General features: G+C 65.4%; 104 protein-coding genes, 1 pseudogene and 1 riboswitch (1 of these 106 running past the window's edge). Of the genes and pseudogenes, 58 read left to right on the plus strand and 47 right to left on the minus strand.

What is annotated here, in order from left to right; genetic code table 11:
- A partial coding sequence (locus tag NJG22_RS15750) for a hypothetical protein (RefSeq protein WP_253095772.1) occupies positions 1-189 on the plus strand: 189 nt, incomplete at its 5' end.
- On the opposite strand, the gene NJG22_RS15755 is transcribed toward NJG22_RS15750, so the two are convergent.
- On the minus strand, positions 186-1,121 hold the full coding sequence (locus NJG22_RS15755) for a LysR substrate-binding domain-containing protein (RefSeq protein WP_217847753.1): 936 nt from the start codon (positions 1,119-1,121) through the stop codon (positions 186-188). The genes NJG22_RS15750 and NJG22_RS15755 overlap by 4 nt on opposite strands.
- Positions 1,122-1,267: 146 nt before the next feature.
- On the opposite strand from NJG22_RS15755, the gene NJG22_RS15760 reads away from it, so the two are divergent.
- Both NJG22_RS15760 and NJG22_RS15765 read left to right on the plus strand, forming a co-directional pair.
- Complete coding sequence (locus tag NJG22_RS15760; RefSeq protein ID WP_253095775.1) at positions 1,268-2,644, plus strand: L-serine ammonia-lyase; 1,377 nt, start codon at positions 1,268-1,270, stop codon at positions 2,642-2,644.
- A 138-nt stretch (positions 2,645-2,782) separates the two neighbouring features.
- Positions 2,783-4,057 (plus strand): serine/threonine transporter, encoded by a 1,275-nt coding sequence (locus NJG22_RS15765; protein ID WP_253095974.1) that lies wholly within the window; start codon positions 2,783-2,785, stop codon positions 4,055-4,057.
- A gap of 86 nt (positions 4,058-4,143) precedes the next feature.
- Here the strand turns inward: NJG22_RS15765 and NJG22_RS15770 are convergent, their stop codons facing one another.
- The 4 genes from NJG22_RS15770 to NJG22_RS15785 form a co-directional block, all read right to left on the minus strand.
- A complete protein-coding gene (locus NJG22_RS15770) occupies positions 4,144-4,836 on the minus strand; it encodes a DUF3313 domain-containing protein (RefSeq protein ID WP_253095785.1) in 693 nt (230 codons plus the stop codon).
- A 191-nt stretch (positions 4,837-5,027) separates the two neighbouring features.
- Positions 5,028-6,323 carry an FAD-binding oxidoreductase gene (locus tag NJG22_RS15775; RefSeq protein WP_253095787.1) on the minus strand — a complete coding sequence of 432 codons (1,296 nt, stop codon included), beginning with the start codon at positions 6,321-6,323 and terminating at the stop codon, positions 5,028-5,030.
- A 13-nt stretch (positions 6,324-6,336) separates the two neighbouring features.
- A complete protein-coding gene (locus tag NJG22_RS15780; RefSeq protein ID WP_253095788.1) occupies positions 6,337-7,425 on the minus strand; it encodes a polyamine ABC transporter substrate-binding protein in 1,089 nt (362 codons plus the stop codon).
- Between the two features lie 141 nt (positions 7,426-7,566).
- Entirely contained in the window at positions 7,567-8,925 is a 1,359-nt protein-coding gene (locus NJG22_RS15785) for a glutamine synthetase family protein (RefSeq protein ID WP_253095790.1), read from the minus strand.
- A gap of 163 nt (positions 8,926-9,088) precedes the next feature.
- Between NJG22_RS15785 and NJG22_RS15790 the strand changes: the two genes are divergently transcribed.
- Both NJG22_RS15790 and NJG22_RS15795 read left to right on the plus strand, forming a co-directional pair.
- Entirely contained in the window at positions 9,089-9,991 is a 903-nt protein-coding gene (locus NJG22_RS15790; RefSeq protein ID WP_253095791.1) for a helix-turn-helix domain-containing protein, read from the plus strand.
- A 155-nt stretch (positions 9,992-10,146) separates the two neighbouring features.
- A complete protein-coding gene (locus NJG22_RS15795; protein WP_253095793.1) occupies positions 10,147-12,063 on the plus strand; it encodes a sigma-54-dependent Fis family transcriptional regulator in 1,917 nt (638 codons plus the stop codon).
- An 83-nt stretch (positions 12,064-12,146) separates the two neighbouring features.
- On the opposite strand, the gene NJG22_RS15800 is transcribed toward NJG22_RS15795, so the two are convergent.
- The 4 genes from NJG22_RS15800 to NJG22_RS15815 form a co-directional block, all read right to left on the minus strand.
- The gene (locus tag NJG22_RS15800; protein WP_253095795.1) at positions 12,147-13,640 is read right to left on the minus strand and encodes an aldehyde dehydrogenase family protein; all 1,494 of its coding nucleotides are present in this window, start codon (positions 13,638-13,640) and stop codon (positions 12,147-12,149) included.
- A gap of 213 nt (positions 13,641-13,853) precedes the next feature.
- Complete coding sequence (locus tag NJG22_RS15805) at positions 13,854-14,411, minus strand: transcriptional regulator (protein ID WP_253095797.1); 558 nt, start codon at positions 14,409-14,411, stop codon at positions 13,854-13,856.
- A gap of 144 nt (positions 14,412-14,555) precedes the next feature.
- Positions 14,556-16,556, minus strand: a complete 2,001-nt coding sequence (locus tag NJG22_RS15810; RefSeq protein ID WP_253095799.1) for a U32 family peptidase — start codon at positions 16,554-16,556, stop codon at positions 14,556-14,558.
- Between the two features lie 135 nt (positions 16,557-16,691).
- Positions 16,692-17,072, minus strand: coding sequence for a RidA family protein (locus NJG22_RS15815; protein WP_253095801.1), 381 nt, complete (start codon positions 17,070-17,072; stop codon positions 16,692-16,694).
- Between the two features lie 165 nt (positions 17,073-17,237).
- Here NJG22_RS15815 and NJG22_RS15820 point away from each other — a divergent pair, with 165 nt between their 5' ends.
- A complete protein-coding gene (locus tag NJG22_RS15820; RefSeq protein WP_253095803.1) occupies positions 17,238-17,933 on the plus strand; it encodes a tRNA (adenine(22)-N(1))-methyltransferase TrmK in 696 nt (231 codons plus the stop codon).
- A gap of 196 nt (positions 17,934-18,129) precedes the next feature.
- Here NJG22_RS15820 and NJG22_RS15825 read toward each other — a convergent pair whose 3' ends face one another.
- Together NJG22_RS15825 and NJG22_RS15830 are read right to left on the minus strand one after the other, a co-directional pair.
- Positions 18,130-19,434 carry an MFS transporter gene (locus NJG22_RS15825; RefSeq protein WP_253095805.1) on the minus strand — a complete coding sequence of 435 codons (1,305 nt, stop codon included), beginning with the start codon at positions 19,432-19,434 and terminating at the stop codon, positions 18,130-18,132.
- Between the two features lie 99 nt (positions 19,435-19,533).
- Positions 19,534-19,779, minus strand: coding sequence for a DUF2790 domain-containing protein (locus NJG22_RS15830; RefSeq protein ID WP_253095807.1), 246 nt, complete (start codon positions 19,777-19,779; stop codon positions 19,534-19,536).
- Positions 19,780-19,892: 113 nt separating this feature from the next.
- Between NJG22_RS15830 and NJG22_RS15835 the strand changes: the two genes are divergently transcribed.
- Positions 19,893-20,825, plus strand: a complete 933-nt coding sequence (locus tag NJG22_RS15835; RefSeq protein WP_217847981.1) for a LysR family transcriptional regulator — start codon at positions 19,893-19,895, stop codon at positions 20,823-20,825.
- A 67-nt stretch (positions 20,826-20,892) separates the two neighbouring features.
- Here NJG22_RS15835 and NJG22_RS15840 read toward each other — a convergent pair whose 3' ends face one another.
- From NJG22_RS15840 to NJG22_RS15850, 3 genes are all read right to left on the minus strand, one after another.
- Positions 20,893-21,213, minus strand: a complete 321-nt coding sequence (locus NJG22_RS15840; protein WP_253095809.1) for a hypothetical protein — start codon at positions 21,211-21,213, stop codon at positions 20,893-20,895.
- Between the two features lie 113 nt (positions 21,214-21,326).
- On the minus strand, positions 21,327-22,625 hold the full coding sequence (locus NJG22_RS15845; RefSeq protein WP_253095811.1) for an MFS transporter: 1,299 nt from the start codon (positions 22,623-22,625) through the stop codon (positions 21,327-21,329).
- Positions 22,626-22,814: 189 nt separating this feature from the next.
- Positions 22,815-23,444, minus strand: coding sequence for a hypothetical protein (locus tag NJG22_RS15850; RefSeq protein ID WP_253095814.1), 630 nt, complete (start codon positions 23,442-23,444; stop codon positions 22,815-22,817).
- Positions 23,445-23,657: 213 nt separating this feature from the next.
- Here NJG22_RS15850 and ppk2 point away from each other — a divergent pair, with 213 nt between their 5' ends.
- A complete protein-coding gene (gene ppk2, locus NJG22_RS15855) occupies positions 23,658-24,479 on the plus strand; it encodes a polyphosphate kinase 2 (protein ID WP_217847977.1) in 822 nt (273 codons plus the stop codon).
- 118 nt (positions 24,480-24,597) lie between these two features.
- On the opposite strand, the gene NJG22_RS15860 is transcribed toward ppk2, so the two are convergent.
- From NJG22_RS15860 to NJG22_RS15870, 3 genes are all read right to left on the minus strand, one after another.
- A complete protein-coding gene (locus NJG22_RS15860) occupies positions 24,598-25,740 on the minus strand; it encodes an HlyD family secretion protein (RefSeq protein ID WP_253095816.1) in 1,143 nt (380 codons plus the stop codon).
- Positions 25,737-27,365 carry an MFS transporter gene (locus NJG22_RS15865; protein WP_253095818.1) on the minus strand — a complete coding sequence of 543 codons (1,629 nt, stop codon included), beginning with the start codon at positions 27,363-27,365 and terminating at the stop codon, positions 25,737-25,739. Before NJG22_RS15865 ends, NJG22_RS15860 begins: the two co-directional genes overlap by 4 nt.
- Before the next feature lie 64 nt (positions 27,366-27,429).
- Positions 27,430-27,939, minus strand: a complete 510-nt coding sequence (locus tag NJG22_RS15870; RefSeq protein ID WP_253095820.1) for a GNAT family N-acetyltransferase — start codon at positions 27,937-27,939, stop codon at positions 27,430-27,432.
- Between the two features lie 195 nt (positions 27,940-28,134).
- Here NJG22_RS15870 and NJG22_RS15875 point away from each other — a divergent pair, with 195 nt between their 5' ends.
- The 3 genes from NJG22_RS15875 to dksA all read left to right on the plus strand — a co-directional run bounded on the left by NJG22_RS15875 (position 28,135) and on the right by dksA (position 30,528).
- Entirely contained in the window at positions 28,135-28,695 is a 561-nt protein-coding gene (locus NJG22_RS15875; protein WP_186662146.1) for a carbonate dehydratase, read from the plus strand.
- Positions 28,696-28,697: 2 nt separating this feature from the next.
- On the plus strand, positions 28,698-30,035 hold the full coding sequence (locus NJG22_RS15880; protein WP_253095822.1) for a dihydroorotase: 1,338 nt from the start codon (positions 28,698-28,700) through the stop codon (positions 30,033-30,035).
- Between the two features lie 85 nt (positions 30,036-30,120).
- The gene (gene dksA, locus NJG22_RS15885) at positions 30,121-30,528 is read left to right on the plus strand and encodes an RNA polymerase-binding protein DksA (RefSeq protein WP_253095824.1); all 408 of its coding nucleotides are present in this window, start codon (positions 30,121-30,123) and stop codon (positions 30,526-30,528) included.
- Here dksA and NJG22_RS15890 read toward each other — a convergent pair.
- Together NJG22_RS15890 and NJG22_RS15895 are read right to left on the minus strand one after the other, a co-directional pair.
- Entirely contained in the window at positions 30,525-31,238 is a 714-nt protein-coding gene (locus NJG22_RS15890) for an MgtC/SapB family protein (RefSeq protein ID WP_253095825.1), read from the minus strand. The genes dksA and NJG22_RS15890 overlap by 4 nt on opposite strands.
- Before the next feature lie 341 nt (positions 31,239-31,579).
- Entirely contained in the window at positions 31,580-32,350 is a 771-nt protein-coding gene (locus NJG22_RS15895) for a class I SAM-dependent methyltransferase (RefSeq protein WP_253095827.1), read from the minus strand.
- A 72-nt stretch (positions 32,351-32,422) separates the two neighbouring features.
- On the opposite strand from NJG22_RS15895, the gene NJG22_RS15900 reads away from it, so the two are divergent.
- On the plus strand, positions 32,423-32,899 hold the full coding sequence (locus tag NJG22_RS15900; protein WP_253095829.1) for a sterol desaturase family protein: 477 nt from the start codon (positions 32,423-32,425) through the stop codon (positions 32,897-32,899).
- Here the strand turns inward: NJG22_RS15900 and NJG22_RS15905 are convergent.
- The gene (locus NJG22_RS15905; protein WP_253095830.1) at positions 32,880-33,773 is read right to left on the minus strand and encodes a bile acid:sodium symporter family protein; all 894 of its coding nucleotides are present in this window, start codon (positions 33,771-33,773) and stop codon (positions 32,880-32,882) included. The two genes, NJG22_RS15900 and NJG22_RS15905, sit on opposite strands and share 20 nt — an antisense overlap.
- Positions 33,774-33,944: 171 nt before the next feature.
- Between NJG22_RS15905 and NJG22_RS15910 the strand changes: the two genes are divergently transcribed.
- A complete protein-coding gene (locus NJG22_RS15910) occupies positions 33,945-34,823 on the plus strand; it encodes a Dyp-type peroxidase (RefSeq protein WP_253095832.1) in 879 nt (292 codons plus the stop codon).
- Between the two features lie 86 nt (positions 34,824-34,909).
- Here the strand turns inward: NJG22_RS15910 and NJG22_RS15915 are convergent, their stop codons facing one another.
- The 6 genes from NJG22_RS15915 to NJG22_RS15940 all read right to left on the minus strand — a co-directional run bounded on the left by NJG22_RS15915 (position 34,910) and on the right by NJG22_RS15940 (position 41,014).
- Positions 34,910-36,223 (minus strand): alginate export family protein, encoded by a 1,314-nt coding sequence (locus NJG22_RS15915; protein WP_253095834.1) that lies wholly within the window; start codon positions 36,221-36,223, stop codon positions 34,910-34,912.
- A 197-nt stretch (positions 36,224-36,420) separates the two neighbouring features.
- A complete protein-coding gene (locus NJG22_RS15920) occupies positions 36,421-37,188 on the minus strand; it encodes an SDR family oxidoreductase (protein ID WP_253095836.1) in 768 nt (255 codons plus the stop codon).
- On the minus strand, positions 37,185-37,976 hold the full coding sequence (locus NJG22_RS15925; RefSeq protein ID WP_253095838.1) for an SDR family oxidoreductase: 792 nt from the start codon (positions 37,974-37,976) through the stop codon (positions 37,185-37,187). Before NJG22_RS15925 ends, NJG22_RS15920 begins: the two co-directional genes overlap by 4 nt.
- Positions 37,973-38,791: a molybdenum cofactor biosynthesis F family protein gene (locus tag NJG22_RS15930; protein WP_253095840.1), complete on the minus strand. Its 819-nt coding sequence runs from the start codon at positions 38,789-38,791 to the stop codon at positions 37,973-37,975. The genes NJG22_RS15925 and NJG22_RS15930 overlap by 4 nt, the downstream gene beginning before the upstream one ends.
- 76 nt (positions 38,792-38,867) lie before the next feature.
- The gene (locus NJG22_RS15935) at positions 38,868-39,524 is read right to left on the minus strand and encodes a helix-turn-helix transcriptional regulator (protein ID WP_253095842.1); all 657 of its coding nucleotides are present in this window, start codon (positions 39,522-39,524) and stop codon (positions 38,868-38,870) included.
- A 2-nt stretch (positions 39,525-39,526) separates the two neighbouring features.
- Positions 39,527-41,014: an aldehyde dehydrogenase family protein gene (locus NJG22_RS15940; RefSeq protein WP_253095844.1), complete on the minus strand. Its 1,488-nt coding sequence runs from the start codon at positions 41,012-41,014 to the stop codon at positions 39,527-39,529.
- A gap of 287 nt (positions 41,015-41,301) precedes the next feature.
- Here NJG22_RS15940 and NJG22_RS15945 point away from each other — a divergent pair, with 287 nt between their 5' ends.
- The 5 genes and pseudogenes from NJG22_RS15945 (at position 41,302) to feaR (ending at position 46,456) form a co-directional block, all read left to right on the plus strand.
- Positions 41,302-42,471, plus strand: a complete 1,170-nt coding sequence (locus NJG22_RS15945; protein WP_253095845.1) for a p-hydroxyphenylacetate 3-hydroxylase oxygenase component — start codon at positions 41,302-41,304, stop codon at positions 42,469-42,471.
- Positions 42,472-42,539: 68 nt separating this feature from the next.
- Positions 42,540-43,031: pseudogene (locus NJG22_RS15950) on the plus strand (flavin reductase family protein); the annotation flags it as partial.
- Positions 43,032-43,226: 195 nt separating this feature from the next.
- Positions 43,227-44,726: an APC family permease gene (locus NJG22_RS15955; RefSeq protein WP_253095848.1), complete on the plus strand. Its 1,500-nt coding sequence runs from the start codon at positions 43,227-43,229 to the stop codon at positions 44,724-44,726.
- Positions 44,707-45,261 carry a DUF3156 family protein gene (locus NJG22_RS15960; protein WP_253095850.1) on the plus strand — a complete coding sequence of 185 codons (555 nt, stop codon included), beginning with the start codon at positions 44,707-44,709 and terminating at the stop codon, positions 45,259-45,261. Before NJG22_RS15955 ends, NJG22_RS15960 begins: the two co-directional genes overlap by 20 nt.
- A 223-nt stretch (positions 45,262-45,484) precedes the next feature.
- Entirely contained in the window at positions 45,485-46,456 is a 972-nt protein-coding gene (gene feaR / locus NJG22_RS15965) for a transcriptional regulator FeaR (RefSeq protein WP_253095852.1), read from the plus strand.
- Between the two features lie 52 nt (positions 46,457-46,508).
- Here the strand turns inward: feaR and NJG22_RS15970 are convergent, their stop codons facing one another.
- The 3 genes from NJG22_RS15970 to NJG22_RS15980 all read right to left on the minus strand — a co-directional run bounded on the left by NJG22_RS15970 (position 46,509) and on the right by NJG22_RS15980 (position 49,250).
- Positions 46,509-46,874 (minus strand): cupin domain-containing protein, encoded by a 366-nt coding sequence (locus NJG22_RS15970; RefSeq protein ID WP_253095854.1) that lies wholly within the window; start codon positions 46,872-46,874, stop codon positions 46,509-46,511.
- Positions 46,875-46,902: 28 nt separating this feature from the next.
- Positions 46,903-48,201 (minus strand): FAD-binding oxidoreductase, encoded by a 1,299-nt coding sequence (locus tag NJG22_RS15975; protein ID WP_253095856.1) that lies wholly within the window; start codon positions 48,199-48,201, stop codon positions 46,903-46,905.
- Positions 48,202-48,461: 260 nt separating this feature from the next.
- On the minus strand, positions 48,462-49,250 hold the full coding sequence (locus tag NJG22_RS15980; protein ID WP_217847953.1) for a formate/nitrite transporter family protein: 789 nt from the start codon (positions 49,248-49,250) through the stop codon (positions 48,462-48,464).
- Positions 49,251-49,578: 328 nt separating this feature from the next.
- On the opposite strand from NJG22_RS15980, the gene NJG22_RS15985 reads away from it, so the two are divergent.
- The 3 genes from NJG22_RS15985 (at position 49,579) to NJG22_RS15995 (ending at position 51,690) form a co-directional block, all read left to right on the plus strand.
- Positions 49,579-50,517 (plus strand): Dyp-type peroxidase, encoded by a 939-nt coding sequence (locus tag NJG22_RS15985; RefSeq protein ID WP_253095858.1) that lies wholly within the window; start codon positions 49,579-49,581, stop codon positions 50,515-50,517.
- Positions 50,518-50,603: 86 nt separating this feature from the next.
- The gene (locus tag NJG22_RS15990) at positions 50,604-51,434 is read left to right on the plus strand and encodes a DNA-binding protein (protein WP_253095860.1); all 831 of its coding nucleotides are present in this window, start codon (positions 50,604-50,606) and stop codon (positions 51,432-51,434) included.
- Positions 51,435-51,507: 73 nt separating this feature from the next.
- A complete protein-coding gene (locus NJG22_RS15995; RefSeq protein ID WP_253095861.1) occupies positions 51,508-51,690 on the plus strand; it encodes a DUF6021 family protein in 183 nt (60 codons plus the stop codon).
- A gap of 134 nt (positions 51,691-51,824) precedes the next feature.
- Here the strand turns inward: NJG22_RS15995 and NJG22_RS16000 are convergent, their stop codons facing one another.
- Both NJG22_RS16000 and NJG22_RS16005 read right to left on the minus strand, forming a co-directional pair.
- The gene (locus tag NJG22_RS16000) at positions 51,825-52,094 is read right to left on the minus strand and encodes a hypothetical protein (RefSeq protein WP_253095863.1); all 270 of its coding nucleotides are present in this window, start codon (positions 52,092-52,094) and stop codon (positions 51,825-51,827) included.
- Between the two features lie 25 nt (positions 52,095-52,119).
- Positions 52,120-52,620 (minus strand): DUF4142 domain-containing protein, encoded by a 501-nt coding sequence (locus tag NJG22_RS16005; RefSeq protein WP_253095865.1) that lies wholly within the window; start codon positions 52,618-52,620, stop codon positions 52,120-52,122.
- A 145-nt stretch (positions 52,621-52,765) separates the two neighbouring features.
- On the opposite strand from NJG22_RS16005, the gene NJG22_RS16010 reads away from it, so the two are divergent.
- Genes NJG22_RS16010 through NJG22_RS16020 form a run of 3 tightly spaced genes read left to right on the plus strand, consistent with a single transcriptional unit; the run spans position 52,766 to position 55,410 of the window.
- Positions 52,766-53,008: a hypothetical protein gene (locus NJG22_RS16010; RefSeq protein WP_253095867.1), complete on the plus strand. Its 243-nt coding sequence runs from the start codon at positions 52,766-52,768 to the stop codon at positions 53,006-53,008.
- Positions 53,005-53,799: an exodeoxyribonuclease III gene (locus tag NJG22_RS16015; RefSeq protein WP_253095868.1), complete on the plus strand. Its 795-nt coding sequence runs from the start codon at positions 53,005-53,007 to the stop codon at positions 53,797-53,799. The genes NJG22_RS16010 and NJG22_RS16015 overlap by 4 nt, the downstream gene beginning before the upstream one ends.
- Positions 53,800-53,841: 42 nt before the next feature.
- Complete coding sequence (locus NJG22_RS16020) at positions 53,842-55,410, plus strand: sensor domain-containing diguanylate cyclase (protein WP_253095870.1); 1,569 nt, start codon at positions 53,842-53,844, stop codon at positions 55,408-55,410.
- A gap of 71 nt (positions 55,411-55,481) precedes the next feature.
- Here NJG22_RS16020 and NJG22_RS16025 read toward each other — a convergent pair whose 3' ends face one another.
- From NJG22_RS16025 to aceE, 3 genes are all read right to left on the minus strand, one after another.
- A complete protein-coding gene (locus NJG22_RS16025; protein WP_253095872.1) occupies positions 55,482-56,441 on the minus strand; it encodes a ribonuclease Z in 960 nt (319 codons plus the stop codon).
- Positions 56,442-56,590: 149 nt separating this feature from the next.
- On the minus strand, positions 56,591-57,748 hold the full coding sequence (cprA, locus tag NJG22_RS16030) for a cationic peptide resistance protein CprA (protein ID WP_253095874.1): 1,158 nt from the start codon (positions 57,746-57,748) through the stop codon (positions 56,591-56,593).
- Positions 57,749-58,139: 391 nt separating this feature from the next.
- Positions 58,140-60,809, minus strand: coding sequence for a pyruvate dehydrogenase (acetyl-transferring), homodimeric type (gene aceE, locus NJG22_RS16035; protein ID WP_253095877.1), 2,670 nt, complete (start codon positions 60,807-60,809; stop codon positions 58,140-58,142).
- Positions 60,810-60,930: 121 nt separating this feature from the next.
- On the opposite strand from aceE, the gene NJG22_RS16040 reads away from it, so the two are divergent.
- Complete coding sequence (locus NJG22_RS16040; RefSeq protein ID WP_217847944.1) at positions 60,931-61,380, plus strand: MarR family transcriptional regulator; 450 nt, start codon at positions 60,931-60,933, stop codon at positions 61,378-61,380.
- Positions 61,381-61,468: 88 nt separating this feature from the next.
- On the opposite strand, the gene NJG22_RS16045 is transcribed toward NJG22_RS16040, so the two are convergent.
- Entirely contained in the window at positions 61,469-62,299 is an 831-nt protein-coding gene (locus tag NJG22_RS16045; protein WP_217847943.1) for an alpha/beta hydrolase, read from the minus strand.
- A gap of 114 nt (positions 62,300-62,413) precedes the next feature.
- On the opposite strand from NJG22_RS16045, the gene NJG22_RS16050 reads away from it, so the two are divergent.
- Positions 62,414-62,842 carry a MerR family transcriptional regulator gene (locus NJG22_RS16050; RefSeq protein WP_253095879.1) on the plus strand — a complete coding sequence of 143 codons (429 nt, stop codon included), beginning with the start codon at positions 62,414-62,416 and terminating at the stop codon, positions 62,840-62,842.
- Positions 62,843-62,870: 28 nt separating this feature from the next.
- Here the strand turns inward: NJG22_RS16050 and NJG22_RS16055 are convergent, their stop codons facing one another.
- Positions 62,871-63,797, minus strand: a complete 927-nt coding sequence (locus NJG22_RS16055) for an acetoacetate decarboxylase (ADC) (protein ID WP_253095975.1) — start codon at positions 63,795-63,797, stop codon at positions 62,871-62,873.
- Positions 63,798-64,039: 242 nt separating this feature from the next.
- Between NJG22_RS16055 and NJG22_RS16060 the strand changes: the two genes are divergently transcribed.
- On the plus strand, positions 64,040-65,266 hold the full coding sequence (locus NJG22_RS16060) for an NADH:flavin oxidoreductase/NADH oxidase family protein (RefSeq protein ID WP_253095881.1): 1,227 nt from the start codon (positions 64,040-64,042) through the stop codon (positions 65,264-65,266).
- Between the two features lie 56 nt (positions 65,267-65,322).
- Positions 65,323-65,736: an alternative ribosome rescue aminoacyl-tRNA hydrolase ArfB gene (arfB, locus tag NJG22_RS16065; RefSeq protein ID WP_253095883.1), complete on the plus strand. Its 414-nt coding sequence runs from the start codon at positions 65,323-65,325 to the stop codon at positions 65,734-65,736.
- Positions 65,737-65,752: 16 nt separating this feature from the next.
- On the opposite strand, the gene NJG22_RS16070 is transcribed toward arfB, so the two are convergent.
- Complete coding sequence (locus NJG22_RS16070; RefSeq protein WP_253095884.1) at positions 65,753-66,358, minus strand: hypothetical protein; 606 nt, start codon at positions 66,356-66,358, stop codon at positions 65,753-65,755.
- A 171-nt stretch (positions 66,359-66,529) separates the two neighbouring features.
- Here NJG22_RS16070 and katB point away from each other — a divergent pair, with 171 nt between their 5' ends.
- Positions 66,530-68,068, plus strand: a complete 1,539-nt coding sequence (gene katB / locus NJG22_RS16075; RefSeq protein WP_217847938.1) for a catalase KatB — start codon at positions 66,530-66,532, stop codon at positions 68,066-68,068.
- Between the two features lie 88 nt (positions 68,069-68,156).
- On the plus strand, positions 68,157-68,687 hold the full coding sequence (locus NJG22_RS16080) for an ankyrin repeat domain-containing protein (protein ID WP_253095886.1): 531 nt from the start codon (positions 68,157-68,159) through the stop codon (positions 68,685-68,687).
- Here the strand turns inward: NJG22_RS16080 and NJG22_RS16085 are convergent.
- From NJG22_RS16085 to NJG22_RS16095, 3 genes are read right to left on the minus strand one after another with little or no spacing between them, the layout of a single operon-like run.
- Positions 68,684-68,935, minus strand: a complete 252-nt coding sequence (locus NJG22_RS16085; RefSeq protein ID WP_253095888.1) for a MoaD/ThiS family protein — start codon at positions 68,933-68,935, stop codon at positions 68,684-68,686. The two genes, NJG22_RS16080 and NJG22_RS16085, sit on opposite strands and share 4 nt — an antisense overlap.
- Complete coding sequence (moaC, locus tag NJG22_RS16090; RefSeq protein WP_253095890.1) at positions 68,935-69,435, minus strand: cyclic pyranopterin monophosphate synthase MoaC; 501 nt, start codon at positions 69,433-69,435, stop codon at positions 68,935-68,937. Before moaC ends, NJG22_RS16085 begins: the two co-directional genes overlap by 1 nt.
- Positions 69,432-70,349, minus strand: a complete 918-nt coding sequence (locus NJG22_RS16095; protein WP_253095892.1) for a LysR family transcriptional regulator — start codon at positions 70,347-70,349, stop codon at positions 69,432-69,434. Before NJG22_RS16095 ends, moaC begins: the two co-directional genes overlap by 4 nt.
- Positions 70,350-70,588: 239 nt before the next feature.
- Between NJG22_RS16095 and moaB the strand changes: the two genes are divergently transcribed.
- The 10 genes from moaB to NJG22_RS16145 all read left to right on the plus strand — a co-directional run bounded on the left by moaB (position 70,589) and on the right by NJG22_RS16145 (position 85,048).
- Positions 70,589-71,128 (plus strand): molybdenum cofactor biosynthesis protein B, encoded by a 540-nt coding sequence (moaB, locus tag NJG22_RS16100; RefSeq protein ID WP_217847933.1) that lies wholly within the window; start codon positions 70,589-70,591, stop codon positions 71,126-71,128.
- Positions 71,129-71,419: 291 nt separating this feature from the next.
- The gene (locus NJG22_RS16105; protein ID WP_253095894.1) at positions 71,420-73,744 is read left to right on the plus strand and encodes an FdhF/YdeP family oxidoreductase; all 2,325 of its coding nucleotides are present in this window, start codon (positions 71,420-71,422) and stop codon (positions 73,742-73,744) included.
- 82 nt (positions 73,745-73,826) lie between these two features.
- On the plus strand, positions 73,827-75,218 hold the full coding sequence (locus NJG22_RS16110; RefSeq protein WP_253095896.1) for a cytochrome ubiquinol oxidase subunit I: 1,392 nt from the start codon (positions 73,827-73,829) through the stop codon (positions 75,216-75,218).
- Between the two features lie 14 nt (positions 75,219-75,232).
- Entirely contained in the window at positions 75,233-76,249 is a 1,017-nt protein-coding gene (gene cydB, locus NJG22_RS16115) for a cytochrome d ubiquinol oxidase subunit II (protein WP_253095898.1), read from the plus strand.
- Positions 76,250-76,424: 175 nt separating this feature from the next.
- Positions 76,425-79,280, plus strand: coding sequence for an RHS repeat domain-containing protein (locus NJG22_RS24660; protein WP_253095899.1), 2,856 nt, complete (start codon positions 76,425-76,427; stop codon positions 79,278-79,280).
- A 250-nt stretch (positions 79,281-79,530) separates the two neighbouring features.
- Positions 79,531-80,733: a DUF3142 domain-containing protein gene (locus tag NJG22_RS16125; RefSeq protein ID WP_253095901.1), complete on the plus strand. Its 1,203-nt coding sequence runs from the start codon at positions 79,531-79,533 to the stop codon at positions 80,731-80,733.
- Positions 80,720-82,855: a hypothetical protein gene (locus NJG22_RS16130; protein WP_253095902.1), complete on the plus strand. Its 2,136-nt coding sequence runs from the start codon at positions 80,720-80,722 to the stop codon at positions 82,853-82,855. Before NJG22_RS16125 ends, NJG22_RS16130 begins: the two co-directional genes overlap by 14 nt.
- A gap of 73 nt (positions 82,856-82,928) precedes the next feature.
- The gene (locus NJG22_RS16135) at positions 82,929-83,354 is read left to right on the plus strand and encodes a hypothetical protein (RefSeq protein ID WP_253095904.1); all 426 of its coding nucleotides are present in this window, start codon (positions 82,929-82,931) and stop codon (positions 83,352-83,354) included.
- 56 nt (positions 83,355-83,410) lie between these two features.
- Positions 83,411-84,031, plus strand: a complete 621-nt coding sequence (locus tag NJG22_RS16140) for a dTMP kinase (RefSeq protein WP_253095907.1) — start codon at positions 83,411-83,413, stop codon at positions 84,029-84,031.
- Positions 84,032-84,082: 51 nt separating this feature from the next.
- Positions 84,083-85,048: a hypothetical protein gene (locus NJG22_RS16145; RefSeq protein ID WP_253095908.1), complete on the plus strand. Its 966-nt coding sequence runs from the start codon at positions 84,083-84,085 to the stop codon at positions 85,046-85,048.
- Between the two features lie 457 nt (positions 85,049-85,505).
- On the opposite strand, the gene NJG22_RS24585 is transcribed toward NJG22_RS16145, so the two are convergent.
- Positions 85,506-85,640, minus strand: coding sequence for a hypothetical protein (locus NJG22_RS24585; RefSeq protein ID WP_290445084.1), 135 nt, complete (start codon positions 85,638-85,640; stop codon positions 85,506-85,508).
- Between the two features lie 903 nt (positions 85,641-86,543).
- Between NJG22_RS24585 and NJG22_RS16150 the strand changes: the two genes are divergently transcribed.
- The 4 genes from NJG22_RS16150 to NJG22_RS16165 all read left to right on the plus strand — a co-directional run bounded on the left by NJG22_RS16150 (position 86,544) and on the right by NJG22_RS16165 (position 94,343).
- On the plus strand, positions 86,544-87,428 hold the full coding sequence (locus tag NJG22_RS16150; RefSeq protein WP_253095909.1) for a hypothetical protein: 885 nt from the start codon (positions 86,544-86,546) through the stop codon (positions 87,426-87,428).
- A gap of 27 nt (positions 87,429-87,455) precedes the next feature.
- The gene (locus tag NJG22_RS16155) at positions 87,456-88,439 is read left to right on the plus strand and encodes a fatty acid desaturase (protein WP_253095910.1); all 984 of its coding nucleotides are present in this window, start codon (positions 87,456-87,458) and stop codon (positions 88,437-88,439) included.
- A 103-nt stretch (positions 88,440-88,542) separates the two neighbouring features.
- Positions 88,543-91,395 carry an RHS repeat-associated core domain-containing protein gene (locus NJG22_RS16160; protein WP_253095911.1) on the plus strand — a complete coding sequence of 951 codons (2,853 nt, stop codon included), beginning with the start codon at positions 88,543-88,545 and terminating at the stop codon, positions 91,393-91,395.
- 11 nt (positions 91,396-91,406) lie between these two features.
- Positions 91,407-94,343, plus strand: a complete 2,937-nt coding sequence (locus tag NJG22_RS16165) for an RHS repeat-associated core domain-containing protein (RefSeq protein WP_253095912.1) — start codon at positions 91,407-91,409, stop codon at positions 94,341-94,343.
- Positions 94,344-94,352: 9 nt separating this feature from the next.
- On the opposite strand, the gene paaX is transcribed toward NJG22_RS16165, so the two are convergent.
- Positions 94,353-95,279 carry a phenylacetic acid degradation operon negative regulatory protein PaaX gene (gene paaX / locus NJG22_RS16170; protein ID WP_253095913.1) on the minus strand — a complete coding sequence of 309 codons (927 nt, stop codon included), beginning with the start codon at positions 95,277-95,279 and terminating at the stop codon, positions 94,353-94,355.
- Positions 95,280-95,338: 59 nt separating this feature from the next.
- The gene (paaY, locus tag NJG22_RS16175) at positions 95,339-95,938 is read right to left on the minus strand and encodes a phenylacetic acid degradation protein PaaY (protein ID WP_253095915.1); all 600 of its coding nucleotides are present in this window, start codon (positions 95,936-95,938) and stop codon (positions 95,339-95,341) included.
- Positions 95,939-96,220: 282 nt separating this feature from the next.
- Between paaY and paaG the strand changes: the two genes are divergently transcribed.
- The 11 genes from paaG (at position 96,221) to NJG22_RS16230 (ending at position 106,247) form a co-directional block, all read left to right on the plus strand.
- Positions 96,221-97,015, plus strand: a complete 795-nt coding sequence (paaG, locus tag NJG22_RS16180) for a 2-(1,2-epoxy-1,2-dihydrophenyl)acetyl-CoA isomerase PaaG (protein ID WP_253095917.1) — start codon at positions 96,221-96,223, stop codon at positions 97,013-97,015.
- A 2-nt stretch (positions 97,016-97,017) separates the two neighbouring features.
- Positions 97,018-98,535: a 3-hydroxyacyl-CoA dehydrogenase PaaH gene (gene paaH, locus NJG22_RS16185; RefSeq protein ID WP_253095919.1), complete on the plus strand. Its 1,518-nt coding sequence runs from the start codon at positions 97,018-97,020 to the stop codon at positions 98,533-98,535.
- A 342-nt stretch (positions 98,536-98,877) separates the two neighbouring features.
- Positions 98,878-99,867 carry a 1,2-phenylacetyl-CoA epoxidase subunit PaaA gene (paaA, locus tag NJG22_RS16190; RefSeq protein ID WP_217847905.1) on the plus strand — a complete coding sequence of 330 codons (990 nt, stop codon included), beginning with the start codon at positions 98,878-98,880 and terminating at the stop codon, positions 99,865-99,867.
- Positions 99,868-99,894: 27 nt separating this feature from the next.
- A complete protein-coding gene (paaB, locus tag NJG22_RS16195; RefSeq protein WP_134690727.1) occupies positions 99,895-100,176 on the plus strand; it encodes a 1,2-phenylacetyl-CoA epoxidase subunit PaaB in 282 nt (93 codons plus the stop codon).
- An 8-nt stretch (positions 100,177-100,184) separates the two neighbouring features.
- A complete protein-coding gene (paaC, locus tag NJG22_RS16200) occupies positions 100,185-100,943 on the plus strand; it encodes a 1,2-phenylacetyl-CoA epoxidase subunit PaaC (RefSeq protein ID WP_253095921.1) in 759 nt (252 codons plus the stop codon).
- Positions 100,930-101,454 (plus strand): 1,2-phenylacetyl-CoA epoxidase subunit PaaD, encoded by a 525-nt coding sequence (gene paaD, locus NJG22_RS16205; RefSeq protein ID WP_134690731.1) that lies wholly within the window; start codon positions 100,930-100,932, stop codon positions 101,452-101,454. The genes paaC and paaD overlap by 14 nt, the downstream gene beginning before the upstream one ends.
- Before the next feature lie 15 nt (positions 101,455-101,469).
- Complete coding sequence (paaE, locus tag NJG22_RS16210; protein ID WP_253095922.1) at positions 101,470-102,546, plus strand: 1,2-phenylacetyl-CoA epoxidase subunit PaaE; 1,077 nt, start codon at positions 101,470-101,472, stop codon at positions 102,544-102,546.
- 57 nt (positions 102,547-102,603) lie between these two features.
- A riboswitch (cobalamin riboswitch) is annotated at positions 102,604-102,810 on the plus strand.
- A gap of 103 nt (positions 102,811-102,913) precedes the next feature.
- Complete coding sequence (locus NJG22_RS16215) at positions 102,914-103,690, plus strand: ABC transporter ATP-binding protein (protein ID WP_253095923.1); 777 nt, start codon at positions 102,914-102,916, stop codon at positions 103,688-103,690.
- Positions 103,687-104,649, plus strand: a complete 963-nt coding sequence (locus NJG22_RS16220) for an ABC transporter substrate-binding protein (protein ID WP_253095924.1) — start codon at positions 103,687-103,689, stop codon at positions 104,647-104,649. Before NJG22_RS16215 ends, NJG22_RS16220 begins: the two co-directional genes overlap by 4 nt.
- Entirely contained in the window at positions 104,646-105,671 is a 1,026-nt protein-coding gene (locus NJG22_RS16225) for an iron ABC transporter permease (RefSeq protein ID WP_253095925.1), read from the plus strand. The genes NJG22_RS16220 and NJG22_RS16225 overlap by 4 nt, the downstream gene beginning before the upstream one ends.
- A 273-nt stretch (positions 105,672-105,944) precedes the next feature.
- Complete coding sequence (locus tag NJG22_RS16230; RefSeq protein ID WP_217853994.1) at positions 105,945-106,247, plus strand: hypothetical protein; 303 nt, start codon at positions 105,945-105,947, stop codon at positions 106,245-106,247.
- 16 nt (positions 106,248-106,263) lie between these two features.
- Here the strand turns inward: NJG22_RS16230 and NJG22_RS16235 are convergent, their stop codons facing one another.
- Positions 106,264-107,883 carry an ATP-binding protein gene (locus tag NJG22_RS16235; protein WP_253095926.1) on the minus strand — a complete coding sequence of 540 codons (1,620 nt, stop codon included), beginning with the start codon at positions 107,881-107,883 and terminating at the stop codon, positions 106,264-106,266.
- Positions 107,884-107,989: 106 nt separating this feature from the next.
- Between NJG22_RS16235 and NJG22_RS16240 the strand changes: the two genes are divergently transcribed.
- Together NJG22_RS16240 and NJG22_RS16245 are read left to right on the plus strand one after the other, a co-directional pair.
- Positions 107,990-108,610: a response regulator transcription factor gene (locus tag NJG22_RS16240; RefSeq protein ID WP_253095927.1), complete on the plus strand. Its 621-nt coding sequence runs from the start codon at positions 107,990-107,992 to the stop codon at positions 108,608-108,610.
- Positions 108,611-108,761: 151 nt separating this feature from the next.
- Positions 108,762-108,929, plus strand: coding sequence for a hypothetical protein (locus NJG22_RS16245; RefSeq protein WP_253095928.1), 168 nt, complete (start codon positions 108,762-108,764; stop codon positions 108,927-108,929).
- A gap of 84 nt (positions 108,930-109,013) precedes the next feature.
- Here NJG22_RS16245 and NJG22_RS16250 read toward each other — a convergent pair whose 3' ends face one another.
- The 3 genes from NJG22_RS16250 to NJG22_RS16260 all read right to left on the minus strand — a co-directional run bounded on the left by NJG22_RS16250 (position 109,014) and on the right by NJG22_RS16260 (position 110,836).
- Positions 109,014-109,235, minus strand: coding sequence for a DUF6555 family protein (locus tag NJG22_RS16250; protein WP_253095929.1), 222 nt, complete (start codon positions 109,233-109,235; stop codon positions 109,014-109,016).
- Between the two features lie 111 nt (positions 109,236-109,346).
- A complete protein-coding gene (locus NJG22_RS16255) occupies positions 109,347-110,531 on the minus strand; it encodes a zinc-dependent alcohol dehydrogenase (protein ID WP_253095931.1) in 1,185 nt (394 codons plus the stop codon).
- Positions 110,532-110,626: 95 nt separating this feature from the next.
- Positions 110,627-110,836, minus strand: a complete 210-nt coding sequence (locus tag NJG22_RS16260) for a general stress protein (RefSeq protein WP_253095932.1) — start codon at positions 110,834-110,836, stop codon at positions 110,627-110,629.
- 364 nt (positions 110,837-111,200) lie between these two features.
- Between NJG22_RS16260 and NJG22_RS16265 the strand changes: the two genes are divergently transcribed.
- Positions 111,201-111,647, plus strand: the beginning of a protein-coding gene (locus NJG22_RS16265; RefSeq protein ID WP_253095934.1) for a CheR family methyltransferase. Its footprint extends 3,684 nt past the window's final position; 447 of the gene's 4,131 nt are visible here — the first part of the coding sequence; its start codon is at positions 111,201-111,203; the stop codon falls past the right edge of the window.

Here is a 111,647-nt window from a genome sequence, read left to right on the forward strand (position 1 = left end):
CGGGCATCCATGCCCGTCACCTCCCTACGCAAGGCCTGCGTTCGGCCTCCTGAAGTCGCGAAGTTACGGGCGGCGCCTGCACTGGCGCAGCTGTCGCGCGTTGGGTTGGGCGCTAGCCTCTCGTTCGGCAACGGCAACGGCAACGGCAACGGCAACGGCAACGGCAACGGCAACGGCATCTGCCGTTAACTGCGTTCCCACATCGACCTGAATCCTTGCGCTTCTTCAACCAGCCAGTCATGCACCGCCCGTGCACCTGGCTGGTTCAGCCCTCCCGGCGGGTATAGCAGCACATAGCGCTTGTGGTTGGCGATCGGCACGCCGAACGGCACGATCAAGGCGCCACGCTCGAGCTCGTCGTTGAGCAGCGTGCGCCGGGCGATGGCCACGCCGATGCCGGCAATGGCCGCCTCGATGGTCAGGTGGTTGCGGTTGAACGTATGCCCACGCCGCACATCCAGCCCGGCGGCACCGATACCCTCGAGGTAGAACTCCCATTCCGCATACTCCGAGCTGCCGCGCCAGGCTGTGATGTCGTGCAGCAGCGGATAGTGGGCCAGGTCGGCCGGGCCATGCAGCGGCGGCCGCCCACGCAGCAGCGCCGGGGAGCACACCGGGAAGATCTGCTCGTCCAGCAGCGGGGTGGAGAGCATGCCCGGGTAGCTGCCATCGTTGAGGTCGATGGCCAGGTCGAAGTCCTCCGGATGCAGGGCCTGGTTGCTGTCCTCGGCCACCAGGCGCAGTTCGATGTCCGGGTAGCGCTGCTGGAAGCGCGGCAGGCGCGGCGTCAGCCATTTGGCCAGGAACGAGGGGATCGAGCGCAGGCGCAAGGTGCCGCGGATCTCCCCGGCATCCAGGCGCAGCAGCTCGGCTTCGATGCTGCCGTAGGCCTCGGCCACGGTCTGGGCCAGGCGCTGCCCCTCGGCCGACAGCTCGACCCCACGGGCACGGCGCAGGAACAGGCGAAAGCCCAGGCGCTCCTCGAGCTGGCGCATCTGCTGGCTGACCGCGCCGGGAGTGATGTGCAGCTCCTCGGCGCAGCGGGTGAACGACAGGTGCCGCGCGGCGCAGGAAAACACATGCAGCCAGACGAACACCTGGCCATTGAGTGGCCCTTTCATCGTTTAGTCCTGCTAAAGGCTTGTGTAGGAAGTTTCGTTGGTCAAGCCGACCTGAGCGCGGCAGTATCGCGCAACTTTGTAATACCGTTCAATTTTTCCAGAGAGCCATGGCGTGTTTCTATTGCGCGTCATGGCCAGGCATTAGCATGGCTATCAGTGTTTTCGACCTTTTCAAGATTGGCATCGGCCCGTCCAGCTCCCACACCGTCGGCCCCATGCGCGCCACCGCAACCTTCGCCCAGGCCCTGCGCGAGCGCGGCCTGCTGGCCCGGGTGACGCGGGTCGAGGTGCGCCTGTACGGTTCGCTGTCGGCCACCGGCGTCGGCCATGCCACCGACCGCGCCTGCCTGCTGGGGTTGATGGGCCAGTGGCCCGACCGTATCGATCCGCAGAGCATCGAGCCGCGCATCGACCAGTTGCTGCAGGAGAACAGCCTGTTGCTCGATGGCAGCCACCCGGTCGAATTCCAGTATGCCCGCGACATGCGCCTGCTCGACGAGAACCTGGCCTACCATCCCAATGCCATGACCGTCGAAAGTTTCGCCGGCCACGACAGCCTGTTCAGCCAGACCTATTATTCGGTCGGTGGCGGTTTCATCGTTGAGGCCAGCGAGATCGATGCGCCGCACGGCAGCGGCGCTCAGGTCGAACTGCCTTACGAATTTTCCAGCGGCGCCGAGCTGCTGGCGCTGTGCAAGGCCCACAACCTCAGCGTCAGCCAGCTGATGCTGGCCAACGAATGCGCCTGGCGGCCAGAAAGCGAAGTGCGCGAAGGGCTGCTGAAGATCTGGGCGGCGATGGGCGAGTGCGTCAGCAACGGCTTGCGCAACGAGGGCATCCTGCCCGGAGGGCTCAAGGTCAAGCGCCGTGCCGCGCGCCTGCACCGCAGCCTGCAGGAGCTGGGCAAGCCCAACGTGATCGGTTCGACCCTCAGCGCCATGGAGTGGGTCAACCTGTTCGCCCTGGCGGTCAATGAAGAGAACGCCGCTGGCGGGCGCATGGTCACCGCGCCCACCAATGGGGCGGCAGGGATCATCCCGGCGGTGCTGCACTACTACATGAAATTCAACCCCGGTGCCTGCGACGACGATGTGGTGGCGTTCCTGCTGGCCGCTGCCGCGGTGGGCATCCTGTGCAAGAAGAACGCCTCGATTTCCGGTGCCGAAGTCGGTTGCCAGGGCGAGGTCGGTTCGGCCTGCTCGATGGCCGCCGCCGGCTTGGCCGAGGTGCTAGGCGCCACTGCACCGCAACTGGAGAACGCCGCCGAGATCGCCTTGGAGCACAACCTGGGGCTGACCTGCGACCCGGTGGGCGGCCTGGTGCAGATCCCCTGCATCGAACGCAACGCGATTGCCGCGGTAAAGGCGATCAATGCCGTGCAGATGGCCCTGCGCGGCGATGGCGAGCACTTCATTTCCCTGGACCGGGTGATCCGCACCATGCGCGACACCGGCGCCGACATGCACGCCAACTACAAGGAAACCTCCCGCGGCGGCCTGGCCGTCGCTTTCGTCGAGTGCTGAGCCACAAGCGCTTTGCTGTGCGGGGCGGTTCCCACGAAGCCGTCCCACAACCCTGATTGAACCTGCAACACCCGCTGTACCTGCGACAAAAACAACTACAAGGCGATACCCATGACTGATGTACAAAGCACCACGCGCATGCGTGCGGATTCGGCTGCCCCGGCTGCGGGCTCGAGCACCTGGAACCGTCACGACACCACCTGGGCCCTGGGCCTGTATGGCACGGCCATTGGCGCCGGCACCCTGTTCCTGCCGATCAACGCCGGGGTAGGGGGCTTCTGGCCATTGCTGATCCTGGCACTGCTGGCCTTCCCCATGACCTTCTTCGCCCATCGGGCCTTGACCCGCTTCGTGCTGTCCGGGCGCAAGGGCGGCAACGAAGACATCACCGAGGTGGTCGAAGAGCACTTCGGCACCGGTGCCGGCAAGCTGATCACCTTGCTGTACTTCTTTGCCATCTTCCCGATCCTGCTGGTCTACAGCGTGGCGCTGACCAACACCCTGACCAGCTTCTTCGAGCACCAACTGCACATCGAGCCGCCACCGCGGGCCTTGCTCGCGCTGCTGCTGATCTGCGGGCTGATGATCGTGGTGCGCTGCGGCCAACAGATTATCGTCAAGGCCATGAGCGTGCTGGTCTATCCCTTCGTCGCCTCGTTGCTGTTGCTGGCCCTGAGCCTGATCCCCAACTGGAACGGCGCCTTCTTCGCCCAGGCCAACGAAGGCTTGAGCGCCTCGAAACTGCTGCTGACCCTGTGGCTGGCGATTCCGGTGATGGTGTTTTCGTTCAACCACTCGCCGATCATCTCGGCCTTCGCCGTCGACCAGAAGCACCGCTACGGTGGCGATGCCGACCGCAAGAGCGGCCGCACCCTGGCCACCGCCCACGTGATGATGGTGCTGACGGTGATGTTCTTCTGCTTCAGCTGCGTGCTGGCCCTGAGCCCCGGCGACCTGGCCGCGGCCAAGGCGCAGAACATCTCGATCCTGTCGTACCTGGCCAACCACTTCCAGACCCCGGTGATCGCCTTCGTCGCGCCGCTGATCGCCCTGGTGGCGATCACCAAGTCGTTCCTGGGCCACTACATCGGTGCCAGCGAAGGTTTCCAGGGCATGATCGTCAAGAGCTTGCGTGGGCGTGGCAAGGCCTGGCCAGCCAAGCGCCTGGAGCGCGTCACGGCGTTGTTCATGGTGCTGACCTGCTGGGCGGTGGCGACCCTCAACCCGAGCATCCTTGGGCTGATCGAGAGCCTGGGTGGCCCGGTGATCGCTTGCCTGCTGTTCCTGATGCCGATGTACGCGGTGCACAAGGTGCCGGCGCTGCGCCAGTACTCGGGCAAGCTGTCGAACGTGTTCGTGGTGCTGATCGGCTTGATCACGCTGTCGGCGATCGTCTACAGCTTCATCGCCTGAGGCGCTGAAGCATTGCCGGGCGAGCCCGCCCCCACGCCATGATCACGGCGTGGGGGCGGGCTTTACCGCTCAGGCGCTGTGCACACTCACTTGGCTTTCTGTTGCAGGGCCACGAAGCTGCGGCGCATGTCGCTGGCCCAGCCGTCGAGCACCGGCTTGACGTCGTTCAGGGTCAACTGGGTGGTCTTGTTCTCCAGCTCCTTGCCGCTGCCCTTGCGCACTACCTGGGCCACGACCTTCTGGCTGGCACCGTCGAGGAAGGCCGCCTCCACGGCGATGTCCACCTGCTGGTCGCGACCACCGGCGGCGGTGTTGACCGCGGCGGCGACCAGTGCGATAGGGATCACTTCATAGGGCTTGAGGCCTTCGGTGCTGGTGGACACGGCAGTGATCGCCGGGCGCACCACGATGGTGTTCGGCCCAGGGGCCTTGACCAGGGTCAGCACGCTGCCCAGCTCCCGGCGCATCGCATCGTTGAAGTAGCGGGTGATCTCTTGCAGGGTCTGCGCCGAGATCACTTCGGTGGGCTGGGGCTTGGGATAGAACTGGCTCGGTTCGATGAACACCTTGGTGTACTGGCTGGCCTTGATGTCCGGGTCGATCCAGCGCATCACCGGCGCGCCGGAGACGCTTTCGGCGGGTTTCAGGCGGCTGTAGTCCTTGAGAAATCCGGAGTAGTCCTTGGGGTCGACGCGGTTGCTGGAACAGGCAACCAGCGCCAGCAGGGCAGCGCACAGCAGGGTGGTGCGAGACAGTTGCATCATGATCGAAGGTTCCATGAGGGAAGTGGCCAGAACAACGCTAGCAGGTGGTTGGCGGTTGGCCAGCGGTTGCAGCATCCCTTTGAAGGTCTTTGCGACTTTTCGCAGATGGTCGTTTCAATTCAAGATTGCCGGGGCTGCTGTGCAGCCCTATCGCGACACGAGGCCGCTCCTACAGGTGATCGCAGCGACCGCGGCTCCCCAAACGCTCACCCCAACGCTTCGCGCAACCGGTACCACAACATCCCCATGGCCAGCAGCGGCGAGCGCAACGCCTTGCCGCCGGGGAAGGTCAGGTGCGGCACGCTGCTGAACACATCCAGCCCGTAACTGGCCTGGGTGGCGATGGCCTCGGCCAGCAGTTTCGCCGTCCAGTGGGTGACGTTGAGCCCATGCCCGGAGTAACCCTGGGCATAGAACACGTTGGGGTGCTGGCGCAGCCGCCCGACCTGAGGGAAGCGGTTGGCGGTGATGCCGATCATGCCACCCCACTGGTAGTCCAGGCGCACCTCGGCCAGTTGCGGGAACACCTTGAGCACCTTGGGCCGCATGTAGGCGCCGATATCGCTGGGGTCGCGCCCGGAATAATGGCAGGCGCCGCCGAACAGCAGGCGATTGTCGGCGGTCAGGCGGTAGTAATCCAGGCCGACTTTCTGGTCGCACAGCGCCATGTTCTGCGGGATCAGGCTGCGCGCCAGGCGCTCGGGCAGTGGCTCGGTGGCCACCACGTAGCTGCCGGCGGGCAGCACCTTGCCGCTCAGGCGCGGCTCCAGTTCGTCGAGGTGGGCGTTGCAACCGAGCACCAGGTGTGCGGCGCGCACCTTGCCGCGGGCGGTGTGCAGGGTCACGCTGGCGCCGTGCTCGATGCGCAGGACCGGGCTCTGCTCGAAGATGCGCGCGCCTTGTGCGCTGGCAGCGCGGGCCTCGCCCTGCACCAGGTCGAGCGGGTGCAGGTGCCCCGAGCCCATGTCCACCAGACCGCCGGCGTACAGGTCGCTGGCGACGATTTCATCCAGCCGCGCCTTGTCCACCAGGCGGGTTTCATGGCGGTAGCCCAGCTCGGCCAGGCCACGCTGTTCGGCGGCGAAGGCGGCGAACTGCGCCGGGGTATTGGCCAGCTCGCAGAAGCCCCAGCGCAGGTCGCACGGGATGGCGTACTGCTCGATGCGTCGGGCCACCAGCGCCACCGAGTCGATGCCGGCCTGCTGCAGGTAGCGCACGCCCTCCTGGCCCACGTGGCGGGCAAAGCCCGAGACGTCATGGCCGATGCCGCGGATCAGCTGGCCGCCGTTGCGCCCACTGGCACCCCAGCCGATGCGCCGGGCCTCCAGCAGGATCACCGACAGGCCGCGCTCGGCCAGCTCCAGGGCGGTGTTGACCCCGGTCAGGCCGCCGCCGACCACGCAGACATCGGCCTGCAGGTCCTGCTCCAGCGTGGGGTAGACCGTGCCCTGGCGCGCGCTGGCGGCGTAGTAGGAGGCGGTGTGTTCATTGATGTGTGGCATGGGCGGGCTCGGCTCAGCGGTTGGACTTGATCTTGCTCCAGGAGCGGGTCATCTGCCGCAGGATCCCGGGGCTGGGCATGGTCGAGACATACAACTTGTCCAGCACCTCCTGGGGCGGGTAGATCTCGGGGTTGTCGACCAGGCTGGGGTCCATGTCGGCCTTGGCATCCGGGTTGGCGTTGGCGTAGCCGACCGTGGCGCTGACCTTGGCGATGACCTTCGGGTCGAGCAGGTAGTTGATGAACGCCAGGGCCTGGTCAGGGTTCTTGGCATCCTTGGGGATGGCCAGCAGGTCGAACCACAGGTTGCTGCCTTCCTTGGGAATGCTGTAGGCCACTTTCACCCCGTTGCCGGCTTCCTCGGCGCGATGGGCCGCCTGGAACACGTCGCCGGAGTAGCCGAAGGCCACGCAGACTTCACCGTTGGCCAGGTCCGAGACGTACTTGGAGGAGTGGAAGTAGGTGATGTACGGGCGCAGCGCCAGCAGCCGCGCCTCGGCCTTCTTGTAGTCTTCGGCCTTCTCGCTGCGTGGGTCCATGCCCAGGTAGTTGAGCATGGCCGGGAACAGCTCGTCGGGGGAGTCCATGAACGCCACGCCGCACTGCTTGAGCTTCTGCAAGTTCTTGGGCTCGAACAGCACCGCCCAGGAGTCGACCTTGTCGATGCCGAGCACGGCTTTCACCTTGTCGACGTTGTAGCCGATGCCGTTGGTGCCCCACAGGTAGGGCACGGCGTACTGGTTGCCGGGGTCGTTCTGCTCCAGCTGCTTGAGCAGCTTCGGGTCCAGGTGCTGCCAGTTCGGCAGCTTGCCGCGGTCCAGGGGCAGGAACGCGCCGGCCTGAGCCTGGCGGGCGAGAAAATGGTTGGAGGGCACCACCACGTCGTAACCGGTGCGACCGGCCAGCAGCTTGCCCTCCAGGGTCTCGTTGGAGTCGAACACGTCGTAGATGACCTTGATGCCGCTGCTGGCCTGGAAGTCGGCGAGGGTGGTGTCGCCGATGTAGTCGGTCCAGTTGTACACGCTCACCGTCGGCTGGGCCTGGACGGTGGCGGCGAACAGCAGGGCGAAGGTTGCGGGAAGCAGGGCTTGCGGATGACGCATGTCGACACCTCGTTGGTCTTGTTCTGGGTCGTGGTCTTAACGATGGCTCGGTGCTGGGGCATCGTGGGCGCGGGCTTGCCCCGCGATTGGCTTGAGGGCCTCGTCGCGGGGCAGGCCCGCGCCCACACGATGTGTGATTGATCAGACGCTGAGCAGCAGGAACTCCCGCTCCCATGAGCTGATCACCCGCTTGAAGTTCTCATGCTCGGCACGCTTGACCGCGACGTAGCCCTGGACGAATTGCTGCCCCAGGTACTCGCGCACCTTCTGGCAGTCTTCCATGTGCTGCAGCGCGTCCTCGATGGTGATCGGCAGGCGCAGGTTGCGCCGCTCGTAGGCCCGGCCTTGCACCGGCGCGCTCGGCTCGATGCGCTCGACCATGCCGATGTAGCCGCACAACAGGCTGGCGGCGATGGCCAGGTAGGGGTTGGCGTCGGCGCCCGGCAGGCGGTTTTCCACGCGCATGGCCTCGGGGCTGGAGGTCGGCACGCGCAGCCCGGCGGTGCGGTTCTCCTCGCCCCACTCGACGTTCACCGGCGCCGAGGTGTCGGGCAGGAAGCGGCGGAACGAGTTGACGTTCGGCGCGAACATCGGCAACAGCTTGGGGATGTACTTCTGCAGGCCACCGATGTGGTGCAGGAACAACTCGCTCATGCTGCCGTCGGCGTTGGCGAAGATTGGCCTGCCGCTGGCGATGTCGATCACGCTCTGGTGCAGGTGCATGGCGCTGCCCGGTTCGTCGGTGATCGGCTTGGCCATGAAGGTGGCGGCGACGTTGTGCTTGAGCGCCGCCTCGCGCAGGGTGCGTTTGAACACGGTGATCTGGTCGGCCAGGTCCAGGGCATCGCCGTGGCGGAAGTTGATCTCCATCTGCGCCGGGCCGTCTTCGTGGATCAGCGTGTCCAGGTCCAGGCCTTGCAGCTCGCACCAGTCGTAGACGTCTTCGAACAGCGGGTCGAATTCGTTGGCCGCGTCGATGGAGAACGACTGTCGACCGCTTTCGGCGCGGCCTGAACGGCCCATTGGCACCTGCAGCGGCAGGTCCGGGTCTTCGCAGCGCTGGGTCAGGTAGAACTCCATCTCCGGCGCGACGATCGGCTGCCAACCCTGGTCGGCATACAGTTTGAGCACTTTTTTCAGCACGTTGCGCGGCGACAGCTCGATCGGCTTGCCTTGCTTGTCGAAGGTGTCGTGGATGACGATGGCGGTCGGTTCGATGGCCCAGGGGATCTGGTACACCGCCGTGGGGTCGGGGCGGCAGACCATGTCGATGTCGGCGGCGTCGAGCAGGCTGTAGTAGATGTCGTCGTCGACGTAGTCGCCGGTGACGGTCTGCAGCAGCACGCTTTCAGGCAGGCGCATGCCGCGCTCGTGGAGGAACTTGGCGGTCGGGGCGATCTTGCCGCGGGCGATGCCGGTCAGGTCGCTGATCACGCATTCGACTTCGGTGATCCGGTGTTCTTTCAGCCAGGTGGACAGCTGATCGAAGGGGGCGTTCATACAGACCTCTTGGTTGGGTTGTTGTGGTGGGACGCAAGGCGTGCTGTGCCGTGGGGCACTTCCCACAGGTGACGCTGAGGGCTATCTTGGGCGCAGCCCCGCGGGGCGATCTATCCACTTTCTTCGCCGCTGAATGCACCAAAAGAGTGCAATAGGACCGTGCGTGAATACGCCAACCGCCTTGCAGGTCCGGGATTTACGGACCACCGACGTGACCGAACAGATCCGCGCCACCCCGGGTTGGCAGCAGCAGTACCGGCAGATGTCCCCGGGGCATTTCAACGGGCAGTTGCGCTGGCTCGCGCTGGAGGGCGTGGAGGTCTACGAAGAGCGCCTGAACACCCGGGTCGAACAGTTTTTCCGGGCGCCGAGCGGTGCCTTGGCGTTCTGCTTCGACCGCAGCGAGAACAGCCTGTACCTGCTCAACGAAGACAGCCGCAATATCTGGATCACCCCGGAGAACTACCAGGAGGTGGCGGTGGTGTTCGAGCAGCCGTTTTTGGCCAGCCATGGCCTGGACCTGGAGCGCTTGCGCGGGCTGTTCATGGTGCCGCTGAGCTGCCAGCAGAACGCCCTGTTCGGCAACTGGCTGAGCGCCACGCTGACGCGCCTGGGCCAGGCTGAGCGCCCGCTGGAGGGGCGGGTGCTGGCCGAGCAACTGCTGGAGGACTGCCTGTTCATCCTCGACAACGCCGGCCAGCGCCTGCAAGGCCAGGCCCTGGGGCGGCGCGACGAGGAGCGGGCGATCATGCGCCGGGTCAGCGAATGGGCCGCCGATTGCCCGGAGGAAACCCTCAACCTGCTGGAACTGGCCCAGGTTGCCGGGGTCTCGCTGCGCCAGTTGCAGCAGGCGTTCAAGGCCTTCACCGGTTTGCCGCCGGCGCACTGGCTGCGCTTGCGCAGGCTCAATGGCGCGCGGCGCGACCTGCTGCGCGAGGACGACGTGACGGTGGCCGAGGTGGCCATGCGCTGGTCGTTCTGGCACCTGGGGCGGTTCTCCGAGAGTTATCGCCAGCTGTTTCGCGAGTTGCCGAGCGAGACCCTGCGACGGGGCCGTGGTTTTTGACGCGTGAAGACAACCGGGGCGCGGTCTCATCCACGCTGAATAGCTGACGGCGGACACCGCTCAGCGCCAACACCAGATGACGCCAACCCATTTCTGACGCACACTGCCGAAAAATTCGATGCCTCGTCTCTACGAGACACCGCTGGAGCATGCCAATGGCGCGACCCAACACCTCGACCCCCAACGCCAGCGACTCCGTGCAGCAATCGCGCCTGGTGCGCTTGAAACTGGCCAATGAAGGCGAGCTGCCCTCGGGCATGCTGCGTGACGAGATCGACGCCTCCTGGCGCCGCAGCCTCAGCCATGGCCTGGACTGCCTGCAAGGCGAGCAGGTGGGCCTCGGTACCGAGCAGGGCCCGGACCTGCGCACGCTGCTGGAGCACAACCGCCAGCTCATCGATGCCGTCACCCCGGAGCTGGATTACCTGGTCAAGCGCCAGGGCAATAGCGGCATCGTCATCCTTGGCGACGCCCAGGCCAATGTGCTGGCCATCGAGGGCCAGCAGCAGGTGCTAGCCCGCGAGGGCCTGCGCGATCTGCACCCGGGCAGTTGCTGGAGCGAGGCACTGCGCGGCACCAATGCGATTGGCACGGCGGTGGTCGAAGGCCAACCGACCCTGATCAACTGCGGCGAGCACTACCTCGACCGGCTCAGCCCGTTCTCCTGTACCTCGGTGCCACTACGCGACCCGCACGGCGAGGTGATCGGCGTGCTCGACGTAACGCGCGAAGGGGTCATGGCCCAGCCCCAGGACAGCCTGTCGACGCTGCTGCTGGCCGCCGGGCAGATCGAGAATCGGCTGTTCGCGCTGCAACAGGCCGAGCACCTGGTGCTGGCCTTCCACAGCCGTGCGCAGTACGTGGCCAGCGCCTGGCAGGGCTTGCTGGCGTTGAGCCTGGACGGCGAGGTGCTGGCCGCCAACGACAATGCCTGCCAACTGCTGCGGGCAAGCCGCCAGGCCCTGCTCGGCCAGCCTGCCAGTGACCTGCTGGGCGAACGCTCGCCGGGCTTCATCGCCCGCCTGTGGCAGGGCGGGGTGAGCAGGGCGCAGACCGCCCGCGGCGAGTTCTTCTTCCGGGCCCTGCAAGTGCCGCTGCAAGCGACACTCAAGGGCGCGGTGGCGCCGCCCCGGCCGGCGTCGACGGCCAAGGCCCAGGCCCTCGAGGCGCTGGCCGGTGGCGACGCGCGCCTGGCCCGGGCCTTGCGCATGGCGCGCCAAGGCCTGGCCGGCGGGTTGCCGGTGTTGCTGCTGGGCGAGACTGGTACCGGCAAGGAAGTCACCGCCCGCGCCCTGCACCAGGCCGGCCCGCGTGCCGACAAGCCGTTCGTGGCGGTCAACTGTGCGGCGATCCCCGAAGGCCTGATCGAGTCGGAACTGTTCGGCTACCGCGACGGTGCCTTCACCGGGGCGCGCCGGGGCGGCATGGTCGGGCGGCTGCTGCAGGCCCATGGCGGCACCTTGTTCCTCGACGAGATCGGCGACATGCCGCTGGCCTTGCAGGCCCGCCTGTTGCGCGTGCTGCAGGAGCGCCGGGTCGCGCCGCTGGGGGCCGGTGACGAGCAAGACATCGACGTGGCGTTGATCTGCGCCACCCACCGCGACCTCAAGCGCCTGGTGGCCGAGCAGCGTTTTCGCGAAGACTTGTACTACCGGGTCAACGGCGTGTCGCTGCGCCTGCCGGCGTTGCGCGAGCGCGACGACCTGGCGCCGATCGTCCAAGCGCTGCTGGATAAGTTCGGTGCCCGTGGCGTGCGCCTCGACCCGCCCTTGGCCGCGCTGCTTGAAGGCTTCGACTGGCCAGGCAACATCCGCCAGCTGGAGATGGTGCTGCGTGCCGCCCTGGCCATGCGCGAGGAGGGCGAGACGGTGCTGACCCTCGATCACCTCACCGATTGCCTGCTCGACGAACTGGCCAGCGGCGCGGCGCCCTCCGGCAGCCTGCGCGACAACGAACTGGAATTGATCCGCGCCGCCCTGGCCCGGCACCAGGGCAATGTCTCGGCTGCCGCCGAGGCCCTGGGCATCAGCCGGGCGACGCTGTACCGCAAGCTCAAGCACTTGCGCGGCTGAGCCTGGGGCGTCTGTTCGCGCGCCTGCTCGAGCCTGGTTCGCCAGCAAGGCTGGCGTCTACAGGTTTGCTTGAGGTCGGGCCGTCAGAGCTTCATCATCACCGCCTTGAGCTCGGTGTAATGCTCGATCGCCGCCGCGCCCATCTCGCGACCCACGCCCGACATCTTGTAGCCGCCGAACGGCAGCGCCGGGTCCAGGGCGCTGTGGCAGTTGACCCACACCGAACCGGACTTGATCCGCGGGATCATGCGGTGCACCGCCGCCAGGTCATTGGACCAGATGCTCGCGCCCAGGCCATAGGGGTTGTCGTTGGCCAGGCGCACCACTTCGTCGAGGTCATCGAACGGCATGGCCACCAGCACCGGCCCGAAGATTTCCTCCTGCACCAGGCGGTGGCGCTGATCGACATCCACCAGCACGGTGGGCTTGACGAAGTAGCCCGGGCCGAAGCCTTCACCGCCGCAGGCCAGGGTCGCGCCCAGCTCGCGGCCCAGGTTGATGTAGCCTGTGACCCGATCCTGCTGCTTGGCCGAGATCAGCGGGCCCATCTGCACCGAAGGGTCGAGGCCGTTGCCCAGTTTCATGCCATTGGCGATGCCGGCGATATCGGCCACCACGTTGTCGAAGTGCTTGCGGTGCACGTACAGGCGCGAGCCCGCGCAGCACACCTGGCCCTGGTTGAAGAAGATCGCCATGGCGGCGCCGGCGGCGGCTTCCTGGAGGTTGGCATCGGGCATGACGATGGTCGGCGACTTGCCGCCCAGCTCCAGGGTGACACGGGTCATGTTGTCCATGGCTGCCTTGCCGATCAACTTGCCGACCTCGGTGGAGCCGGTGAAGGTCAGCTTGTCCACGCCGGGGTGGCGGCTGAGGGCCGCACCGGCGTTCAGGCCAGTGCCGGTGACCACGTTGAGCACCCCAGCCGGGTAGCCGGCTTCATCCACCAGCTCGGCGAGCTTGAGCACGCTCAGCGGGGTTTCGTCAGCGGGTTTGAGGACCATGGTGCAGCCAGTGGCCAAGGCCGGGCCGAGTTTCCAGCAGGCCAGCAGCAGCGGGAAGTTCCAGGCGACGATGGCGCCGACCACGCCCACGGCTTCGCGGCGGACGAAGGCGTGGAAGTCGCCGTCGGGCATCAGCGGCATCGACGGCTCCACCGTGCTGCCTTCGATCTTGGTGGCCCAGCCGGCCATGTAGCGCAGGAAGTCGATAGCCAACTGTACATCCATCACCTTGGCCACCACGGCGCTCTTGCCGTTGTTCAGGCACTCCAGTTCGGCGAGCTGCTGGGCGTCGCGCTCCATCAGGTCGGCCAGGCGCCACAGCAGGTTCTGTCGTTCGCGGGGGCGCATGCGGCTCCACGCCGAGTCGTCGAAGGCCTGGCGCGCGGCGTGCACCGCGCGGTCCACGTCCTGGGCCTGGGCCGAGGGCACTTCACCAAGCACTTCGCCGGTGGCCGGGTTACGGAAGGTCATGGTCTGGCCACTTGCGGCATCCTGCCACTCAGCGCCGATACGCATCTTCAGCTTGCGCTCTAGGAAGGCGCGGGTAGCGGGAAGGATCGGCAGTTCGGTATTCATCAGACGGTGCCTCTTGGCTTTTGGGTGGTGGCCAGGGCTTTGGCAAGGGGCGTGCCAAGGGCTGTGACGTTGCGATGGGGCCCGGCGCCAAAGGGTTTTGTCCTGGGTGGCGCAGGCTGGGGGTGGCGCGGGGTGTCGCAGAATGAGACGGGGTGAGACAGGGGCGTGATGGTTGACAGGTGTTCGGCGGCACAAGGTGCTCGCCGAGCGGCCTCAGGCAGGTGCCAGGGCCCCCTGCAGGAACAGCTGCTCGAGGGTCTGGGCGCTGTTGGCGCTGGCGGCGCGGCCGCGGCGCTCGGCATCGACCATGCCGTAGATCATGGTCATGAACATCTCGGTGAAGACCGCCGCACTGATATCGATGCGCAGCACGCCCAGTTGCTGGGCGCGCAGGAAGAAGGCGTCCATGGCCTGGGTATAGGCCAGCCAGCGCTGGTCCTCGGCGTCGTTGAGCAGGGTGTCGGGGCGATACTGGAACATTAGAAACACCAGCATCTCCCGATGCTTGAGGTGTTCGGCGATCAGGTGGCGAATACCGTGGAGCGGCTCGGCCTGGGTCAGGTCAGCTTGCTCGATGACCTGGTTGAGCACGTGTTCGCCATGGTCTTCGAGCATGCTCAGCAGGTTTTCCCGGGTGCCGCAGAAGCGGTGCAGGGTGGCCTTGCTGACGCCGGCGGTCTCGGCCAGCTCTTTGAGGGTGGCACGGGGATGGACCACGATGGCGTGGGCCAGCGCCTTGAGCAGGCGTTCTTCTTGGAGGGTGATGCGCATGGGGGGCCTCGAGTCGATGTCTGGCTATGCCAAAGATGCTCGAGTGTATCATGTGAGACTAAAAAGACTCGAACTCGATGCTGCATCTTGCTGGCGAACCCGGCGCTGTGTCGCCGGTTCGCCAGCCAGTCGGCTGCCACTGGGTCAGTGAGGGGCGCGCGGGATGGTCTTGAGCAGGTCTTCCGGGCTGATGTGCCCGACCACCTGGGCCACCGCGCTGCCGGGGGTCGGCAAGTCGATGATGTGGCTTTTCATCTTGCCGATCACATGCATCTCGCACGGCTTGCAGTCGAACTTAAGGGTCAGCACTTCGTCGCCCTGGATCAGTTGCATCGGCGCCACCTTGGTGCGCACCCCGGTGACGCCCTTGGCCTGCTTGGGGCACAGGTTGAACGAGAAGCGCAGGCAATGCTTGGTGATCATCACCGGCACTTCGCCGTGCTCCTCGTGCGCTTCGTACGCCGCGTCGATCAGCTGCACGCCGTGCCGGTGGTAGAAGTCGCGGGCCTTCTGGTTGTAGACGTTGGCCAGGAACGACAGGTGCGACTCTGGGTATACCGGCGCCGGTGTGGTTTCGGCCTTGCGCGAGCCGCGCGGGTGGGCCTGGACGCGAGCCTGGGTCAGCGCCTCGATGGCTTCGCGGCGCAGGGCCTTGAGCTGCGAGTTGGGGATGAAGTACGCCTGTGGCGCATCCAGCTCGATGGCGTTGGCGTGGTACATCGTGGTGCCCAACTGGCCGAGCAGGTCGTGCAGTTGCTCCAGCGCCTGCTGCGGCTTGTTGGCCACGCCGAACGGGCCGTCCAGCGCCACTTGCACGCTGACGCCTTCCTCGCTGCTGACGGTCAGCATCAGCCGCTGTTCGGTCAGTACCGCGTGCCACTCGATGCCGACACGGCGCTCGGCCGAGGTGCGCTGCAGGGCTTGCTGCCAGTTGTGGTCGAGGTTGCGCGACAGCGGGTGGTTGGGGCGCAGCTTGTACAGGCCCTCGGGCATTTCGTTGGGTTCGACGCGGTAGCGGTAGCGCTTCTGGCCGTCTTCCTCGGATTCGCTCTTGAGCTCGGCGATGTTGGCGCGAAAACCTACGACTTCACGCTTGACCAGTACGTTCAGGCCGTCACCGTTGGTCAGCGGCACCTCGGTGAGCACCTGCAGGTCGCGCTTGCCGACTTTTTCCACCACGCCCACCGGCAAACCGGTGAAGGTCGGCGAGTCGAAGGCGCCGATGTCGACCTTGCGCTCGGTGACGAAGTAGTCGGTGCTGCCGCGGTGGAAGGTCTTGTCCGGGTCGGGCAGGAAGAAGTGCTCGGTACGGCCGCTGGAGGCGCGGGCCAGTTGCGGGCGGCCTTCGAGAATGGCGTCGAGTTCCTTGCGGTAGTGGGCGGTGATGTTCTTCACATAGCCCACGTCCTTGTAGCGGCCCTCGATCTTGAACGAGCGCACGCCGGCATCGACCAGGTCGGCCAGGTTGGCGGTCTGGTTGTTGTCCTTCATCGACAGCAGGTGCTTCTCGAAGGCGACCACGCGGCCCTGGTCGTCCTTGAGGGTGTACGGCAGGCGGCAGGCCTGGGAGCAGTCGCCACGGTTGGCGCTGCGCCCGGTCTGGGCGTGGGAAATGTTGCACTGACCGGAGAAGGCCACGCACAGCGCGCCATGGATGAAGAACTCGATGGCCGCGTCGGTTTCGGCGGCGATGGCGCGAATCTGCTGCAGGTTCAGTTCACGGGCCAGCACCAGCTGGGAAAAACCGGCCTGGTCGAGGAACTTGGCCCGCTCCAGGGTACGGATGTCGGTCTGGGTGCTGGCGTGCAGCTCGATCGGCGGGATGTCCAGCTCCATCACCCCCAGGTCCTGGACGATCAGCGCGTCGACGCCGGCGTCGTACAGCTGGTGAATCAGCTGGCGCGCAGGTTCCAGTTCGTTGTCGTGGAGGATGGTATTGAGGGTGGTGAACACCCGGGCGTGGTAGCGCCGGGCGAACTCGACCAGGCCGGCGATGTCGCTGACATCGTTGCAGGCGTTGTGGCGCGCGCCGAAGCTTGGGCCGCCGATGTAGATGGCGTCAGCGCCGTGCAGGATCGCCTCGCGGGCGATGCTCACGTCACGGGCAGGGCTGAGCAGTTCCAGGTGGTGCTTTGGAAGGGACATGTCGTTATAGGTCGGGCTTCACGGTGAGGCGGGCATTGTAGCGGTGAAATGGTTCGACGGCACCCTCAGGGTGCTGGATGGCCTGGTTCGCGGGGCGTGACAGCGCAGCTTGCCCCGCGAGCGACCGCGTTGACTTCAGCCTTTGGCCGCCATCGCCGTCACCTCCACGCGCATCCCTGCGAACGCCAGCGCAGCCACGCCCACTGCCGCGCGCACCGGCCATGGCTTGCTGAAGAAGCGCTGGTAGACCTCGTTGAACGCGGCGCGGTCGGCCATGTCGGTGAGGTAGATGGTCAGGTGCAGTACCCGGTCCATCGAGCTGCCGGCGCGTTCCAGGGCGACTTTCAGCGCTTGCAGGGTGCATTCGCACTGGGTGGTGATGTCGCCGAGCTCCAGGCTACCGTCGGCGTGCACCGGGATTTGGGTGCTGACCAGGATGCCGTTGTACTCGGCGACGTCCGAGGAAATCGAGTCGGCGTCTGGATCGGGGGTGTAGATGATGTCGTTATTGGCCATGGGGCTCGCCTTGCAACGGAAGGAAAGCGGCAAGCCTACGCGAGCGCGCCGGGCAGGTCGAGGCGGGTACTGGTCGCGGGCATTTGAAATGCACGGCCAGCCCCGGCAGAATCGCGCCCCGACCCGGCCGTAGGCGCCGGGCCTAGGTTGTGAGAGAGGCAGCAGTTGAACGAACACAGATTGTCCGCGCGCCTGGAGCGCGTGGCGGCCCATGTCCCGGCGGGCGCGCGCCTGGCCGATATCGGCTCGGACCACGGCTACCTGCCGGTGGCGCTGGTGCGCCGTGGGGCGATCAGCGCCGCGGTGGCCGGCGAGGTGGCGTTGACGCCGTTTCTTTCGGCCCAGCGCACCGTGCGTGACAACGGCCTCGAGGCGCAGGTCAGCGTGCGTCACGCCGATGGCCTGGCGGCGATCGCGGCGCAGGATGGCATCACCGCGGTCAGTGTCTGCGGCATGGGCGGCGAGACCATCTGCGCCATCCTCGAGGCGGGCAAGGCGTATCTCAGCGGCCAGGAGCGCCTGATCCTGCAACCCAACGGCGGCGAGCAGCCGCTGCGTCAGTGGTTGATGGACAACGGCTATCGGATCCTGGTCGAGGAAGTGCTGCGCGAGAACCGCTTCGACTACGAAATCATCGTTGCCGAGCGCAGCGAGGCGGTGCGCTACAGCGCCGAGCAGCTGTACTTCGGTCCGTTGCTGATGGCGGCGCGCAGCCCAGCGTTCCTGGTCAAGTGGCGGCGCATGCTGCGCCAGAAGCAGCAGACCCTGGAAAATTTCGCCCGAGCACGGCAGGCGGTACCGGAGCAGAAGGTGCGGGAAATGACCCAGCAGGCCCGCTGGATCAGCGAGCTGCTGGGCTGATTGCGCGCGGCGCCTGGCAAGCCGGCTACCATGGAACAAACCGTTAACGCTGTGGGAGCGGCCTTGCGTCGCGAAAGGGCTGCGCAGCAGCCCCAGCAATTTCGATGAGGGCTCGGAATCTAGGGCCGCTACGCGCCCCTTTCGCGACGCAAGGCCGCTCCCACAGGGCATGGTTCCCTGCGCGACAGCACGGCGGTCAGCACGGATCCGCCAGCGCCGCCGGCACCTTGAGCACCAGCAACCCACCCAGCATGATCGCCACCGCCAGCACCTGCAGGGCCAGCCCTGGGCTTGCGGCGGTATCGCGCATCCAGCCGATCAGGTAAGGCGCCAGGAACGCCGCGATGCTGCCGAACGAACTGATCATGGCAATCCCGGTGACCTGGGCAGTGCCCGCCAGGAACGCCGGCGGCAGTTGCCAGAACATCGGCAGGGCCGCGCTGGCACCCATGCCGGCGACCACCAGCCCAGCCATCACCAGCAACGGGCTACCAGGTACCAGGCCCGCCAAAGCGATGCCGGCGGCGGCCATCAGCAACGGCACGCACAGGTGCCAACGGCGCTCAGCCAGGCGATCGGACGAGCGCCCGCAGGCCAGCATGAACAGGCAACCGGCCAGGTAGGGAATGGCGCTGAGCAGGCCGACTTGGCCGTCGCTGCCGATACCGGCGCCATGGATCAGGCTGGGCATCCAGAACGCCAGGGTGTTGACCGCCAGCATCACCGCGAAATACACCGCCACCAGCAACCACACATGGGCATCGCTGCACAGCCCGCGCCAGGACGTGACCGGCTTGCGGCGCTCTTCGCCGGCCATTTCCGTGCGCAGGGCGTGCTTTTGCGCGTCGCTCAGCCAGCTCACCTGCTCGAAGCTGTCCGGCAGTGCCTTGAGTACCACCAGGCCGAGCAGGACCACCGGCATGCCCTCGATCAAGAACATCCACTGCCAGCCGCGCAACGCGCCGTGGTCATGCATGGCCTGCAGGATAGCGCCGGACAACGGCCCGCCGAGCACCCCGGCCAGCGGCACGGCAATGGCGAACAGCGCGGTGACCTGGGCCCGGCGCCGGGCGGGGTACCAACGGTTGAGCACCACCAGGATGCCGGGGAAAAAGCCCGCTTCGGCCACCCCCAGCAAAAAGCGCAGGACATAGAACCCGGCGGCGCCCTCGACGCTCATCATGGCGCTGGACAGCAGCCCCCAGGTGATCATCAGCGTGGCGATCCAGCGGCGTGGCCCAACCCGTTCCAGGGCCAGGTTGCTGGGCACCCCGAACAGCGCGTAGGCGATGAAGAACAGCCCGGCGCCAAGGCCGTAGACGGTATCGGAAAAGCCCAGGTCGGCGCTCATCTGCATCTTGGCGAAGCCGATGTTGATGCGGTCCAGGTGGGCGAACAGGTAGCACACCAGCAAAAGCGGCATCAGCCGCCAGGTGACACGGGCGTGGGTGCTGGGCGAGGCGGGGGCGCAGGGCGCGGCGGGGTTATCGGTCGGGTTCATGGTCCGGGCTGTTCTTGTTGTTGTCCCGGAAGATCATGCGCTGTGGCGAGGGCAGGGCAAATGCACTTTCAGTACGTTGGCTGGTATTTTTCCCGCAGCTCACTGCTGCGAGCAGTTGCCCATTTCGCGGTAGTCGACTTCGCGGGTCTGGCCCTGGCGGTCGATGTAGACCATGTGCGCGGTGCCTATCTGGCAGTCGGCGGCGTTGCTCGCCGGGGTGATGGAGATGACCTTGGCCACGTCGAGCGGCATGCCGTATTCGTAGGTTTGGGCGTCAGTGGCGGCCAAGGCGCCGAACGAAGCCAGCGAAGTGCAAAGGGCGATGAAGGCGAGTGAAGATTTCATGAGCAGCTCCTGTTTGTGAAACATGCCTCATGATCCATTCATTTACGTTTCACAATAAATGGGCTATCCCGTGATAGATTCATGCTCATTACGTATGAATGAGGCATCAGCTCATGGATATGCTGCATGCAATGCGCACCTTTGCCCGGGTGGTGGAGTGCGGCAGCTTCGCGGCGGCGGCCAGCGCCCTGGACATCTCGGCGGCGCAGGTATCGCGGATCGTTGCCGAACTGGAGAACCAGTTGCAGACCCGCCTGTTGCACCGCACCACCCGACGCCTGCGCATGAGCGAGGCGGGCGAGCGCTTCCTGGAGCGTGCGCGACAGATCATGCTGCTCACCGAGGAAGCCATGGACGAGGCCCGTGGCGCCCACCTGACCCCGCGTGGGCGCTTGCGCATCCATTGCACCCACGGCCTGGGGTTGTTGATGATGCCTTTGGTGGCGCGCTACAACGCGACCTGCCCGGAGGTGGTCATGGAGCTGACACTGTCCCAGCGCAACCCCGACCCGCTGGCCGAAGGGCATGATGTGGTGATCGCCATCGGCCAGGGCCTGCCGGACTCGCAACTGATCGCCATCCCCTTGGGCAGCATCCACAGCATTCTGTGCGCCTCGCCCGACTACCTCGAGCGCCAGGGCGTGCCGCAGCGCCCCGAAGACCTGCACGGGCATGTCTGCCTGCGCACGGTCGACCCGTTGTTCGAGGAGGACTGGTCGTTCGAAGGCAGCCCGCAGGATTGCGTGATCGTGCCCCAGGACACCTTCCTGACCAATGTCGCCGACGCGATGCTCAAGGCCACGGAGCTGGGCATGGGGATCGGGCTGCTGCCTTATTATTCGGCGAGCCTGGCGATGGAAGAAGGGCGCCTGCTACGTTTGTTGGCCCCGCATCGGCTACGCCAGCGCGAGATCTATGCGATCTACCCGTCGCGGCATTACCTGGATGCCAAGGTGCGCACCTGGCTGGATTATCTCAAGGCGCAGTTGCCGTTGCTGTTTGCCGAGCACGAGCGGGTGGTGGAGCAGGCGCGGTATTGGCGTTGAGGGGACCTGATGCTGCCATTGCCGCAGGCGCCGGCAAGGCCGGCGCCTGCGGCAATGGCCTCAAGCCTTAGCGGCTGTCCTGGTCCTCGGCGGTACCTCCCGACGCCCCGGCGCCACTGCCGGTTGCCTCGCCGGTGCTGTTCGAGCCTCCCGCGGCGCCGTCGGCGGCATCCGAACCGCTGCCGGTATCGCTGCTGTCATTGCTGCGGCTGCCGCCGGGATCGTTCACGCTGCTGCCTTCACCGGCCGTCTTGCCCTTGGGCTGATCGCCCGATGACTGGCCACTGTGGCCAGCGCTGCCGTGCATGTCGGTGGCGGCGAAACTGACGGCCGATGCCAGGCCCAGGGTCAGGGCCAGCAGGACGGCGAGGGGGCGGTTACGGACCATGATGCGTCTCCTGTGGGATGAACTGTCATGGCTTTGGCCACCGGTGCCGGTCCGAGGTGCCCGCGGCGCGACGACCGGTCACGAACAGGGCCGCGCAGCGGCCCTTGGCGGATTCAGCCGAGGTCGGGCCGAGGGTTCGCAGGCGCGGCCGCCATCGCATCCAGGGTCGGATGCTCCTGGGCCGCGTGCATCAGGTCCTCGGTGACCCGCAGCTCGGCACCGGTCGGCGAGAAGGTCGCGGTCGGCGCGAACGGTGCCGGGTGCTCCGGGGCCGGGCGCTTGCCGCGGCGCCACAGGAAGAACGCGACCATGGCCAGGTTGATCACCGCGAAGGCCCAGAACAGCCCGACCTCGCCGTAGGAGGTCATCATCGGCGAAATGGCCAGTGGCGCCAGCGCCGAACCCAGCGAGTTGATCAGCAGCAGGCCCTGGATCATCGGCACCAGCGCATCGGCCGGGGCCCGGTCGGCGGCGCTGCTGACCGCCACCGGGTACAGCGCGAACACGCCACCACCGAGCAGGAACAGCAGGGCCGGCAGCAGCAGGGTGTCGGCCGGCAGCAGCACGATCAGCAGCGACAGCACGGTACACAGCGCCGCCAGGGCGATCAGCACGGTCTGCCGGTCCTTGCGGTCGGACCAGCGGCCCACCGGGTACTGCAACAGCATGGCACCGAGGATCACCCAGGCCATCATCCCGCCGACCTCGCCCACATCCATGCCGATGCGCTGCAGGTACAGCGGCAGCAGGGTGTAGATCGCGGCAATGGCCACGCCGGAACCAAAGCAGCCGACCAGCCCGGTCGGCGCCACGCCCAGCAACTGGCGCGGCTTGAGCGGCTCGACCTGGTCCAGCAGCGGCGATACCCGCGGCAGGATCACGATCGGCAGCACCGACAGCGTGGCCAGCATGCCGGCGAGCATGAACGGCGCGGTGTCACCCAGGCGGGTGATCTCGCCCAGGCCGGCCTGGGCGATCACCCCCGCGCCGTAGAAGGTGATCATGTACAGCGCCAGCAGGCGACCGCGGATCTTGGCGTCGCCGGCCAGCAGCAGCCAGCTCTCGATGACCAGGAACACGCCGACGGCGGCCCAGCCGTTGATCAGGCGCAGCACCGACCACCAGGTGGTGTCGTAGAACAGCCCTTGCAGCAGGATGGTCGCGCCGATCAGCGCGGCGAAGCTGCTGTAGGCGCGGATATGGCCGATGCGCAGGATCAACCGGTCGTTGAACACTGCGCCCAGGGTCAGGCCGATGAAGTAGGTCGAGGAGACGATACCGATGGTGGTCGCCGATTCGCCGGCGGCGCCCAGGCGCAGGGTGGTCAGGGATGACAGGAAGCCATTGCCCAGGGCAATGATGAACAAGCCGAGCAGGGGCGCCAGCGCCATCGCCAGCAAACGCGCAGACATACGTACCTCAAGTTGGAACACGCGGATATACGCCGTGTCGGCGCGCGAGCGCTGCGCGTGGGCAGGAGGCGCAAGGCCGGGGGCGACGGGAAAAGGAGGCGGGATTTTACGGTGTGTGGCGGATTTGCCAAGGGGGAGGTGCCTGCGACGAGAGGCCGCAGGGGGCGGGATTTACAGCCCCCCCCTATTTCAGTTGAGCAACAACCGCTCATGCACCCAGCCCCGCTCGGTCAGCACCATGCTGCGGGTTTCCTCCAAGGGCTGCTCAGCACTGGCCAGTGCCTGGCCAAGCCCGGCGATTCCCGCCTGCACCGCGCGATCGGCGGCCCAGCTCGGCAGGTCGGTCACCCGGTAGCTGTAGGTGACCTGTGCCTGGGTCCGCCCCTGGTGCTCGCTGGGTTCACTGAAGCCCTTGATGGCGGTGACCTCGGCCTTGCCAAAGCACAACCCACCCAGGCTGCCAGCCTTGTCCTGGCGCACATCGGCCTTGTAGTAGCGGCGGCCCTCGTCGGTGAGCTCATAGGCATAGTAGATATCGGTTCGCGCCGGTTGCCACAGGCGCTCGGGCACTTCGGTGCGGCTGATCTCGCGCTCGCTGACCACCCCGACCTGGGCCAGGGCATGCAGGGCCTGGTTGGTCCCCTCGACATCGAAATCGCGGGTGCGGGTAGGAAAAGCGCTGATCACGAAACAGTAGGGGTACTGGGTATCGAGGTAGGCCTGGGCGGCCTGGCGTAGGTCGGCTTCGTTGGGCTGCTGGCCGCCCGAGCAGCCGGCCAAGGTTGCCAGCAGTGCCAGCGCTATGAGCTTCCTGTCCATGGTAAGGCTTCCTTGAATGTACGACGCCAGGATTAAAACCCGCGTTGCAGAGCTCCCGCAATCGTGGCAAGACGACATGTCGGCGCGGTTGTGCGGCGGTTGGCAAAGCACCCATGCACCGCGGCGGCGGCTTGCCCGGCAATTTGCCAACGCTCATCCATACTCCTGTGATTCGCCCCGGTGCCACCGGGGACCGTCAACGAGGAGCAGGCGATGGCCAAGGCCGGGGGTAGCAAACGCAAGCACGACAACGCATCGGAAAAACTCGGGCGCAAGCATTACGAGGCGCAGCTCAAGCGCCTGCACGTGGAACTGGTCAAGCTCCAGCAGTGGGTAGTGGCCAAGGGCCTTAAGGTGTGCATCGTCTTCGAGGGCCGCGACGGTGCCGGCAAGGGCGGCACGATCAAGGCCATTACCGAGCGGGTCAGCCCACGGGTGTTCCGCGTGGTGGCGCTGCCGGCGCCCACCGACCGGGAAAAGACCCAGATGTACGCCCAGCGCTACCTGACCCACCTGCCGGCCGCCGGCGAGGTGGTGATCTTCGACCGCAGCTGGTACAACCGCGCCGGGGTCGAGCGGGTGATGGGCTTTTGCAGCGACGAGCAGGCGCACAAGTTCCTCACCGTGGTGCCGATGTTCGAGCGGATGATGGTCGAGTCGGGGATCATCCTCATCAAGTACTGGCTCGAAGTCAGCGCCGAGGAGCAGACCAGGCGCCTGCAGGACCGCATCAACGACGGGCGCAAGCTGTGGAAGCTGTCACCGATGGACGTCAAGTCCTATAACCGCTGGGACGACTACACCCGCGCCCGCGACGACATGTTCGCCGCCTCCGACTCTTCCTGGGCCCCCTGGTACATGGCGCGCTCCGAAGACAAGCGCAAGGCGCGGCTGAACATCATCAGCCACCTGTTGCAGCAGATCCCCTACAAGGACCTGCGCCACGAACACAAGGTGGTGCTGCCCAAGCGCGGCAAGATCGGCAAGTACCAGGCCCAGCCTTACCCGTTCAAGATGGTCGCCGAGCGGTTTTGAATCATGGAGAGTGGGCCTTGGTGCATGCGCTGATCTGGCGTTCGGCAGACCCGGAATACTCAAAGGCCGGCGCGCCATCGGTGACGCGGTATTCGAATGGCGGTCATGCGGATGGTCCTTATTCGGCAACCACGCCTTGATGGGTATCGATACTCACCACCACCGACATCCCCGGCCTCAGGTGCCGGGCATCGGCCTGCCCGGCGTCGACGGTGATGCGCACCGGGATGCGCTGGGCGATCTTGACGAAGTTGCCGGTGGCGTTGTCGCCTTGCAGCAAGGCGAACTCGGAACCGGTGGCCGGCGAGATCTGCTGCACATGGCCACGCAGCTTCAAGTGGTTGAGCGCATCGACGGTGAAGGTCGCCTGCTGGCCGACGCGCACGTTGGCCATTTGCGTCTCCTTCATGTTGGCGATCACCCACAGGGTATCGGGCACCAGCGCCATCAACTGCGCGCCTGGGTTGACGTAGGCGCCCAGGCGAGTGCCGATCTGGCCGAGCTGGCCGTCGCGCGGGGCCTTGACCCGGGTGTTGTCGAGGTCGATGCGGGCCAGCTCGACGGCGGCCTTGGCGTTCTCCACCGAAGCCTGCAGGGCGGCGCGGTTGACGATCACCGTCTCGCGGTCCTGGCGGGCGATCTCCAGTGCCGCCTTGGCCTGGGCCAGGCTGGCGATGGCGGCGGCCTGGCTGGCGCGGCTGAGGTCGAGCTCGCGGCGCGACACCGAGCCGTCGCTGACCAGCGCCTGGTTGCGCTGCAGGTCGGCGCGGGCCTTGTCGGCCTGGGCCGCGGCATCGGTTATCGCCGCCTGGCGCTGGGCGATGGTGGCCTCGGCGCTGTTGCGTTGCTGCAGGTTGTTGGCCAGCGCCGCCTGCTGCTGCTTGAGCTGGGTAATGGCCTGGGCCAGGCGCTGGGTGTAGATGCGGTCATCCAGGCGTACCAGCAGGTCGCCTTGCTTGACGAACTGGAAGTCATGCACCGGCACCTCGACGATATAGCCCCCCAGCTGCGGGCCGATGATCGTCACCTGGCCGCGTACCAGGGCATTCTCGGTGCTCTCGATGGCACTGCTGAACGGCGGCAGGCGCCAGGCGTAGAGCACCAGCAGGATGCCGGCCAGGGCCACGGCGGCGAAGCTCAGCGACGACAGCAGGCGTACCCTGCGGGTGCGCGCCGGGCTGCTCGGCTCGCTGGGTGGCGCGCTGCCCTCTGGGGTTTCGGCGATGGCGGTGGTGGTGGTCGTGGGCGTTTCCTGGGTCATCGGGTCGGGGCACCGCGGGTGGCGTTGAGGTAGCGCAGGTATAGGCTGCGGATGAAGATCCAGATCATGGTCAGGATAGCGATCACGCCGATCAGCATGAACACATCGTTGTAGGCCAGCACGTTGGCCTCGCGGGTTGCCGCGTTGGCCAGCAGGCGCATGCCCACCTCGTTGCGCAGCGCCGGGTCGACGATGACCCCGGCGTAGCTGGCGCCGCCACCCTGGATCCGTGCGCCGACCAGCGGTTCAAGGCTGCTGAGCTGGTCGACCAGGGTGCTGGAATGGAACTTCTCGCGCAGGGTCTGGAAGGTGCCCAGCAACGCCGAGCCGATCAGGCCGCCGAGGTTGTTGCAGATCCCGAACAGCACCGAAAAGCTCACCAGGTTGCGCGGGTTGGCGCGCACATGGCTGATGCCCAGGGCCATCGACGGGCCGAAGAAGAAGGTGCTGCCGAAGGCCAGCAGGAATTGGCTCAGGTACATCTGCGCCGGGCGGGTGAGGTTGCTCGAGCTGCTGTCCATGAAGGCGCCGGTGGCCATCGCCGCCAGCGAGACAAACAGTGGCAGCACCAGGTGGGCGGGGTTGATGGTCAGGGCGCTGCTGGCCAGCCCGGCGATAGCCCCCAGCAGCATGATCGCGTACAGCGTGCGCATCTGCTCGCTGCTCATGTTCAGTGCCTGCAGAAAACCCACCGCGCCGGTGGATTGCTCGGAGGTGACCATGCGGATCAGGATCACGCACAGGGCCAGGCGGATGATCGCGCCGCTGCCCAGCCAGCGGGTCATCAACAGGGGGTTGCTGCGGTTGTGCTCGATGGCCAGCCCCGAGAAGATCAAGGCGATGGCCGCCGCCAGCGCCACGCCGATCCACGGCGCATCCTGCCACCAGTCGATGCGCCCGAGCGACAGCGCCGCGCAGAGCAGGGCGGTGCCGCTGGCCATCAGGGTGAAGGTCAGGAAGTCCAGCGGCTCGAAGGTCTTGAAGCGGTCGCCCGGCGGCAGCTTGAGCAGCAGCACGCAACCCAGCGCCGCCAGCGCCAGGCCCAATTCGAACAGGTACAACCCGCGCCATTCGGCGATCTGCAGCAGGTCCTCGGAGAAGATCCGCGCCAACGGCACCGCCAGTTGCGAGGCGCCCAGGCCCAGCACCATGGCCTTGAGCCGCCACTGGGCGGGGAAGGCCTGGATCATGTAGTACAGCCCCAGCGAACTGAGCGCGGCGCCGACCATGCCGTGGGCGGCGCGCACGGCGATGGCCGAGTTGAGGTCGTTGACGAACAGGTGGGCGAAGGTGACCAGGGCATAGAGCACCAGGAACACCTCGGTGAAGGCGCGCAGGCCGAATTGCTGGCGGAACTTCACCAGCAGCAGGTTCATCGACACGTTGGTCATCACGAAGGCGGCCGGCAGCCAGGCCATCTCGGCGCTGGTGGCGCCCAGGGCGCCTTGCAGGAACGGCAGGTTGGCCACCACCAGCGCGTTGCCCAGGCCACCGGTGATGGCCACCAGCAGGCCGACCACGCCGTAGGCCAGGCGCTTGGCCGGCGCGTGCAGGGGCGTGGAAGGCGAACCGGGCAGGCTGGGCTTTTCGTGCGGCAGCCACTGGCGAGGGGCGTATTTATCCATCGGGTTGTCCGTTACCGCGGGTCAGCTGACTTTACGTGAGAGGCGGGGCCTTGGATACCGCGGCTCACAGGGCGAGCGACAGGCGCATGGCGCAGCGGTTGTGCAGGCCGTGGGCGAGTTCCGCGGCCAGCACGGCTGAAAGGCGCGCGTCGAGTTGCCCCACCGACAACGGCACGAAGCCGTAGCGCTGGTAGAACGGGGCGTTCCACGGCACCTCGGCGAAGGTGGTCAGGGTCAGGCAGCGCTGGCCGTGCTGGCGGGCGGAGGCGCTGGCCCGGTCGAGCAAGCGCCGCCCCAGGCCATGGCCCTGGGCCTGGAGCCCGACCGACAGCTCGTCGATGTGCAGGGCGTCGCCTGCGACCGTCGCGCAGAGAAAACCCACCGGGGTGTCGTACTCATCCACCGCGACCCAGCTGCTGGCGGCGCTGACGTACGCCAGGTGGTCGGCTTCAGTCATGACGGCGCCGTCGGCCAGCCAGGCCAGGGCCGGTAGTTGCCGGAAGGCCTGGGCGGCCGAACGCTCGAGGGCCGGCAGCAGGGCGACGTCGCGGGCGAGGGTGGGGCGAATGCGCATGGTAAAGGCCTGGCGTTTTGAGCGTTGAGGGTGGGGGCCAGCGTGCTGGCGAGCCAGGCAACAGCGTGGATGGCACCGGCTACACCGGTGTTCGCCGGCAAGGGGTCGAGTTTGCCAGATCCTCCTGCAAAGGTGTTGCAAAGAGACTGTTATAACGTAACATTATAGATCTTCCTTTTGCCCAGGACCGCCCCCGTGATCCGCAAGAACCCCTCCGGCCACCTCCCCGAAATCGCCGAGTCGGCCTACATCGACCACACCGCCATCATCTGCGGCAAGGTGATCATCCACGACAACGTGTTCGTCGGCCCTTACGCAGTGATCCGCGCCGACGAGGTGGACGCCAGTGGCGACATGCAGCCGATCGTCATCGGCGCCAACTCCAACATCCAGGATGGCGTGGTGATCCATTCCAAGTCCGGCGCCGCGGTGCGCATCGGTCAGTACAGCTCCATTGCCCATCGCTCCATCGTGCATGGCCCCTGCGAGGTGGGCGACCGGGTGTTCATCGGCTTCAACAGCGTGCTGTTCAACTGCAAGGTCGGCGACGGCAGCGTGGTGCGACACAACTCGGTGGTCGACGGCCGCGACCTGCCGCCGCGCTTCTACGTGCCACCCACCGAGCACATCGGCCCGCACACCGACCTGGCCAGCTACCCGCCGGTCAGCGTGTCGGCTTCGGAGTTCTCCGAGGACGTGGCGCGCACCAACATCGACCTGGTGCAGGGCTACAAGGCCCTGCAGAACGAGTTCTGACGATGAACAACTTGTTGGTGCGCAACGCCCGGCTGGTCAATGAGGGGCGCGAGTTCGAAGCCGACCTGCTGGTGCGCCATGGCCGCATCGAGCGGATCGCCAGCAGCCTCGATAACGTGCAGGCGGCGTTGGAGCTCGATGCCGCGGGTGCCTGGCTGTTGCCGGGGATGATCGATGACCAGGTGCATTTCCGTGAGCCCGGCGCGCCGCACAAAGGCAGCATCGCCAGCGAGTCGCGGGCGGCGGTGGCTGGCGGGATCACCAGTTTCATGGACATGCCCAACACCCAGCCGGCGACCCTGACCCTCGAGGCCCTGGCCGACAAGCAGCGACGCGCTGCCGCCGGCTCCCGGGCCAACTACGCTTTCCACTTTGGCGTCAGCCACGACAACCTCGACACCATCGCCGCCCTCGACCCCTGCGCGGTGGCCGGGATCAAGGTGTTCATGGGCGCCTCCACCGGCAACCTGCTGGTGGACGACCCGCAGGTGCTGGAGAAGCTGTTCATCTATGCGCCGACCCTTGTCCTGGCCCATTGCGAGCACACCCCGAGCATCCTCGAGAACGAGCGCTGGTGGCGCAGCCGCCATGGCGAGTTCATCCCGCCGGCGGCGCACCCGCTGATCCGCGATGCCGAGGCCTGCTACCGCTCCTCCAGCCTGGCGGTGGCGTTGGCCCGACGCTTCGGCACGCGCCTGCACGTGCTGCACCTGACCACCGCGCGGGAGCTTGCGTTGTTCCAGCCTGGGCCGGTGGCCGGCAAGCGCATCACCGCCGAGGTGTGCCTGCATCACCTGCTGTTCGACGACAGCGACTACGCCACCCTGGGACACCTGATCAAGTGCAACCCGGCGATCAAGACCGCCAGCGACCGCGACGCCCTGCGCCGGGCCCTGGCCAGCGACGTGATCGACGTGATCGGTACCGACCATGCGCCGCACACCCTGGAGGAAAAACGCCGGGCCTACAGCCGCGCGCCGGCCGGCCTGCCGCTGGTGCAGCATGCGCTGCCGGCGGCGCTGGAGCTGGTCAGCGAAGGGCTGTTGAGCATGGCCCAGGTGGTACGCAAGACCAGCCACGCGGTGGCCGAGCTGTTCGCCATTCGCCAGCGGGGTTTTCTGCGCGAGGGCTACTGGGCCGATTTCGCCCTGGTCGAGCGCCTGGCCACACCGCGCCCGGCCGCCGCCGACCCGGTGCTGGCGCGCTGCGGCTGGAGCCCATTCCAGCAGCGCAGTTTTCACCACCTGGTGCGCAGCACGGTGGTGTCGGGGCAACTGGCCTGGCACCAAGGACGGGTGCGTGATCAATGCCAGGGCCTGCCTTTGATGTTCGACCGCTGACAGCGTGGGGCTGCGTCGCAGCCCTGTGGGAGCGGGCTTGCCCCGCGACAAGGCGTTTGGCGCCTGGCTTTTTTGGATGTATCCCATGACTGAAGAACAACTGCTGCAACAACCCGCCACCGCCTACATGAACGAACCCCAGCGGCAATTCTTCCGCAACCTGCTGCTGGCCCAGCGCGCCGAGTTGCAGGTGCGCATCGAGCAAGAGTTGCGTGCCCTGCGCGAACAAGAGGTGCACAGCGACCCTGCCGACATCGGCAGCGCCGAGGCCGAGCGCCACTGGCAACTGCGCACCCTGGAGCGGGAAAAGAAACTGCTGGACAAGATCGACCAGGCCCTGGAGCGCCTGGCCCGCGGCGACTACGGCTGGTGCGCCGAGACCGGCGAGCCGATCGGTCTGCGCCGCCTGTTGCTGCGGCCCACCGCCACCCTGTGCATCGAGGCCAAGGAGCGTCAGGAGTTGCGTGAGCGGCACCTGCGCGACGATGGCTAGTCGGCGTTCAACCCCTGGGCCTGGAGCTGCCAGCGTACCGAGCTGACGCCTTTCTCCAGGCTCACCCGGCCGACCAGGCGTTCCAGCTGGGTGGGCGCCTGCGCGGTGCCGAGCAGTTCGGCGCGCACTTCCAGGCGTGTCGGATCGGCCAGGTCCTCGCTGTGCAGCGATTGCAGGCGCAGCCCAGGGTCGCTCAGGCTGTGCAGCATCAGGCTGCGGACCTGGATCTCGTCCTCGGCGCGGCAGACGATGCGCACCTCGAAGCGCTGCTCGACCTCGCTGGCCGGCAGCACCTCCTGGCGGTCCAGGCGCTGGGCCAGGTCGCGCAGCAGGATATTTGCGCACAACACCACCAGGCTGCCCAGGCTGGCCTCGAGCAGCAGGCCGAGGCTGCACAGCACACCGACCGCAGCGGTGCACCAGAGGGTCGCGGCGGTGTTCAGGCCGCGCACGTTGAAGCCGTCGCGCATGATCACGCCGCCGCCAAGAAAACCGATGCCCGATACCACATAGGCGGCGATGCGCGAGGCATCGGTAGGGGCCATGCCCGGCACGGCCTGGGTCATCAGCACGAACAGGCAGGCGCCGGTACTGACCAGCGCGTTGGTGCGCAGGCCGGTCAGGCGCTGGCGCAGTTGGCGCTCGGCGCCGATCAGCGCGCCGAGCAGCAGGGCCACGCTCACGCGCAGCAGAAAGACTTTCCAATCCATAGCGAACCTCGTTCCACGGGCGAATACCCGTTCAGGCGCCAACCTTGCGGCGGCGCGATTGAAAGCAACGAATGCGCAGGACCACCGACCCGGCCCGGCAGCGGGCAAGGTGTGGGGAAACAGGGGGAAGCACCGGCCGCCAAGGGCCGGGGAACCACCGTCTACCGTGGGCGGCGAGACAGTGGCAGGGACGCTGCCGGACTAGCTCGCCGTGTGGGCCTGTCGCAATCGACTGGGGCTACTGTCCAATGCAGGGGTCTCCTGTGAGGGGATGCTTGAGTGCGCGGCGGACCATACGCCTCGACCCGCCCCGGGTCAAGGCGTGGCACATGACGATTGTGTTACGCCAGGCGCTGGCAGACGTAGGCCTGGGTCTGGTAGGGGAAGGCGATGTGCTCGCGGCCCTTGAGGTCGGGGTGGCTGTCGATCAGCGCCTGCAGCTGGCCCATGAGCTGGTCCTGTTCGGCCTGGGGCAGGGCGGCAATGAAGCTCACCGAGCGCAGCCGTTCGAGGATCACCGCCTGCGGGCTGCCTGGGTGCACATGGGGCAGGGTGGTCAACTGCGGCGCGCTGAACCAACGGCCATCGAAGGCAGCGCGCCAGCGCCCGTTGTGAAAGCGTGGGGTATCACCCTCGTAGGGGGTGATGATCGCGGTGATGCGCGCCACCCAGTCCACCGATTCGTCGCGTACATTCCACACCAGCCCCAGGCGGCCACCGGGGGCCAGCACCCGATGCATCTCGGCCAGGGCGTCGCTGCTGGCGAACCAGTGGAAGGCCTGGGCACACACCAGCACCTGCTGGCTGGCGTCGGCCAGGGGGATGTGCTGGGCGCTGCCGTCGAGCACCGGCACGCCCGGCAGGTGCGCGGCGAATTGCCCGCGCATTGCCGCCACCGGCTCGACGGCCGTCAGCTGCGGCGCAAGGGTACTGAGCAGGCGGGTGAACTTGCCGGTGCCGGCGCCCAGGTCCAGCACCGGGGTGCCGCGGGCGATGCCCAGGGTGTCGCGCAACCAGCCCTGCAGGGCGACGGGATAGTCCGGCCGGCCTTGCTCATAGTTGCCCGAGTAGCGGGTATAGCCGGTACTGGCCGCGGCGTGTACATCCTTCATCGAAAGCCCCTCCGATTGACCTGCCGGCAATGGTACCCTTGCGCCTTTCGTTGCCAACCCCCGGATCGTCTGATGCTGTTCAATCTTGCCGTGCTGTTCGGCACCCTGGTGGCCATGGAGGGCGTCGGTACGCTGGCCCACAAGTACGTCATGCATGGCTGGGGCTGGTGGCTGCACCGCTCGCACCACGAGCCGCAGTTGGGAATGCTGGAGACCAACGACCTGTACCTGGTGGCCCTGGGCCTGATCGCCCTGGCCCTGGTAGCGCTGGGCAAGGCCGGGCACGCGCCGCTGCAGTGGGTGGGCGCCGGGGTGGCCGGCTATGGGGTGGCCTATGTGCTGGCCCATGACGGTTTGTTCCACCGCCATTGGCCGCGGGCGCCGAAGCCGGTCAATCGGTATCTGAAGCGGCTGTACCGGGCACATCGGTTGCACCATGCGGTCAAAGGGCGCCAGGGCAGCGTGTCGTTCGGCTTCTTCTATGCGCCGCCATTGCGGGTGTTGAAAGGGCAGCTGAAACGACGGCGCATCAGCCGAGCGGTTCGCTGACCACGCGCTCGGCACGTTGCCCACGGCTGACCCACCAGCCAAACCCGGCCGCGGTGAAGAACATGATCAAGCTGTAGATCGCCGCCGGCACTGCCATGGTCGCGTTGTTGAGCAGCGATGGGCTCAGCGCCAGGGCGATGGCCAGGGTGCCGTTGTGGATGCCGATCTCCATGCCGATGGCGATCGCCTGGCGCCTGGGAATGTTCAGCAGCCGCGGCACCCAGTAGCCCACTCCCAGGCTGAGCAGGTTGAACAGCAGCGCGGCGCCGCCAACGATCGGCGCGTAGTCGACCACCGTCTGCCAGTCCTTGGCCAGCGCCAGGACGATGGTGAAGGCCAGGAACAGCGCCGCCACCAGTTTCATCGGTTTTTCCATGCGCGCGGCAAAGCCTGGCGCCCAGTGGCGGATCAGCATGCCCAGGGCCACCGGCAGCAGGACGATGGCGAACACCTGCATGACCTTGGCGAACTGCAGCGGGATGGCCTGGTCGGAGGCCATGAACCAGCTCAACGACAGGTTGACCAGCAGCGGCATGGTCAGGATGGCGATCAACGAGTTGACTGCGGTGAGGGTGATGTTCAGCGCCACGTCGCCATGGGCCAGGTGGCTGAACAGGTTGGCGGTGGTGCCGCCCGGCGAGGCGGCCAGCAGCATCAGGCCCACCGCCAGCGCCGCCTCCAGGCCCAGGCCATTGGCGATCAGGAAGCACACCAGCGGCAGCAGCACAATCTGGCAGGCCAGGCCAATGAGCACCGGCTTGGGGTACTTCACCACCCGGGCGAAGTCGGCCAGGGTCAGCGACAGGCCCAGGCCCAGCATGATGATGCCCAGGGCGAGGGGCAGGACGGCGGTCAGCAGAGGCGAGGCGGTCATGGGTGGGCTCTCGGGCGAAGGATTCGACGAGTGTAGGCGTCCCCTGAACGATAGCTAATCGCAACAGGCCAGCATTGGTAACCGTTTGTTACCAGGGCCCTGGCCTGCAACGCGTTGCGGTCAGGCGCCTAGCGCAGTAGCATTCGCGCTTTTGCCGAGGATTAGCCTGTCATGCCGTTCCAGCAAGGTCTGCTTGCCACCCCGGTGCCGGCCCATGCCCGCCACCTGTTCTTTGCCCTGGATTCGCACGAGGCCTTGCCTGGGGTACTCGACCAGTTGATCGCCCAGGTCGATGGCCAGAACCTGATCCTCGCCATCGGCGCTCCCCTGGTCAAAGCCTTGGGCCGCGAAGTGCCGGGGCTGCGCAGCTTCCCGCAACTGGATGCGGTGGTGGAGAACCCGGCCACCCAGCACGCCTTGTGGCTGTGGTTGCGCGGCGAGGAACGCGGCGATCTGTTCCTGCGCGGCGAAGCCTTGCGCCAGTTGCTGGCCCCGGCGCTGCGCCTGGTCGACAGCGTCGACGGTTTCCTGCACCGCGGCGGCCATGACCTGACCGGTTACGAAGACGGCACCGAGAACCCGGTGGACGAAGACGCCGTGGCCGCCGCCATCGTGCCGGGCGACGCCCCGGGCCTGGCCGGCTCCAGCTTTGCGGCTTTCCAGCTGTGGAAGCATGACCTGAACTACTTCAAGTCGCTGCCCCAGGCGGAGCAGGACAACATCATCGGCCGCCGCCTGAGCGACAACGAAGAACTCGATGACGCGCCAGCGTCGGCCCACGTCAAGCGCACCGCCCAGGAAAGCTTCGCCCCCGAGGCGTTCGTGGTGCGCCGCTCGGTGGCCTGGGCCGACGAGCGCGGCGCGGGCCTGGCGTTCGTCGCCCTGGGCTTGTCGCTGGATGCCTTCGAGGTACAGCTGCGGCGCATGAGCGGGCTGGAAGATGGCGTGATCGACGGCTTGTACCGCTTCAGCCGGCCGTTGAGCGGCGGCTACTACTGGTGCCCGCCCTTGGCTGAAACCGGCGCCGACCTGCGCCTTCTGCTGGGCTGACCGGCCCTCATCGCCGGGCAAGGCTGCTCCCACGCCTTGAGCCTGATGCCCGGCTCAGCCGGGGAGCGGGCTTGCCCGGCGATGACTCAGAACGGCACCGCCACCGTCAGCTGGCTGTACACATTGGTCCCGCTGCCCACCTGGTTGCCGCCATTGCTGGCATCCTTGCGCGGCTTGAACAGCCCCAGCAGCGGGGTGACGATCAGGTGCGGGGTCACCGCCCACTCCACATACAAGTCCAGCTCCTGGGCATCCAGGTTCAGGGTGTCGCGGCTGCGCACGGTGTTGAAGTCGAAGAACAGCGCGCCAAGGGTGACGTCGTCCCGCGGCGTGGCCTTCAGGCCGACATGGTGGATGCCGCTGTTGCTGTTGAACGGCCCGGCATAGTTGCCGGCCACCTCGCCCTGGATCCAGGTGCCGTAGCCGCTGGACAGCCCGGTGAACAGCAGGTCCCAGCCGGCCGAGTAGCGGGTGTAGCGATAGCTCAGCTGCGGCGCCCAGGGCAGGTCGGCGAAGGTGTAGCCGGCCTCGGCATACCAGGCGCTCTCGCTGCCGCCGCGCCTGTCCTGCCAGGCGTACTCGAACGCCAGTCGGGTGTTGTCCAGGCCGGCGCTGCCTTCGCCACGCAGGCTGTACACATCCATGCCCTCCCGGGCCTTCTGGAATTCGCTGGCCCACTGGTCGGCGACGTCGATGCCATGGATGTAGGTCAGCCCCAGGGTGCCCAGGGCGTGGGTGTAGTCCAGGGTGCCGGCGGCCAGTTCGGTCTCGGCCTGGGCACGGTTATCGGACTTGAGCCACAGCACGCTGCCATGCAGGCCGTGCTTGCCGCCCAGGCGCAGCAGCGCGGTGCGGTCGAAGGCATGGCGGGCGCCAAGGTAGAACCCGCCGCCACGGTTGAGCTGGCCCTCGCCCGGGCCCTTGCCCAGGTTGGGGCCGTCGTCGTTGATCAGAAACCCGCTGCCCAGCTGGATCACCTGGCGGCCGCCGGAAATGTCCACGCCGTCCTGGCCCAGGCCCGGGAACAACGCGCCGGAGCGCCAGCCCAGGTAGGCGTCCTCGATCTTGCTGGTGCGCTCGGAGCCGTCCTGGTTGCCCCCGGCATCGCCATCGCCCCAGGCGCCGGAGCTGACCCAGTTGAGCGCGCCATACAGGGTGCCGTTGCCGCCCAGGCCCTGGTCGCCGCTCAGTCCGTACTTGATGAAACCTTCGCGCCAGGTCGAGCCGCCGGGGCTGCCATCGTAGTTGTGGCGGCTGTTGAACATGCCCCAGACCGCGAGCAGGTCGGCGTTGAGGTGGGTGTCATGGTCGGCGTACAGCTCATGGGCCAGGCTGGCCGGGCCGTGGACCAGCAGGGCCAGGACGCTGGCCAGGGCGGTGCGGCGTGGGGTGAAACGCATGGGTCGATCCTCGTTTGTTGTGTGCGGTCTTGGTTGCCGCGTCGTTGTGGAGGCAGGTGACGGGGTATTAGCGCGTGGTCGGGCGGGCGCGGTCTTGTCCTTGGCTGCCAGGGGGCTTGGCTGTCACCGCCACGGGGCGGGGTAGATGTAGCCGGTGCCCTCCACGGCGCTGCCTGGTTCGCCAGCGAGGCCGGCGCCTACAAGCAGGCCAGGCTTTCTGGCAAGGTGGCGCCGCCGTCAACCACCAGGGTTTGCCCGGTGACATAGCGGGCGGCGTCGGAGGCCAGGAACAACATCGCTGCGGCGATATCGGCCGGTTCGCCCAGCCGCCCCAGAGGCACTGCGGCGGCGATCCTCGCGTTCAACGCGGTGTCGCCCAGGTTGCCCATGGCCGGGGTGCGGACCATCCCCGGCTCGACACCGTTGACCCGCACATTCAGCGCAGCCAGCTCCAGCGCCGCATTGCGGATGAAGCCATTGACGCCGGCCTTGGATGCGGCGTAATGACAGAGCCCGGGGTAGGCCACCCGTGGCCCGGTCACCGACGAGGTGGCCAGCACGCAACCACCGCCTTGGCGGGTGAACAGCGGCAACGCGCCCTGGGTCAGCCAGAACAGCGCCTCCAGGTTCACCGCCAAGGTGCGCCGCAGCCGCGCCGGGTCGAGCTCGGCGAACGCGGTAAGGGGGAAGTACCCAGCGTTGTGCACCAGCACGTCGAGGCGCTCCAGGCCCGCCAGCAGTGCGGCAATGGCGTCGTGGTCGGCCAGGTCCAGGGCATGGGCCTGCAGCGCATGGCCCAATGCCGAATGCCGGGCCTGCAGGCTTTGCAAGGCTGCGTCATCGAGGTCCACGGCCAGCACCCGGGCGCCGCCGCGGGCGAAGCCTGCGACGATGGCCTGGCCGATGCCGCCGGCCGCGCCGGTGACCAGTACCGTGCTGCCACTGAAATCGTAGCGGGCGTTCATGGTTGTGGCGCCAGGCGGGCGTAGGCCAAGGTCGGCACATCGACCACCGTGGCGCCGCCATCGGCGGTGATCACCGCGCCGGTGACAATGCTGGCGTCGCTGCCGACCAAAAACTGGCACACCGCGGCGATCTCGTCGCTGCTGGCGGCGCGGCGCAGCGGCACATCGGCACTGACCCGCCGGTAGGCGGCCTCCAGGTCCTCCTGGTAATGGCTCATCAGCGCCTGCATTTCCTGGTCGGCCATGGGCGTGCGCACCCAACCTGGGCAGACGCAGTTGACCCGCACGCCGTCCGGGCCGTAGTCGCGGGCCAGGGAGCGGGTCAGGCCGATCAGGGCGTGCTTGGCGGTGGTGTAGCCGCACACCTCGGGGCCGGCCGCCAGCGAGGCGATGGAGCCCAGCAGCACCAGGCTGCCTTGCCGCTCGCGCAATAGTGGCAGGCAGGCGCGGGCGGTCTGGAAGGCGCTGTCGAGGTTGCTGCGCAGCGCCGCGCGCCAGGCCGCGTCATCGATATCGCCGGCGCGGCCAAGGCCGTGGCCGCCGGCACAGGCGATCACTGCGTCGAGGCCGCCAAAGCGTTCGCGCAACTGGCCGATGAACGCGGGCCAGGCGGCGCTGTCTGCCGCATCGCCGGCCAGCACCAGGCCGCCGCAGGCCTGCGCCACCTGCTCCAGTGCTGCCCGGCGCCGACCGAGCAGCGCCACCTGCCAGCCCTGGTGCGCCAGGCGCTGGGCACAGGCCGCGCCGATGCCGCTGCCGGCGCCGGTGATCAGGACACTGCGACTCACAGCGGGTACTCCGTGCGATTGACCACCCGGCAATAGGACGACACCGGGAAGTTGGCCAGGCTGTCGAAGCCGCCACCCTGGTAGCCGAAGATCTTGCCGTCGCTGCGCTGTTGCGCCAGGTCGATCAGCACCAGGCCCAGGGTCGGCACGATCTTCTCGCACCAGACGAACAAGTACAGCTGCTCGGCGATCTTGTAGTAGTAGGCGCGATCGGTGTCGCACAGGCCCTGCTCGACGCCTTTGAGGCACTGCCAGCTGTAGTGGTTGGCGTTGAGGTAGAGGTGCTCGTATTCCTCGCTGGGGCTGTAGCGGTAATGGTTGCGCAGGCCCACCAGCTCGGTGCTCGGCGCGTGCGGGCAAGCGCCTGGTTGCCAGGGGCGGTCGAGGCTGCCGTGCAGGAAGGTGGCCTCGACGCCGGTCAGTGGCTCGCCGGCCAGGGCCAGCGCATACAGCCCGCGCTGGGTGCGGGCCTGCTCGGGCAGGCGGCCGAGCACGGCGGTGAAGGCCTGGGTGTGCGTGTCGAGCACCAGCGACACCGAGCAGGCCTGGCCGGCGTCGTGCTTGATGAAATCCACCAGGTAGATGCCCGGGCGCACCGAGGTGGCGCGATAGTCGGCGCTGCCGCTGCTGTGGCCATCGGCGGCGTGCCAGTGCAGGCGCTCGGCGTCGAAACGGTGCTCGATGACCCAGCCGTTGGCGAAGTGCAGGCTGAGGCTGCGCCCGGACAGGTCGGCCAGTTGCGGCAGGATGAAGGCGCCTGGGGCGAAGCCTTCGGCAAGGGCGCCCACGGTGATCCAGTCGGCTTGCGGGGACATGGCGGTGACTCCTGTGGTTGAGAGACCCCCAGGGTGCAGCGCAGGCGCACGCGACGGTATCAACCGCAAGGTTGAGTCACAGGTACAGCTGCGCCACCAGCTCGGTGCGGTTGCTCACGCCGAGTTTGCGGAACAGGTTGATCAGGTGGGTCTTCACGGTCGGCAGGCCCAGGCCCAGCGCACGGGCGATCAACTTGTTGCTGCAGCCCTGGCGCAGCAGTTCGGCGATCTGCCGTTCCCTTGGGGTCAGTTCAGGCATGACGCAACGGGCCGGCGCTTGGCTGGCCAGGGCCAGCTGCATCAGGCCGTGCAGCGGCAGCAGGCGTTCGAGTTCGTCGGCCTGGAACTGGCCCAGGTCCGGACAGCGCAACAGCGACACCCCCGCCACCGGGCGCGCATCGACCTGGGCGATGATTTCCACCACATCCACCACCTGGTGTTGCGCCAGAAAGCCTCGGTAGGCCTGCCCCTGGGCCTCGGGCAGGCAGGCCAGGCCCTGGCGCAGCGACACCACCGGCTGGCCGATGGCCAGGCAGCGCCCCGGTTGCAGCGGGTCGTAGGCCCGGTAGTGCGCCAGGTAGCGCGCATGCATGGGTGCCTGCAGGTCCTGCAACAGGAAGTCGCAGGCCTGCTGCGCGGCGTCGATCCGATAAAAGGCCGCCAGCGACGCCGGCACCTGCTGGCTGAAGGCTTGCAGGCAGTAGCGACCAAGCGCCTGGGCGGTGCTGGCCACGGTCAGTAGCGCATCATCACCGACTTGAGCTCGGTGAAGTCGTCGATGAAGGCCGAGCCGAACTCGCGGCCGATGCCGGAGGCCTTGATGCCGCCGAAGGGAACCGCCGGATCGAGCAGGGTGTGCATGTTGACCCACAAGGTACCCGCCTGGATCTCGGGGATCAGGCGCATGGCCTTGGCCAGGTCGTTGGTCCACAGGCTCGCGCTCAGGCCATAGGGCGAGGCGTTGATCAGGTGCAGCAGCTCGTCCTCGTCATCGTAGGGCAAGAAGGTCGCCACCGGGCCGAAGGTTTCCTGGTTGAGCAGGGTGTCGCTGGCCTGGTTGGCAAGGATCACCGTGGGCTCGACGAAGCAGCCCGGGCCCTCGCCCAGGCGCCCCCCGTGGACGATCCGGTTGCCTTCGGCGCGGGCGGTGGCGAACAGCTCGCCGAGTTTTTGCTGGTGCGGCTTGTTGGCCACCGGTCCGAACTGGGTGGTTTCGTCCAGCGGCGAGCCGATCTTCAGTTGCCCCAGGCGCTGGCCCAGCGCGTCGAGCAAGGGCTCGAGCCGCGAGCGCTGGACATAGAAACGCTCGCCCGCGGCGCAGATCTGCCCGCAGTGCAGGAAGCCGGCCTCGATAATGCCGTCCACCGCCTTGTCCAGGCCCACGTCAGGGAGGAAGGCCACGGCATTCTTGCCGCCCAGCTCCAGGGTCGCGCGGGTCAGCTTGGCGCCCATGGCCGCCTGGCCGACGGCGATGCCGGTGGGCACGGACCCGGTGAACGAGACCTTGTCGGTGCCGGGGTGTTCGACCAATGCCTTGCCAACGTGACCGGCACCGGTCACCACGTTGAGCGCGCCGGCCGGAAGCCCGGCCTCGCTGCCCAGCTCGGCGATGCGCAGCAGGGTCAACGGGGTGAACTCACTGGGCTTGAGCACGATGCTGCAACCGGTGGTCAGCGCCGAGGCCAGTTTCCACAAGGCGATCATGGTGGCGAAGTTCCACGGCACGATACCGGCCACCACGCCCACCGGTTCGCGCAGGGTGAAGGCGCTGTAGCGCTCGCCGGCGAAGGAGGGCAGCGACGGGGTGATGGTCTGGCCGGTGATCTTGGTCGCCCAGCCGGCGTAGTAGCGCAGGAAGTGCGCCGCCTGCTCGACCTCGAAGGCCCGGGCGATGCCAATCAGCTTGCCCGATTGCAGGGTCTCGAGCTGGGCCAGTTCCTCGCGGTGGGCTTCGAGCAGGTCGGCCAGGCGCAACAATACGGCGGCGCGGGCGGTGGGGCTGGTGCGCGACCAGGCGGCAAAGCCTTGGCGCGCGGAATCCACGGCGCGGTCGACGTCGGCCTGGTTGGCGTCGGCGATCTGGGCGATGACCTGGCCGTTGGCCGGATTGTGCACGGCGAGGCGGCCACTGGCTTGGCTGGCGACGTGCCGGCCATGGATGTACAGGCCGTGGTCGCGGGCCAGGAAGGCGTTGACGGTGGGTAGGAGGGGGATGTCGCTCATGCTATGGCTCCGGGCAATGGATGCTGTCCCTGTGGCAGTTGGCCTGCCAGCGAAGGGCCGCGCAGCGGCCCAGGTCTGCACCAGATTACGGGGCTGGCGGCGTCGGCTGCTTGTCTACCCATGCCAGCCCCATGACCCAGCCTGCCAGCCCTTGGAAAAGTGCAATGCGAGCTGCGGAAGTTGCATTTTCCAGGCCCCGGTCGCCTCCCATACTGATCCGGCATTCATTCGCGGGCAGCCTGTTTCAGGCCCATCCCCGCCACGGTCCAATAACAATGAGCCAGACCATGAAAAAGCCAAACGCCCTGCTCGAAGACCTCAAGCCCCTGCTGCCAGCCATCGCCGCCCGTGCCGACCAGGCCGAGCGTGCGCGCAGCGTGCCCGCCGAGAACATCGCCCTGCTCAAGGGCATCGGCCTGCATCGGGCCTTGCAGCCGCGCCATTATGGTGGCCTGGAGATCAGCCTGGCGCAGTTCGCCGAATGCATCGCCGCGCTGGCCGGCGCCTGTGCCAGCACCGCCTGGGCCATGAGCCTGCTGTGCACCCACAGCCACCAGCTGGCGATGTTCCCGGCACGTTTGCAGGATGAAATCTGGGGGGGCGACCCAAACGCCACCGCCAGCAGCAGCATCGCCCCGTTCGGCCGTACCGAAGAGGTCGACGGCGGTGTGCTGTTCAGTGGCGAGATGGGCTGGAGCAGTGGCTGCGACCATGCCGAGTGGGCGATCATGGGCTTTCGCCGGGCCAATGGCGAAGGCGGCCAGGACTATTGCTTCGCCGTGCTGCCCCGCAGCGACTACCAGATCCGTGACGACTGGTACGCGGCGGGCCTGCGCGCCAGCGGCAGCCGCACGCTGATCGTCGATCGCGCCTTCGTGCCCGAGCACCGCATCCAGCGGGCCAGGGACATGATGGAAGGCTCCTCGGCAGGCTTCGGCCTGTACCCGGATAGCGCGATCTACTTCAACCCCTACCGGCCCTATTTCGCCAGTGGGTTCTCCACCGTCAGCCTGGGTATCGCCGAGCGCATGCTCGAAGCCTTCAAGGACAAGACCCGCCACCGCGTGCGAGCCTATACCGGGGCTGCGGTGGGCGCCGCCACCCCCGCGCTGATGCGCCTGGCCGAGTCGACCCACCAGGTGGCCGCGGCGCGGGCGCTGCTGGAAAAGAGCTGGGCTCAGATCACCGACTACAGTGCCCGGCACCAGTACCCGACCCGCACCGAACTGGCGTTCTGGCGTACCAACCAGGGCTATGCGGTAAAGCTGTGCATCCAGGCGGTGGACCGGCTGATGGAGGCTGCCGGCGGCGGCGCCTGGCTCGACAGCAACGAAATGCAGCGGCTGTTTCGCGATGCGCACATGACCGGGGCCCATGCCTACACCGACTACGACGTCTGCGCGCAGATCCTCGGCCGCGAGCTGATGGGCCTGGAACCGGATCCGGCGATGACCTGAGCCGCAACCGCTGTGCGTGGCCGGGCCAACCGCCCCGGCCCAGACCGACTACCAATATGGAGCCTTGCATGGCCACTTCTTTCGATAGCCGCGCCTTCCGTCGCGCCCTGGGCAACTTCGCCACCGGCGTTACCGTGATCACTGCCAGCGACGCCTCGGGGCGCAAGGTGGGCGTCACGGCCAACAGTTTCAACTCGGTGTCCCTCGATCCGCCGCTGGTGCTCTGGAGCCTCGACAAGCGCTCGCGCAGCCACGCCGTGTTCGAGGCCGCCGGGCATTTCGCCGTCAACGTCCTGGCCGCCGACCAGATCGAGTTGTCCAACACCTTCGCCCGGCCCGGCGACGACCGCTTCGCCGGAATCGAGCACGAGAGCGGCGAGGGTGGTGCACCGTTGCTGCCGGGGTGCTCGGCGCGGTTTCGTTGCGAGAAGTTCCAGCAGATCGATGGCGGTGACCACTGGATCCTCATCGGCCGGGTGCTGGCCTTCGATGACCTGGGGCGCTCGCCGCTGCTCTACCACCAGGGGGGGTATTCGAGGGTCTTGCCCCATGGGCGGATGGAGGGTTGTGTGTAAGGGGTGACGCTAGAAGACTTGCTCCCAACCCCTGGCAGCACCGGTCAAGGCCAACGGCAGGCAATGGCAAGACCCGCCAGCAACGAGGCCGCAAAGTGACGAGGACGACCCGACACGCGCCAGCACTTGCGGTGCGCGGGCCAAGCAGTCATCTTTCCCTCGTCCATCCAGGGCCCAGCCATGACAATCAACAATAAGCTCACCGAGCACCTCAACCGCGGCAGCGTCGGGTTTCCTACCGCGCTGGCCAGCACCGTCGGCCTGATCATGGCCAGCCCCGTGATCCTCACCGCGACCATGGGCTTCGGCATCGGCGGCAGCGCCTTCGCCGTGGCCATGGTGATCGCCGCGGTGATGATGCTGGCCCAGTCGACCACCTTTGCCGAGGCGGCGGCGCTCCTGCCGACCACCGGTTCGGTGTACGACTACATCAACTGCGGCCTGGGCCGCTTCTTCGCCATCACCGGCACGCTGTCGGCCTACCTGATCGTGCATGTGTTCGCCGGCACCGCCGAGACCATCCTGTCCGGGGTAATGGCCTTGGTGAACTTCGAACACCTCAACACCCTGGCCGAGTCGGCCGGCGGCTCCTGGCTGCTGGGGGTCGGCTTCGTGCTGGTGTTCGGCGTGCTCAACGCCTTCGGCGTCAGCGCTTTCGGTCGTGCCGAAGTGGTGCTGACCTTTGGCATGTGGACCACGCTGATGGTGTTCGGCGTGCTCGGCCTGCTTGCCGCGCCGGCGGTGGAACTGGATGGGCCGTTCGGTGTGTCGCTGGTCGGCACCGACCTGATGACCATCCTCTCGCTGGTGGGCATGGCCATGTTCATGTTCGTCGGCTGCGAGTTCGTCACCCCGCTGGCCCCGGAGCTCAAGCGCTCGGCCTGGGTGATGCCCAAGGCCATGGCCCTGGGCCTGTTCGGCGTGGCCAGCTGCATGTTCATCTATGGCGCGGCGATGAAGCGCCAGGTGGAAAACGTGATGCTCGACGCGGCCAGTGGTGTGCACCTGCTGGACACGCCCATGGCCATTCCGCGCTTCGCCGAGCAGGTGATGGGCGATATCGGCCCGGTATGGCTGGGCATCGGTTTGTTGTTCGCCGGTGCCGCCACCATCAACACGCTGATGGCCGGCGTGCCGCGGATTCTCTACGGCATGGCGGTGGATGGCGCGCTGCCCAAGGTGTTCCGCTACCTGCATCCACGTTTCAAGACCCCGCTGTTGTGCATCCTGGTGGTAGCGCTGATCCCATGCCTGCACGCCTGGTACCTGGGCGGCAACACCGACAACATCCTGCACCTGGTGCTGGCGGCGGTGTGCGCCTGGAGCACCGCATACCTGCTGGTGACCCTGTCGGTGGTGCTGCTGCGCATCCGTCGCCCGGACCTGCCACGGGCCTACCGCTCGCCGCTGTTCCCATTGCCGCAGATCGTCTCCAGCATCGGCATCTTGCTGGGCATGTGGTTCATCACGCCACCGGGCATGAACCCTGCCGATGTCTATATCCCCTTTGCCGTGATGCTCGGTGCCACGGCGGCCTATGCGTTGTTCTGGACCCTGTGCGTGCAGAAGGTCAATCCGTTCAAGCCGGCGCGGGTCGAAGAGGTGCTGGAGAAGGAATTCGCCGCCGAACCCGGCCAGGCCATCAGCGAGCAGGTGCAGCATGTCGGCAAGCTGGCTTGAGCGCCTGAGCGCGCCGCGCGCCCCGGCCGGGTACCGGCCAGGGGCGACCTTGCAGCGGCTGGCGCGCAACCTCGGGGTTGCGGATCTCAGCCGTTTTTCCTACCGCAAGGATGGTCCACGTATCGAGGTGCGCGAACGCACCGAGAGTCATCTGCTGATGCACCTGGTGATGTGCGAGTTCATCCTGCGCGTGCCTGCCCAAGGCCAGGGGACTCTGCGCGCCGAGTTGCAGCATACCGGCGTACTTCGCCGCAGCGGCCTGGCGTGCCGCCTGCGGGGCGGCGACCCGGCATTGTTCGAGGCGCTCAAGGCGCGCCTTGGCGAGGTTGACGCCATGCTGATGCCCCTGGACTTCAAGCGCCTGGTCATCGACTGCGGCGAGGGTGAGTGGCGGGTGACCCTGGAGCACATGGGCGCCAGCGAGGTGGTCAACCGCATGCCCGCCTTGCGTCGTTACATCCCCCTCGACACCGAGCAGCGTCGCCTGCTGTGGCGGGCGTTCGACGTGTTGGCAGATACCCTGCAAACCCTTTGAAGCCAATGCGGCCCTTTGTGGCGAGGCGTCGGAGCGGTCGGGAAGGGCTGCATGGCGGCCCTTGCGATCTCGGTGGGTGCTGAAATCCTGGGGCTGCTGCGCAGCCCATTCGCGACACAAGGCCGCTCCTACAAAGGGACGTGTTCCTGGGAGAGGTTGTACCTTTATAGATAACATGTTAACAATTACTCCATAACAACAATCGTTGTGTGTGGAGGTTGCCATGCCCATGCCCCAGCCCGCTTCACCGCACAGCGCACACCTGGCCACCGACGGCCTGGAGCGCTGGACCAGCGCCATGCAGCAGGTCTGCGGTCGCTTCCAGACCGAGCTTGCGTTCAACCGCTCACTGTTCATCGGTGAAATTGCCACCTTCAATCGCGCCGGCTTAGCCTTGGCCAACCTGCGTACCAACGCCGGCAATATTCGTCGCCTGGGCGACAAGGCCGATTGCGACGATGACCAGCACTGCTTTCTGGTCAGCCAGCGCATGGGCTATTCGCGGATCACCCAGGATGGCAACAGCATCCAGCTGTCGCCCGGTGAGCTGTTGCTGATGGATTCGGTAGGGCCGTGCGAGATCACCCCGTTCGGCCTGATCGAGCACGTCTCGCTGTCGTTGTCCCGTGAACAGGTGCGCAAGCACCTGGCCGGACCGGGGGCGACCTTCGGCAAGATCTCCTCGACCAATGCCTGCGGGCGCATGCTGCACGTGTTGATGGAACAGCTGTGCCGTGAGGGCGACGCAAGCGGTGATGCACAGGGCGAAGCCTTGCAGTCGGCGTTCATCGCCTTGCTGGCGCCGGGCTTCGAGCGCAGCGGGGATGATCCCGGGGCGCTGTCGGGGCTCGCCGGGACGAACCTGCGCGGCTATGTGCAGAAGGTCATAGACGAGTCCCTCGGCCAGCCGGGGCTGACCCCGGCCAACCTGGCCGAGCGCCTGAGCATCTCGGTGCGCCACCTGTACCGGTTGTTCGAGGAGGAAGGGGACAGTGTCTGCCGGTATATCCAGCGTTCACGGCTCAAGCGTAGCGCCGACGACCTGGCCAACCCGTTTCTCAAGCGCGAGTCGATCACCTCGATTGCCTATAAGTGGGGGTTCACCGATTCGGCGCATTTCAGTCGGGCGTTCAAGAAGCAGTTCGAGCAGTCGCCGAAGGACTATCGGGCCATGGCGTTGATGGTGGGGCGGTGAGGGGGAGGCGTTTGAGGGGGAGCGCCGCTGCTGGGGCAGCGGCGAACTACTATCAGGCGACAGCGAGGTAATGCTTGACGAAGGTCTCGCTCAGCACCTCCCACAGCACCGCCGTCCCCTTGGTCACGAACCAGGCATCACCAGCCTTGTAGCGGGTGACCTGGCCGGTCGACTCATCGGTCAACTGGATCTCGCCGGTGACCATCACCGCCTGCTCGCTGAACGGATAGACCATGCGGAACTTGCCTTGGGTAGTGCCGAAATAGGCGCTGCTGACCGGGTCGGTCGGTGCGCCGTGGGTCATCTTGCCGTAGCACTTGACCTCGCCTTCGAGGAGGGTCGAGCCAAGGTCGGCAACGGTGCCCCAGGCGTCGAGTTCGGACAGTTGCACACCCTGGCGGACTGCGGAAAGGGTCATGGTGGATCTCCTGGTCGGATGAAAGGGTTCAACGGCGGCCGTTGAAGAAGCCCGACAACTGATGCACGGTCTTGCCGGCGGTCAGCAGCAGTGGGCGGATATGGTCCTTGCCGAGGATGCGTGCGTGCTTGACCGAGCTGATCAGGTCGTAGCGGCTGGAGCCTTCGCTCATGCCCTCGGCGAGAATCTTGCAAATGATATGGCTGGGGGTGACGCCGAAACCTGAATAGCCCTGCACGTAGAAGGCGTTGGGGCGATTGCTCAGGGTGCCGATCTGCGGGAACAGGTTGGCGCTGGTGGCCATCGGTCCGCCCCAGGCCAGGTCGATGCGCACGTCCTTCAGATAAGGGAAGATCTTCAGCATCAGGTTGCGGTTCCAGGCCTTCAGGTCCTTGGGGATATGCTCGACGAAGGGCGTGGCGGCGCCGAACAGCAGGCGGTTCTCGCGGGTCACCCGGTAATAGTCGATGACCGGGCGGATATCGCTGTAGGCGCCGCGAATCGGGCTGATGCGCTGGATCAGCTCATCGCTCAGCGGTTCGCTCATCAGCTGGAAGGCATAGGTGTTGACGGTGCGCGCGTGCAGCTCCGGTTCGAGCTTGTTGAGGAAACTGTCGCAAGCCCACAGCAGCTTGCTGGCCTTGACCGAGCCGCGTCCGGTGCGCACGGTGATGCGCTCGCCGTAATGCACCTGCAGGGCCGGGCTGTGCTCGAAGATTCGCGCGCCGTGGCCGACCAGGGCCTGGGCCTCGCCAAGCAGCAGGTTCAGCGAATGCACATGGCCGCCGCCCATGTGCAGCAGGGCGCTGCTGTAGGCCTCGGAGCCGATGATCTGCTTGACCTCCGAGCCGCCGAGAAAGCGGATCTCATCCTGGCCGTTGATGGCCTTGAAGTCCTTTTCCCAAGCGCGCAGTGTCTGGGCCTGGCGGGCATTGAAACCCATGTAGCCGTAACCGTGGCAGAAGTCGGCGTCGATGGCGTAGCGGGCGATGCGGTCCTTGATGATGCCGGCGCCCAGCTCGCTGATCTCGAAGATTTCGCGCAGGCCTTGGTCGCCGACGCTGCTCTTGATCTTCTCCAGGTCGTGGCCGATGCCGGCCATGATCTGCCCGCCGTTGCGCCCGGTGCCACCGAAACCCAGGTAGCGGGCTTCGAGCACGACGACGTTGGTGATGCCTTTTTCAGCCAACTCCAGGGCGGTGTTGATGCCCGAGAAGCCGCCACCGATCACCACCACATCGGCGTCGATATCGCTTTCCAGGGTTGGGAAGCTCAAGTTGTATTTCTTGGTCGCGGTGTAATAGGTAGGCGTTTCGATGTTGATCATGGCGCAGCCTGGACAGTTGGAATTATTGGAAAGCAGGGCTTGCACAAGCGCTGGCTGTGACCGGCATTGAGCACCTAACGACAGGTAGGTGTCTTGCCTGCGGCTGCCAGGGTTTTGATCGAGGGTGCCAGCCGGGGTTAGGCTGGTGATGGCAGGAGTACAGCAGATGCCCGAACCCCGAACAAGGTTCCGGCATCATGCGCCTCATGAAGATGTTAAGTAAATCGCGGCTCGGCGCAATTCACCTGAACGGGAGGGGGTTATTGCAGGGCTTGCTGTTCTTGCCCCGACGCGCCGTACGAAACGTAATAGGCCAGGCCAACGAAGATCGCGCCGCCCACCGCGTTGCCCAGGAACACCGCCAGCAGGTTGTGGCCGAACTGGGCCCAGTCCAGGTAGCCGGCGAAGATCGCCGCCGGGATCAGGAACATGTTGGCCACCACGTGCTGGAAGCCGATGGCGACGAAGGCCATGATCGGGAACCAGATGCCGAGGATCTTGCCGCTCATTTCGCGGCTGGCATAGGACAGCCAGACCGCCAGGCACACCAGCCAGTTGCAGCCGATGCCCGAGACGAAGGCATGGACGAAGTCGGCGCCGGCCTTGCTGGTTGCCGCGGCCAGGGTCTTGCCCAGGTAGGGGCCTTCGGTAAGGCCGAGCAGGTGACCGAAGCACCAGGCCACGAACAGCGCGCCCGCCAGGTTGGCGAGGGTTACCAGCAGCCAGTTGCGCGCCACCGCGCCAAGGCCGATACGCCGGGCGAACATCGCCAGTGGCAGGCTCATCATGTTGCCAGTGAGCAGTTCACCCCCGGCCAGGATCACCAGGATCAAACCGATGGGGAACACCGCGGCGCCCAACAGGTTGCCGAACGAGGCCCATTGCGCAGGGATCATGGTGCTGACATGGATCGCCAGGAGGAACCCCAGCGAAATGAATGCGCCGGCAAGAAAGCCCAGGATCAACGTGGCGCGGGTGGGCAGATGGGCTTTCTTCACACCGGCTGCGATGACGAGCTCGGTGATCTGGGACGGGGCAATGACGGACATTTGGTAACTCGAACGCAAGGAAAGCGGCAATGGCACGAGGCGCGCCACAATAGCGGGTTGAACAACAGGGCGCAGGGACGTACAGCGGGAATGATTCAAGGACCGGGCAACGGCTATCTCTGAAGCAACTTCCAACAGGACAGCACGTTAGCTGAGGCAATTTGACGCAGTCAAATCGATAGCGTGGATGAGTTGATAGATATTATCGATCACGCATTAGCATGATATCCAACTGTGCTATACCACACCGGTTGTCATGGTATTCAACTAGTTGAATGCAGCGCAAGAATCCGAAGTTTCTCCACCCTTTTCTCGAGGTATGAATGCCATGGATGTCCACGACATCGAATCCCAGCCCGTCGACAGTGCCGTGACCCGCAGCGCAATCTTCCTGGTGGCCACACTCAACCCTGGCGAATCGGCCCGGGAACAGGTGCGAGCCTTGTGCGGCGACCTGGGCGGGCTGGTCCGCTCGGTAGGCAAGCGGGTGCCGACGGGTAATCTGTCGTGCGTGATCGGCTTTGCCGCGGCAGCCTGGCAGGCGCTGTTCGGTGCGCCGCAGCCCGCGTCGCTGCACGCTTTTCGCGAATTCGGCAGCGGCCAGCGCAAGGCGCTGGCGACGCCGGGCGATATCCTTTTGCATATTCGTGCCGAGCATATGGACCTGTGTTTCGAACTGGCCGCGCTGGTGGTCAAGCGCCTCGGCGCGGCGGTGACCGTGGTCGATGAAGTGCAGGGCTTTCGTTACTTCGACATCCGCAGCATCATCGGTTTCGTCGATGGCACCGAAAATCCCGGGCCACGGGAAGTGGCCAAGTTCACCCTGGTGGGCGAAGAAGATCGCAAGTTCGCCGGTGGCAGTTACGTGCTGGTGCAAAAGTATCTGCACGACATGGCCGGGTGGGAGGCGTTATCCACCCGCGAGCAAGAAGATATCATCGGCCGGAGCAAACTTTCCGATATCGAACTGGATGCCGCGACCAAGCCAAGTTGCTCCCATAGTTCGCTGACGACCCTGGAAGAGGGTGGCCAGGAAATCAAGATACTGCGCGACAACATGCCCTTCGGCCGCCCCGGCGCGGGGGAGTTCGGCACCTATTTCATCGGTTATGCCCGATCGCCAGCGCCCATCGAGCAGATGCTGGAAAACATGTTCGTCGGCAAGCCGGCGGGCAACTACGACCGCTTGCTGGACTACAGCCGGGCGGTGACCGGTGGCTTGTTCTTCGTGCCGACAGTGGATTTTCTCGAGGGCCTCGAGGGCTGAGGTGTATTGAATTGCGCGGGCCTTAGGTTCATCATTCGCTACGTATTACATGTTACGTACCACGGTACGCTAAAGCGGAGTGACGAATGGCCAGGGCTGGGATAGATAAAGGCATAGTGGAGCGGGCACGGGATGCGCTACTGGCCCGTGGCGTACACCCCAGTATCGATGCGGTACGTATCGAGCTAGGTAATACCGGTTCGAAGACCACCATCCATCGCTACCTGCGCGAACTCGGCCAGCAGCCCAAGATTGGGCTTGAGGGCACGGCCTGTCTCAGCGAGCCGTTGGCCAGGCTGGTCGAACAACTGGCCGGCCAACTGCAGGCAGAAGGGCAGGCGCGGGTCGAGGCTGGCGAAGCGGCGCTCAAGCAACAAGGCGAGCAGTTGCAGGTGCAGTTGGCATTGGCCCAGCGTGCCCTTGCCGCCGCCCACCAGCACAACGAGGCCCAGGCGCGGCAATTGGCGACGGCCCAGGAGCGGTTGCAGGCCGAGCTGTTGCGCAGCGCCAGCCTCAAGCAGGCGCTGGGCGAGGCGCAACTGCGCCTGGCCGACAAGGACGGGCAGATCCACTCTCTGGAAGCCAAGCACCGCGATGCCCGCGAAGCGCTCGAGCTGTACCGCGCCCAGCGCGAGCAGGAACAGCGCCGCATCGATACCCAGGTGCGGCAGTTGCAAGGGCAATTGCAGACATTGCAGCAGGGCGCGCTGGCCCATCAGCAGGAATCGACCCGGCTCAATCGTGACAATGAGCGTCTGTTGGCCGAGCAGCGTCAGGCCCTGACGCAACAACGCTTGCTGGAGCAGCAACTGGAGCAGCGCGACGCCCAAGTGCAGGGGCTCAGGTCCATGCTCGCCCAGGCTCAGGGCGCGAGCGAGGAAATGCGCAGGCGGCTGGCCGCTTGCGAGCAACGCTGATACCGCCCGGCATATCGATCAAACTTTTGGCGGCCGGTGTTTTCTTTGAAGGACATCCTTCGGAGCACTTACCATGAGCGAACAGCGCAACCCTCCATGCCCGCCCCTTCGGCCTGGTCAAGGGCCACACTCCACAGAACAGGCCACCGAGCAAACCGACCTTGGCTTCGATCCGGACTCGCCCGATCTGGAGGATCCGCAAATAGATCCTCAAGGCCCAGCCAAGCCGCCCAGAGATAACGAAAAGGATCGTTGATCCAGGGCGCGCGCTTTCAAGTATCTGCGAGGTGGGAGCGGGCTGACCCTGCCGGGCCAGCCGACGCCCACCCATCACTCGGCCAATTCAAACGCTCGGTGCAGGCCATGCAGCCACGGCCGGGGTATACACCTTCAGCTTGCGCCGAGCGATCCGCCGTCCACGCGCCTGGCGGCTTCGACCCCGGCAGCCGAGAGCTTGATCGGGTAGGCGACATTCAGCACATGCTCACCTTCGATGCTCACGCTGCCATCCTGGATCAGACCTTCTCCTTGCAGCGTCTGGAGCATGCCCGCCACGGCTTTTTCGCCTCGATAGTTGTCCAGCAGTTCCTTGCCCAACCCTTGCGGGTGCGCATGCAGCAGGCGCGTCAGTACTTCTGTACGCAGGGGATCGTTGCTCATAAATCCTCCAGTAGCAGGACAGCCGTCACTTTCCGTGCTTGGCCTGAAGTGCTTTGGCATGTTTCAGGTGCTCTTCGAGCTTGGGCAGCGTTTCGCTGGCAAAGGCCTTGAGCTCGGGCTTGTCGGACGAGCTGGCCTCTTTCTTGAACAGTTCCACGGCCTTTTCATGGGCTTGGACCTGGTTGTTGACGTAGGAGCGGTCGAACGATTCGTCGCGCCACTCGAGGATCATCTTCTTGACCTTGTCGGTCAGCGCGGCTTCGTCAGGCACGCTGATGTCCAGCTGGCGGGCGATGTCGCCAAGCTTCTGGTTGGCCTGGGTATGGTCGCTGACCATCTGTTGGGCAAACGTCTTGATCTCGGCGTCCTTGCTCTTGTCCAGGGCCAATTTGCCGGTTACCACCTCGGCGATCCCGGACTCGATGGCGGTATCGACAAAGTCGTTGGAAGAGGCAGCCATGGCCTGCATCGACACTGCGCCGAGTACCAGGGAAAGCCCGACCCGCTTGAGAAAAAGATTGCTCATCTGTGACTCCTTATCCGTTGGCGCGACCTCAGTGTCGCGTACGGTTGAGCATCGGGCGCGGGCAAAGGTTTAATTTTTTCGCTTGATTTGAACGATGCCCGCCACGACAGGCTCACACCTTCAAAGATGGCCGAGGTCCCCTGCCATGAGTGTCGAACGCAACATTGCGCAACTCGAAGCTTGGTACGCTCAATACGACGATGTCAGTTACCGGCGCGAATCCCCCGATGCCTATCATCACGAACTGGTGCGCACCGCCGAAGCCTTGCGTGACGACGGGGCCATCGATTGGGACGACTGGCTCAAGCTCAAGGCCATGGCCGACGAGGCTCACCTGCGGGCCCTGGAGGACGCTGTGCAAGCCCACGTAAATGACCCAGACGCATGAAGGCGCTGAAGATCGCCACCTTCAACGTCAACGGCATCCGCGGCCGCTTGGCCAACATGCTGGCCTGGTTGGCCCGTGAACAGCCGGACATCGTCTGCTTGCAAGAGTTGAAGTGCAGCGACGGGCAATTTCCTCGGGAGGCCATCGAGGCCGCAGGCTACGGCTGCCTGCACCTGGGCCAGAGCGCCTGGAACGGTGTCGCCATTCTCGCCCGCGACAGCCAGCCGCTGGAGATTCGCCGTGGCCTGCCGGGCATGGAGCACGACAGCCAGAGTCGTTATCTGGAGGCGGCCGTGCTGGGAGTGCAGGTGGCCTGCCTGTATCTGCCCAATGGCAACCCGCAGCCTGGGCCCAAGTTCGACTACAAGCTGCGCTGGTTCGACTGCCTGATCGACCACGCTGTCACGCTGCGCGATGCTGAGCATCCGGTGCTATTGGCGGGTGACTTCAACGTGGTGCCGAGTGACCAGGACATCTACGCCACGCGCTCCTGGCTAAAGGATGCCTTGCTCCAGCCTGAGTCCCGCGCGCGCTACCAACGCTTGCTGGAGCAGGGTTGGACCGACGCGGTGCGCCATCTGTACCCCAAGGCGCGGGTGTATACGTTCTGGGACTACTTTCGTAACCACTGGCCGCGCAATGCCGGGCTGCGGATCGACCATCTGTTGCTCAACCCAGCGCTAGCGCCCTACCTCAAGGACGCAGGGGTCGATGCCTGGGTGCGCAACGAGGCGCACGCCAGCGATCACGCGCCGGTGTGGATTGCCCTGGGCACGCGCAAGCGCCGCTGAACTATAGTCATTTGCGGCAACGCTCGATGACAAGGGACTTCAATGCGCACAGCCAGGAAACAGACCGACGACGGTGTCTTCCCGGTGACGGGGGAGGGCCGCGCGGTGTCGTTGTTCCGCCTGATCCTGAGTTTCATGGCGGTGGTGATGCTCGCCTTCGTGCTGGTCGAGGGCTGGCGGATCTGGCGCGACTATCGCCAGGTCTTCATCAATGCCGAGAACGCCGTGAGCAACCTGTCTCGCGCCACGGCTCAGCACGCCGAGGACTCCATTCGCCAGGTCGACGCGATCACCGCCGCGCTGTCCGAGCGCCTCGAGGGTGACGGTTTCGCCCACATCGACCGCCCACGCTTGCACGCGCTGCTCAAGCAGCAGGCGCAGATCATGCCGCAGTTGCACGGCTTGTTCGTATATGGCGCCGACGGCAGCTGGATCGTCACCGACAAGGACGTGGTGCCGGCCAATGCCAACAATGCCGACCGCGACTACTTCATCTACCACCGCACCCATGCCGACCGCCAGGTGCGCATCGGCTCGGTGGTGCGCAGCCGCTCCACCGGCGACTTGATCATCCCCATCTCGCGGCGCCTGGACCACCCGGACGGCAGCTTCGCCGGGGTACTGTTGGGGACCATCAAGGTCGACTGGTTCGTGCGCTACTACGGTGATTTCAAGATCGATGAACGCGGCGCCCTGGTGCTGGCCAAGCGCGACGGCACCATCCTCGTGCGGCGGCCGTTCGTCGAGCAGGTGATCGGCCGCAGCCTCTCAGCCAGCGATATCTTCCGCAAGTACCTGCCCTATGCCAGCGAGGGGGTAGCTGAAGCGGTGGCGGTGGTCGATGGAACACCGCGGCTGTATGGCTTCCGGGCCTTGTCGAGCTACCCCCTGGTGGTGGAGGCGGGCCTGTCGCGCGAGTCGATCATCGCCCCGTGGCGGCACGACATGATCAAGTCGGTACTGGTATTGGTGCTGCTGCTGATCGGCTTGTCCGGCTTCGGCTGGATCGTCCTGCGCCAGTTGCGTGAGCGGATCGTCATCGAGCGTGCGCTGCACCAGGCGCACCAGACCCTCAAGGCGATGGCGCTGACCGACAGCCTGACCGGCCTGGGCAACCGCCGGCGCCTGGATGCGGTGCTCGACTCGGAAATCCGCCGGGCGCGCCGCCAGGGCCATGCCCTGGCGCTGGTAATGCTCGACCTGGACTACTTCAAGGCTTACAACGACCGCTACGGGCACCCCGCCGGTGACCAGTGCCTGCGGCGTTTCGCCGAGGTGTTGCGCCAGGCGCTGAAGCGCCCAGGGGACCTGGCGGTGCGTTATGGCGGCGAGGAGTTCACCTTGCTGTTGCCCAATACCGATGCCCAGGGGGCGAGCCAGATCGTCCAGGAGATTCTGGCGCTGCTGCGCCGCCAGGGCATGGTACACGCTGGCAGCCCGCTGGGGCTGGTGTCGGCCAGCGCCGGGATTGCGGTGAGCGCCCCGACTGGGGAGCAGGTGACGCCGGAGAACCTGATGGCGGCGGCGGATGCGGCGCTTTACCAGGCCAAGCGCCAGGGGCGGGATCGCTATTGCCTGGCGGCGGGAGTGGAGGTGGGGATGCAGCCTTGAGGTGGGTTGGTGCGGCGCTGTCTTGTTTGAATCGCCCAGATCGAGCGCCGCAAAACCTGCGGCGCCCCCCCTCACTCCACCTCCACCAACACCCCATCTCGCCCCAACCGATACCGCCGCAGATCCCGCGCCAGGGTCAGGTGCCCGCTGTAACACGCGCGCGCCTCCTCGCGCACTTCCTCGATCGAACTGCCGCGTCCGCCCTTGTCCTGGTAACGGGCGCTGAAATGCGTGAGCACCAGGTTCCTGACCCCGGCCGCCTCGGCAAAGCGCGCCACCGCGGCGGCCGTGCTATGGCCGAAACTGCCCTGGGCGCGCTCGATCACCGGTTGGGTGAAGGTCGCTTCGTGCACCAGCACATCGACATCCCGCGCCCACTCGGCCAACAGCTGCGGCCGGTCGTTGTCGCCGCAAACGATGAAGCGTTGCACCGGGCGCGTGGCCAGCAGGTACTGACGCGGCTCGAGCGTACGCCCCTGATGCTCGACGGCCTGGCCGTGGGCCAATTGCCCCCACAGCGGCCCCGGCGCAATGCCTTCGGCACGCAGCCGGTCGGTGTCCAGCCGGGGTTCGGGGTCGCTTTCCTCGAACACAAAGCCCCAGGACGGCACTCGGTGCGACAGCGCCAAGGCGCTGACCTGCATATTGTCGAATGCCATCTCGGTGAAGGTCTCCAGGTCGGTGAACTGCAGCTCGAATGCCAGGTAGCTTTCGCTGACCGCCAGGCTCTGTCGGACCCACGCCTGCAAGGCCGTGGGCATCACCAGCAACAAGGGCTCCTTGCGCCCGGACATGCCGGCACTGGCCAGCAAGCCTGGCAAGCCGAAGCAATGGTCGCCGTGCACATGGGTGATGAAGATGGCGCGTAGCTCGCACAGCGAAAGCGGGCTGTGCAGCAACTGGTGCTGGGTGCCCTCGCCGCAGTCGACCAGGTACCAGCGGCTGCCGCTGGCCTCGATGACCGCGGTGGCGCTGACGTTGCGGGCCTTGGTGGGCACCCCGGAGGAGGTGCCCAGAAACTGCAGGTCCATTGCCTGACTCCTTGAACGAACCACGTACCGCCCCGTGAACCGGAGCGTGCGGAGGCTAGCACGCTGGCCTGGGGCTGTCATCGCCGGCAAGACCAGCCCCTGTAGGCGCCGGCCTTGCCGGCGAACACCGGCGCCAGGCAATGCCAGGCTTACTTGAAATCCGCCTGCATCTGCGTGGCGATGCTCACCCCGCTGGAGGACTTCACGCAGACATCCAGGTAGTCGGTGAAGCGCGGCGGCACCGCGATGCCTTCGTCGAGCAGGCGACTGTTGTCGAACAGGTAATTGAGGTCGGCGAAGCCGCTGTACAGGCGCAGCGCGCGCAGCACCAGGCGCGGGTTGGCCGGGCCGATGCGGGTTTCGAAGCTGCTGGCCAGGGACTTGAGGTCGTCCGGGTCGACCTTGCGGTAGCGCTCGCCTACCGGTTGTGCGCCATTGGCCAGGGCAAAGGCCTCGTCGATCTCGGCGAAGGTGCAGGCCGAGCCATGGCCGGCGGAGATGTGGTACAGGTCATGGCCCAGCGCCGGCTTGAGCGTCAGGCCGATCAGCGCCTCGGCGCAGTAGTCCACCGGGATCACGTCGATCTGCTCGTCCAGGCCGCAGGTGAAGCTTTCCAAGGCGAAGCCCATGCGAAATACCCAGAAGATGCTGCCCGAGGCCTGGCAGCCCAGGCTGCGGTGGCCGACCACGATGGACGGGCGCGCCACCACCAGCGGCAGGGTGGGCAGCGCCTGGCGCATGCGCTGCTCGATCTCGGCCTTGGACGCGGTGTAGTCCACCAGTTGCTGCTCGGCCTCGGGGAATTCCCAGGATTCGCTGATCGGCGATTCGCGCTGTGGGCCACAGCACATGGCGGTACCGACATGCAGGAAGCGCTTGAGGCGTGGCGAGCGGCTGAGCACCTGGGCAAAGGCGAAGGTCCCTTCGACGTTGACCGGCCAGATGGTCGGATTCTTCGAGAACGAGGCCACCGCGGCGCAGTTGATTACCCGGTCGACTTGCATCAGGCGCGGGGTTTCGCGGGCCAGCCAGGCGGTGTCGAGGAAGTCGCCGAGGATGATCTGCTGCTCGCTCAGGGCCCTGCTCTGGGCTGCGCTGACACCGTGTTGGCGCAGGTTGTCGCGCAGGCGTTGCAGGCCTTGCTCAGGCGTTTGCGCGCGGACCAGGAAGAGCAGGCCCGGGCCATGGCCACTGGCGATCAGTTGGGCGGCCACCGAGCCCCCGAGAAAGCCGGTGGCGCCCGTCAGCAGAATGCATTCGTGCGGTGGGATGTGGGTGATGGTCGCACTAATGGCGGGGGCGTTCATAAGTTTCCTCGGCAATGAGTTGCCTGCTTTACATCACCTGGGGTGATGTAAAAGTTGTGTGAACAGTTTGGCCTCAACTAAGCATTTAACTGAGGTCGCGGGGCGTAGCCCCTGGTGACAGGCGTCTGCGCCTGGGCGGGCACAGCAAGGCAAGTGCCGACCAAGGCTGGCCGGCGACTGATTGTCGGCGGGGGAAACAATTAATTCAATTAACAGATCAGACAGTTTGAGGGGGTTTTAGTGAAAGAATTTTAATGCATGTTGAGAAGGTGTAAGTGTCTAGGGGCAATGTGTAATTAAGTTTAAAATTTGCAGATCTGTCGTTAGCATTGAACTTGCCGGGGCAGCAACACAGCCCCAGCAAGCTTGACGGGAAACGGCCATCGCCCATTCAGACGCGGGCCGGGTCCACCTTGTCCACCGCTATCTGCAAGCGCTCCAGCGCCTGCGCCACGACCTCGCGCGGCAACGCGCCATCGTCGGCCAGGGCCTTGAGCGCTGCCAGTACGATGAACTGCCGGTCCACCTCGAAATGCCGGCGCAGCGCCTCGCGGGTATCGGACTGGCCAAAACCATCGGTGCCCAAGGGTACGAAGCGACGCGCACCGACCCAGGGGCGAATCTGCTCGGCGTGGATCTTCATGTAGTCGGTGGCGACGACCAGCGGCCCTGCATGGGCCTGCAGCAACTGCGTGACGAACGGCAGTTTGGGCGTTTCCAGCGGGTGCAGCAGGTTCCAGCGCTCTACCTGCTGGGCCTCGCGGCGCACTTCGGTGAGGCTGGTGGCGCTCCAGACCTCGCTGCTGACCTCGTAGTCGTTGGCCAGTATCTCGGCGGCGGCGATCACTTCGGGCAGGATCGCGCCGCTGCCTGCGAGCTGGACATGCCGACCTGGACGCACCTTGTACTCGATGGGCAGGCGATACAAGCCCTTGAGAATGTTCGCCTCGGCACCGACGGGTAGCTCGGGGTGCGGGTAGTTTTCGTTGAGCAGGGTGATGTAGTAGTACACATCCTCCTGTTCCTGGTACATGCGCCGCAGGCCGTCCTGCACGATCACCGCCAGCTCGTAGGCGTAGGTCGGGTCGTAGGAGATACAGCACGGCACGGTGGCGGACATCACATGGCTGTGGCCGTCGTCGTGCTGCAAGCCTTCGCCCATCAAGGTGGTGCGCCCGGACGTGGCGCCCAGCAGGAAGCCCCGGGCACGGGCATCGCCGGCCGCCCACAGCAGGTCGCCGACCCGCTGGAAGCCGAACATCGAGTAGAAGATATAGAACGGCACGGTCATCACGCCGTGGTTGGCATAGGCGGTGCTGGCGGCGATCCACGACGAGGTGGCGCCTGATTCGTTGAGGCCTTCCTGGAGGATCTGGCCGTCGACGCTCTCCTTGTAGTACGACAGCGTGCCGGCGTCCTGGGGCGTGTACAGCTGGCCGACGGCGGAATGGATGCCGATCTGGCGGAACAGGCCTTCCATGCCGAAGGTACGCGATTCATCCGGCACGATGGGCACCACCAGGCGGCCGATCTCGGGGTCTTTGAGCAGGGTGCTGAGGATGCGCACGAAGGCCATGGTGGTGGAGATGGTCCGCTCGCCGGTGCCCTTGAGCTGCGCCTCGAGCGCGGCCAGCGGCGGCACCTTGAGCGCCGCCACCTGGGCATGGCGCGCCGGCACCTGGCCGCCCAGCGCGGCGCGCCGCGCCCGCAGGTACTCGGCTTCGCGGCTGTCCGGTGCCGGGCGCAGGTAGGGCAGCTCGCCCAGTTGCGTGTCGTCCAGCGCCAGGCCGAAGCGGTCGCTGAAGGCCTTGACCGCATCGGCGCCGATCTTCTTCAACTGGTGGTTGATGTTCTGCGCCTCGCCGGCCTCGCCCAGGCCGAAGCCCTTGACGGTCTTGGCCAGGATCACCGTGGGCCGGCCGCTGGTGCGCATGGCCGCGGCGTAGGCGTTGTACACCTTGACCGGGTCATGGCCGCCACGGGCCAGTTTCCAGATCTGCTCGTCGGACAGGTCGCTGACCAGGGCCAGCAACTCGGGGTACTTGCCGAAGAAATGCTCGCGCACATAGGCGCCATTCTGCGATTTGTAGGTCTGGTACTCGCCGTCGACGCATTCCATCATCCGTTGCTGCAGCAGGCCGCTGTGGTCCTTGGCCAGCAGCGCGTCCCAGCCGCTGCCCCAGACCACCTTGATCACGTTCCAGCCGGCGGCGCGGTACAGGCCTTCGAACTCCTGGATCACCTTGCCGTTGCCGCGCACCGGGCCGTCGAGGCGTTGCAGGTTGCAGTTGACCACGAAGATCAGGTTGTCCAGCCGCTCGCGGCCGGCCAGGGAGATCGCCGCCAGCGACTCGGGCTGGTCCATCTCGCCATCGCCGAGGAAGGCCCACACCTTGCGCCCCTGGTGGGCCTTGAGCTGGCGGTTCTCCAGGTAGCGCATGAAGCGCGCCTGATAGGCGGCGGTGATCGGGCCCAGGCCCATGGACACCGTGGGGAACTGCCAGAAGTCGGGCATCAGCCGTGGGTGCGGGTACGACGACAGGCCGTCGCGGTCGGTCTCGCGGCGGAAGTTGTCCAACTGGGCCTCGCTCAAGCGCCCTTCGGTGTAGGCGCGGCCATAGATCCCCGGTGCGCAATGCCCCTGGATGTACACCAGGTCGCCGGCAAAGCTGTCGCTGCGACCGCGGAAAAAGTGCTCGAAGCCCACGTCATACAGCACCGCTGCCGAGGCATAGGTGGCGATATGCCCGCCAACCCCGGAATGCCGGCCGGCGCGCAGCACCATGGTCAGGGCGTTCCAGCGGATATAGGCATTGAGCCGCTGCTCGATGGCCAGGTCGCCAGGGTAGGGCAGTTCGCGCTCGGGCGGGATGCTGTTGACATAGGGCGTGGTGACCCGGCCATGGAAGTCGCCATGGCGCGATACGTCGAATTCGAGCAGGCGGTCGATCAGGTAGTGCGCCCGGGGGCGCCCCTCGGCTTCCACCACCGAGGCGAGGGAGTCGAGCCACTCGCGGGTTTCCTCGGGGTCTTCATCACGCAGGGCATGTTGCGGGGTCATGGTAACGCTCCTTGTTGCAGGGGCCGGGCATCTCCGGCAGCTGATGTAGTTGCAGTTGCAATTGAATCTAACGCTGACGACGGTATCATTGCAACTGCAACGAAAAACCCTTGGAGAGATCATGACCACCCCCGCGCCAGACCTCTGGTACAGCTTCATCCGTGCCCACCGCTGCCTGATCCGCGAGATCGAACGGCGCCTGGCCGAGCAGAAACTGCCGTCCTACGCCTGGTACGACACCTTGTGGGGGATCGAGAGCGGCCAGGATGGCGCACGACGCATGCACGAGCTGGCCGACGCCATGGCGATCGAGCGCTACAACCTGACGCGCCTGGTCGATCGGCTGGAGAAGGAAGGCCTGGTCACCCGGGAAAAGGCGCTGGACGACGGCCGCGGCGCGATCGCCCGGATCACCCCCAGTGGCCGGGCGCTGCGCAAGCAGATGTGGCAGGTGTACGAGCAATCGGTGGCCGAGCTGTTCCTGGTCGAGTTCGACGAACAGCAGCGCGGGGTGTTCGCCCGGGCGCTGGAGCAGGCCAGCCGCAACGCCCGAACCTCAGGTAAAAACTGACAGCCAGGCGCCGCGCAGGATGGCCCCGGCGGCGCCGGTGTTCGCCGGCAAGGCCGGCGCCTACAGCGGTTGCGAGCCTACTCCTGGATCAACTACGGAAGAACGCCAGCAAGTCGGCATTGATCACCTCGGCATGGGTGGTCGGCATGCCATGGGGGAAACCGGCGTAGGTCTTCAGCGTGCCCTGGGGCAGCAGTTTGGCCGACAGCGGCCCGGAGTTCTGGTAAGGCACGATCTGGTCGTCGTCGCCGTGCATCACCAGCACCGGTATGTTCACCTGCTTGAGCGCTTCGCTGAAGTCGGTCTGGGAGAAGGCGACGATACCGTCGTAATGCGCCTGGGCGCAGCCCATCATGCCCTGGCGCCACCAGTTGAGGATCACCCCCTGGTCGGCCTTGGCGCCGGGGCGGTTGTAGCCGTAGAACGGCCCTGCCGGGATGTCGTGGTAGAACTGCGCGCGGTTGGCCTTGAGCTGCGCCTGCAAGTCATCGAACACGCTTTTGGGCAAACCGCCGGGGTTGCTGGCGGTCTTGACCATCAGCGGCGGCACCGCGGCGATGATCGCCGCCTTGGGCACCGGGTCCTCGGGGTGGCGGGCCAGGTAGTGGATTACCTCGCCGCCGCCGGTGGAGTGGCCCACGTGGATCGCGCCACGCACGCCCAGGTGCTGGACCACGGCGGCGACGTCATCGGCGTAGTGGTCCATGTCATGGCCATCCCAGACCTGGCTGGAACGCCCGTGGCCGCGGCGGTCGTGGGCGACCACGCGGTAGCCCTGGGCGACGAAGTAGAGCATCTGCGCGTCCCAGTCGTCGGCGCTCAAGGGCCAGCCATGGTGGAAAAAGATCACCTGGGCATCGCGTGGGCCCCAGTCTTTGTAGAACAGGTCGATGCCTTCGCTCGTCGTGACGTATCCCATTTTGCGTCTCCTGTTATCGAGGGGTGCTGCTCATGAGGGTGGGCCAGCGCTTGGCCACCGGGTAACTCTAGGATTAAAGTGCACTTCAAGGTCAATCCCATTGCAAGGTGACGCATGAGAATAGGTGAACTGGCCAAGGTCACAGGCCTTGCCCCGTCGCGGATTCGGTTCTACGAAGCCAGCGGTCTGATCCAGCCGGTGCAGCGCAAGGCCAATGGTTATCGTGCCTACGATGCCGACTCGGTGTGGGTGCTGGAGATGATCACCAACGCCCAGGCCGCCGGTTTCTCGTTGGATGAAATCCGCCACTTGCTGCCAGCCAGGGCCAAGGGCTGGCAGCACGATGAACTGCTTGGCGGGCTCAAGCGCAAGGTCGAGGAGATCGAGCGGTTGCAGGAGCGCCTGGCGCGCAACAAGGCGCAGTTGCTGCTGGTGATCGAAGGCATTGAGAGCAAGCCCGAAGGGATGGCCTGCGTGGACAATTCGCAGCGGGTGCTGGAGCGCCTGCGTGAAGAGATGGCCCAGGACAAGGCAGGGCGTTGAGCCAGGGGCCCAACGCGGCCCTGTGGCGTCAGTTGTCGGCGTGCAACGCCGCCAACGGCTTGGGCGCATACAGCGCGCTCTGGAACGCTGGCACATACTCGTACTTCAGCATCCGCCCCAACTGCAGCTCACGGATGTACTGCGCCAGGCTGCCATCGCCAAGCACCAGCTCCACCGCGTCGGCGCTCATGCTCGAGGCATGGGCGGTCTGCCGCGAGGTGGCGTAGCCATAGGCCAACCGCCCCTGGTGATCGAGGTTGGTGAAGCTGTTGGTCACCAGCTCCGGCTCATCGGACAGGCCCTGCAGCTTGCGTCCACGCATCAGCACATCGAGCTTGCCGGTCTGTGCGTCGAGGATGTCGTAGGTGACAGCGGCGGTGTCCTCGCGGCGGTTGATCGGGGTCAGCCACTTGGGCAGGTTGTAGCCGACCACGCCGCGCACCCGCGCCAATTCGGTGTTCACCGGCAGCTTGAGGACATAGCCCCAGAAGTCCTTGGACAGTGATTGCCCGACCAGGGTGAACGGCCCGAAGTTCGACTTGCCCGGTTTGTTGGTGATGATCGACAGGGCGATTTCGTTGTAGCTGTCGTTGTCGCAATAGTCATAGCTGTAGGCGGTGAGCGCCACCAGGCCACGGCCCGGCCACACCTGCAGCGGCTGCACCTGAGCCAATACCTCGGCGGGCATCAGCGCGCGCAGGCGTTTAAGGTCGGCGGTGTATACTGCGGTGATACGGCTGTTCTGGTAGTAGAAGTTCGGCGAGTAGGAGGCGAAGCCCATGTCGACCTGGGTCTTGTGCAACCCCTTGAACCAGCTCAGGTCCAGCTCCGGCGCTTGCTGGTGGATCACCGACAGCGGCGGGTTGGAGCGATAGCGCTCGTACAGCCCGCCCTTTAGCACCGGCACGGGGTGCCCGGCGATGTCGATCAGAGTGGTGTCGGCGTGCTCGGGGATGCCGTTGGCGGCATGGCTGACAGGGGCCAGCAGGGCGCCGGCCAGGGCGGCGACAGGTCCAAGTTTCACGGTGCGGTTCTCCAGGGCGTGCTTGACGAAGCGAGAAGGAAAGTCACAGCACCTGCACCCTAACGTTCAACCCAACTTGAGAGTCAATGGCCAAGTTTTTCGCTGTGGCGGGCTTGACCTTAAAGTTGACTTCAAGGCTAAGGTCGCCGTACCAACTCGCTGAGGTACTGTCGATGGACGTGTTCTCCCCCCTGACCCTGCCCAATGGCTCGATCATCCCCAACCGCATTGCCAAGGCCGCCATGGAGGAAAACATGGCCGACGCCGACCATGCCCCCTCCGCGCAATTGATGCGCCTGTACCAGGCCTGGGCCGAGGGCGGTGTGGGGCTGATCATCAGCGGTAATGTCATGGTCGACAACCGCGCCATGACCGGCCCGGGCGGGGTGGTGCTGGAGGATGACCGGCAACTGCCGCGTTTTCGCCAGTGGGCCGCCACCGGGCGGGCCAAGGGCGCGCAGTTCTGGTTGCAGATCAACCACCCTGGCCGGCAGATGCGCGCCAACCTGGGCCAGGTGACCTGGGCGCCGTCGGCCGTGGCGCTGGACCTGGGCAAGATGTCCAAGCATTTCGCCACGCCGCAGGCGATGACGGCCGAGGTGATCGAGGATGTAATCCGGCGCTTCGCCAACACCGCCCGGTTGGCGGAGCAGGCGGGCTTTACCGGGGTAGAAATCCATGCCGCGCACGGCTACTTGCTCAGCCAGTTCCTCTCGCCCCTGACCAACCAGCGTACCGACCAGTGGGGCGGCTCGCTGGAAAACCGCGCGCGTTTGCTGCTGGAAATCGTCAAGGCGGTGCGCGCGGTGGTGGCGCCGGGCTTTGCCGTGGCGGTCAAGCTCAACTCGGCGGACTTCCAGCGCGGCGGCTTCAGTGCCGACGATGCCAGGCAGGTGGTCGGCCTGCTCAACGGCTTGTCGGTAGACCTGGTGGAGCTGTCCGGCGGCAGCTACGAGGCGCCGGCGATGCAGGGCCAGGCCCGGGATGGCCGGACATTGGCGCGTGAGGCCTATTTCCTGGAGTTCGCCAAGGATATTCGCGCGGTGGCGAACATGCCGGTGATGGTCACCGGCGGGATCCGCCGCCGGCCGATTGCCGAGCAGGTGGTGCACAGCGGCGTGGAGATGGTCGGCATCGGCACCGCGCTGGCCATCGACCCGGCCTTGCCCCAGGCGTGGCGCGCGGGCAGGGACGCAGTGCCAGCGCTGCGGCCGATCACCTGGAAGAACAAGGCGCTGGCCTCGCTGGGCAACATGGCCATGGTCAAGTTCCAGTTGCGCCAATTGAGCGAGGCCAAGGCGCCCGACCCGCAGGTGGCCCCCTGGTGGGCGCTGCTGCGCCAGCAATGGGCCGATGCCGCGCGCACCCGCCAGTACCGCCGGCGCATGGCGCGACAATAACGCCCCGGCACGGCCCGCAGATGCGATAATGCCGGGGTTTTCACCAGGGCTTGCGCATGCTGACCATCTCCAACACCGTGCATCTGCCGGATGCCGACATCGAGCTCACCTACATCCGCGCCCAGGGCGCGGGTGGGCAGAACGTCAACAAGGTCTCCAGCGCCGTGCACCTGCGCTTGGACATTCCTGCCTCGTCGCTGCCGGCGTTCTACAAGGAACGCCTGCTGGCGCTACGTGACAGCCGCATCACCGCCGATGGGGTGCTGATCATCAAGGCCCAGCAGTACCGCACCCAGGAGCAGAACCGCGCCGACGCCTTGGCGCGCCTGGTCGAGCTGATCCAGGGTGCCACCAAGGTCGAGAAAAAGCGCCGCCCGACCAAGCCGACCCTGGGTTCGAAGACCCGTCGGCTGGAGTCCAAGAGCCGGCGCGGCACGCTCAAGGCGGGGCGGGGCAAGGTGCAGTTCTAGGCTTTTTCTACAGCGCCTAAGCACGCGGCAACGCGGCGAGCATACGGTCGAACGTTGTCAGGGCGCAGGGACTGGCCTGACGCTCCAGCGCAGGCAGCGCGGCGGGTAAGTCGAAGCGTACCCGACCGGGCAGCACCGACTCCAGGGCCGCGTACCATTCCAGCAGCGCCGGCTGCAGGCGCACATGCAACTCGAAATTCGAACGCCGGCGGGTGAGATCCGCTCTGGCGCGTTCGCGCGCCAGTTGCGGGTCGATGCGTGCTACCAGGTAGCGGTCGGCAAAGCCGATGCGCCCCTGGGCGAGGGTGGCGCGGGTGGCGTCCCGCTCCAGGCGCCAGTCCTGTTCGCTGGCCTCGCCGATCCGCCACAAGGTCCAGATGTAGTGAAGCTTCAGCGGGTCGCTGTCGCAGATCGCCCAGGCGCTGCGTGCTTGCTGGTGCAACGCTGCCTGCCAGCGCTCGACATTGCGCTCGGCCCAGAACGCGGCGGCGGCCTGCGGCTGCTGGGCGCGGTCCGGGGCGTTGGCGAAACGGCCGTGTTCGGCGACGACATGTTCGCCGCCGTGCCTGCTGCACCAGGTGGTCTTGCCACCGGCGCTGATCCCCTCGACCACCACGATCATCGTTTCGACTCCCTTCAATGAGCGCGCGAGTCTATAGCATCTGTGTATAAGCAGCAGGATTGAAATTACCAATAGCGCTGATGGGCAGGATCAATTTAGCGATCGGGCGTGGCCTCCTTAACCTTTTCCAGGCGCATCAAGACGCCTGTATAGAGCCTTTAGGAGTACATCATGATCCCGTTCAAACTGTTTCAGCCTGGTCGCCTGCTGGTGGCCAGCGCCCTGGCCGCCAGCCTGCTGTCGCTGTCGGTGCAGGCCGCCACGCTGACCCGCGACAACGGCGCGCCAGTGGGCGACAACCAGAACTCGCAGACCGCCGGCCCCAACGGTTCGGTGTTGCTGCAGGACGTGCAACTGCTGCAAAAGCTGCAGCGCTTCGACCGTGAGCGGATTCCCGAGCGCGTGGTGCATGCCCGCGGCACCGGCGCCCATGGCCAGTTCACCGCCAGCGCCGACATCAGCGAGCTGAGCATGGCCAAGGTGTTCCGCCCTGGCGAGAAGACCCCGGTGTTCGTGCGCTTCTCGGCCGTGGTGCATGGCAACCACTCGCCGGAAACCCTGCGTGACCCGCGCGGCTTCGCCACCAAGTTCTACACCGCAGACGGCAACTGGGACCTGGTGGGCAACAACTTCCCGACCTTCTTCATCCGCGACGCGATCAAGTTCCCGGACATGGTCCACGCCTTCAAGCCCGACCCGCGCAGCAACCTCGACGACGACGCGCGGCGCTTCGACTTCTTCTCCCATGTACCTGAGGCCACCCGCACCCTGACCCTGCTGTACTCCAACGAGGGCACCCCGGCCAGCTACCGCGAGATGGACGGCAACAGCGTGCATGCCTACAAGCTGGTCAACGCCAAGGGCCAGGTGCACTACGTGAAGTTCCACTGGAAGAGCCTGCAAGGGCAGAAGAACCTCGACCCGAAACAGGTCGAGCAGGTCCAGGGCCGCGACTACAGCCACATGACCCACGACCTGGTCACGGCGATCAACAAGGGCAATTTCCCGAAATGGGACCTGTACATCCAGGTACTCAAGCCTGAGCAACTGGCCAGCTTCGACTTCGATCCGCTGGATGCCACCAAGATCTGGCCCGACGTGCCGGAGCGCAAGATCGGCCAGATGGTCCTGGACCGCAACGTCGACAACTTCTTCCAGGAAACCGAGCAGGTGGCCATGGCGCCGTCGAATCTGGTGCCGGGCATCGAGCCTTCCGAGGACCGCCTGCTGCAAGGCCGACTGTTCGCCTATGCCGACACCCAGATGTACCGGGTTGGCGCCAACGGCCTGGGCCTGCCGGTGAACCGTCCGCGCAACGAGGTGAACACCCTCAACCAGGATGGCGCGGCGAACAACGGCCACACCAGCAGTGGCGTCAACTACCAGCCGAGCCGCCTGCAGCCGCGTGACGAGCAGGCCAGCGCGCGTTACTCGCAGGCGCCGCTGAGCGGCACCACCCAGCAGGCGAAGATCCAGCGCGAGCAGAACTTCAAGCAGACCGGCGAGCTGTTCCGCTCGTACAGCAAGAAGGAGCAGACCGACCTGATCAACAGCCTCGGCGGGGCGCTGGCGATCACCGACGAGCAGAGCCGCTACATCATGCTGTCGTTCTTCTACAAGGCCGACGCCGACTACGGCACTGGCTTGGCCAAGGTGGCCAAGGCCGACCTGAAGCGTGTTCAGCAGTTGGCGGCGAAGCTGCAGGACTGACCTTGTCATGCAGGAGCCGGCTGTGCCGGTGCCAGGTTGCATGTAGCCTGGTACGCCAGCAAGGCTGGCTCCTCCCCAGGAGGCTGCCATGTACCAATGCATACTCGCCGCCGTGCTCGGCTTGTTGGCCGCCACGGCCCAGGCCGAGGACGCCGCGCAGGTCGAGCAACGCCTGCGCGACTACTACTTCGAAGCGGCACGCCAGGGCGATCAGGCCGTGCTCGGGCAATTCATCCAGGCCGGTTACAACCTCAACGTGCAGGATGCCAAGGGCTACACCGGGCTGATCCTTGCCGCCTACCATGGCCAGGGCGCAGCGGTGGAGCAACTGCTGGTGGCTGGCGCCGACCCCTGCGCCCAGGACCTGCGCGGCAATACCGCGCTGATGGGGGCGATCTTCAAGGGCGAGTTGCGCATTGCCCGGCGCCTGCTCGAGGCCCCCTGCAGCCCCGACCAGCGCAACGCCAGCGGCCAGACCGCCGCCATGTACGCGGCGCTGTTCAAGCGTGACGACCTGCTCCAGGCACTGACCGCCCGTGGTGCCGACCCGCACGCCCAGGATGCCTTGGGCAACAGTGTCGACAGCCTGCGCCGGGGTCAGCTCAACGGTGTTCGCTAGCCGCCGGTGACCGGTGGGAAAAAGGCAACATCGTCGCCGTCGGCCAAGGGCTCGTCGAGGCTGCACAGGTCCTGGTTGCGGGCACACATCAGGTTGGCCTGGCCTAGGGTTCGCGCCCACGGCTCGCCACGCGCGACCAGCAACTGCCGCAGGTCGCGCAAGCTGGCCAGGGCCGGTGTCCAGGCCAGGTCCTCGCCGTCGCTGCCCAGCAACTCGCGGTAGCGGGCAAAGTAGTTCACCCGGATCATCAGGCGTCCTCCAGCTGGTACAAGCCCGAGCGCCCACCCGACTTGCGCAGCAGGCGCAGCCAGTCGATCTGCAGGCTGCGGTCGACCGCCTTGCACATGTCGTACAGGGTCAGCGCCGCCACGCTGGCGGCGGTCAAGGCCTCCATCTCGACCCCGGTGGCTCCCTTGAGGGTGCAGGTGGCGATGATTCGCACCGAATCCGGCGCCACCGCCTTGAGCTCGACGGTCACCGCTGCCAGCAGCAACGGGTGGCACAGCGGGATCAGCTCGTGGGTGCGCTTGGCGGCCATGATCCCGGCAATGCGCGACACCGCGAAGACATCGCCCTTGGGGTGGCCGCCGGCATTGATCAGGGCCAGGGTCTCGGGTTTCATCCGCACCCAGGCTTCGGCCACGGCTTCGCGGCGGGTGTCGGCCTTGTCGCTGACATCGACCATGTGCGCGTGACCGCGATTGTCCAGGTGGGTCAGCGGGCTGGCTGGGGCAGGGGCGTGGTTCATGGGGTCTCCAGGGTACGGCTGGGGGCGAGGGCCGGGCACAGCAGGGCGCGGGCCTCGGCGAAGCACTGTTGGGCCAGGGCCGAGCGCGGTTCGCTGCGGCGCAGCAACAGGCCGACTGGCGCATGGATGGCGGCGGCGTTGATCGGCAGGATGCGGATATGCTCGCTCAGGCCTTCCAGGCCGTGGTCCAGGGGCATGATCGCGCAGCACAGGCCAGCGCTGACGCCCTGGATCAGCTGGTAGGTCGAGTCGCTCTCGAGGATCGATTGCGGGTGCAGGCCACGGCTGCGAAAGCTCAGGTCGATCGACTGGCGGTAGTGCATGCCCTGGGACAACAGCCCCAGCGGCAGCTGCTCCAAGGCCTCCCAGGTCAGGCTCGGGGTGCTGAAGCGAAAGTGCCGGCTGTCGTAGAGCAGGCCCATGCGCGTGGCGCCCAGCTCGATGACGTCGAAATAGTTGCGGTTGATCCGGTCCAGGTAGCAGATGCCCAGGTCCAGCTGGTTGCGGCTCAGGCCATCGGTCACCTGTTCGGAGCTCAGCGAGGTCAGCTGGATCTGCAATTGCGGATAGCACTCGATCAGCGGCTTGAGCAGGCCCATCAGGTTGAAGCTCGACAGCGGCACCATGCCGATGCGCAGGCTGCCGACCAGCCGTCCGCGGCAACTGGCGGCCTCGGCTAGCAGGCCGTCATAGGCTGCCAGCAAGGTGCGGGTCCAGGCCAGGATACGTTCGCCGGCCTCGGTGAAACCCTCGAAACGCTGGCCACGGGTCACCAGCACCAGCCCAAGCTCGTCTTCCAGGTTGCGCAGGCGCATCGACAGCGTCGGCTGGGTGATGTGGCACAGCGCGGCGGCCTGGCCGAAGTGTCGGGTCTGGTCCAGGGCGATCAGGAACTTGAGTTGTTTGATATCCATGTGACGCCTTGCCGGTAAGTTGCTATCGGGACATGGCGTTGCCGACCATGTTTCAAGGCGACGAAAAGTAAAGTGAAGTGCCCAGGGCGTCCAATGGGAAATAACGAAGAACTGATAGAGGTGATTGATGATGGGCGTTGATAGAGCCTGTTGATGGGCCGGTTCATATTATCGATTGGACGCCTGTTTATAGCCGCTCTAGTTTCTGCGGATTATTCGCCAGCACTGTGGGGTTAGCCATGAGCGTAAAACCTGATGCCGTATTTGTTCCGCTGAATATCGCCGTATTGACCGTCAGCGATACCCGTACTTTCGAAACCGACACCTCCGGCGAACTGCTGGCCACCCGCGCGGTGGACATGGGCCATCGCCTGGTGGCGCGGGTGTTGCTCAAGGACGACCTGTACCGGATCCGCGCCCAGGTGGCCAACTGGATCGCCGACGATGGCGTGCAGGTGGTGCTGATCACCGGTGGCACCGGCTTTACCGGGCGTGACAGCACGCCCGAGGCGGTGGCGTGCCTGCTGGACAAGCAGATCGATGGTTTCGGCGAGCTGTTCCGCGCGCTGTCGATCCTCGACATCGGCACCTCGACCGTGCAGAGCCGGGCCCTGGCCGGGCTGGCCAATGGCACCCTGGTGTGTTGCCTGCCGGGTTCGACCGGAGCGTGCCGAACCGCCTGGGAGGGCATCCTGGTGGAGCAGCTCGACGCCCGCCATCGGCCCTGCAACTTCGTGCCCCACCTGAAGGCCGCAAGCCGCTGCGGGCCACGGCCATGAGCGCGCTTCCTATATAAACCTGCGTGCAATTAAGTTCGGGCGCGATAAGCGCGGCCCTAGCCTAGGGCGAAAATAACAGCGCGTCCAATTGCAATGAATGAACAGTTGATCAGTGCGCTCTATCAGGGCGTGTTGATAGAGCAGGCCGATCAACCTGTCATTACTTTTGATTTGACGCCTGCGCCTGGCAAAAATAGCCTGCAGCGGTCGACAGTTTCGAAGTACCGGTTAATTAACTAAACCGAAAGTTCAAACTGGCCCTCCCGCGTGAATCGATCAAGGGTGATCCTGATGAGCGAAGAAGAACATATCAAAAGTTACAACGGCCCGGCGGCCGGCTGGGGCGCGCTGATGAGCGTGACCAAGGCCTGGCTGGGCAGCGAGAATGCGGTCAAGAACGTCCGCGCGATGCTCAAGACCAACCAGAACAGCGGCTTCGACTGCCCCGGCTGTGCCTGGGGCGAGTCGCCCGAAAACGGCATGGTCAAGTTCTGCGAGAACGGCGCCAAGGCGGTGAACTGGGAAGCCACCGGCCGTTCGGTCGACCCGGACTTCTTCGCCCGCTACAGCGTCAGCGCCTTGCTCGAGCAGAGCGACTACTGGCTCGAATACCAGGGGCGCCTGACCCATCCGATGCGCTACGACGCCAGCACCGACCACTATGTCCAGATCAGCTGGGACGAAGCCTTCGCCCTGATCGCCCGCCACCTGAACGGCCTCGAGTCGCCCGACCAGGCCGAGTTCTACACCTCTGGCCGGGCCAGCAACGAGGCGGCGTTCCTCTACCAATTGTTCGTGCGCAGCTTCGGCACCAACAATTTCCCCGACTGCTCGAACATGTGCCACGAGGCCAGCGGCCTGGGCATGGGCGATACCCTGGGCGTGGGCAAAGGCACCGTGGTGTTCCATGACCTGGAGCAAGCCGACGCGATCTTCGTCATTGGCCAGAACCCCGGCACCAACCACCCGCGCATGCTCGAACCGCTGCGCGAGGCGGTGGAGCGGGGCGCCCAGGTGGTCTGCTTCAACCCCCTCAAGGAGCGCGGCCTGGAGCGCTTCCAGCACCCGCAGCACCCGTTCGAGATGCTTCGCAACGGCTCCGAGCCCACCAATACCGCCTACTTCCGCCCGGCCCTGGGCGGCGACATGGCGGTGTTGCGCGGCATGGCCAAGTTCCTCTTGCAGTGGGAGCGCGAAGCCCAGGCCAACGGCATGCCGGCGGTGTTCGACCATGCCTTCATCAAGGCCCATACCAGCGGGATGGACGCCTACCTGGCCCAGGTCGACGCCACCTCGTGGGCGCATATCGTCGAGCAGTCCGGGCTGAGCCTGGCCGAGATCGAACTGGCCGCACGCATGTACCGCAAGGCCGAACGGGTGATCATGTGCTGGGCCATGGGCGTCACCCAGCATCGCCATTCGGTGCCGACCGTGCAGGAGATCGTCAACCTGCAACTGCTGCGCGGCAACGTTGGCCGACCGGGCGCCGGCCTGTCGCCGGTGCGCGGGCACAGCAACGTGCAGGGCGACCGCACCATGGGCATCGACGAGAAGCCGCCTGCCTGGTTGCTGGACAACCTCGAGAAGCGCTTCGCCATCGACGCACCGCGCGGCCACGGCCACAACGCCGTGTTGGCGATCCAGGCCATGGAAGAAAAGCGCGCCAAGGTGTTCATCGCCCTGGGCGGCAACTTTGCCCAGGCCACCCCGGACACCCCGCGTACCCATGCGGCGCTGCGCAACTGCGAACTGACCGTGCACATCTCCACCAAGCTCAACCGCTCGCACCTGGTCACCGGCCGCGACGCCTTGATCCTGCCTTGCCTGGGCCGCACCGAGATCGACCTGCAGGCCGAAGGCCCGCAAGGCGTGACCGTGGAGGATACCTTCAGCATGGTGCACATCTCCCATGGCCAGTTGCAGCCACGCTCGGCGCTGCTGCGTTCGGAGCCGGCGATCGTCGCCGGCATGGCCAAGGCCACCCTCGGCGACCGGCCGATCGACTGGGACTGGACGGTGGCCGACTATGGGCGCATCCGCGACCTGATCGCCGACACCATCCCTGGTTTCAACGATTTCAACGCCCGCTTGCAGCACCCAGGCGGCTTCCACCTGGGCAACGCTGCCGCCGAGCGCGAGTGGAACACCGCCAGCGGCAAGGCTCAGTTCAGCGCCACCGAGCTGCCGGCGCAACTGGTCAACGAGGCGGTGCTGGCCCGTGGCGACAAGCCGGACCTGATCCTGCAGACTCTGCGCTCCCACGACCAGTACAACACCACCTTGTATGGCCTGGACGACCGCTACCGCGGGGTGTTCGGCCTGCGCGAAGTGGTGTTCGCCAACGAAGCGGACATCCGCCGCCTGGGCTTCGAGCCGGGCGAGAAGGTCGACCTGGTGTCGCTGTGGGAAGACGGCCTGGAGCGCCGGGTCAATGGCTTCACCCTGGTGGCCTACGACATTCCCCAGGGCCAGGCCGCGGCGTACTACCCGGAGACCAACCCGCTGGTACCGCTGGAAAGCTACGGCGATCGCACCTTCACGCCGACCTCCAAGTTCGTCGCGATCAAGCTGGCCAAGGCGCAAGCCGACGGCCTGATCCACACCGTCGCCGGCTGAGCCTTCACTTCCTTCATTCATCGACTGCGGCTCCCCGGGCGTACCTCGCCCGTGGGCGCTGCCTGTCCACAAGGATATTGTCATGTCGAATCTGGGTGCGCTGGACCTGGCGCGGCTTCAATTCGCCTTCACGGTCTCGTTCCACATCATTTTCCCGGCCATCACCATCGGCCTGGCCAGTTTCCTGGCTGTGCTCGAAGGGTGCTGGTTGAAAACCCACAACACGGTGTACAAGGACCTGTACACGTTCTGGTCGAAGATCTTCGCCGTCAACTTCGGCATGGGCGTGGTCTCGGGGCTGGTCATGGCCTATGAGTTCGGCACCAACTGGGCACGCTTCTCCGACTTCGCCGGTAGCGTCACCGGGCCGTTGCTCACCTACGAGGTGCTCACCGCGTTCTTCCTCGAGGCCGGCTTCCTCGGCGTGATGCTGTTCGGCTGGGACCGGGTCGGGCGCAAGCTGCACTTCTTCGCCACCGTGATGGTGGCCATCGGCACGCTGATCTCGATGTTCTGGATCCTCTCCTCGAACAGCTGGATGCAGACGCCCCAGGGCATCGAGATCGTCGATGGCCGGGTGGTGCCGCTGGACTGGTTCAAGATCGTCTTCAACCCGTCGTTCCCGTACCGCCTGGCGCACATGGCGCTGGCCGCGTTCCTTTCCACCGCGTTCTTCGTCTCGGCCTCCGCCGCCTGGCACCTGCTGCGCGGGCGCGACACGCCGCAGATCCGCAAGATGCTGTCGATGGGCATGTGGATGATCCTGGTGGCCACCCCGGTGCAGGTGGTGGTGGGCGATGCCCACGGCCTGAACACCCTGGAGCACCAGCCGGCGAAGATCGCCGCCATCGAAGGGCATTGGCAGAACACGCCGGGCGAGCCCTCGCCGCTGGTGCTGTTCGGCCTGCCGGACATGGCCGGCGAAACCACCCGCTACAGCCTCGAGGTGCCGTACCTGGGCAGCCTGATCCTGACCCACAGCCTGGACAAGCAGATTCCCGCGCTCAAGAGCTTCGCCAAGGAGGACCGGCCCAACTCGACCATCGTGTTCTGGAGCTTCCGGGTCATGGCCGGGCTGGGCATGCTGATGCTTGCGTGTGCCCTGCTGGCCCTGGTGCTGCGGCGCAACGGCGCGCTGTACCGCAACCGCCTGTTCCTCCGGTTCGCCCTGCTGATGGGCCCGTCGGGGCTGATCGCCTTGCTGGCCGGCTGGTTCACCACCGAAGTGGGCCGCCAGCCCTGGGTGGTCTACGGCATGCTGCGCACCACCAACGCCGCGTCCAACCACAGCGCCGCGCAGATGAGCCTGACCCTGGCGCTGTTCGTGCTCATCTACTGCTCGGTATTCACCGTGGGGATCGGCTACATGATGCGCCTGGTGCGCAAGGGCCCGGTCGCCCACGAGCAACTGCCGAGCCCCGCACAACCGCAATCGCTGGCCACCGCGCGTCGCCCGCTGTCCGTCGCCGACTGAGAAGGAGCTGAACAATGACGATTCAAGGTATCGACCTGTCGATCATCTGGGGCGTGATCATCGCCTTCGGCCTGATGATGTACGTGATCATGGACGGTTTCGACCTGGGCCTGGGGATTCTCTTCCCGCTGATCAGCGACTCGCGTGAGCGCGACGTGATGATGAACACCGTGGCCCCGGTGTGGGACGGCAACGAAACCTGGGCGGTGCTCGGCGCGGCGGCGCTGTATGGGGCCTTCCCGCTGGCCTACTCGGTGATCCTCGAGGCGCTGTACCTGCCCTTGGTGCTGGTGCTGGCCGGGCTGATCTTCCGCGGCGTGGCCTTCGAGTTCCGCTTCAAGGCCGAGGCGCACAAGCGCCACTGGTGGGACAAGGCGTTCATCGGCGGCTCGGTGCTGGCCACCTTCTTCCAGGGCGTGGCCATCGGCACCTATATCTGCGGCATCCCAGTGCTTGACCGTCAGTTCGCCGGCTCCGGCTGGGACTGGCTGGCACCGTTCCCGCTGTTTTGCGGTGTCGGCTTGCTGCTGACCTATGCGCTGCTGGGCAGCACCTGGCTGCTGATCAAGACCGATGGCATGCTCGAGGCGCGCATGCGTCACTACAGCCGACCGCTGACCTACGCCTTGGCCGCGGTGATCGTGGTGATCTGCGCCTGGACCGCCTGGCTGCATGACGACATCGCCCAGCGCTGGTTCGGTGCCAGCCACTGGCTGCGCTCGGCCCTGATCGCGGTGCTGGCCGTGGTGGCGGTGGTGATGATCCAGAAAGCGCTGCGCAAGCGCCATTCGCACCTGCCGTTCATGGCCGTGGTGGGGCTGGTGTTGCTCGGCTACCTGGGGCTGGCGATCAGCATCTGGCCGAACATCGTGCCACCGGCGCTGACCCTGTGGCAGGCCGCGGCGCCGCTGACCAGCCAGTTGTTCGCGTTGATCGGCGCGCTGTTCATCATCCCGATCATCCTGGCCTACACCTTCTGGAGCTACCACGTGTTCCGCGGCAAGGTGCTGCCGGGGGACGCTTACCACTGAGTGTCGATGTCAGCGAGAGGGCCGCGATGCGGCCCTCTTGGTTTTTCCAGAGGAGCCGGTCTTGCCGGCGAACACCGGCGTAGCCCGTGCCATCCATCACCGGCCGCACACGCAAGAACATCCTGTCCTATAGTTCCCGTTGCTTGGCCAAGCTGAAAGCAGCAGGGAGCATGCCGTGAGCGCAAACGTCTTCCACAACACCCCCACGATCAGGGTGACGGATAACCGTGGGCTATCCGTGCGGGATATCGCCTACCACCGCCCCCCCGATACCTTGCTGGCGGCCGAGGCGCGCATTACCCGCCACAGCTACGACGCCCGGGGCTTGCTCAACCGCAGTACCGACCCCCGTCTGCACGAAACGGGCCTGAGCAACTTCACGCACGCGACCGACCTGCAAGGCAGCGACCTGCGCCGTCAAAGCGTCGATGCCGGCACCACGCTGGCCTTGAATGACACGGCGGGGCGCCCGCTGTTCAACGTGATAAACATCCGCACCGATGCAGCGATGCAGGATGATCGCGCCGCGGCGGTCACCCGCACATTCGAGTACGAGCCATCAGCGCTGGCAGGTCGACTCATTGCCATCAAAGAACGCGTCAGCGCCGAGCCCGCACGCATCACCGAGCGCCAGCTGTACGGCACCCATAGCGAGGCGGACAAGCAGCGCAACGTCGCAGGTCAGCCCATCAGTCACTACGACACGGCTGGCCTACAAACCATCGACAGCCTGGCCCTGACAGGGGCTGTGCTGTCAATGAGCCGACGCTTGCTCAAGGATGGCGACAACCCAGAGACGCTGGCCGACTGGCAAGGCCAGGACAGCGCCGTCTGGGACACCCTGCTGGCCCCCGATACCTACACCACGGTCACCGAGGCTGACGCCACTGGCGTGGTACTGGCTAGCAGCGATGCCGCAGGGCATCGCCAACGCCTGCGCTACAACGTGGCAGGCCAGCACTCGGCAAGTTGGCTGACCATCAAGGGCGGCGCCGAACAGGCGATCGTGAGTTCCCTGGGCTACAGCGCTGCCGGGCAGAAACTGCGCGAGGTGCATGGCAATGGCGTGGTCACCACCTACACCTATGCACCGCGCACCCAACGCCTGGTTGCGATCCGCAGCGACCGCCTCGCAGCGCCGGCCAAGGTGCTACAAGACCTGCGTTATGCCTATGACCCGGTCGGCAATGTGTTGCATGTCAGCAATGATGCAGAGGCCACTCGATTCTGGCGCAACCAGGAAGTGGTGCCCGAGAACACCTACGTTTACGACACTCTGTACCAGCTGGTCAGCGCCACTGGACGCGAGATGGCCAACGGCGCACGGGATGGGAGCCGCTTGCCACACACCACCATCCCCTTGCCGCCTGACACGGCGGCCTATACCACCTACACCCGTGCCTATAGCTATGACATCGGTGGCAATCTGACGCAGATCCGTCACAGCTCGCCAGTGGCAGGCAACAGCTATTCCATCGACATGATGGTCAGTGACCGCAGCAACCGGGCGGTACTGAGCACCCTTGCGGGCAGTCCAGCGGAGGTCGAGGCATTGTTCGATGCCGGTGGCCATCAGTGCCAATTGCAACCGGGGCAAACCCTGGCCTGGACGTTGCGTGGAGAGCTGCAACGGGTAACCCCAGTAGTGCGTCCGGGGCAGGCTGACGATAGCGAATGTTATCGCTATCGCGCTAACGGACAACGCCTACTCAAGGTTAGCCGACAGCAGAGCCTCGGCGTTATGCAGACGCAACGCGCGCTGTACCTGCCAGGGCTGGAGCTGAGGACGACTGCACACGACGATACGCCAACGGAAAGCCTGCAGGTTGTCACCGTGGGCGCTGCGGGTAGTACGCAAGTGAGGGTGTTGCACTGGGTGCGCGGATTACCGGGGGGGATTACTAACGATCAGGTCCGTTACAGTTATAACGACTTGGTGGGCAGTAGCGGCCTGGAAGTGGACGCGACAGGCAGCGTAATCAGCAAGGAAGAATACTATCCGTATGGCGGCACGGCGGTGTGGGCGGCGCGCAGTCAGGTGGAGGCGAGCTACAAGAGCATTCGCTACTCGGGCAAGGAACGAGACGCAACTGGGTTGTATTACTACGGTCATCGTTATTACCAACCGTGGGCCGGCCGGTGGTTGTGCGCGGACCCAGCCGGGACGGTGGACGGGTTAAACTTGTATCGGATGGTCCGCAACAATCCGATGACGTTGTTTGATGTCGATGGGCTGTCGCCGGATGACGGTCAGGAACCCATGACGGTTGCGCAGCGCAGAAAGCTCTTTTCTGCCCCTGTTTCAACGCCACCCGCTCAACAGGCACCCTCGCGGCCTGCAGTTGCTGTAAAAAAAGTCCAAGCAGGTACCGAGCCCTTGCGGGCACCTATTGATCGCGGTCCCAGTGTAAACGCTGGTGTCTCGGTAGAGACTGTGCAGCCTTTAGCTTCTAAGCCCGCATCCAGTGGTACGGTAAATGCTTCGAGCGTGCCCGCGAGAACCCGATTTACCTTGTTCAGGGCCGACAACAGAAGCTATGACGTCTTGAGCAAGACCTCTCCAGAGGGGTTCAAGGCCTGGGTGCCCTTGGACGCCAAGATGGCCAGGCAACTTGCAAGTGTTTTTGTCGGAAAGAAAGACACATCTGGCCTACCTAGGCATGTCGTTGACAACATAAATAAATGGGGTCAAAAGCCCAGGCTTGGGGACTTGTCAACTTATATAAAGTACACAAAAGACAAGACTACGGTGTGGGTGTCCACGGCCATAAATACTGAAGCGGGTGGTCAAAGTGCAGGTGCGCCACTGTATGAAATATCAATCGAACTCTATGAATTTAGAATTGGCAAGAATGGACTTGAGCCATTGCCGGAGGGGCGGACAAAAAATATGGAGTTCTCATTGCTTCTTGATGGCTTGAGCATTGAAGAATCGAGTGTGATTGCGTTGAATCACGGTCCGAAAGATGATGCTGAAATATCCTTTCTCACGGCTATTCCCATGAAAAACATTCGACCCTATGCCGCCTGAGACGTGCTGGGGAAGCACTCAGCGTACGCTGGCGGCGCGTGCACATCGCGCGCGTCGACAGCAGGCCCTGTCCATCCTCCCCCGGGGTGCATTGCCGCACACCTGCCTGTATTTCGACCCATACCGCAACGTCATCTACCTGTTGCTGAGTCGGCCGGCCTGAGCCTTTCCCGAGGTGTTCGCCGGGTGCTGCGTTGAGGTACTATCGCCCCCTCGCAACGGCACCCAACCGCGCCAGACAAAGGACTGTATGCCCACCAAGTCGCCCGTGCGCCGCCTGCTCGGCTGTTTCGTTCTTGCCGCGCTCGCCGGCTGCCAGCCGGACCCCGCGCCGCCCCTGGACCAGCAACTGTATATCTGGCAGCGCCAATGGCGCCCGGCCCACGCCCAGGCCCTGGCCGACAGCCGGGCGGATTTCTCGACCCTCAGGGTGCTGGCGCTGCAGGCCCAGCCCAAGGCGGGGTGGAGCAGGGCGCTGGTCGACCTGCCCCGGCTCAAGGTTGATGGCCGCCCGCTGATCGCGGTGGTGCGCCTGGACGGCCAGCTTCCCGCGCTCGACCTTGCCGCCGCCCAAGGCCAGATCGCCCGGCTGCTGGCGGACTGGCAAGCCGCCGGCGTGACGCCAGAGGGGTTGGAGATCGACCATGACAGCGCCAGCGCCCGCTTGCCTGGGTATACCGCCTTCCTCCTGAGCCTGCGCGAGCGACTGCCGCCCGCCATGAAACTCAGCATCACTGCCTTGCCGGCCTGGCTCGCCAGCCCGCACCTGCCCGCGCTGTTGCAGGCGGTGGACAGCAGCGTGCTGCAGGTACACGCGGTCAGCGATCCGCGCCGCGGCCTGTTCGACCCGGTGCAGGCCAGGCAATGGGCCGAACGCTGGAGCCACGTCAGCGCCAAACCGTTCTATCTGGCCTTGCCTGCCTATGGCGTCGCGCTGCTGCCTGACACCGGTGGCGCGCCGGTGGTGGAAAGCGAAGTCCCCTTGAACCGAGCCGGCGAGCGCCACGAGCTGCTGGCCGATCCGCAGCAGCTGGCCGACCTGGGCCGGCAACTGCGCAACCAGCCGCCTGCGCACCTGGCCGGGCTGATCTGGTTCCGTCTGCCATTGCCTGGCGACCGCCGCGCCTGGAGCCTGACCACCCTCAAGGCCGTGGCACGCGGCGACGTGCTCGCCAGCCAGTGGCGGGTCGAGTTGTTGGAACAGGCGGGGCTGTACGACATCAGCCTGGCCAACGTCGGCAACCTCGACCTGCCGTTGCCCGCCCAGGTGGCCCTTGCCGTCGAGCTGTGCGACGCCGCGGACGGCGTAAACGGCTACCGCCTGCAACAGTACCCCGAACATTTGCTGTTCAACCGCCAGTCCAGCGCGCGCATCGCCGCTGGCGGCCGGCGCGCCCTGGGTTGGGCACGCTGCCATGGCATCGATCAAGGAGCGTGGAATGTCTACCCCTAACTGGCCCCGGCGCCTGCTGGCGTTGTCCCTGAGCCTGCCGGCCGGCGCAACGCTGGCCTGCGGCCCCGACTTCCCGATGCAGTTGCTGGGTGACCGCGCACAAACCCTGGCCGAGTTGCCAGAAGGCAACTTTGCCTTCGAGGTCAATCGCCTTGGCCAGCAGGTGGCGGGGCTCAAACCCACCACCGACGTCACCCTGACCCCGTACTGGGACAGCGACGACAACGCCCGGCCTTATCGCGAGCAGCGCAGCCAGGCCGAGGCTAGCGAGCTGCCGGCGCCGCTGCAGGCGAAAGTCGCGCAGTTGCGTAGCCTTGACGACCCTCGACAGGTAATGGAACAGGGCGCCGATCTGCCCGCCGAGCTGCGCCTGTACCTGGCGGGCGCGGTGGCTTTCGACATCGACGAGCATGGCCTGGCGGCGGACTATTTTGCCCAGGTGCTGGCCTTGCCCGCCGAGCAACGCAAGATGCGTAGTACCTGGGCGGCGTATTCACGGGGACGTGCCCTGGCCGCCCAGAGCGAGGCGGCCGGCGATGCCACGCAGGCGCTTCAAGCCCAGGCCCGGCAAGCGTTCCAGCAGGCCCGGGCGCTCAGCGCCGAGGGTTTCAGCGACCCGCTGGAGCTGGGCGTAGCCAGCCTCGGCGAGGAAGCCCGCCTGGCCAAGCTGGCCGGCGACTGGAACAGCGCCGTGCAGCTGTACGCCAACCAGAGCCGCCTGGGCTCGGGCAGCGGCTATAGCTCTTTGCGGCAACTGGCCGACGAACTGGTGGCCATGCCCGATGAACAACTGCTGGTGCAGTTGCAGCAACCGCTGCCGCGCAAGCTGCTGACCGCCTACCTGCTCAGCCATATCGGCTGGGATTACGAGCGCCAGCAACCGCCCCAGGAACAACGCCTGCCCGCCCTGTTGCGGGCCAGTGTCGGCGGCCAGCTGGACGATGCCGACCGGCTGGCGGCGCTGAGCTACCAGCAGGGTGACTTCGCGGCGGCCAAGGACTACCTGCAACAGGCAGGCGACACCGGCCTGGCCTGGTGGCTGCGGGCCAAACTGGCCTTGCGCGAGGGCGACAAGGCCCAGGCCGCGGCGGCCTATGCCAAGGCTGCCGCGGCGTTCCCCCGTGAAGAGTCGTGGGGCGCGCGGCAAACCCCGGAGTGGGACTACGAAAGCGTCAAGCCCGGTTGCCGGGTCGAAGGCGAGGGCGCGATCCTGGCGCTGGAGCGCGGCGACTACCTGCAAGCGTTCGACCTGCTGTACCGCAGCCAGGATATCTACTGGCAGGATGTGGCGAACGTCGCCGAACGGGTGCTGACTGTCGACGAGCTCAAGGGCTACGTCGATGCCCAGGTGCCGGCGCCGCCAGCCGTGCAGGCCGAGGAGGGCGGTTACCTAGCACGGCCCCTGGCCACGCAGTTGCGCGAGCTGCTGGGCCGGCGCTTGCTGCGCGAAGGGCGTTACAACGAAGCGCCTGGGTATTTCGCCACGCCGCAGCTGCAAGCCGACGCCAAGGCCTATGGCCAGAACCGCCAGGCCGCCAACTCGCGCTGGACCGCCACTGGCCGCGCCGAAGCGCTGTACGCGGCGGCAACCCTGGCCCGCACGGCAGGCATGGAGATTCTCGGTTATGAAATGGCGCCGGACTATGCCTGGCTGGGCGGCAGCTACAGCCTCGGCAGCGCCGAGCTCAAGCCAGGGCCTTTCATTGGCGCGGGCGAGCTGCAGCGTCAACTGGCGAGCGCAGCCAAGCCTGACGCGCGTTACCACTACCGTTATATCGCCGCCGACCTGGCCAACCAGGCCGCGGACCAGTTGCCCCACAGCAGCCAGGCGTTCGCGGCGGTGCTGTGCACGGCGGCAGGCTGGGTGGCGGGCAGCGACCAGGAAATTGCCCTGTACAAACGTTACGTCCAGCAAGGGCCCTTCGTGATGTGGGCGCAAGATTTCGGCAAACAGTGCGAACAGCCCAGGTTCGACCAGGCCAACAAGCGTTACCTGACCGAGTCGCTGGACCAGGCGCGTGCCACGCTGCGGCCCTACAAGGCCCAGGTGCTGCCGGCCGGCTTGGTGGTCGTGGCGGGGCTGGCCTGGCTGTGGCTGCGGCGGCGCAAGTCGAAGGCGTAGGAGGAGGGTGGGTATGGCTCAACTAGACTTAACCTGTAGTTGAGCTATACGCCCCGACCATGAGGAGCTGATCATGCGCAGGTGGATGCTGTTGTTGCTCGCCATCACCGCGCTGCCCGCGTGCCAGGCGCCCATGCCCGCCGCCGACCCGCGGATGGCCTGGGTCGACTTGTCGATGCCGTTCCCCAACGACCGCGTGCTGTTGGCCGAACGCCTGGATCGACAGCGCCTGAGCGAGGGCCGTTTCTTCCAGGTCAGCCCCGGCAGCCATGAACTGGTGGTGCGCTTCGATTACGAGGCCAACGGTGGCGCTGGCATGGGCCTGATGGGCGGCACCACCGTGCGCCAGTGCTACCTGACCCTCCAGTACCGGCATTTCCAGGCTGGCCAACGCTACGTGCTCGAGGCGCGCTCCATGGCGTTGACGCCAGAGGCCAGGCTGTACAATGCCTCACGGCAGATCGTCGCCGAGGTCGGCGAGTACTACTGCCTGATGTAGCGGCGCCACCTTCACCTTGAGTGTTTTCCCATGACTACCCGAGTGTTGCCTGAAGCATGAGTCGATCGCTGTTCATTTCGCTGGATGGCCCCAAGGGTACCGGCAAGACCACTTTGCTGGAGGCCGTCACCCAGGTGCTGCGGGCAGACAACAGGATGGTGATTCGCATCAGCGAGAGAAACCGCGATCCTTACCGGGCAGAAACCATGGCGTTGGTAAACCAGTTCGTCAGGAACCCGTGCCGGGAGTTGGAGCTGCAGGTTTGCCAGCGCCTGGCCGATAGCCGCGCGTGGATCTCGCAGCAGGTGCTGAGCCAGCAGCCGGCGGGCAGCATCATTCTGATCGATCGCTGGTATCCGTCCGATGCCGCGTTTCGTCGGTTGGTGCCGTTTGCCGAGATCTTGCGGATGAACCTCGAGCGCAACGTGCGGGTGCCGGATGTGCATGTGGGGGTCGTCACGGCGCCGGAGATTTCCTGGTCCAGGGCGACGGCACGCAGCAGTGGGTTGCGCAGCACGGTGATGCATGCGTTCGACGAGCATGTGGCGTGTACCGAAGCGTTCGAGCGTGCGGCTGTGCAACAAGGGTGGGCGTTGTGTCGCAACGAAGGGCGCTTGGAAGAAGCGACGATGCAGGTGGTGGCGCAGATTCGGCGGGTGTTTGCATCGCAGGAATAAGATTATGGTTCACTGGCGAGAGCCTCTTGCAGAAACGACTCGGAGCAATGGATGAATCGTGATGAATTCTTGAAGTCTGATGATGTGCAGGGTTTTGTCTCATGGATGGCGGTGACCCTGCCTGGCTTGCCCATCGACCTGCGTTTTGCTTGCAGCCAGTATGTAAAAGGAGGGCTGAACAAAAAGGTCGTGGGTATCGAGGGTGCCCAGCAGGCGTATCAGTGGAAGGGGGAGTGGGGCCAGGTGAGCGCTATCCTCCGGGCATTTCGTGAACGCCTACGCCTTGCGTCAGCAAGCAATGACGTGAAATCGGCGTATACCGTATGCGAGGAGATCCTTGCATGGGGAGGGGTTCTCAATCGTGCGTCTGTCTCATTCCTGACGGAACTGGCAAACAGCGGTGAACTGCTGAGGTATTTGCACAGCGTCGAGGCGTTGCTGCGACTGGACGGCGCCAATCGGCTATCCGGTATCACCATTAAATCCGTTCCCGCATTTAACTCGGGGCTGACCAAGATCCACGCCATCTTCGATCAGACCGGTTCACCTATCTTGGATGGGAGAGTGGCCGCCGCCGCAGCGACGCTTTACCACCTGTACCGATCGAGTGTCTGTCCGCAAAGTGGACCTGCGGCCAACCACGAGATTTTTGCTTGGGATGAGGGCCTAGGGATACAGCTGAGAAACCCCCAGTTGCTCGATGACAAGTACGCGGGTACGCAACGGTTGAATCGAAAAAAACCACACGAATGGGCGGCCCGCCAGTTAAAGCTCGGTTGGATCGTGCGTCACTTGCTGGAAACCCACGGTGAGATCTTCCCAGGGCCGAGCCTCGAAGAACGCTGCCACCGGTTTGAAGCGGGGCTCTTCATGATGGGCTACGACTTGCGGTCAATGGTTGCGAATGGGTGGGACATTCCTGAGCCAATCGTTCTCGCAAGAAAGCGGGTAACGCTGGCTGCGTCGAGACGGCGCGTACGAAACGCCAAGGCTGTCTTGGATGTCCCGGGCGCATAAGAGTATTGGAAGATGACACCTTTGAATGTTGATTACACGGGCTCAGTCAGGGGCTTGTAAGGCGCTTGCCAGCTCTGGCCTAAAAAAGAAGCCCGCCATGGTAGGCGGGCTATCGAATGTCTCCAAGGGGAGGCTCATCTTTTAGCTTTTCGCATGTTTCGTTCTGAGCGCTGCACAGATGATCGACTCAGGAGCTCACCTCCCGCAATACACAATTTAACATAATATACATTATGCGCACACTCGTATTGAGTACCACGCCCAATGGGAGGCCAGATTTCAGCCTCCAACCATGCCTCATCCACGCGCCAGTCCCGATCACTGATACACCAATCCCTTCGGCACCTCATAGCGCCTGCCGTCATAATCCAAGCTGAACAGCGTCGTACGCGGTTCGCCGCGGATGTCCTGGCAATCATCATCGCCCTTGAGCACGCGCTGTCTTGCGCTCGACACCTCAGTCACGCGGGAAGCTGGCGAAACCATCCTTGCCTGATTTGCCGATGGCCAAGGTCCGCGTGGTCTCGCTGAAATCCCCGGCACACAAACCATCCCACTCGCCGTGGCTCTCGGCGACCACCAGGTGCCCCATGATCTAGCGCAGTTGCGAAGCCTCTTTCACATAGAGGCTCAAGGCCTGGTTGTTGTACGGATTGACCCGTGACGAGCCGCAGTGGCTGATGCGTACGCCAAACTTACCTTGGCCGTCTTCATCAAACGTCCACCTTCATTGGCGTCGGATGCAGGGTCTGGGCCCAGGCTTGCAGGTGTTGGGTGCAATCGCCCCAGGCGATCATGGGGAGCAATAACAATGGCGCTACGGTGAATCCGCGCGTGCAGGCGCCTCATTCCTTTGAAGGTTTGCCATATTAAGTGAAGCGTCTGTAATCTTCATCGGCCAGATACACCCTGCCCTCGTTTTCATGCCCTGGATTATAACTCAACTAAATAACCATTTAGTTGAGTAAACCTCCTTTTGGATTACTCGTAAATAGCGGGTTTGACAGCACGCCATGACGATCTATAGTCGGACGTGCCCTGCGGAAGGATTCCCAGGGCCTGTTCAAGGCAACTACGTAATACAGGAGTTATTGGATGTTCATGCACAGGGATGATGCACAGCCGTGTTATCGGAAAACCCACGCCTCGCCCCCCTCAAAGGTCCATGCGACCGCGCTAGCTTGCCGCCCATTACGGTCAAGGCGCAGCTGACATCCGCGACTGTTCGGCACCGTCTTGCCTGCCTGTGACCTGCCCAGCAGTCGTCACCGCGTTGGCGTTTCCGACAATACCAATATAGAGGTGTGCCATGACCTTTAAACACCATGCGCGCAATGCTGTATCCCTTTGCGGGGATATCGGCAATCACAATGATTCATTCAGTTATCGGCCCGCTGCGCTCAAGGATAGCGCGCGCCTGGCCGAACTGTTTCAGACGGTTTATGGTAATACCACTCACCCCTGCCAAAGTCCCGGTTATATACGCGATTCGCTGATGTCTGGATTGCAGCTCTGGTATGTGGTCGAACTTGATTCGATCATCATGGGTTGCGGTTGCATTGCCCGGCGCCCCTGGAACCAGTCCTGGGAGGTTTGTCACGGCGTGGTCCATCCCGCCGCGCGCAGGACCGGCGCCATTTCCAAGCTGATCGAGCTGAGTTTCGACAGCCATCACCCACAGCCCATGGAGCTCGGGTTCTACGTCACCCGCAACATCGCCAGCCATGCCTTGATGCTCAAGCTCAGGCCTGGCGTGCTGGTGGGCCACGACGGCGGTCCCGACACGGTGGACGGCATTCGCGAATACCACCTGACCGCCCTGCTCCCTGCCAAATTGGTTGGCTTGCGGCATATCGCCCCGTGGTACGCGCGCGCCCCCGGCGCAGAAGTGATCAGCCAGCACCTGTATCCGGCGCTTGGCCTTGAAGCCAGGCCAGGCACTTATCCGCAGACCTGCCTCAGTGGCCCGGCCAGCCTGGCGAGCCATGGCCAGTTGCTCTACAGCCATGACCCCGACAACAGCACGCTGACGCTGTCGGGCCAGGCGGGCGGCTACCTGCCGCAGCCGCGTGCGCTGGCCGAGATCATCAGCCTGCTGCGCCAATCGCCAGATTTGCAGTACGTCTGTGTACAGATTCTCGCCGACAAGCTGGAGCTGCTCGCCGGCCTGATCGGCCTGGGGTTCGCCATCACGGCCTATCTGCCCGCCTGGCACCTCGAGGGCGGCGCCCGCTACGACTGCATCCAGCTGGTGCTGCAGTCCTTCGCCAGCCGTCCGCGCAGCCACGGCTTCGACGACCAGGTGACCTTCTTCGACCTGGCCTATGCCCAGCTGGCCAAGCGTCTGTGCGGGCTGCGCCTTGCCCAGGCGCATGCCTGACGCCCACTCCTTCACGGAATTAAGACAATGACCAAAGACCAATGGCTGGCCGCTCGCCAGCAGATCCCCGACGGCGCCAAGGAACCCTGGACCGTCATGTTGTGGCTGGCCGACCTGTTGCTGCTGGTGCTCGCCTGGAGCCTGTGGCTGATGGATGCCCTGCTGCTCAAGATGCTGGGGCTGGTGCTGGCAGGTTTCGCCACGGTGCAGGTCTACCTGATCCTGCACGAGGCCTTGCACGGCGCGGCCGCGCAGAACAGGCGGCTCAACGACTTCATCGGCCATTGCAGTGGCTGGCTGATCGCCTTGCCGTTCCTGGTCCGCCGGCGCTTCCATATGGCCCACCACACCTGGACCGCACACCCGCTGAACGATCCCGAAAACCGCGGCATGATCGAGAAGTTCGCGGTGATGACCAAGAAACAGGAGCGCACGTTGGAGTTCATCTGGAAGCACTGGATCCCGATGATCGCCGCGAACCATTTCCTGCTCAACTGGCGCGCACCGTTCATCGCCAGGGCCAAGGGCGATGATTCGCCACGGCTGCTTAAGGAAGTACGTTTCGCCCAGCTGTACCTGCTGGGGTACTTGGCGGCGGCGGCGCTGGCCTTGAGCCTGGGGCACCTGCTGGATCTGCTGTCGTTCTACCTGATCGTCTGGGTGTTCCTGTTCTTCATGGTCGAACTGCTCAACTTGCCGCACCATGCCGAGGCGCCCCTGCTGGCCAGGGATGCCGAGCGCCTGCAGTTCTGGGAGCAGGACCAGGTGTCCCATGACTGCAAGAGCCTGCCGCTGTGGTCACGCTTCGTGATCCTCAACTTCAACCTGCACATCGTCCACCATGCCTTCCCTTCCGTCCCCTGGTACCGCTTGCCCGAGGTCAACAGATTGCTGCACGAACAGGAGGTTGGCCATGAGCCTTCGCAAATCCATGAGTGGGCCTTCGCCCGGAAAAATCGTCGGCGGCCGCTGCTTCAGCTGATGGGGCACTTCTTCGATCGACGGGGCTAATCCCTAAATTGCACCGCACCTGTTATTTCTATCAGGTGTGGTGCTCGGGCTTGCAGCCTAAGCTGTTTTCCATTGTCCATCAGCGTGCTCAAGGATCAAGCATATGGGCCGTGGAGCACTGGATCGCGACACCCCATCGGTCTCCGTGCGCGGCAACCGTGGCGAAGCTGTCAGTGAAATCCGTTATTGCCGCCACCCCGAGATTCCGGGGCTGGACACGCGCATCACCGCGCACCGGTGCAACGCCCTGGGCCATCCGCTACAAAGCATCGACCCCAGGCTTGCCGCGCTCCAGCAGGCAGACCCGAGCGTAAAGGCCAACCTGGTCCTGCATCCGGCATTTACCGGAGCAGTGCTTGCCAGCCAAAGCGTCGACGCCGGTAAAGTAATCACCTTGAATGACTGTGCCGGTCGCCCGTTGCTGCGGGTCGGCGCCACAGGCGTCATGCGCCGCTGGCACTATGAACAGGCGCCGCTGCCCGGGCGTTTGCTCCGGGTCGATGAGCAACTGCCCGCAGGGCCTGCGCAGATTACCGAGCGGCTGGTCTGGGCGGCCAACGACCCGGAGATGAAAGCGCGCAACCTGGCCGGGCAACTGAGTCGGCACTACGACACCGCCGGCCGGCAGCAAATCGACAGCCTGGGTTTGACCGGCGCGACGCTTTCGGCCACCCGACAACTGCTCGAGGACGGCGACAGCGTGGATTGGCAAGGCGCGGACGAAGCTGCCTGGGCAGGTCTGCTCGCCCCTGATGTGTTCAACAGCAGCTGCAGCGTAGATGCAACCGGGGCGCCGCTGACCCAGGTCGATGCCCAGGGGCATGGGCAACGCCATTGTTACGACATTACCGGAAACCTGGCGGGCACCCTCCTCACCCTCAAGGGCATGGGCGAACGGCCAGTCCTCACCTCACTCAGCTACTCTGCCGCTGGCCAGAAGCTGCGCGAGGCCCATGCCAACGACGTGGTCACCCACTTTACCTATGAGCCCCGTACCCAGCGGCTGCTACAGCTCAAGACCGAGCACTCGGCAAAGGCAACCGTGCTGCAGGACCTGCACTATGCGTTCGATCCGGTTGGCAACGTGCTGCGCGTGAGCAATGCCGCCGAGGCCAGGCACTTCGCCCGCAACCGGGCCATCGAGGCGATCAGCACCTATGGCTACGACACCCTGTACCAGCTGATCACGGCCACGGGCCGCGAAATGGCCGGTTCAGGACGACACGACCGCCAGCGCCCAGCGGCCCTGCCCGGGGCCGCCAACGACGGCAGCTACGCCAACTACACCCGCCGCTATGCCTATGATCGGGGCGGCAACCTGTTGAGCACTGTCCACACCAGCGACGTCGCCGAGCACGACTACACCTTCAGCCTGACGGTATCCGGCCATAGCAACCGCGCGGTCCCAGACACACTCACCACGGACCCGGCCCTGGTCGATAGCTTCTTCGATGCCGCAGGCAACCCGCTGCAGTTGCAGCCTGGGCAGACGCTGGACTGGACCCTCCGTGAGCAACTGTTACGGGTGACGCCCGTTTCGCGCGAGGTCGAGGGCCTGGACGATCGGGAAAGCTACCGCTACGGCGGTGACGGCCTGCGTATCGTCAAAGCCTCCAGCCGCGAAGCCAAGGCGGCGACCCATCGTCAGCGCGTGCTCTACCTGCCAGGTTTGGAAATCCGCACGCGCCACCAGGATGACGTGCCCAAGGAAGCGCTGCAGGTGGTGACGGTTGGCCAGGCGGGGCGCGCGCAAGTGCGGGCGCTGCATTGGGACAGTGGCTTGCCGGTGGGCATCGCCAATGATGGCCTGCGCTACAGCTACGACAACCTCATCGGCAGCAGTTGCCTGGAGCTGGACGACAAAGGGTTGGTCATTAGCCACGAGGAATACTACCCCTACGGCGGTACTGCGGTCTGGTCCGCGCGCAGCCAGGTGGAGGCTGACTACAAGACGCTGCGTTACTCCGGCAAGGAGCGCGATGCCACGGGCCTGTACTACTACGGCTATCGCTACTATCAGCCGTTTGGGCGCTGGTTGAGCGCCGATCCGGCAGGTGCCGTCGACGGGCTTAACTTGTACCGAATGGTCCGCAACAACCCGGCGACGCTGAAAGATCTCCTTGGGCTGGCCCCCGGTGACAGCGAAAAAGATGAAGACGTGTACAACAAGTACAGCGCGGTCAAGGCGACGATCGGCATCGTTCATGACGCGGAAGAAGCGGTCGCCGGCTTCGTCAAATCAAAGTCCAAAACGGTCGTGCTCGGCGGAGTCTCGATGATCACGGTGGAATTCTTCAATAGCTTTGTCGGGGCGCTGGGAACCAGCTTGAGTGGCAACCCCCTGGTAGGCACCGCTGCGAGCACGACGACCAGTCTGGCTATCGGTGTATCGGGCGCGGTACCTCGACCGCTCCCTGATACCAACGTGCAAGCGATGGTCGAGAGCCAGACGCGAAGTCTCTTCAGCAAACTGAAGCTGAAGGCCGTGAGTTATGTGAAAGAAGGCGGACTGCGTGACACGATCGTCAACGCAGGGCTGAACAAGATGCTTGGCTACTTTTCCGGCACAGCTGTATCCCTGCCTTTCATGGCCGTTTACAACGCCAGCAAGTTGATCCGCAAAGCGGCCAACCTGTCGAAGCCTGAACTGATGAAGTCGATGCTGGAGGACCTCTCCAGGCTAGAGCAGTATCTGCAACAGCTGAACGACGAGGTGCTGAAAGCCTTTGACAATGAGGGGGTGCCTATTGGGCTGTACAAGGGGCAGTGGCTGGCTGAGCCTCCTACCTCCAGTGAGCAGGACATCGGTATCAAGGTTTCCGTATTGACGCGCGTGACCAGAAAGAACGAGTGGATCAGCAAGCGCGCCTATATGGAGAACTACGAACAAGCTCAAAACTATATACGACGCACCCGAACCAAGGTGACGTTATACGCGGCTGCATACAAAAAATGAGGGTGGACCCGATGGCTGACAATCATGCGCTCCATAAAGGCACGCCCTCTGTGACTGTACAGGGCAATCGCGCAGAGGTCCTTCGCGAAATTCGCTATTGCCGGCATCCTGACCTGCCAGGCTTGGATACGCGCATCACCGCGCACCGGTGCAACGCCCTGGGCCATCCGGTACAAAGCATCGACCCCAGGCTTGCCGCGCTCCAGCAGGCAGACACAAGCGTAAAAGCCAACCTCATCCTGCATCCGGCATTTACCGGAGCAGTGCTTGCCAGCCAAAGCGTCGACGCCGGCAAAGTAATCACCTTGAATGACTGCGCCGGTCGCCCGCTGCTGCGAGTCGGCGCCACAGGCGTCATGCGCCGCTGGCACTATGAACAGGCGCCGCAGCCCGGGCGTTTGCTCCGGGTCGATGAGCAACTGCCCGCAGGGCCAGCGCAGATTACCGAGCGGCTGGTCTGGGCGGCCAACGACCCGGAGATGAAAGCGCGCAACCTGGCCGGGCAACTGAGTCGGCACTACGACACCGCCGGCCGGCAGCAAGTCGACAGCCTGGGGTTGACCGGCGCGACGCTTTCGGCCACCCGACAACTGCTCAAGGACGGCGACAGCGCGGATTGGCAAGGCGCGGACGAAGCTGCCTGGGCAGGCCTGCTCGCTCCTGATGTGTTCACCAGCAGCTGCAGCGTAGAGGCAACCGGGGCGCCGCTGACCCAGGTCGATGCCCAAGGGCATGGGCAACGCCATTGTTACGACATTACCGGAAACCTGGCGGGCACCCTCCTCACCCTCAAGGGCATGGGCGAACGGCCAGTCCTCACATCACTCAGCTACTCTGCCGCCGGCCAGAAGGTGCGCGAAACTCACGCCAACGGCGTGATCACGCACTTTACCTATGAGCCACGCACCCAGCGGCTGCTACGGCTGAAGACCGAGCACTCGGCAAAAGCAACCGTGCTGCAGGACCTGCACTATGCGTTCGATCCGGTTGGCAACGTGCTGCGCGAGAGCAATGCCGCCGAGGCCAGGCGCTTCGCCCGTAACCGCGCCATCGACGCGGTCAACACCTATACCTATGACACCCTGTACCAGCTGATCACGGCCACAGGCCGCGAAATGGCCGGTTCAGGACGACACAACCGCCAGCGCCCAGCGGCCCTGCCCGTGGCCGCCAACGACGGCAGCTACGCCAACTACACCCGCCGCTATGCCTACGACCGCGGCGGCAACCTGTTGAGCACTGCCCACACCAGCGATGTCGCCGAGCACGACTTCACCTTCAGCCTGACGGTATCCGGCCATAGCAACCGCGCGGTCCCAGACACACTCACCACGGACCCGGCGCTGGTCGATAGTTTCTTCGATGCCGCAGGCAACCCGCTGCAGTTGCAGCCTGGGCAGACGCTGGACTGGACCTGGCGTGAACAGCTGTTGCGGGTGACCCCCGTTGCGCGCGATGTCGCGGGCCTGGACGACCAGGAAAGCTACCGCTACGGCGGTGACGGCCTGCGCATTGTCAAAGCCTCCAGCCGAGAAGCCAAGGCGGTCAGCCATCGTCAGCGCGTGCTCTACCTGCCGGGTTTGGAAATTCGCACGCGCCACCAGGATGACGTGCTCAAGGAAGCCCTGCATGTGGTGACGGTTGGCCAGGCGGGGCGCGCGCAAGTGCGGATGCTGCATTGGGACAGTGGGCTGCCGGGGGGCATCGGCAATGATGGCCTGCGCTACAGCTACGACAACCTCATCGGCAGCAGTTGCCTGGAGCTGGACGACAAAGGGTTGGTCATTGGCCACGAGGAATACTACCCCTACGGCGGTACTGCGGTCTGGTCCGCGCGCAGCCAGGTGGAGGCTGACTACAAGACGCTGCGTTACTCCGGCAAGGAGCGCGATGCCACGGGCCTGTACTACTACGGCTATCGCTACTACCAGCCGTTTGGGCGTTGGTTGAGTGCCGATCCGGCAGGCGCCGTCGATGGGCTCAACTTGTACGCGATGACAAGAAACAATCCCACGACATTCAGCGATGACAGCGGCCTGGATGCGATTAGCGTCCACGAGATGTATCACAAGATGCAGGGTGTAGCCGCCGCTTCACGTATTGTCCAAGAGACCCACGAACACGTTGCCGCTTTCCTGAAAAATAAAAGATCCGCGATTGCCTTTGCTTTTACCTACACCGTCGGTGCGGAGATTCTTGCCACACTCTACGGAAAGCTGGGAGGTATTGCAGGCTTGGTGGTGGCGGGACCCAAGGGGGCCTATCTGGGGAATTTGCTGGCAAAAGAAGGGGTAAAAGCCATCCTGCCAAAAGTGCCGGCGACTCCCAACATAAAAATGGCCGATCAAATGAAAAAACAAACCCGTGGTGCAGGCGAGATCGCAACAGACTTTCTCAAGGACAAGCTTCATCCCGAAAAAGTCCGCGACAAGCTGAGCGACAGTGGTACCAATGACCGTCTTACCGATGCGCTGCAGCGTGCTGGAGGCGAAACCTCTGTGGTTCTGCCCATTACACAAGCCGGTGACGCAGCCATGGGCTTGTCTATCCCATTCTCTGCCTTCATCCATGCCGTCGAAGACCTTCAGAAGGCGTCAAAACTGACAAAAGAGCAGTTGATCGACAACATGCTCGAGAGCCTTGCGCGGGCTGAGGATTATTTAAGCGAGTTGCATGCATCCATCATGGAAGGGTTCGATACCCATGGCGTGACCGTCCACCACATGCGAGGGGGTACACGACTGGGCGACTTGGGGCCGGGGGGCTGGACGACTCAACCTAGGAAGGGCAGAGTCAAAGATGGACGGGATATCGGTGTAAAAATCGATGTCAATAGACACCCTTCATCCGGTGGTTGGGCGCTCAAGAATGACTATATGAATACCTACACAATGGCCACGGCCAATATTCAGAAAACCAGGGCTCATATCAATGCATTTCGCAGTTAAGCCCTTCACTCATGGCTCCAGCCCACCAAAGCGGCGGTAGTAACTCTCGTTGGCATCTGGCAACGGCCCATCCGCCGTTTCCAGCGCATTGGCAAGGTACTCCTCTGCCCTGGCCTGCACCAGGCGATACAGGTTGCGGCACAGTTGCCGGGCGGCGCGCCCTTCCCAATCGCCGGGCAGCAGTTCTTCCGGCAACTGCGGGTCGCGCAGCAGCAACCGGCGGTACTCGTGAATCAGCAGCATGCGGGCGAGGAAACAATCCAGCAGCTCAGGTGCCGGCAGCGCTTTCATGGCCTGCCAAAGTGGCCTGAACAAACGAATGAACTCGCTGTAGTGCTGCCCCAGTTCGTCGATGTTCCAGCTTTCCCGTACCTGGGCGCGCAGGGCCTTGGAGGCCAGCACTTGCTGGGCCTGGGTCTCGAACACGATGCTGCCGTCCTCGGCGTCCTGTTCGCGCAGCGTGGCGGCCAGGTCGCTACGATCGCTGCGCGGACAACCCAGCAGGTTCGGGCCCATGGCGGCAAACCCCTGCCACTCCAGTTCTTCGCGCACGGCCTTGCGCTTGGGCGCCTCCAGTTGGCTGAGCAACACCAGCGTCCAGGCGCCGTTCCAGGCCGGCAGGTTGGCGCTGTAGACGCGCTTGAAGGCCTTCTCGAAACGCCGCCGGCCGGTGCCGGTCAGGCTGTAGTAGCTGCGCCGGCCGACCTTCTCGGCGGTTAGCCAGCCTTCCTTGGTCAGGCGGAAGATCGAGGTGCGGATCAACCGTTCGTTGATGCCCATCGGCTCCAGCAGGTTGATCAGGCTGCCCAGCCACACCGTGCCGCCGTGGGGCTCGATGGCATCGCCGTACAGGGTGATGATCAGCGAACTGGCGCGGATCGGGGTCTGCTCCTGGAAGCGGGTGATCAGGTGATTCAGGGGGGCAAGGCTGCTCATGAGGGGACGAGGCGCGGCTAAAGCCTCGACTATACCTGCCTGCCGCGACCGCGCAAGGCTCATGCGCCACCCTCGGCCTTGGGTCGCACCCCGGAATCGCCCATGCGCGGACGCTGCGGCTCGGCGGCAGACAGCGGCGCACACTCCACCAGGCCTGCCATGCAGCGCTGCGTCAGGCGGTGATACTCCGCCGTGCCGCGGCGCTTCCAGGCCAGTTCCTGGTCGCTGAGCGGGCGCTTGACCACGGCTGGGGCGCCGACCACCAGGCTTTGCTCAGGGCACTGGAAGCCAGCTTTGACGAAGGCCGTGGCGGCGACGATGGAGCGCGGGGCGATGTGCGCGCCGTCCATCACCACCGCGTTCATGCCCACCAGGGCATCCTCGCCGATCCGGCAGCCATGGATGATGGCGCCATGGCCGATATGGCCGTTGCGTTCGATCACCGTGTCGCCACCGGGGAAGCCGTGCATCACGCAGGTGTCCTGCAGGTTGGCGCCCTCCTCCATGACGATGCGCCCCAGGTCGCCGCGCAGTGCCGCGAGCGGGCCGACATAGCAGTTGGCACCGATGATCACGTCGCCGATCAGTACGGCGCTGGGGTGGACGTAGGCGCTGGGGTGGATCACCGGGGTGAGGCCGTCGAGGCGGTAGCAGGGCATGGGCGCAGGGCTCGATGTGGTTAGCGGGGTGGTTGGAGGGTCTATTGGCTGCTGCTGTTACTTGTTCGTTTCATTTGGTTTTGTATCGTTTTTTTGTGTGCAGAACGTTGGCCTTGCGGTGCCTTTGAGATCGAGCGCCGCGCTGGCGGAGCTCGATCTCAAAAACACCATATACCCAACGCCTTGCGCCTGCCAAAAACAAGATACATTACAACAGTGCATTAGATTAATTTACGTATCATAATGCGCACCCTCCCATCGACACAACCAAGCGAGCACCCCATGCCTTTCGAGCACATCCTGTTTTCCATCGACGCCGACGGCGTCGCCCTGCTCTCGCTGAACCGGCCAGAGCAATTGAACAGCTTCAACACCGCCATGCACCTGGAGGTCCGCGAAGCCCTGCGCCAGGTGCGCCAGAGCGAGCACGCCCGGGTCTTGCTGCTCACCGCCGAAGGCCGCGGCTTCTGCGCCGGCCAGGACCTGTCGGACCGCAGCGTGGCGCCGGGCGCGCAGACGCCCGACCTGGCCGAAGCCATCGATAACTTCTACAACCCCCTGGTGCGCAGCCTGCGCGACCTGCCGCTGCCGGTGATCTGCGCGGTCAATGGCGTGGCGGCCGGCGCCGGAGCGAACCTGCCGCTGGCCTGCGACCTGGTCCTGGCCGCGCGCTCGGCCAGTTTCATCCAGGCGTTCTGCAAGATCGGCCTGGTGCCGGACTCTGGCGGTACCTGGCAGTTGCCGCGTCTGATCGGCATGGCCCGGGCCAAGGCGCTGGCCATGCTCGGCACTCGCCTGAGCGCCGAGCAGGCCGAGCAATGGGGGCTGATCCACCAGGTGGTGGAGGATGCCGCGTTGCGTGACGAGGCGCTGGCCCTGGCCCGCCAGCTCGCCACCCAGCCCACCTACGGCCTGGCCCTGATCAAGCGCGCCCTCAACCAGAGCTTCGATAACAGTTTCGACCAGCAGCTGGAGCTTGAGCGCGACCTGCAACGCCTGGCCGGGCGCAGCGAGGATTACCGCGAAGGCGTCGGTGCCTTCATGGATAAACGCACCCCTGAGTTCAAGGGCCGCTGAGCATGGCCGCCCTCGACAGCGCGTCCCTGGTCGCGGTGATCGGCGCCGGGGCCATGGGCGCGGGCATCGCCCAGGTCGCGGCCGAGGCCGGCCACCCCGTGCGCCTCTATGACAACCGGCCTGGCGCGGCAGCCGAGGCGGTGCGAGGCATCGACCGACAACTGGCGCGCCTGGTGGAGAAAGGTCGGCTGAGCGCCAGCACCCATGTTGCCATCTGCCAGCGATTGCAACCGATCGACAGCCTCGACGCCCTGGGCGAAGCACGCCTGGTGATAGAGGCCATCGTCGAGAACCTCGCCAGCAAGCAAGCGCTGCTGCGCGAACTCGAAGCCCTGTGCGGCAAGGACTGCATCCTTGCCAGCAACACGTCGTCCCTGTCGATCGACAGCCTGGCCGCCGGCTTGCAGCAGCCGCAGCGGGTGCTCGGCATGCATTTTTTCAACCCCGCGCCGCGGATGCCGCTGGTGGAGGTGGTATCGGGTCTGGCCAGCGACCCGCAACTGGCCGCGACGCTATACGCCACGGCCAAGGCCTGGGGCAAGCAGCCGGTGCAGGCCCGCTCGACACCAGGCTTCATCGTCAACCGGGTCGCCCGGCCGTTCTATGCCGAGAGCCTGCGCCTGTTGCAGGAAGGCGCCGCCGATTGCGCCACCCTCGACGCCGTGATGCGGGAGGCCGGCGGCTTTGCCATGGGCGCCTTCGAGCTGACCGACCTGATTGGCCACGACGTCAACCATGCCGTGACCTGCTCGGTGTTCGAGGCCTTCTACGGCGACCCACGCTTCCAGCCCTCGCTGATGCAGCAGGCGCTGGTCGATGCCGGGCACCTGGGACGCAAGCGCGGCCGAGGTTTCTATCGTTACGACCAGGCCGGCGAGCGGCCTGCAGCCAACGAGCTGGACAGCCAGGCGCTGGTGGAGCGCTGCGTCGTCGAGGGGCACCTGGGCGTGATGCAGCCCCTGGTCGAGCGCCTGCGCGGCCATGGCATCGGTGTCGGCGAGCGGGCCGGGGCCGGCGTGCTGAGTGTCGGCGACGCCACCCTGGCCTTGTCCGATGGCCGCCTGGCCTGCCAGCGCGCCCGCGAGGACGGCTTGCGCAACCTGGTGTTGCTCGACCTGGCCCTGAACTACGCCAGCGCCACGCGCGTCGCCATCAGCGTGGCAGCTGACTGCACCCCTCAAGCGCGTGACCAGGCGGTGGCGCTGCTACGCCAGGCCGGCCTCAAGGTCAGCCTGCTGGCCGACCTGCCGGGCCTGCTGGTGCTGCGCACCGTGGCTACCCTTGCCAACGAAGCCGCCGATGCCGTGCTGCAAGGCGTCGCCAGCGCTACCGACATCGACCTGGCGATGCGTGCCGGGGTCAATTACCCCTGTGGCCCGCTGGCCTGGGCCGATCGCCTCGGCGTCGGCTTCACCCTGCAGGTGCTCGACAACCTGCAGCGCAGCTATGGCGAGGCACGCTATCGCCCTTCCCTGCTGCTGCGCCGCACCCACGCCGAAGGAGGCTGCCTGCATGCCTGAACACTCCCCGCAAGCAAGCCCTACAGGGGGGCGCGGCAGCGTGAGCGCGCCAGGCCGGTGGCGACTTTATTCGTGACTTGTATTGGTCAAGTATTTGATCAATCCGTATCGTAATTTCCGTCTGACTGGCGTGGGTTCGCCCTCACATCTGCAGCGCCTGTCAGGTCAAGCCCCGCCCGCGCGCCCATCGATCTGTGCGCCCTCCCAATAAAACCCAAGCCAGGCACGCTCAAATCGATACACAAATCTTACTAGATACATAAAATACCGTTTGATGTTGTGTTTTGTATCGAATATAAATACCTCCACGCCCTAACCCGCCCTCAACCGGGAACCCCGACCATGTACGCACAGCTAGTGGAAACTGGCGTCAAACGCCTCAAGACGCTGGAAGAGATGTCCCCCGAAGAACGCGCCTTCCAGGAAAAGATCGACGCCGAGATCAAGATCGAAGCCAAGAACTGGATGCCCGACGCCTACCGCCAGACCCTCATCCGCCAGATCTCCCAGCACGCCCACTCGGAAATCGTCGGCATGCTGCCCGAAGGCAACTGGGTCACCCGTGCCCCGTCGCTCAAGCGCAAGCTGCAATTGATGGCCAAGATCCAGGACGAAGCCGGCCACGGCCTGTACCTGTACAGCGCCATGGAAACCCTCGGCGCCGACCGCGACGAGGAGATCGCCAAGCTGCACAGCGGCAAGGCCAAGTATTCGAGCATCTTCAACTACCCGACCCTGACCTGGGCCGACATGGGCGCGGTGGGCTGGCTGGTCGACGGCGCCGCCATCGTCAACCAGGTGGTGCTGCAGCGCACCTCCTACGGCCCCTACTCCCGCGCCATGATCCGCATCTGCAAGGAAGAAAGCTTCCATCAGCGTCAAGGCTACGAGCTGCTGCTGACCATGATGCGCCACGGCACCCAGGCGCAGAAGGACATGGTTCAGGACGCCATCAACCGCCTGTGGTGGCCGTCGCTGATGATGTTCGGCCCCAGCGACGAGCACTCGCCCAACAGTGCCCAGTCCATGGCCTGGAAGATCAAGCGCCAGACCAACGATGAGCTGCGCCAGCGCTTCATCGACCAGACCGTGCCGCAACTCGAGCTGCTCGGCTGCACCGCGCCGGACCCGGCGCTGAAATGGAACGAGGCCCGTGGTCACTACGACTTCGGCCAGATCCAGTGGCAGGAGTTCTACGAGGTGCTCAAAGGTAACGGGCCATGCAACCAGGAGCGCCTGGCCAAGCGCCGCAACGCCATCGAAGGCGGTGCCTGGGTGCGTGAGGCCGCCGTGGCCTACGCCCGCAAGCAACAGAACAAGAACGCCGCCTGAGGCGGCCCGCGATCCTGAGGAACCCCCATGTCCACCTGGACCCTTTACGAAGTCTTCGTGCGCAGCAAGCACGGCCTGAACCACAAGCATGTCGGCAGCGTGCATGCCGCCGATGCTGCCATGGCCATCGAGAATGCCCGCGAGCTGTACACCCGTCGCAGCGAAGGCGTCAGCCTGTGGGTTGTGCCTTCGGCGCTGATCATCGCCTCCTCCCCGGACGAGAAGGACCCGCTGTTCGCCCCAGCGGACGACAAGGTCTACCGGCACGCCAGCTTCTACGAGTTGCCCGCCGAAGTCGGCCATATGTGAGGCGCGCCATGCACAAGCAAGCACTGATCCCCTACCTGCTGCTGCTCGGCGACAGCGCCCTGATCCAGGGCCAGCGCCTGTGCGAGTGGTGCGGCAAGGCGCCGGCCCTGGAAGAAGAGCTGGCGTTGATGAACGTAGGCCTGGACCTGGTCGGCCAGGCCCGCAACTGGCTGGAATACGCCGCCGAACTGCTGGACGATGGCCGCGACGCCGACGCCCTGGCGTTTCGCCGCGACGAACGCGCCTTCCGTAACCTGCTGCTGGTCGAGCAGCCCAACGGCGACTATGCCGTGACCATGCTCAAGCAGTTCCTCTACGACGCCTGGCACCATGCCGTGCTCGAAGGCCTGTGCGCCTCGCGCGACGAACGCATCGCCGGCATCGCCGCCAAGGCCTTGAAGGAAGTCACCTATCACCTGCGCCGCTCCGGCGAGTGGGTGCAGCGCCTGGGCGACGGCACGCCAGAAAGCCGCCGGCGCATGCTCGACGCCATACCGTTGCTGTGGCGCTTTACCGTCGAGCTGACCGCCGCCAGCGAACACGAGGTGCAACTGGCCGCGGCGGGTGTCGGCGCCGACCCGGCCCAGGTCGGCCGTCGCTGGCAAGCCACGGTCGGTGCGCTGTTCACCTCGGTCGAGCTGCCGCTGCCCCAGGCCGCCAGCCACTTCTACCTCGACGGCCGCCAAGGCTTGCACACCGAGCACCTGGGCCTGCTGCTGGCCGAAATGCAATTCCTGCCACGGGCCTACCCCGATGCGACCTGGTGAGCTGATCGTCGGCGACCGGGGCGCCCGGGCCCAGCAACCGGGCGATCTGGCCCGCGCCTGGGCGGTGCTGGCCGAGGTGATGGACCCGGAGGTGCCGGTGGTCAGCGTGGTCGACCTGGGTATCGTCCGCGACCTCGACTGGCGCGCCGGCCACCTGCACCTGGTGGTGACCCCGACCTATTCCGGCTGCCCGGCCACCGAGGTGATCGAGGGCGATATCCGCCAGGCCCTGGAGCACGCCGGCTTTCCGGCCCCCGCCGTGGAGCGGCGGCTGACCCCGGCCTGGAGCACCGACTGGATCAGCACCCTGGGCCGTGAGCGGCTGCTCGCCTATGGCATCGCCCCGCCCGAGGGCGGCGCCAGCCTGCACGGCCACAGCCCCGTGGTGTGCTGCCCGCAATGCGCCAGTGGCGACACCGAGCTGCTCAGCGAGTTCGGTTCCACCGCCTGCAAGGCCCTGTACCGCTGTCGCGCGTGCCTGGAGCCGTTCGACTACTTCAAATGCCTATGAGCCGTGGAGAACACCATGAGCCAGTTTCACCGCCTGACCATCAAGCAGGTGCGTCAGGAAACACGGGACGCCGTGTCCATCGCCTTCGACGTGCCTAGCCACCTGCAGGACGATTTTCGCTTCACCCAGGGCCAGTACCTGGTCATGCGCACCCAGCTGGACGACGAGGAAGTGCGCCGCTCCTACTCGATCTGCAGCGCGGTGCAGGACGGCGAGCTGCGCGTGGCGGTCAAGCGCGTGCCGGGCGGGCGCTTCTCGGCGTTCGCCAACGACGTGCTCGAGGCCGGCCAGCAACTGGAGGTGATGCCGCCCTCGGGCAGCTTCTTCGTGCCGCTGGAGCCGACCCGCCAGGGCCACTACCTGGGCGTCGCCGCCGGCAGCGGCATCACCCCGATCCTGTCACTGATCGCCACCACCCTGGCCTGCGAGCCGCATAGCCGCTTCACCCTGCTGTACGGCAACCGGGCCAGCGGCAGCGCGCTGTTCCGCGACCGCTTGGAAGACCTGAAGAACCAGTACCTGGAGCGCCTGAACCTGATCTTCGTGTTCAGCCGTGAACAACAGGATGTCGACCTGTACAACGGTCGCATCGACGCCGACAAGTGCGGCCAGCTGTTCTCCCGCTGGCTGGATGTGCCCAGCCTCGACGCCGCCTTCATCTGCGGCCCCCAGGCGATGACCGAGACCGTGCGCGACAGCTTGCAAGCCAACGGCATGGACAAGGCGCGCATTCACTTCGAGCTGTTCGCCGCCGCCGATGGCACGACCCGCCGCGAGGCACGCGAGGCCGCTCGCCAGCTCGATGCCAGCAGCAGCCAGATCACCGTGATCAGCGATGGTCGGGCGCTGGCCTTCGACCTGCCGCGCAATACCGTCAGCGTGCTCGACGCCGGCAACGCCATTGGCGCCGAGCTGCCCTATTCGTGCAAGGCCGGGGTGTGCTCGACCTGCAAGTGCAAGGTGATCGAGGGCGAGGTGGAGATGGACAGCAACCATGCCCTGGAAGACTACGAAGTGGCGGCCGGCTACGTGCTGTCGTGCCAGAGCTTCCCGATCAGCGACAAGGTGGTGCTGGACTTCGACCAGCTTTGACGCCAAGGGCTTGGCTATCGCTAGGCATGCGTTGACTCCCAAGGGCAGAAATGCTCAGATGCGTCCCTGCTTTCAGGTGTCCCTGGCCGCCGCGCCTGGGATTAAACGGGAAGCCGGTGCCTCGCCCGTGCGAGAAGTCCGGCGCTGCCCCCGCAACGGTAAGCGAGCCTGGCATTCGACACACCACTGTGCCCCGCGCATGGGAAGGTGAATGCCCGATGACCCTCGCCAGCCCGGAGACCGGCCTGATTCGCCCATGGCCATTCCCGCGGAGGGCGGGTGCGCTCAGCTTGCCAGGCGCCCGTGCGCCTGCGCGGCCGTCTCGCACCGTCACCGTCGGGCTCATTCATCCCTGCGGTGTCTGTTCATGTCTTCTCCCCTGCTGCACCTGGAGCGCCTGCACTGGTCACTGTCCGCCAGCGGGCCGGACCTGCTGGCTGGCATCGACCTCAAGGTCCAATCCGGCGAGTTCGTCGGCCTGATCGGGCCCAATGGCAGCGGCAAGACCAGCCTGCTGCGCTGCGCCTACCGTTTCAGCCGGCCACGGGCTGGCCGGGTGCTGCTCGATGGCGAGGATATCTGGCTGCACCCTCCGCGCTGGCTGGCCCAGCGGGTGGCGGTGATGCTCCAGGAGTTTCCCGAGGATTTCGGCCTGAGCGTGGGCGACGTCGTCGCCATGGGCCGCACCCCGCACCTGGGCTGGCTCGACGCTGACGGCGACCCGGCGCCAGTGGACCAGGCCTTGCGCCAACTGGGCCTGCGGGACCGCGCCGCGCAAGGCTTCGCCAGCCTGTCCGGTGGCGAGAAGCAGCGTGTGCTGCTGGCCCGGGCCCTGGCCCAGCAGCCGCGCCTGCTGATTCTCGACGAGCCGACCAACCACCTCGACCCACGCCACCAGCTGGCCCTGCTGCAGCACCTGCGCGGCAGCGGCCTGGGCTTGCTGGCCAGCTTCCACGACCTCAACCTGGCGGCGACGTTCTGCGACCGCCTGTACCTGATCGAGCAAGGCCGGATCATCGCCCAGGGCACGCCTGCCGAGGTGTTGACCGAGCAATGCCTGGCCGAGGTGTTCGGGGTTCACGCCCTGGTCGACCGCCACCCCGTGGGCCTGCACCCACGCATTACCTGGATCCGTCACGCATGACCCGCCTGTTGCTTGCCCTGTTCGCCTGCCTGCCGCTGTGTGCCCTGGCGCAAGGCTTTCCCGTGACCGTGCGCAGTTGCGAACGCGAGATCAGCTTCAGCCAGCCACCGCAACGGGCGGTGAGCCACGACGTCAACTTGACCGGCATGCTGCTGGCACTGGGGCTGCGCGAGCGCATGGTCGGCTACAGCGGCATCAGTGGCTGGAAAAGCCTCGCCCCGGCAATGCGCGAGGACCTGCACGGCCTGCCGGAACTGGCACCGCGCTATCCGTCGGTGGAAACCCTGCTCGCGGCCGATGCCGACTTTCTGTTCGCCGGCTGGAGCTATGGCATGCAGGTCGGCGGGCCGCTCACCCCACAGCGCCTGGCAACGTTCGGCATCCCGGTATACGAGCTGAGCGAGTCGTGCTCGCGGATCCTGCCCTGGCACCCGGCAAGCCTCGACGACCTGTACACCGACCTGAACAACCTCGGGCGCATCTTCGGCGTCAGCGCGCGGGCCGACAGCCTGGTCGAGCATCTGCGCCAGCGTGTCGCGCGGGTCAGCGCCTCGCTGGCCGCGCTCCAGGATCGACCACGGGTGTTCCTCTACGACAGCGGCGAGGACCGCCCCACCACCTCCGGCAGCCTGGGCATGCCCCAGGCGCTGATCGATACGGCCGGCGGCAGCAATGTGATGGCCGACGTGCCTGCCAGCTGGACCGAAGTCAGCTGGGAAAGCGTAGTGGAGCGCGACCCCGAGGTGATCGTCATCGTCGACTACGGCCCGACCCGCTGGCAGCAGAAACGCGACTACCTGCTGCAGCACCCGGCGCTGGGCAGCGTCACGGCGATTCGCCAGAAGCGCTTCGTGGTGTTGTCCTATTTGCAGGTGACGCCCTCGGTGGACAACGCCGAGGCCATCGAACGCCTCGCCCGGGCGCTGCACCCGCAGCGCTTTGCCGGGGCGCAGCGGTGAGCGTGTTGCGCCGCCCTGGCGGCTACCGCCTGCTGTTGATCGGCCTGGGCGCCGCGCTGCTGGCCTCGTGCCTGTTGTCGCTGGGCTTCGGCGCAGCGCAGGTGCCGGCAGGCAAGGTACTGGCGATCGTGTTGCAGCAACTGGGCCTGGCCCCGGCGACAGACTCAGGTGGTGGCCAGGCCCAGATCGTCTGGCAGATCCGCGCGCCACGGGTGTTGCTGGGGGCTTTGGTCGGTGCCGGGCTGGCGCTGGTCGGCAGCGCCCTGCAAGCGGTGACCCGCAATCCGCTGGCCGACCCACACCTGCTGGGCGTAAGTTCAGGCGCAGTGCTCGGGGCCGTGCTGGTGGTGCTGTACCTTGGGCCTTTCGCCGGGGTGCTGAGCCTGCCGCTGGCGGCCTTTGCCGGCGCCCTGGGCTGCATGCTGCTGGTGCTGGGCGTCGCCAGCCGGCGCGGGCGCCTGGACAGCGAGCAACTGTTGCTGGCCGGGGTCGCGGTGTCGTTCGTGGTGATGGCCTTGGCCAACCTGCTGCTGTACACCGGCGATCCCCATGCCGCCAGTTCGGTGATGTTCTGGATGCTCGGCGGGCTGGGCCTGGCGCAATGGTCGCTGCTGTGGCTACCAGCGTTGGCCGTGCTGGCCGGTCTTGCCCTGCTGATGGCGCTGGCTCGCGCGCTCAATGCGCTGATGAGCGGCGAACAGACGGCGGTAAGCCTGGGCTTCGACACGCGTCGGGTGCGCGCCGTGGTGTTCGTTGGCTGCGCGTTGCTCACCGGTGTGCTGGTGTCGTTGTCCGGGGCTATCGGTTTCGTTGGGTTGATGCTGCCGCATATGGCCCGGCGCCTGGTCGGGGCCGAGCATCGGCGGCTGTTGCCGGTTTGTGCGCTGCTGGGGGCGTTGTTCGTGGTCTGGGTCGATCTGGCGGCGCGCACCTTGATTGCGCCGCAGGACCTGCCCATCGGTATTGCCACGGCGGCGTTGGGGGGCGGTTTTTTTATCCTGTTGCTGCGGCGTAGGGGTTGAGCGGTGGGCCAGTGCATCGCTGACGGCGGACAGCTCTCAAGGCCAATACCCTACCAGGGAAAGGACCGCACCAAGGCCGCCAGGTGTTCGCCCCCCATCCCCGTCAAAAATCACCACGAGACGGCCATTAGCCACCTAGCACATCTGCCCTACATCCCGCAGGGTACAGCGGCGCTATAGTCGCCCTACCCCTCGTCCGGCCAGTACCTCCCTTTCCTGGCCGGGCGGGTGGCGTTCCGAGAACAATGCCAAGGAAGCAACGCGATGATCCCCATGTCCCTTCCCTTCAAGTCCCTGGTCCTGCTCGCCGGCCTCGCCGCCGTGGCCGGTTGCCAGACCGCCTCGCCCAATGCCGACACCCTCAAGCAACGCACTGAGGTCACCCTCGGCGTGCCGGTCAGCAAGGTCAGCAACCTGCGCAGCGACTCCACCACCACCTACTACACCGTGAGCACCGGCAAAGGGCAGTTCGACTGCCAGGTGGCCAGTGGCGGCATGGTGGCCATCGCCGGCATGGGCCTGATCACCCCATCACCCAACTGCTGGAAGGAAGGGCAGGCGCCGACCTTCCAGTGACCGCCCGCGGCGGCGCCTAGCTGGTCGGCGCCGCGCTGGTTTCGCGCAATGCCCGCAACGCCGCCCGCAGTTCCGCTGGCCGCACCGGCTTGGCCAGTACGGCAATACCGCGTGCCTGCAGAGCGCCCTGCAGGCGGTCGAGGTCATGCCCGGTCATGATCAGTGCCGGCACCCGCTCGCCGCGCTGGGCGCGTAGTTGGTCGATGCAGTCGATGCCCGTGGCCTGCGGCCCCAGGTCATAGTCGGCGACGATCACCTCGCAGTCACTGCTCAACCCATGGGCCGAGCTCTCGGCCTGCACCTGGCAGCCCCAACGCTGCAGCAAGGCGCTGGTGGCCTGCAGCACGTTATGGTCATCTTCCACCAGGCACACCCGCAACCCACTGAGCATGCCTGCCTGGATCGCCTGGTCGACCGTCGCGCGCGGCACTTGCGCCGGCACTTTGGCCAACCCTTGCAAGGTCACGCAGGTGCCATGCCCAGGCCGCGAGCGCAGGCTGACCTCAAGCCCCATCAACTGCCCCAGGCGCTTGACGATGGCCAGCCCCAGGCCCACGCCCTCGACGTCCTTGTCGCGCAGTTCGCGCACCCGGTAGAACTCCTCGAACACCTTGTCCTGGTGCTCTTCGGCGATGCCCCGGCCGCGGTCGCAGACGACGATGGCCAGGCCCTCGCCGCGGGGCCGCAGGCCAATCAGCAAGGGACGCCCGGCAGCGTACTTGAAACTGTTCGATAGCACGTTCTGTACCATGGTCGCCAGCATCCCTGGGTCGGCGCGGGTCCAGTGCCGGCTGGGCACCAGGCGCATCTCCACGCCGGCCCAGCGCGCCGCTTCGTGGTTCTGGCGCAGCAGTTCGCGCAGGAACGGCTCCACGGCGAACGACTCCCACTTCGGCTGCACCCGGCCGTTGTCCAGGGTGTACAGGTCGAGGATCGAGCGGAACAGCTGCGAGACGTTGAGCAGCGAGCGGTCGATGCTGTCCACCAGCCGCCGCTCCTCATCGCCCAGGCGCGCCTCGCGCAAGCAGGCGGTGAACAGGCCGATGGAGTGGATCGGCTGACGCAGGTCATGGCTGGCCTGGGCCAGGAAGCGCGATTTCTCGCGGGTCGCCGCCTCGGCCAGGGCCGTGGCCTTGCGCGTGCGCTCCAGCAGCAGGTGGGCGTAGAACGGAATCAAGGTGCTGGTGGTGAGCAACATCAGCAGCATGAACGGCTGCTGCTGCCAGTACGGGGTGAGCTGCCACACCACCAGCAACGCCCCCAGGGCCAGCACCGTGGCGATGGCCAGGTAGCGCGAGCCAAAGCGCATGCCATTGCCCAGGTTGATCCAGACCATCACCGCATACAGCGGCAACGCCGCCTCGCCACCGACCACCAGTCCGAAACTGGTGCCGGTGTAGTCGCCCAGCATGCCGAGGATGCGCCGGGCCGGATAATGCCCCGGCCAACGCTTGATGGCCTGGCGCATACCTACCGAAGCCACCACGAAACAAGCGTAATAGAGCAGCACCGGCAGATAAGTGGCGACCTCCCGGCCCGGCAGGAAACCCAGCAGGGCCACGTAGGTGATCGCGCAGGAGGCGACGATGATGCGCAGGTTGGCCTGGTCCAGTTCGTTGTTTTTCTCGAACTTCATGGGGTAACGTCCTTGTGCGCCAGTAGTCATTTCCTGCATGTGCCGAGCAAATGGCCGCAGGTGACTGCTAAATTAGCATGTGTCGGCTAACAGGGAGTTCCACGACGTGACGTGCCGCATCATCGTGGCGGACGATCATCCGCTGTTCAGGGAAGCCATGGCCAGCACCGTGCGCCGGCTGTTGCCCGACGCCGAGCTCGACCAGGCCGGCAACCTCCAGGACGTGCTGCGCCTGGCCAGCCAGGGCACGCCTCCGGACACCCTGATCCTCGACCTGCGTTTCCCTGGCCTGAGCTGCATGGCCCGTCTTGCCGAGCTGCGTCGGCAACTGCCGCGCACCACCCTGATCATCGCCTCGATGGTCGACGACCCTGAAGTGGTTGGTGCGGTGATGGCCGCCGGTGCCGACGGTTTCATAGGCAAGAGCCTGACCCCGAATGAGATCGGGGCGGCGATCCTGGCCATTCGCGAAGGCGAGGTGGTGGTCCGGTATGCCCCTTCCGGGTTGCTGCCACAAATGGCCGCCGACAGCGAGCTGGCGCAGCTTACCCATCGCCAGCAAGATGTGCTAAGGCTGATCGCCCAGGGCAAGACCAACAAGGAGATCGCCCGAGAGCTCGATATCTCGCCATTCACCGTGCGCATCCATGTCTCGTCCCTGCTCAAGACCCTCAATGTGCCGACCCGCACCGCGGCGGCGGTGAAGTACTCCGGCACCGGCAGTTGAGCACCGTTGGTCGGGCACGTCGATATCCAATCGACTTCCCTCTACGGGTGAACACTCCCATATGATGAGGGTGGTCGACGTCTTCCCTCACACTCCTGTGTTCGGCCCGCCTGCGGGTGGGCCATTTTTTTCCCGGCCTGGGAGCCACGGCATGCATGAACAACATTGGATGGGCGGCGGGGATGCCGAGCATGATTGGCCGCAACGGGAGCCCGACCAGCGTAACGACCGAGCCCGCGACCCGGATACCGACCCGGCCATCGGCGAGGAACAGAATCGCCCAGGCGTGCCAGCCACCGATCCCGAGTCGGGCGCCTGAGCAGGAGGGCGTTGCAGCGCCTGGGAGGGCCAAGCGCCGCGCCCGCGGCATGCTATCTCGACACTACGACGCCCTAAATGTCTCCTATACCCTCCAGCGCACTTCGGTAATCCCGTAGCGTTCCGCCATGGGCCGGCTCACCTTGCGAATCCGTTGCCGACCGAATTTGGGGATGATGCCCAAACCCGCGTCGCAACTGGCCCAATGCCAGGCCTCTGCATTATCCATATGCTCTACACGGACAATGAACTGGCGCGGTTTGCCATGCAGTTGGTATTCGATGGTGTACAGCTGCGGATCAGGCATTGCGCAGAGCCCTCCTCTTTTCCATGGATGACGCTGTGAGTGATTGCCCAGGCGCAGAAAAATTCAAAAAGATTGTCGAGATGCCGAACAACGGCGTAATGGCAAAGAGCCTCAGTGCTGCGCCGCAGCCCCGGGCACCAGAATCACCTTGCGACAGCGATCCTGCATCTGCTCGAAGATCTCGTAGCCATGTACCGCGTCGTCCAAGGCCATGCGATGGGTGACAATCGCTTCGGGGTTCAGGCGCCCCGCCTGGATATGCTCGAGCAACTCAGGCAGGTATCGCTGTACATGGGTCTGTCCCATGCGGAAAGTCAGGCCTTTGTCGAAGGCATCGCCGAACAGGAAACCGTGGATGAACCCGGCATACACCCCAGGTACGCTGACCACGCCGCCGCGACGCACCGCAGCGATGCTTTGGCGCAACGCCTTGCCGCTGCTGCCTTCTAGCTTGAGCGCAGTGAGCACGGTTTCGGTGGCGCTGCCCTTGGCTTCGAAGCCCACCGCATCGATCACGGCGTCCACGCCACGCAGGCCGGCGGTCTGGCGGATAATGCTGTCGGCGGGGTCATCGTCCTGACTGAAGTCGATGGCAATCACGCCATAGGCTTGGCGTGCATACTCCAAGCGGTAGCCACATTCGTCGACCATGAAGATCTGCTCGGCACCGAGCATCCGCGCACAGGCGGCGGTAAGCAACCCTACCGGGCCGGCACCGTAGATCGCCAGGGACGAGCCAGGGCCGACCTGGGCATTTTGTACCGCCTGCCAGGCCGTGGGCAGAATATCCGAAAGAAACAGCAGCTTATCGTCGGGCAGGTCGCCGGGTACCTTGAACGGTCCGGTATTGGCCTTGGGAACTCGTACATAGTCGGCCTGCCCGCCCGGCACACCACCGTAGAGGTGGCTGTAACCGAACAACGCGGCGCCCGGTGGGATGCTTTTCTTGTTGAGAATGGCGCCACGGCCGGTATTGGTGGTTTCGCAGGCGGCGAACAACGCCTGCTGACAAAAGAAGCAACTGCCACACGCAATCACGAACGGGATCACCACGCGGTCGCCGGGGCGCACTGCAGTAACGTCGCTGCCCACCTCCTCGACGATCCCCATGAATTCATGGCCCAGGATATCGCCGGACTCGACCATGGGAATCTTGCCGCGGTAAAGATGCAGATCCGAGCCGCAGATGGCGGTGGCGGTGACCCGCAGCAGGATATCGTCACGCGCTTGCAGTTGTGGCTCAGGTACATTGTCGACACGAACATCGCCGGTGCCGTGAAAAGTGAGTGCACGCATGGGATGGCCTCCCTGGGATGAGGGTGGCGATCCGGGGCCAGGCCCCGGATCGCGGCCCGGTGCGGGCGCACCAGGCATTCAGCACTAGCGTTTCGTCACTGGTTGCGACCACCGCCGTGGCTGTTCTGGCCGCCCTTGCGTCCAGCCTCGGACGCCCGCTCACGGTCATTGGCGAAGTTGCCCCCCGAATTCTGCCCACCCTTGTGGCCGGCGCGGGAAGCTTTTTCGCGGTCGTTGGCAAAGTTGCCAGGGTTGGTTTCCTTGGTGCCGCCGCGTTGGCCGGTCTGGTCTTGGTCACGAGCCATGTCGTTTCTCCTTTACGCATTGGTTTGACGTGGCACGGCATCGCACCGTGCATAAGTTCCGAACAGGTGGGGGGCTCTAGTGCTCAATACCTGTGCGAAGGTCCGGACCAGTGGCGCGAATCAATGGAACGCCACTAAAGAACTTCGACATATTTTGCGCGCCAGGCAACGCTGCCACGGTAGGTCCGGCACTTCAGCCCGACGCAGCGGTCACAGCAACAACCCCTGCGCTGATAACCGTGCGCTATGGCCCGGCGCCAGGTCGCGACCCCTCGTCCCCACGTGGATTCGCAGCCTATAATCCGCCCCCAGAGCCCGGGGATGCGTCCAAGGGCCTTTCCCTGTTCGCACAAGGCTCGTGCCCATGAAGTCATCCAGCAAGACCACCCTCGCCTCGCCGCACAACCCGGCGCTGAGCCCCAGCCATCTGAACTTCCCGGTGGTCGGAATCGGTGCCTCGGCCGGCGGGCTGGAGGCTATCGGCACGTTTTTCAAGCATATGCCGGCGGACAGCGGCATGGCCTTCGTGGTGGTGCTGCATCTGTCACCGGACCATCAGAGCGAGGCTGATCGCCTTATCCAGGCGGTGACCCGCATGCCGGTGCGCCAGGTCAGTGAAGCGGTGCCGATCGAGCGCAATCATATCTACGTGATTTCCCCGGCCAGCCGGCTGTCGACCAACGATGGCTATCTGCGAGTCGCCCCGGCCAACCGTAGCCGAGGTGATCATGTGGCCATCGACCTGTTCTTGCGCGACTTGGCCGATGTGCACAAGGACCATGCGTTCTGCGTGATCTTGTCGGGCACGGGC

It is taken from the genome of Pseudomonas sp. VA159-2 (genome assembly GCF_024126635.1).
In the GTDB taxonomy this organism is placed as follows: domain Bacteria; phylum Pseudomonadota; class Gammaproteobacteria; order Pseudomonadales; family Pseudomonadaceae; genus Aquipseudomonas; species Aquipseudomonas muyukensis.

What these genes read in the sequence shown, in the direction of transcription:
- NJG22_RS15755 (WP_217847753.1), bottom strand. Translation starts at nt 1,121, where the DNA reads ATGAAAGGGCCACTCAATGGCCAGGTGTTCGTCTGGCTGCATGTGTTT.
- NJG22_RS15760 (WP_253095775.1), top strand. Translation starts at nt 1,268, where the DNA reads ATGGCTATCAGTGTTTTCGACCTTTTCAAGATTGGCATCGGCCCGTCC.
- NJG22_RS15765 (WP_253095974.1), top strand. Translation starts at nt 2,783, where the DNA reads ATGCGTGCGGATTCGGCTGCCCCGGCTGCGGGCTCGAGCACCTGGAAC.
- NJG22_RS15770 (WP_253095785.1), bottom strand. Translation starts at nt 4,836, where the DNA reads ATGGAACCTTCGATCATGATGCAACTGTCTCGCACCACCCTGCTGTGC.
- NJG22_RS15775 (WP_253095787.1), bottom strand. Translation starts at nt 6,323, where the DNA reads ATGCCACACATCAATGAACACACCGCCTCCTACTACGCCGCCAGCGCG.
- NJG22_RS15780 (WP_253095788.1), bottom strand. Translation starts at nt 7,425, where the DNA reads ATGCGTCATCCGCAAGCCCTGCTTCCCGCAACCTTCGCCCTGCTGTTC.
- NJG22_RS15785 (WP_253095790.1), bottom strand. Translation starts at nt 8,925, where the DNA reads ATGAACGCCCCCTTCGATCAGCTGTCCACCTGGCTGAAAGAACACCGG.
- NJG22_RS15795 (WP_253095793.1), top strand. Translation starts at nt 10,147, where the DNA reads ATGGCGCGACCCAACACCTCGACCCCCAACGCCAGCGACTCCGTGCAG.
- NJG22_RS15800 (WP_253095795.1), bottom strand. Translation starts at nt 13,640, where the DNA reads ATGAATACCGAACTGCCGATCCTTCCCGCTACCCGCGCCTTCCTAGAG.
- NJG22_RS15805 (WP_253095797.1), bottom strand. Translation starts at nt 14,411, where the DNA reads ATGCGCATCACCCTCCAAGAAGAACGCCTGCTCAAGGCGCTGGCCCAC.
- NJG22_RS15810 (WP_253095799.1), bottom strand. Translation starts at nt 16,556, where the DNA reads ATGTCCCTTCCAAAGCACCACCTGGAACTGCTCAGCCCTGCCCGTGAC.
- NJG22_RS15815 (WP_253095801.1), bottom strand. Translation starts at nt 17,072, where the DNA reads ATGGCCAATAACGACATCATCTACACCCCCGATCCAGACGCCGACTCG.
- NJG22_RS15825 (WP_253095805.1), bottom strand. Translation starts at nt 19,434, where the DNA reads ATGAACCCGACCGATAACCCCGCCGCGCCCTGCGCCCCCGCCTCGCCC.
- NJG22_RS15830 (WP_253095807.1), bottom strand. Translation starts at nt 19,779, where the DNA reads ATGAAATCTTCACTCGCCTTCATCGCCCTTTGCACTTCGCTGGCTTCG.
- NJG22_RS15835 (WP_217847981.1), top strand. Translation starts at nt 19,893, where the DNA reads ATGGATATGCTGCATGCAATGCGCACCTTTGCCCGGGTGGTGGAGTGC.
- NJG22_RS15840 (WP_253095809.1), bottom strand. Translation starts at nt 21,213, where the DNA reads ATGGTCCGTAACCGCCCCCTCGCCGTCCTGCTGGCCCTGACCCTGGGC.
- NJG22_RS15845 (WP_253095811.1), bottom strand. Translation starts at nt 22,625, where the DNA reads ATGTCTGCGCGTTTGCTGGCGATGGCGCTGGCGCCCCTGCTCGGCTTG.
- NJG22_RS15850 (WP_253095814.1), bottom strand. Translation starts at nt 23,444, where the DNA reads ATGGACAGGAAGCTCATAGCGCTGGCACTGCTGGCAACCTTGGCCGGC.
- ppk2 (WP_217847977.1), top strand. Translation starts at nt 23,658, where the DNA reads ATGGCCAAGGCCGGGGGTAGCAAACGCAAGCACGACAACGCATCGGAA.
- NJG22_RS15860 (WP_253095816.1), bottom strand. Translation starts at nt 25,740, where the DNA reads ATGACCCAGGAAACGCCCACGACCACCACCACCGCCATCGCCGAAACC.
- NJG22_RS15865 (WP_253095818.1), bottom strand. Translation starts at nt 27,365, where the DNA reads ATGGATAAATACGCCCCTCGCCAGTGGCTGCCGCACGAAAAGCCCAGC.
- NJG22_RS15870 (WP_253095820.1), bottom strand. Translation starts at nt 27,939, where the DNA reads ATGCGCATTCGCCCCACCCTCGCCCGCGACGTCGCCCTGCTGCCGGCC.
- NJG22_RS15880 (WP_253095822.1), top strand. Translation starts at nt 28,698, where the DNA reads ATGAACAACTTGTTGGTGCGCAACGCCCGGCTGGTCAATGAGGGGCGC.
- dksA (WP_253095824.1), top strand. Translation starts at nt 30,121, where the DNA reads ATGACTGAAGAACAACTGCTGCAACAACCCGCCACCGCCTACATGAAC.
- NJG22_RS15890 (WP_253095825.1), bottom strand. Translation starts at nt 31,238, where the DNA reads ATGGATTGGAAAGTCTTTCTGCTGCGCGTGAGCGTGGCCCTGCTGCTC.
- NJG22_RS15895 (WP_253095827.1), bottom strand. Translation starts at nt 32,350, where the DNA reads ATGAAGGATGTACACGCCGCGGCCAGTACCGGCTATACCCGCTACTCG.
- NJG22_RS15900 (WP_253095829.1), top strand. Translation starts at nt 32,423, where the DNA reads ATGCTGTTCAATCTTGCCGTGCTGTTCGGCACCCTGGTGGCCATGGAG.
- NJG22_RS15905 (WP_253095830.1), bottom strand. Translation starts at nt 33,773, where the DNA reads ATGACCGCCTCGCCTCTGCTGACCGCCGTCCTGCCCCTCGCCCTGGGC.
- NJG22_RS15910 (WP_253095832.1), top strand. Translation starts at nt 33,945, where the DNA reads ATGCCGTTCCAGCAAGGTCTGCTTGCCACCCCGGTGCCGGCCCATGCC.
- NJG22_RS15915 (WP_253095834.1), bottom strand. Translation starts at nt 36,223, where the DNA reads ATGCGTTTCACCCCACGCCGCACCGCCCTGGCCAGCGTCCTGGCCCTG.
- NJG22_RS15920 (WP_253095836.1), bottom strand. Translation starts at nt 37,188, where the DNA reads ATGAACGCCCGCTACGATTTCAGTGGCAGCACGGTACTGGTCACCGGC.
- NJG22_RS15930 (WP_253095840.1), bottom strand. Translation starts at nt 38,791, where the DNA reads ATGTCCCCGCAAGCCGACTGGATCACCGTGGGCGCCCTTGCCGAAGGC.
- NJG22_RS15940 (WP_253095844.1), bottom strand. Translation starts at nt 41,014, where the DNA reads ATGAGCGACATCCCCCTCCTACCCACCGTCAACGCCTTCCTGGCCCGC.
- NJG22_RS15945 (WP_253095845.1), top strand. Translation starts at nt 41,302, where the DNA reads ATGAAAAAGCCAAACGCCCTGCTCGAAGACCTCAAGCCCCTGCTGCCA.
- NJG22_RS15955 (WP_253095848.1), top strand. Translation starts at nt 43,227, where the DNA reads ATGACAATCAACAATAAGCTCACCGAGCACCTCAACCGCGGCAGCGTC.
- NJG22_RS15960 (WP_253095850.1), top strand. Translation starts at nt 44,707, where the DNA reads ATGTCGGCAAGCTGGCTTGAGCGCCTGAGCGCGCCGCGCGCCCCGGCC.
- feaR (WP_253095852.1), top strand. Translation starts at nt 45,485, where the DNA reads ATGCCCATGCCCCAGCCCGCTTCACCGCACAGCGCACACCTGGCCACC.
- NJG22_RS15970 (WP_253095854.1), bottom strand. Translation starts at nt 46,874, where the DNA reads ATGACCCTTTCCGCAGTCCGCCAGGGTGTGCAACTGTCCGAACTCGAC.
- NJG22_RS15975 (WP_253095856.1), bottom strand. Translation starts at nt 48,201, where the DNA reads ATGATCAACATCGAAACGCCTACCTATTACACCGCGACCAAGAAATAC.
- NJG22_RS15980 (WP_217847953.1), bottom strand. Translation starts at nt 49,250, where the DNA reads ATGTCCGTCATTGCCCCGTCCCAGATCACCGAGCTCGTCATCGCAGCC.
- NJG22_RS15985 (WP_253095858.1), top strand. Translation starts at nt 49,579, where the DNA reads ATGGATGTCCACGACATCGAATCCCAGCCCGTCGACAGTGCCGTGACC.
- NJG22_RS15990 (WP_253095860.1), top strand. Translation starts at nt 50,604, where the DNA reads ATGGCCAGGGCTGGGATAGATAAAGGCATAGTGGAGCGGGCACGGGAT.
- NJG22_RS15995 (WP_253095861.1), top strand. Translation starts at nt 51,508, where the DNA reads ATGAGCGAACAGCGCAACCCTCCATGCCCGCCCCTTCGGCCTGGTCAA.
- NJG22_RS16000 (WP_253095863.1), bottom strand. Translation starts at nt 52,094, where the DNA reads ATGAGCAACGATCCCCTGCGTACAGAAGTACTGACGCGCCTGCTGCAT.
- NJG22_RS16005 (WP_253095865.1), bottom strand. Translation starts at nt 52,620, where the DNA reads ATGAGCAATCTTTTTCTCAAGCGGGTCGGGCTTTCCCTGGTACTCGGC.
- NJG22_RS16010 (WP_253095867.1), top strand. Translation starts at nt 52,766, where the DNA reads ATGAGTGTCGAACGCAACATTGCGCAACTCGAAGCTTGGTACGCTCAA.
- NJG22_RS16015 (WP_253095868.1), top strand. Translation starts at nt 53,005, where the DNA reads ATGAAGGCGCTGAAGATCGCCACCTTCAACGTCAACGGCATCCGCGGC.
- NJG22_RS16020 (WP_253095870.1), top strand. Translation starts at nt 53,842, where the DNA reads ATGCGCACAGCCAGGAAACAGACCGACGACGGTGTCTTCCCGGTGACG.
- NJG22_RS16025 (WP_253095872.1), bottom strand. Translation starts at nt 56,441, where the DNA reads ATGGACCTGCAGTTTCTGGGCACCTCCTCCGGGGTGCCCACCAAGGCC.
- cprA (WP_253095874.1), bottom strand. Translation starts at nt 57,748, where the DNA reads ATGAACGCCCCCGCCATTAGTGCGACCATCACCCACATCCCACCGCAC.
- aceE (WP_253095877.1), bottom strand. Translation starts at nt 60,809, where the DNA reads ATGACCCCGCAACATGCCCTGCGTGATGAAGACCCCGAGGAAACCCGC.
- NJG22_RS16040 (WP_217847944.1), top strand. Translation starts at nt 60,931, where the DNA reads ATGACCACCCCCGCGCCAGACCTCTGGTACAGCTTCATCCGTGCCCAC.
- NJG22_RS16045 (WP_217847943.1), bottom strand. Translation starts at nt 62,299, where the DNA reads ATGGGATACGTCACGACGAGCGAAGGCATCGACCTGTTCTACAAAGAC.
- NJG22_RS16050 (WP_253095879.1), top strand. Translation starts at nt 62,414, where the DNA reads ATGAGAATAGGTGAACTGGCCAAGGTCACAGGCCTTGCCCCGTCGCGG.
- NJG22_RS16060 (WP_253095881.1), top strand. Translation starts at nt 64,040, where the DNA reads ATGGACGTGTTCTCCCCCCTGACCCTGCCCAATGGCTCGATCATCCCC.
- arfB (WP_253095883.1), top strand. Translation starts at nt 65,323, where the DNA reads ATGCTGACCATCTCCAACACCGTGCATCTGCCGGATGCCGACATCGAG.
- NJG22_RS16070 (WP_253095884.1), bottom strand. Translation starts at nt 66,358, where the DNA reads ATGATCGTGGTGGTCGAGGGGATCAGCGCCGGTGGCAAGACCACCTGG.
- katB (WP_217847938.1), top strand. Translation starts at nt 66,530, where the DNA reads ATGATCCCGTTCAAACTGTTTCAGCCTGGTCGCCTGCTGGTGGCCAGC.
- NJG22_RS16080 (WP_253095886.1), top strand. Translation starts at nt 68,157, where the DNA reads ATGTACCAATGCATACTCGCCGCCGTGCTCGGCTTGTTGGCCGCCACG.
- NJG22_RS16085 (WP_253095888.1), bottom strand. Translation starts at nt 68,935, where the DNA reads ATGATCCGGGTGAACTACTTTGCCCGCTACCGCGAGTTGCTGGGCAGC.
- moaC (WP_253095890.1), bottom strand. Translation starts at nt 69,435, where the DNA reads ATGAACCACGCCCCTGCCCCAGCCAGCCCGCTGACCCACCTGGACAAT.
- NJG22_RS16095 (WP_253095892.1), bottom strand. Translation starts at nt 70,349, where the DNA reads ATGGATATCAAACAACTCAAGTTCCTGATCGCCCTGGACCAGACCCGA.
- moaB (WP_217847933.1), top strand. Translation starts at nt 70,589, where the DNA reads ATGAGCGTAAAACCTGATGCCGTATTTGTTCCGCTGAATATCGCCGTA.
- NJG22_RS16105 (WP_253095894.1), top strand. Translation starts at nt 71,420, where the DNA reads ATGAGCGAAGAAGAACATATCAAAAGTTACAACGGCCCGGCGGCCGGC.
- NJG22_RS16110 (WP_253095896.1), top strand. Translation starts at nt 73,827, where the DNA reads ATGTCGAATCTGGGTGCGCTGGACCTGGCGCGGCTTCAATTCGCCTTC.
- cydB (WP_253095898.1), top strand. Translation starts at nt 75,233, where the DNA reads ATGACGATTCAAGGTATCGACCTGTCGATCATCTGGGGCGTGATCATC.
- NJG22_RS16125 (WP_253095901.1), top strand. Translation starts at nt 79,531, where the DNA reads ATGCCCACCAAGTCGCCCGTGCGCCGCCTGCTCGGCTGTTTCGTTCTT.
- NJG22_RS16130 (WP_253095902.1), top strand. Translation starts at nt 80,720, where the DNA reads ATGTCTACCCCTAACTGGCCCCGGCGCCTGCTGGCGTTGTCCCTGAGC.
- NJG22_RS16135 (WP_253095904.1), top strand. Translation starts at nt 82,929, where the DNA reads ATGCGCAGGTGGATGCTGTTGTTGCTCGCCATCACCGCGCTGCCCGCG.
- NJG22_RS16140 (WP_253095907.1), top strand. Translation starts at nt 83,411, where the DNA reads ATGAGTCGATCGCTGTTCATTTCGCTGGATGGCCCCAAGGGTACCGGC.
- NJG22_RS16145 (WP_253095908.1), top strand. Translation starts at nt 84,083, where the DNA reads ATGAATCGTGATGAATTCTTGAAGTCTGATGATGTGCAGGGTTTTGTC.
- NJG22_RS24585 (WP_290445084.1), bottom strand. Translation starts at nt 85,640, where the DNA reads ATGGGGCACCTGGTGGTCGCCGAGAGCCACGGCGAGTGGGATGGTTTG.
- NJG22_RS16150 (WP_253095909.1), top strand. Translation starts at nt 86,544, where the DNA reads ATGTCTGGATTGCAGCTCTGGTATGTGGTCGAACTTGATTCGATCATC.
- NJG22_RS16155 (WP_253095910.1), top strand. Translation starts at nt 87,456, where the DNA reads ATGACCAAAGACCAATGGCTGGCCGCTCGCCAGCAGATCCCCGACGGC.
- NJG22_RS16160 (WP_253095911.1), top strand. Translation starts at nt 88,543, where the DNA reads ATGGGCCGTGGAGCACTGGATCGCGACACCCCATCGGTCTCCGTGCGC.
- NJG22_RS16165 (WP_253095912.1), top strand. Translation starts at nt 91,407, where the DNA reads ATGGCTGACAATCATGCGCTCCATAAAGGCACGCCCTCTGTGACTGTA.
- paaX (WP_253095913.1), bottom strand. Translation starts at nt 95,279, where the DNA reads ATGAGCAGCCTTGCCCCCCTGAATCACCTGATCACCCGCTTCCAGGAG.
- paaY (WP_253095915.1), bottom strand. Translation starts at nt 95,938, where the DNA reads ATGCCCTGCTACCGCCTCGACGGCCTCACCCCGGTGATCCACCCCAGC.
- paaG (WP_253095917.1), top strand. Translation starts at nt 96,221, where the DNA reads ATGCCTTTCGAGCACATCCTGTTTTCCATCGACGCCGACGGCGTCGCC.
- paaH (WP_253095919.1), top strand. Translation starts at nt 97,018, where the DNA reads ATGGCCGCCCTCGACAGCGCGTCCCTGGTCGCGGTGATCGGCGCCGGG.
- paaA (WP_217847905.1), top strand. Translation starts at nt 98,878, where the DNA reads ATGTACGCACAGCTAGTGGAAACTGGCGTCAAACGCCTCAAGACGCTG.
- paaB (WP_134690727.1), top strand. Translation starts at nt 99,895, where the DNA reads ATGTCCACCTGGACCCTTTACGAAGTCTTCGTGCGCAGCAAGCACGGC.
- paaC (WP_253095921.1), top strand. Translation starts at nt 100,185, where the DNA reads ATGCACAAGCAAGCACTGATCCCCTACCTGCTGCTGCTCGGCGACAGC.
- paaD (WP_134690731.1), top strand. Translation starts at nt 100,930, where the DNA reads ATGCGACCTGGTGAGCTGATCGTCGGCGACCGGGGCGCCCGGGCCCAG.
- paaE (WP_253095922.1), top strand. Translation starts at nt 101,470, where the DNA reads ATGAGCCAGTTTCACCGCCTGACCATCAAGCAGGTGCGTCAGGAAACA.
- NJG22_RS16215 (WP_253095923.1), top strand. Translation starts at nt 102,914, where the DNA reads ATGTCTTCTCCCCTGCTGCACCTGGAGCGCCTGCACTGGTCACTGTCC.
- NJG22_RS16220 (WP_253095924.1), top strand. Translation starts at nt 103,687, where the DNA reads ATGACCCGCCTGTTGCTTGCCCTGTTCGCCTGCCTGCCGCTGTGTGCC.
- NJG22_RS16230 (WP_217853994.1), top strand. Translation starts at nt 105,945, where the DNA reads ATGTCCCTTCCCTTCAAGTCCCTGGTCCTGCTCGCCGGCCTCGCCGCC.
- NJG22_RS16235 (WP_253095926.1), bottom strand. Translation starts at nt 107,883, where the DNA reads ATGAAGTTCGAGAAAAACAACGAACTGGACCAGGCCAACCTGCGCATC.
- NJG22_RS16245 (WP_253095928.1), top strand. Translation starts at nt 108,762, where the DNA reads ATGCATGAACAACATTGGATGGGCGGCGGGGATGCCGAGCATGATTGG.
- NJG22_RS16250 (WP_253095929.1), bottom strand. Translation starts at nt 109,235, where the DNA reads ATGCCTGATCCGCAGCTGTACACCATCGAATACCAACTGCATGGCAAA.
- NJG22_RS16255 (WP_253095931.1), bottom strand. Translation starts at nt 110,531, where the DNA reads ATGCGTGCACTCACTTTTCACGGCACCGGCGATGTTCGTGTCGACAAT.
- NJG22_RS16260 (WP_253095932.1), bottom strand. Translation starts at nt 110,836, where the DNA reads ATGGCTCGTGACCAAGACCAGACCGGCCAACGCGGCGGCACCAAGGAA.